This is a genomic window from Aestuarium zhoushanense (assembly GCF_056431045.1).
In genome coordinates, this window is sequence record NZ_JBWKMA010000002.1 from 56,197 (window position 1) to 140,482 (window position 84,286).

Sequence of the window (84,286 nt, forward strand, 5' to 3'; positions counted from 1 at the left end):
TAGAAAGCGCCTCGCGCCATGCATCAAGGCGGGCAGCAAGATCGGCGTCTTGCAGGGCGAGGATACCAGCGGCCATCAGGCCAGCATTCGACGCTCCCGCCGCACCGATTGCCATGGTCGCAACGGGGTAGCCTTTGGGCATCTGAACGATGGAGTAGAGGCTATCAACGCCCGACAGCGCCTTAGTCTGCACAGGAACGCCAACCACTGGAACGCGGGTTTTCGATGCCATCATGCCCGGAAGGTGCGCCGCACCGCCTGCACCAGCGATAATCACCTGAAGGCCGCGATCCGCTGCCGCCTTGCCATAGGCCCAAAGACGGTCTGGCGTGCGGTGCGCGCTGACGATCTTTTTCTCGTAGGTGATACCCAGTTCTTCGAGAATATCGGCGGCTAGTTTCATTGTCGGCCAGTCGGACTGGCTGCCCATGATGATACCGACTTGCGGTGTGGTCATGATGTGTCCCCGCTTGGAATAAGAAGCGGCACTATAGCGAGCATGGGGCAGGGTGCAATTGCCCGCGATGCACTCAGGCGATGATATCGGGGAAAATACGGTCCTCTAGGACGACGATTTTGTCCTTGAGGTTCAGTTTCTGCTTTTTCAAGCGACGCAGGGTCAGCATATCGCCTGTTCCGCGATCTTCGAGGGCATGAATAGCCTCATCCAAGTCACGGTGTTCGCGCTTGAGAACCTCAAGTTCGAAACGAAGGACCTCAATCTGTTCCATCCGTGCGGATTTATTCATGGACTCACCCGATACTTTCTCGCGCCGCGAGTTCTTAACATAAGCGGTTTGATCGATTCCGCCTAGCCCTTGCAGCGGTCGGATTGAAAGACCATATTCAATTTATGGCTGCCGTGATCGGGGCCAATTTGACGGTCGCTTGGACGAGGACGTGTCGTATGACGAAACTAACATTAGGGGCGCATCCCTACCTTCTGGGCTTTGAACAGCTGGAACGGCTGGTCGAACGCACAGCGAAATCCGGTAATGACGGATATCCCCCGTATAATATCGAACAAACATCAGAACGGTCCTATCGGATCACGCTGGCTGTGGCTGGTTTTTCTGAGGACGATTTGCAGATCACCGTTGAGGACAGCAGCCTTGTCATCCGTGGTCGCCAATCGGACGACAGTGATGGTCGTATCTTCTTGCACCGCGGTATCGCGGCCCGCCAATTCCAGCGGTCGTTTGTGTTGGCCGATGGCGTCGACGTTGGCGAAGCGGTGATGGAAAACGGTTTGCTGCACGTCGATTTGACGCGCAAACTGCCCGAAACGGTAGTGCAGACAATCAAGATTAGGAAAGGGTCCGAATGATGAACGCGAAATACGATTTCAGAAACGCCCAAGACCGGATTGTTTATGTCAAATCGGTCGATGTCGCTGATCTTCCCGAGGATCTGCAGGAACAGGCAGGAGGCCGCAAACAGCTGTTTTCGGTTCACACTGAAGCGGGCGAACAGATCGCGCTCGTTGCGGATCGTCAGATGGCCTTTGTGTTAGCACGACAAAACGACATGACACCGATGGCGGTGCATTGATGTGACAAAGGCGCCCAAGAGGGCGCCTTTTTTGTTTGTCGATTGCAAGTCTCGTGAATATTAAATTATAATTTTGTTATGTATGGATAAGGAGGCCTGTCGTGGCATATCCCGAAAAGTTCTCAAAACCACAAATTGTTCTGCATTGGTTGATGTTTCTGCTCTTTTTCGTGAGCTTCTTTAGCCATGATGCGATCAAGGATAGCTACCGTGCCTTTGTCCGCGAAGGCGTGACCGATATTGGCATCGGCACCCGTGTGCACGTGATTGTCGGTATCGCGATTTTGGCGCTCGCCCTGGTGCGTATTGTGATGCGCTTCACCCGTCCCGCACCCGTGGAAATGGGCAGCGGAGCGCAGGCATTGCTCGCTAAGGCGGTCAAGCTCGGCCTCTATGTCGTGATGATCACGATCCCGCTGTCGGGCATCGCTGTATGGTTTGGTGGCATCCGTGACGCGGGCGAGGTGCATGAGGTTATGTTCACCTTGGGCCTCGGCCTTCTGGGGCTGCATATCCTCGGCGCGTTGGTCCACCAGTTCGTGTTCAAGGATAACCTGATGGCGCGGATGAAGCTGCGCTAAACGCCAAAGACAAAGCCCCGCGATTGCGGGGCTTTTTTGTTGTTACTCTTGCGCGGCGAGCCAGTGTTCTGCGTCCAGCGCCGCCATGCAGCCCATCCCTGCAGAGGTGACCGCCTGACGGTATTTCGCGTCGGTCAGGTCGCCCGCAGCAAAGACGCCAGGGATCGAGGTTTCGGTCGAGCCTGGTTTCACCTTCACATAGCCGCCAGAGTGCAGTTCCAGCTGGTCTTTGACCAGTTCGCTCGCCGGCGCGTGGCCAATAGCGATAAAGACGCCTTTAGCTGGGACTTCGGTGATTTCGCCCGTTTCAACGTGTTTTGCGCGAACGCCTGTCACGCCTTTGGGATCGCCTTCGCCAACGACTTCTTCCAATTCGTGGTTCCAGAGCACTTCGATCTTTTCGTGCTTCAAAAGACGCTCTTGCAGGATCTTTTCCGACCGAAGCGAGTCACGGCGGTGGATCAGGGTCACTTTGGTCGCAAAGTTGGTGAGGAAGAGTGCTTCTTCGACTGCGGTGTTGCCGCCACCGATCACAACGATTTCCTGACCGCGGTAGAAGAACCCGTCACAGGTCGCGCAGGCCGATACGCCGAAGCCCTTGTAGGCTTCTTCCGACTCCAGACCCAACCACTTTGCACGAGCGCCTGTCGCAAGGATGATCGCATCGGCGGTATAGGTGGTGCCGCTGTCGCCTTTGGCCACGAAAGGACGCTGGGACAGGTCGAGGTCAGAGATCAGGTCCATGATGATCTCACAGCCCATCGCCTTGGCGTGCTCTTCCATGTTGACCATCAGCTGCGGCCCTTGGATTTCTTTTTCACCCGGCCAGTTTTCAACTTCGGTCGTGGTGGTCAGCTGACCGCCCGGTTCCATCCCCTGAACCAGAATCGGGTTCAGCATGGCGCGGCTTGCGTAAACGCCTGCGGTATAGCCTGCAGGGCCAGAGCCAATGATCAAAACCTTCGTGTGGCGTGCGTCAGACATGTCAGCCTCTTTTCAATATCCGTTCCCCCCGATATAGCCACGCCGCCCGCTGCGGGAAAGAGGCGAGCGGGATTAAAACATTGCAAGAATTTTATGCATGCGAATGAGAAATGAAATTGCGCAACTTTGAAATATTGTTGCGCATAAAGTTCATTCGACGTAAGGTTCGCGAAACTTTCTTTGGGGATACCAATGCCGGGCAGCAAACTCGATGAAATCGATCGCATGATCCTTGCCGAATTGCAGGCGGATGGTCGCATGACCAACGTCGAATTGGCAAAACGAGTGGGCATTTCCGCGCCGCCGTGTCTGCGTCGTGTGCGCACGCTCGAAGAGCAGGGTTATATTCGTGGGTACCACGCTGACGTGGATAGCCGCGAGTTGGGCTTTGAAGTGCAGGTGTTCGCGATGGTCGGTCTGCACAAGCAAGCCGAAGCTGACCTTTCTGCCTTTGAAGAACGGTGCCGCAATTGGCCGCTCGTTCGCGAATGTCACATGCTCAACGGTGAGGTCGACTTTATCCTCAAATGCGTGGCCCCTGATTTGCGCAGCTTCCAGAGCTTCCTAACGGGTGAACTGCTCACTGCGGACAACGTTGCGCATGTGAAAACATCGCTCGTTATCCGCTGTGCGAAGGACGAACCGGGTGTGCCGTTTGACGTTCTTGAGGAACGCCTTGCTCGCGACGCTTAAGCGACGTCAAACACCGTAAGATCAGCCATCCGCAAACGCGGCTGGCAATCCATCCCGAAATCCCCGAGGTCTCGCATATGCGGGAAGAGCGGCATGAACATGTCGAGGAGTTCGCCGCGCAAGGGGAACCGATGTGGCGCACCGGGGTGATAGCTTTCTACTTCTAGCCCCGCGACGCTGAGGCGTTCGTGGGTCGCAAAGCCCAAGTGGAACACCTGCACGGGCGCCATCGGCGTGATTTCGATGATGCCGTCCCCATCGACGAGATCGGCCAGCGGAACAAACGCGCCGTCTTGCCCGTTGAACGCCCTGATGCGGGGTGACGTATGAAACACACGCGCTGAAGGTCCGAACATTGTGTCGTGCGATGGACGATGAAGCCCCAACGCCTCTGTCCCAACGCGGATCATGGATGTCGTTTCACTCGCCACATGCGGCACGATCATCATCGACCCTTTCCACATGAGCGTGCGGAGGCGTCCGTTGGCTGTGCGGATGCGATCCCCCGGCCAGAGGTCTTCGACCGCGATTGGGCCGTTTTCTGTTTGGAATAACAGGCCACGGGCAAAGGCAGAAAAGGCTTCCTCGAACAGAGGGTGCGCGGGCGCTGTTTTCTGGAATTCATGGCAGAGGCCATCTTTGGTCAGATGGGCGACTTCATATTTGCGCATGAGAGGCTGGTTGCGCTGAAGTCGCCCGTCTTTCCGAGCGATCCGGTCCTGAGAAACCGGTAGGTTATTTGACACGCCTAGAGCGGCTGCCGAACGGGGCATATGCATACTGGTCCACCTTACGGTTGACCTTCTGTCGGCCCCCACCGACAACATCGGGTCGTTCAACTTGATCAGAATGTGGCAGAAGTTGGTCAGACTTGTCAAAGAAATCAAAGTATTGTGGAGCAGCGGGTAACAAAGTGGGACTAGCAACCTCAGATTGTTCACCTTTAAGGCGTTAATCTGGCCTTAATTTCACGCCGCTCACCCCGAATCGCAAAGAAAAAGGCGGCCACTGGCCGCCTTGAGGTCTTGGAAGTGTCTGCTTCCGAGGGAGAAATCAGGCCGCTTTGGCCTCTAATTCGGGGGAGGTGGTTTCGGTGCGGCGGGCGATCATCGCTTCGCGACGCAGTCCACGCGCCCAAGGCATCTGTGTTTCACAGGCTTTGGCGTCTTCGATCATAGTGGTGAGCCAGCGTTTGTTTTTCATTGCTCTGTCCTCTTGGATAGTCGTTGCCAGTTTCGGCGTTGATCCCACTATCAAGGGCACAGGCGGCAAGAGTTGGGCGAAGTTGTGAAACTTTGCCCTGTTCGTGGGGAAACCGTCTCAGAACGGTGAAAGCCCTTTAGGCAAAGGGGTGCGAGAGCGTGAGGCTAGGTGGAAGTGACCCGATTGTGGCGGGTCAGAGGCGGATCGACGCGATCAAACGGCCATAATCGGCCTCTTTTTGATGGCAGGTCCGACGGTAGCTATAGAATCGGTCTGGGTCCGAGTAGGTGCAGTGGCGCGTCCATTCTGCGGTGCCCACCCCAGCGGTGCGCAGACGGAATAGACCAAAGGCAGGAAGATCGAACATGAACTTCCCGTCTTCTTTGCCATTCACAAAGAAACGGGCAAAGGCGGGGTCTTCGTCGAGAAACGCGTTAAAGAATTCCTGACCGACCTCATAGGCGCGTTGGCTGATGGTTGGACCAATGACCGCGACCATGTTTTCACGATCCGCGCCGAGGTCTTCCATCGCAACGATCGTTTCCTCAAGGATGCCGCTAAGCGCACCCTTCCAGCCTGCGTGTGCGGCACCGATGACACCTGCGTCATGGTCGGCAAAGAGCACAGGTTGGCAATCGGCGGTGAGGATCGACAAGGCGATACCTGGAACATCCGTAACGAGCGCGTCGGCTTGGGCGCGGGGCGTGGTGATGTCAGACACGGTCACAACGTCAGCGGAATGCACCTGATGCACACCAATAAGAGCCTCGGGCGCCACATCCATCGCGGCGGCCACACGGCCACGGTTGATCACGACGATGTCGGATTGATCGCTGCTACCACCGCCACAGTTCAAGCCCGCAAACACGCCAGACGATGCACCGCCCCGTCGGGTAAAGAACCCGTGGCGGATCGGCATAAGGTCATCATGGGTGATAATTTCGAGCGTCATGGTTCCAGACCTGCGGGCGGCGTGTGTGCGTCGGGGTAAATCCCGACCACTTTAAAGAGGTCACCCATTTCTGACGGGTGGGTCAAGCGTCTATGTGCGGCGATATGGGACTCTAACGCATCGCCCGACATTGACTGAGCCAAACTCTGCGCACGCTGCGTGATCCCGAGGCGTTCGAGAAAGACGCCTTGAGGCGTGATGCGGGTAAAGCGGGCAGGGGCCGCAGATTGGGTGATGACCTCAAAATCGACATGTGTGGTGAGGTCTGCGGTGCCCGGTGCGTCGAGCGGATCAACCGGTTTGTGTCCACGCAGGGCTTGGAGCGTGTCACCTTGGGACCGCCAATCGCCGTAATCGATGATAAGTGCCGCACCGCCACGGGTGCCGATCCGTTCGCCGATTTGCCCCATGATGGCGGGGAGGGCTGGGCATACTTCGACCAAATCGCCGTCTTTGGTATCGGCGAGGCGGTGATCCAGCAGCGCAATCGGGGCAGCGGCGGACAGGCCAATGGTGAGGGTGTCACCCTCTAGCCCGACCATCCGTTCACGCCAGCCGGTGCCGTCGCGTTGGAATTGGCGCACGGGGAGGGCGTCAAAGAATTCATTCGCCACAAGGAAAAGGGGCGCATCGGGCAGCGTCGATACATCCGCATGGAACGTTGGGTTCGGCAGCCGCGCAGATTGGGCAGCACGCAGGACGGGCGAGGCTTCGACCAGATGCAGGTGGAGCGCGTCATGGAACCCAGAGACGCCCTTGGTGGCACGAAGGATGTCTTGCATCAGCGTGCCGCGACCGGGGCCGAGCTCTGCCAGAACGCCGTTAGGACGGCCTTGGTCGATCCAAGCCTGCGCCAAACACAATCCGATCATTTCACCGAACATCTGCGAAATCTCGGGCGAGGTGACAAAATCCCCCGTCGCGCCGAGCGGATCGCGGGTGGTGTAATAGCCGTGTTCTGGGTGCAAAAGCGCCTCTGACATATAGTCAGCGAGTGTGATTGGCCCCGTGGTCGCAATCCTGCGTTTGAGGAGGTCCGCCAGCGCCGTCATGTGCGTTTCGCCCGTGCGATCATAACGAGGCCGATGAGGATCATCGGCAGCGACAGAGTTTGCCCCATGGTCAGCCCCCAGCCGTTCACATGGAACGCAAGGCCGAGCGGATTTCCGTCGCTGATGAACTGCGCGTCAGGTTGGCGGAAGAATTCGACGATAAAGCGCGATACGCCGTAGCCTGCGAAAAATGTCCCTGCCAAGGTCCACGGGCGTTTCAAGGCGCCTGCACGTAGCACGAGCCAGAGCATGATAAGGCCAAGGATTACGCCCTCCATCGCGGCCTCATAGAGTTGCGAGGGGTGGCGGGCGCAGATGGGCAAGAGGCACTGCTGCGCTGCTTCAGAGGGGAAGACGACAGCCCATGGAACATCGCTCACGCGGCCCCAAAGTTCGCCATTGATGAAATTCGCCAATCGCCCGAGGAGGAGGCCCAAGGGCGCGACCATCGCCAAACAATCCGCCACCGACCCGAGCGGCAGCTTTTGATGGCGCGAATAAAGGTAGGTCGCCACGATCACACCGAGGAACCCACCGTGGAAGGACATGCCGCCTTCCCAGACTTGAAGAACCTCAAGCGGGTTTTGGGCGTAGTAGCTAAAGCGGTAGAACAGCACATAGCCGAAACGTCCGCCCAAAATCACACCAGCGATGATCCACGTCATCAGATCTTCGAGCTGTTTGGCGGTCATCGGCGCGGTGTTCGCGGGCCAAAACGCGGGTTGTTTGAGCGACTTTGCGATCATCCACCAGCCCAGAGCGATTCCAGTGATGTAAGCGAGGGCATACCAACGCAGCGCAAACTCCATCCCGAAGACCGAGATGGTAAAGATTTCCGGTGACACATTCGGAAAGGCGAGAGCAGAAAGAGCGATCATGGCCGCAGGTTTGATGGGACGAATAGTCAGAGTCAACAGGTTGCGACTTGCCCCTTTGAGGTTCGCCCCCCATATAGGGCTTAACACTGACCGGAGGCTGACAATGCAGACCCGCAATAAAATTCTAGACGACTTTTCCCAATTGATGACCAACGCTATGGGCGTGGCGCAAGGGGCCAAGGACGAAGCGCAGAACGCGATGAAATCCATGCTGGATCGCTGGCTTGCGGACCGTGACTTTGTCACCCGTGAAGAATTCGACGCCGTTCGCGCGATGGCGCAAAAAGCCCGCGAAGAGAACGAAGCGCTCAAGGCGCGGCTCGACGCGCTCGAAGCGCAGAAATAATCACCGTCGCCGCCCCCATCGGGCGGCGGTCCTTCTTTATGGTGGTCTGAATTGGCAGAACCGTGTTCGAAACCTGCGCTGCGTTATTTCACGCTGGCTTTCGGTGTGACCGCTGGCGGTCTTATCCTCAGTTTGGTTTTGGGGTGGAGCATCTTTGGCACCGTGGCAGGTATGTTGAACGTGCTCTTCATCACGACTGTACTGTCGGTTCTGGAAATTTCGCTCTCATTCGACAATGCGATCGTGAACGCGAACAAACTGCGTGAGATGACCGCGGTTTGGCAGCGGCGGTTCCTGACATGGGGTATTCTGATCGCTGTCTTTGGCATGCGGATCATCTTCCCGCTGGCCGTCGTTTGTATCGCGGCCAAGATCGGGCCATGGGCTGCGGTAGAGCTCGCTTGGGCGCATCCTGACCGCTACGCCGAGATCATGGACGGTGCGCGGGTTCCGATCAGCGCCTTTGGCGGGACGTTCCTGTTGATGGTCGCGCTGTCGTATTTCTTTGATCCTGAAAAGACCGTTCATTGGCTGCCTGGTGTGGAACGGATGATGTGCCGCATGTCAGGCGCGAAACTGTTGGTGGTGACGATTGTGATCGGGGTGATCACACTGGTGTCGAACCTCTTTGATCCCGTGACAGGCCGCGCGTTTCTGCAATCGGCGATCTGGGGTCTGCTGACGTTCCTGCTGGTCGATGTGCTCGGCCATTATCTGGACGCACAAAGGGCGGGTCGTGCTATTGGGCAGGCAGGTTTGGGGGCGTTCCTATACCTCGAAGTGCTCGATGCCTCGTTCAGTTTTGACGGTGTGATCGGCGCGTTCGCCCTGACGCAAAACCTGTTCATCATCGCTATCGGCCTTGGGATCGGCGCGATGTATGTGCGGTCGATGACGGTCATGTTGGTCGAAAAGGGCACGTTGAACGAATATCGCTACCTCGAAAACGGGGCATTCTGGTCGATCCTTGTTTTGGCGGTGGTAATGTTCTTACATGTCGAATTCCACGTGCCCGAAGCTGTCACGGGCTTGCTCGGTGCGGCCCTCATCGGCGCGTCCTTTTTGGCGTCTTTGCGGGATCGTAAGCTCCATGGCTGACGTAGAAGTCGACGCTATTGGGCTGCTATGTCCCCTGCCTGTCCTGAAGGCGCGGAAAGTTCTGGCGTCGATGGAGTTGGGCCAAGTGCTCCGTATCTTGGCGTCCGACGCGATGGCGCAGATCGATATGCCCGTGTTTTGCCGCGAGGCGGGGCATGAGTTCCTCGGTATGGAAGAGGTTGATCGCGGGCAGGCCTATCTGATCCGCAGGGGCTAACCCTTTAGGTCCTCTGGCGTGTTGAAATTGCGGAAGACTTCGCCGTCAAACCGTACCTCAGTCGCGCCGACGGATTTCGCCCAACCCATCACCCGGCGTTCCCCAGACAGAAGGTAATCACGTAATCCCGCGGCTAGATCGACGGGCCAAACACCGACCGTAGGATGGGCGCGCCATTCGTTGTTGACCCGTGAGGTGGCGTAGGACGGCCCTGTGCCCAAACGCTCTAAAAGGTCATCGGGTAGCGAAACGGTATCTCCCGCAATCACCCCGACATGCGAAAACCCAGAGCCCGCAGCCCATTCCATCGCAGTCAAAATACCAGAGAGCGGGCCACAATCGGGCAGTTCATCGGGCACAACAGGCAGCCAATATGTCGCGAACCGCTGCGGATCCCCATTCGCGTTGATCGCTATTTGGGGGGAGTGTTTGCGCAGATCGTCCAGCAGCCATTCGATCAAAGGCCGATCCCGCCACAGCATCAGGGGCTTATCGCCGCCACCCATTCGGGTGGCCTGACCGCCTGCAAGGATCATGACTGGTGTTTGCTGCATTGCGTCCCTTTTCTTTCGCGGCTCAGGCTGTCATCGTGGTGCGACTTGCACAAGAGGGCATAATGCTAGGCTACGTAATCGCGACCAAAACCAGCACCGCAAACCCAACGTTGACAGAGGCGATACGCCAGTTGCGGGCCGAGGGCGTTGTGGTCGCAGGGGCCTGCCAGATCAACGATGATCCGCAGGACGGAAGCCCTTATCACATGGACCTGCATATGATCCCGTCAGGGCGTGTGATCCGCATTAGCCAGAACCTTGGCGCCTTGTCATCGGGGTGTCGACTGGACCCGACCGCATTGGAAGAGGCTGTAGGTTTGGTTGAGGCTTCGCTCGAAGGGGCAGAGCTACTCTTGGCGAATAAGTTCGGAAAACAAGAGGCCGAGGGGCGCGGGTTCCGTCCTGTGATCGGTGCGGCACTGGCGGCGGGTATTCCCGTCCTTTTGGCCGTGCGCGATGAAACCTTGCCTGCGTTCCACGCCTTTACCGAAGGCTTGGGCGAAGAACTGCCCAACGATCCGGCGGCGATCCTTGATTGGGCTCGCCGCACGGTCGCTGAACTCACTTAATTCGCGGCTTTTTCGTCCTTGAGGCGCTGAACAACTTTGCGTTTGTTGAGCAACGATGCAGTCAGAACGCCAACGGTTACAATCCCGATCATGATGGTCGAGAGAGCGTTGATCTCGGGCGAAACGCCCAAACGCACGGCCGAGTAGATTTTGATCGGGAGGGTGGTTGCACCCGGACCCGTCACAAAGGACGCAATCACTAGATCGTCGAGCGACAAGGTAAAGGCCAAGAGCCAACCCGACAGAACCGCAGGAAAGATGATCGGCAGAGTGACCGACATGAATGTATCGAACGGCGTCGCGCCGAGGTCCGATGCGGCTTCTTCCAGTGATTTGTCAAAGGACAAAAGGCGCGAGGAGACGACGACCGACACATAGCACATCGCAAAGGTCGTATGCGCGAGGATGATCGTTGTCATGCCCATGCTACCGAACATCACCTTGAACAGCAGTAAGAGTGAAAGACCGAGGATCACGTCAGGCATCACGAGCGGCGCATAGGCCATCCCTGAAAACAGCGTGCGGCCCCAGAACCGACCACCGCGCACCAGCACATAGCCTGCCAGCGTGCCGAGGATTGTTGCGAGCGTTGCGGTTGCAACAGCCACGCGGATCGTCACCCAAGCGGCATCAAGGAACGCCTCGTTATGGAACAGTGTGCCATACCATTTGGTCGAGAACCCCGCCCAAACCGTCACCAGACGACCGCCGTTGAACGAATAGACGATCAGCACGATCATCGGGATGTAGAGGAAGGCAAACCCTAGGGTGAGGGTGGTCAGGTTGAACCAGCTCAGCTTTTTCATTGGTCGCCCTCCAACTGCTTTTGTTGGTTCCGCTGGAACAGGATGATCGGGATGATCAGGATCGCGAGCAGGATCACAGCCACCGCAGAGGCCACAGGCCAGTCGCGGTTCGAGAAGAACTCTTCCCACAGAACCTTACCGATCATCAGCGTGTCCGAGCCGCCCAAGAGGGACGGGATCACGAACTCACCCAAGGCAGGGATAAAGACGAGGAAACACCCAGCAACCACACCCGGAACAGAAAGCGGTACCGTGACGAGCCAGAAGGCAGAGGTGCGCGTGCAACCAAGGTCCTCTGCCGCTTCGATCAAAGATAGGTCCAGTTTTTCTAGCGTTGAATAAATCGGCAGGATCATGAACGGCAGGTAAGTGTAGACGATACCGATATAAACCGCCGTGTTCGTATTCAGGATCGTCAGTGGTTCGTCGATGACGCCGAGCCACAGAAGGATCATGTTCAAGAAGCCTTCTTTGCCCAAAATTCCCATCCACGAATACACGCGGATCAGGAAGGAGGTCCAAAACGGCAGGATCACGAGCATCATCAGCGTGGCGCGCCATTCCTCTGGCGCACGGGCCATGCCGTAAGCCATTGGGAAGGCCACGGCGAGCGTCAGCAGGGTCGAGATCGAGGCGATCTTGAGCGACGACAGATAGGCCGTGTAATACAACGGGTCGAGCGTCAGGAAGGTGAAGTTCTCGAAATCCAGCTGGCTAAAGAACGCCTTGAGCCCCGCCAATCCCCCAGACAATTCCAAGGTTGGCGAATAGGGCGGGATCGCGATGGCAGGATCAGAGAGCGAGATCTTGATCACGATCACGAAGGGCACGAGGAAGAATAACAGCAACCACGTGAACGGAATTCCAATGACGATGAGGCGGCGTAGGTTCATGCCGCTCACTCCGTCAGGACGACACCAGCGGTGTCCGTCCAGCTAAGCCACACTTCGTCTTCCCATGTGAAATCACGGCGGGCGAGGCGGCGCGAGTTGGTCATCAAGGCGCTGACCAGTTCGCCAGAAGGCAGGCGGACGTGATAGGTCGACACATTGCCGAGGTAGCCGATGTCCTCAATCTTGCCTTTGACGTGGTTCGCGCGATCGTCGAGCGGTTCACGGTTCACAGAGATCTTTTCAGGACGGATCGCATAGGACACGCGTTGACCATCCGCGATGGGGCGTTCGCAGACCGCAGTGATGGGTGCAGCGCCTTCGGCGAAATGGATCGTAACGGTGTTGCCTTCGACAGTGGCGTTGCCTTCGATCAGGTTCACATCACCGATAAAATCCGCCACGTAAACGCTGTTCGGAGCTTCATAAATGCCAGCGGGCGTGTCGACCTGAACCATCTTGCCGTGATCCATGACTGCGACGCGGGAGGCAACGGTCATCGCCTCTTCTTGGTCGTGGGTCACGATGACAAAAGTGGTCCCCGTCTTTTCCTGAATGTCCATCAGTTCGAACTGCGTCTCGTTGCGCAGTTTCTTGTCCAACGCGCCCAGCGGTTCGTCGAGCAGCAGCAGTTTCGGTGCCTTCGCCAGAGAGCGGGCAAGTGCCACACGCTGTCTCTGACCGCCCGAAATTTGGTGCGGCTTGCGTTTCGCGAATTTGTCGAGGCGCGTCAGGCGCAGCATCTCTTTGACGCGATCGTTGATTGCATCCTTGCCCAGCCCATCACGGCGCAGACCAAAGGCGATGTTGTCCCATACGGTCAGGTGCGGGAAGAGCGCGTAGCTCTGGAACATCATATTTACGGGGCGTTTGTTCGGGGGCACGGGAACGATGTCCTGACCACCCAGAAGAATGCTGCCCTCTGTCGGGCTCTCAAAGCCAGCGAGCATCCGCATCAATGTGGTTTTGCCGCAGCCAGACGGGCCCAAAAGCGCAAAGAATTCGCGTTCGTAAATGTCGATCGTCAGGTCATCAACAGCGGTGAAATCCCCGAACCTCTTCGTCACGTTCTTAAACTGGATCAATGGTTTGGCGTTTGGATCGTTCCAAGGTGCAAAAACATTGGTTGGATTACTGGACGGGCGAGGGGACTGAGCCATCAAATGAACTCCGGCATAAAATGAAAATCCCCGCGCCGATAAAAACGGCGCGGGGCAGGTCAGGCGCGATTAGACGCCGGATTTAACGCGGGTCCACAGACGGGTCAGCAGACGCTGCTCTGCCGGACCGAACGGGGTCACGGTGTAGAGGTTTTCCAGCGTTGCTTCGTCAGGGTAAATCGCAGTGTCGCCGATCACGTCTTCGATCAGCAGCTCTTGCGACGCTTTGTTACCGTTTGCGTAGTAAACGTAGTTCGACGCATCGGCCATGTTCTGCGCATCCATGATGAAGTTCAGGAATGCATGTGCGCCTTCTGGGTTTGGAGCATCCGCAGGGATCGCCATTTGGTCGAACCACATCAGAGCGCCCTCAGTCGGAGCGTTATACGCAACTTCGACGCCGTTTTCAGCTTCTGCTGCGCGGTCACGTGCTTGCAGAATGTCGCCCGACCAACCGAAGGCCACGCAGATTTCGCCGTTTGCCAGAGCGTTGATGTATTCCGAAGAGTGGAACTTCTGGATGTACGGACGAACCGCCATCAGCACTTCTTCGGCTTTTGCGAGCGAGTCAGCGTCTTTGGCGTCTGGGTCGAGGCCCGCATAGGCGAGAGCAGCCGGAACCATCTCGGTCGGTGCGTCAAGGAAGTGAACGCCACACTCAGCCAGCTTTTCCATGTTGGCTGGGTTGAATACCAGCTCGAGGCTGTTGATCGGTGCGTCGTCGCCCAGAAGCTCAGCCACTTTGCCCGTGTTTACGCCGATACCGGTGGTGCCCCACATGTAGTTGATCGAATAGGCGTTGCCGGGGTCATACTGCGCGGTGCGATCTTTGATCACGTCCCACAGATTGCCAGCGTTCGGCAGTTTCGACATGTCGAGCGGCTGGAACGCGCCAGCTACGATCTGACGCTGAAGGAAGGTACCAGTCGGCACAACGACGTCGTAGCCCGACCCACCAGCCAGCATTTTGGTCTCAAGAACTTCGTTCGAGTCGAACACGTCGTAGATCAAGTCATAGCCGGTTTCGGCTTCGAACTTTTCCAAGAGCGCTTCGTCGATGTAGTCCGACCAGTTATAAACGCGCACCTCTTCTGCCATCGCAGAGCCAGCGACGAGCGCAATTGCAGCCGTCATCGGCAACCAGGTTTTTGTCATATTTCTTTCTCCCGAGTTGGTGGCCCATTCGGACCTTTTTCCCCAATTTGATCAAAAGTAGCCTACATTGCAACCTTTCTGTGTCGCAGGGGGTAAAATCATCCCGCCACGACTGAGGGCAAAAAACAAGCGGGGCTGCGTAAATGTTTTGCTATGCGGACTGTCTCTGGTCAAAAATAAGGCGTTTATTGATCAAAGAAAGAAAGGCCAGTTGATCAGGATGCTTAGCAGTTGGGCAAATCTTGGGGTTCGAGTGAGCTTTGGGTGCACTGCCTAAGGATTAGACCCTGCTTCGGATGACGTCCAAAGACGATTCTACGGCTCAGAGTGGGTCATGTGGGTGTGGAATTTGATCAAACTTGCTTGACGGGGCGGAGCCGTATTTCTATCCTGCCGCAGAACGCAGAAATTGCGTGTAACCATTGCCCTCAACCCCGCGCGCGTTTCGCGCCGAAAGGAGCGCCCTCATGAATATGATCAGCACCCAAACCCCCACAGCAGAGCTTCAGGCGCTCGATTCCGCTCACCACATGCACCCGTTTACCAACGGTGATGTTCTGGCAAAGCGCGGTGCCCGCGTTGTGACCCGCGCCGAAGGCGTGTGGCTGACCGATAGCGAAAACCACCGTATCCTCGACGCGATGTCGGGCCTCTGGTGTGTGAACATCGGCTACGGCCACGACAGCCTTGCCGAAGTTGCGGCAAAGCAGATGCAGGAACTGCCGTATTACAACACCTTTTTCATGACCACGCACGTGCCGGTTATCCAGCTTGCCAATAAGCTCGCTGAAATCGCACCGGGTGATCTGAACCACGTGTTCTTTGCGTCCTCGGGTTCTGAGGCGAATGACACCAACCTGCGTATGGTGCGTGCCTACTGGCAGGCGAAAGGTGAACCTGATCGTCAGGTCGTGATCGGTCGTAAGAACGGCTACCACGGTTCGACCATGGCTGGCATGAGCCTCGGCGGTATGGCTGGCATGCACAAGCAGGGCGGTATCATCCCAGGTATTCACCACATCAACCAGCCAAACTGGTGGACCGAAGGCGGCGACATGTCGCCTGAAGAATTTGGCCTCGCTCGTGCACGCGAACTCGAAGAGGCGATCCTGGAGATCGGTCCGGAAAAGGTCGCGGCCTTTATCGGTGAACCTGTGCAGGGTGCGGGCGGCGTGATCGTTGCGCCTGAAACGTACTGGCCAGAAATCCAGCGTATCGTTGATAAATACGGTATCCTGTTCATCTCTGACGAAGTGATCTGTGGCTTTGGCCGCACGGGTGAATGGTTCGGCTTCCAAGCAATGGGCACCAAGCCTGACATCATCACCACCGCAAAAGGCCTGTCCTCGGGCTATATTCCGATCGCTGCGTCGATCGTGAACGACAAAGTTGCGGAAGCGATTGATAGCGTTGAGTTCAACCACGGCTACACCTACTCGGGTCACCCTGTGGCCTGTGCGGTTGCGCTGGAAAACTTGCGTATCATGGAGGAACTGAACCTCGTTGATTACGTAAAGAACGACATCGCACCGTATCTGGCAGAGAAGTGGCACAGCCTTGGCGATCACCCGTTTGTTGGTGAAACCAAGATCGTTGGCATGATGGCGTCGCTCGCGCTGGTTCCTGAAAAAGGCAGCCGCAAGCCGTTCGAAGCTGCACCGGGCACCGTTGGTTTCATGACCCGCGAATGCTGCTTTGGTAACGACCTGATCATGCGTCACGTTGGTGACCGTATGATCATCGCTCCGCCGTTGATCATCACCCGTGACGAAGTGGACGAGCTGATCGCGCGTGCCCGCAAGTCGCTCGATGAAGCCTATGAAAAAGTGAAGGCCGCAGGTCTGATGAAGTCGGCCTAATGGACTTTCTCACCGCAAATGATCGCGTTGGGGAATACCCCGACAGCTATTATGCGGCGACAGCTACACCCCTTGACGCGTTCCCCGCGGCAAGGGGTGATTTGTCCTGCGATATCTGTGTCATCGGCGGTGGGTTCATGGGCCTATCGACTGCGCTGCATCTGGCAGAGCAGGGCTATCAGGTCACTTTGGTCGAGGCGCAGCGCGTCGGCTTTGGTGCCTCTGGTCGCAACGGTGGTCAGGTCTCTGGCGGTCAACGTCTACATCAGGACGATCTAGAGGAACTCGTGGGCAAAGACTTGGCTCGCAAACTCTGGGGCTTGTCGCAAGAATCCGTCGATGTCTTGCGCGGGCTGGATCAGAAATACGACACAGGCGCTGGCTGGGCCGCAGGTGTGATCGAAGCCGATCACCGCGCGCGCTTCGTGCCTCATACTCATGCCTATGTTGATAAGCTGAACACCGAATACGGCTACGATAAAATCCGCAAATTGGATCGGGATGAACTCTACGATCTTTGTCGTTCGGACGCCTATCATGGTGGCGCGATTGATATGGGCGGCGGTCACATTCATCCGCTGCGCTTTGCGCTTGGCCTTGCGCGGGCGTGCCGCGATTTGGGCGTGACCATCTATGAACAAACCCGCGTCACCCGCGTTGAAGAGGGTGAGCCCGCCGTTGTGCATACCGACGTCGCCACCATCCGCGCCCGCTATGTGGTGATGGGCTGCAATGGCTATCTGGGACGGATGCAAGAGCGCGTCGCGGCCCGCGTCATGCCGATCAATAACTTCATCATCGCGACAGAGCCTTTGGCTGATCCCGAACTGGTGATGAAGGGCAATCATTGCGTGGCTGACAGCAAATACGTGATCAACTACTTCCGCCTGTCAGAGGACAATCGGATGCTTTTTGGCGGCGGGGAAAGCTATGGCTACAAATTCCCGTCCGATATCGAAGGCGTCGTCCGCAAAGCGATGGCGCAGATTTTCCCACAGCTAAACGGTATCCGCGTCGATTACGCGTGGGGCGGGACGCTCGGGATCACGATGAACCGCCTTCCGCATGTGGAGCGGATCACGGGCAATATCCTGTCGCTCTCTGGCTTTTCTGGTCATGGCGTTGCCCTTGCCACATTCGCGGGCAAGGTCGCGGCTGAGGCCATCGCGGGGCAGGCGGAAAAGTTCGACATCATGGCATCTGTGCCGAGCCCACGGTTCCCTGGCGGTGCGGCGCTACGGCATCCCTTGTTGGTGCTCGGGATGCTGTGGTTCGGTCTGAAAGATCGGTTTTGACGGACATCCGCCTCGCAACGCCTGCCGATTTGCCAGCGGTGCAACAGATCGTCGAAACCTCTTATGCGGACTACATCCCACTGATCGGCCGCCGTCCTGCGCCAATGGGCGCCGATTATGCAGCCGCGATTAAGGCGGGGCATTTGTATGTCCTCGGAAATCCCATTGTCGGCTGTTTGGTCATGTTCCCTGATAGGGACGCGATCGAAATCGATATGATCGCGGTTTCGCCAGAGGCCCAAGGGCAGGGGATCGGGCGGAAGCTCCTCGATTTCGCGGTAGATCATGCGCGGTCAACGGGGCAGACAAAGCTGACGCTTTACACCAATGCGAAAATGGCGCGGAACGTGGTTATCTACGAAAAATACGGGTTCACCATCACGCATCGCGCAACGGTCGACGGCTTTGATCGCATTTTTATGGAGATGGTCGTTTAGTCGCGCATCGACAGGCGGATTTGGTTGAACCCCTGTTCAATATCCAAACGAATGGCGTCGCCCACGGCAGGAATATCGCCCGAACGCAGAGCTTCAACCGCGACGGCGTGACGATCGTCGAGCGACGCTGTGCCGAACCGTCCCCGCATGACACGCAAGCTCGGCCCAAGGCGAAGCCAGAGCGCATCCACTAGCGCAATCACCGTTGCCGCTTGAGAGGCCGCGTAAAGCGTGCTGTGGAAACGGTAGTTCTGGATCAGGTAGGTCTGAATATCGCCACGATCAATCGCGCGGTTCAGGTCCTCGTCGATGGCAGCAAGCTGGTTGATCTGTTCAGGCGTGATCTTGGCCGCGGCCCACATGGCGAGTTGTGGTTCCAGCGCCAGACGGGCAAAGGAAATCTCGTCAATTTCAGCACGGTTCAGAACGGGCAGGCCAACGCGACGGTTGTCTTTGAATTCCAGCGCGTGTTCAGAGGTCAGGCGGCGGATCGCCTCGCGCACGGGGGTCATGCCTGCATCCAGTTCGGCCACGAGGCCTTGGATTGTGACGGCCTGACCAGGCTCCATCTCTCCGCAGAGGATCATGTCGCGAAGGCGTCGATACACCGTTTGGTGTGCTGGTTCCTTTGGCATTTCGACGTTCACGTGCGGCACTCCTGCGTCTAATTGGGGCCAATTCTGCCCCACATCAAAGAAATGATCAAATCAGATTGTGTTAGTGAAGCCCGTCTGCACCGAACTTGAGGATTACAGGCACCACCAATTCCTCTTCGTCGGTGAGGTGGCGGTCCATCAGGCGGGTCAATTTCTCAAGCTCCGCATGAAGCGCACCTGCGCCTGTGATCAATTTTGGGCCACGATCAAGGGTCTGCAATGCCCCGTTCGCAACCTCGACAAAGCTGGAGAGAATGCCGTCCATCGCGTGGTGGTCTTTGTCCAGAATGTCAAAGCCACGGGTCACGCGCGGGTCTTTTTTCGACAAGATCGGAAAGTAGTGCTGATCCTCAATCTGGTGGTGGCCATGCAGGTCTTGGACGAACATAGAGCCATAACGCGAAATCGCGGTCGCAAACCGTTTCGGATCACCCTTGTCCATCACATCCTCGGTCGCCGTGGTCATCGCTGACAATAAACGGCGGAAGGTCATGTGACGGTCGAGCCAAAAGCTCACCAGTCCGTGGAAATTCGGATCACTGGCCCAGAGGTCGCGGGGGTATTCGGTGACCAATACGCGCAGCGGATCGGGGAGCCCCTTACGGTCAGTCAGGTCGAGCGAGATCGTCATCAGTAGTCCTTTTCAAAGAAAACACCGACCGAGGTATCGCCAGTGGTTCCGAACCCGCCTTTGGCAGTGAAGTCGCCGCCAAGGTCAAGGTTAAGGTTAATTTCGGTGTCGCCTTGCGATGAAACGGTGACATCGGTGTAGATATTGTCGCTGAGGTATTTGCCCGCCGATAGCGCCGCATTGCCCGCATCATCGGTGGTCACATCCAGATCATCCAAGCCGGACCCCTGACGGATTTTGTCGATCAGACCACCGCCGCTGCGTCCCGTAAGGGTGCCAACGGCTGCGGCCAGTTGCACGGCTTGGAACGCGCTGATGGACGACATGTCACGACCAAAGAGAAGTTGGGACAGAACTTCGTCTTGGGGCAGTTCGGGCGCGGAGGTAAAGCTCACCTCTGGCGCGCTGGCGGGGCCTTCGACGATGACGTTGACGGTCGTGCCGTTCAGGGACTCGGTTGTCGCAACAAAGCGGATTTTGGGGATGAAGTCGCCCTGCATGGTGATCGCGCCATCGGTCAAGGCAAAGCGTTGTTGCAAGATATCGAGCCGCCCACGGATAAGGTCGAACTGGCCCGCTGGAATGATTTGCTGGGTGGTCCCTTGCAGCGCCAGTTTCCCGCCCAGTTCAGCATCCAACCCACGCCCGCGCACAAACAGGCGGGCAGGGGCGTTGATTGTGATGTCGAGGCCATAGGCAGGCCCGCCACCGCCGGCGGTGGTCGCCGTTTTCCCCGTCAGCCCAGCACGTTGCAGCGTCTGGCGCACGTCTGAAGGCGCACCTACATGGGTCACATCAGGCACATCGCCCAAGGACCCAACGGTCGACGACGGCACCTGAATCTCCGCTTGGGCCACGTCAATGGTGCCGCTGATTTGCGCACCCCCCGCAAGCGGTCCATTGATCGCAATCGCCCCCGTCAGGGTGCTTTCATAAAGCGTTGGATCGCGCACAACGATGTTGTTGGCTTCAACGGTCAGAGCTGAATTTAGTCCGCCACCTAGCCCAACACGGCCACGCAACGCCAGCCCGCCACCGAGCGAGGACGCCCCTGTCATATCCACCTGCGCTGATCCATTGGCGAGCGTGATCGTCCCGTCGAGGTCGCGCAGGGATTGGCCCAAGGTCGGCGCTGATAGCTCTGCGCGCGTGATTTGAATTTGCCCCGCGACGGCGTCGAGAGCAGCGGGGCCAGAGACGGTGAGGTTAAACCCTGCGGTGCCCGTCAAACGGCGCGGTTCTAACACGCCATTCAAAAGCGCTAGCGGGGCGGTGCCATTGATCCGCAGGTCGAGGTTCGACCCTGCAATCTGTCCCGCGACAATAGCCGAAAGGCCCGCCGCGCCGTCTGCTTGGGTGTCGATCTGCCACGCGCCATTCTCTGTCAGGGTCGCGGTGCCTTTGGTCGTGAGCGGACCCGAGAAGTCAGGCGCGATAAGGGCAAGATCTGCAAGGCGGAGGTCGAACTTTGCCCCACCTGTAGTGCCGTCGGTCGCGAGGGTCGCTTGGCCCGTGAGGTTTGGGAAGGTCAGCGTGAGTGGATCAACGGTGATCTGCTGGTCATCGCGGCGCAGGCGTGTCGCCAACTGCCCCGCGCCAGCCAAGATCGGGTCAACGCTCGCATTCCCAATCGCCACGTTGCGCGTCGTCGCATTGGCGGTCAGGTCAAACGCTTGGCCGTCCGCTTGGGCTGTGCCGTTGATGGTCACAGACGCGCCGCCCGAAAGGTCGATGCCAACAAGGGCCGCATATTGGCGAAGGTCGGCGACCTCGGCGTTCAGGTCAATCGGGCCTTGGCCTTCAGCAGGCAGGTCCGCGCTGAGGTCGATCCTGTCGCCATCGCGGGTGACGACGGCATCTGCGGTTAGGGTTCCGTCCGTCGCACGAGCGCCGTTGACCGTCACGGACAATGCGCCCGACGCCCCGTCAATCAGACCAGCCGCAGGGGTGTTGAGCGTCGCACGTCCCAACACGCCATCCGCCGTCAGCGCCACGGTGCCGTTCAGGGCCGTGTCTCCTGATTGGAAATCGAGGCCTTCGATCCGCGTGCCCGCCTCATCCCGCACAGCGCGGAGGGTCAGAACACCGTCCCCCGCCAAGAGCGCATCCGCCTGCGGTTGCCCGATAGAGAGGTCGGTGGTGCGTGCGACAACGTCTAAATCGACAGCGGTGCGGAGGGGTTGGACAGTGCCTTTAGCGGTCAGTTCAGCGTCACCCGCAAGGTCGGGCAGACCTGCGAGGGTGGCGAATCGAGACAGGCCTTTGACTACGACGGACAGGTCAGGTGTGATGACGATCTCGTGCCCCGTTGGGTCGATGATGGCCGATAGCTGCGCATCAATCCCTGCGCCTGACAGTGAAAATTCCCGCAAAGTCGTCCGATCATTTGCCACGTAGTCGAGCGACAATGCACCGCTCACCTCATCGCCCATCGCATCGGTCAGCCCTTCATCATCAAGCGAAATACCCGTCGCGCCGTAGGTTAGATCAGCAGTCAATCCGCTACGATCAGGTGCAATCGTCCCACCACCGTTTAGTGTAAGATGCGGAACTGAAATTCCTGTTCGAACAAAGTCTTGCGCGTCGATCTTTGCGTTCCATTGGTCGCCATTTGTGGCATCAAACCCAATGTCCAAAGTCGCGGACCGCAGGTAGGTTTGTGTCCCGCTGATGGGCAACAGAACGGGCGCGCCATCTGCACGACCCATGTCGCCCGTCAGAGCGAAATCATTCGGCCAGCCCGTTTCGTCTAAGTTCGCCGAGCCGTTCAGCCGCAGGCTCTGGGTTTCAATGGTCAGGTCCGAGAGGGCGGTTCCTTGATCGGTTGACCGACCCGCCACTGCGAGCCGCACGTCAGGGCCAAAGAAGTCGCGATACTCTGGCAGGAACAGCGCGGTCACATCGCCGCTGAGGTCAAATTGGAACGTCTTTTCTGTCGTGTCAGGGGCAGTGGTGACAGAGCCAAACCCAACCATGCCGCTCAACCGTGGCTGCCCGTCAGTATCCAGCGCAATTGTGGCCTCATAGGCGTCCAGCGGAGCGGTACCATCGATGCTCAGCGCGACAGAGGGCAACCCCGGTAGATCGAGGAGCCGTGCGGCAATGCCCGCATCCCCTTCGCGCAGGGCGAGGGTCAGGCCCAGAACGCGGCTTTCATTTGAAAAGGACCCCGTGAGGATCAATTCGCCCGTTTGCCCGTCAATCCGTTCCGCCCGTAGGTCGGCGGACCCCGCGCCGCCTGCCAATGCAGCGCTGCCTGTGATGGAGAGCGATATAGGCTCTCCGATCAGATCGGCGCCGAGGCTCAGCGCGCCAACCGACATGTGATCGACGGTCAAGGAGACGGGGAGGTCGGGCAGGGCAAAGGGTGCGCTGCTCGCGCTCGGGTCAATGGTCTGCGCTTCGGTCAGAGGTTTGCGGAGCATCGCGATGCTGTCCGCCGAAAGGTCGCTCACCTCGACCCGCCCCGCCAAAAGCGCTGCGCGGTTCCAGTCTAGCACCAGACCTTGGGCGTCGAGCCAGACACCATCTACGTCCGCAATGGTCAGTCGGTCGATTTTCGCCTGCGAACTCAGTGCCCCTTGGAAGCCATAGATTTGCACCTCGCGACCCGCGCCCGACAGGTTGTTGGTCAGGAAGTCGACGATCAAACCACGGTCGGCCTCTACGGTGTCTTGGGCCGCAGCAGGGATCGGCAGGGCCAGTGTGAGGAGGAAGAGAAATTTCCGCATCAGAACGCCTGCCCAATACCGACATAAAGGTTGATGGATTGCCCCGCACCATCGCCCGAAGTCGGCGTCGCGAGGTCGAGACGAATTGGCCCTATCCCTGTGTTATACCTAAGGCCAAGGCCCGCGCCGCTCTGCCATTCGCCATCTTCAAAGGGAATGGAGTCACCACCGATAAAGCCTGCGTCGACAAATCCGACCATCCCGATGGAGGGTGTCACGTCAATGCGGGTCTCCGCCGAAATCGCGGCAAAGCTGCGCCCGCCTGTGGTTTGGCCGCCTGTTGTATAGCCAAGCGATTTATATCCTTCACCGCGCACGCTATCGCCGCCACCAGAGTAAAATAGGTAGTCAGTCGGCGCTTCGGCGATGGACACGCCCATGACCGATCCCAATTGGCCGCGCAGGGCAAAGGTGACGTTATCGTCGGTGCCCACAGATCGATAAATGCGCCCATCGAAATAGAGCCGTCCTCCTGTTCCCGCATCGCCAAAACCGACAAAGGGCGTGAGGTCCAAGGTCGCGTAATGGCCGTTCTTGGGGTTCAACGTGGAATCCCGCCGATCCACAGTGCCCGCCATGGGAAGCGTCAATAGCGTGTAATCGCGGATACCGTTGGCATCTTCGCTTTGGGCGGTGACAAAGCCGATGCCGCCCTCAATCTCGCGATTGTCGCTGAACAGTCGGGTTACAATCACCGATCCCGTCAGCTGATCGAGTTTGTAATCAGCCTCATCCTCGTGTTCGAGGGTTAAGGTCGCGACAGCTTCGGTATCAATCGAAAAGGGACGCGGGTAGGCGTAGGTCACAGTCGTCCCATAATCGACCCCGCCTGTTTCGCCAGCGATCCCCGATACGATCCCATCGACCCGCAACCGCTGCGCCCCGCCTAGCATGTTGCGGTGCATCCAATAGCCCGACAGGGTGAGACCATCTACAGTCGACATCTCGACCCCGTAGCCCAGACGGCGCGGCAGCTTTTCCGACACTTGCAGTTCAATCGGCATCGCGGTCCCGATCAGCGTTTCCCCTTCGATCACAGCGACAGAGGAAAACGCACCCGTCCGCCGCAACCGATCCGCCAGTTTTTCGGCCTCATCAGGGGAAAACACGGTGCCTTGCTGGTAGCCGACGATCCGCGTGATGGCGTCGGTGCGGACATCTTTGTTGCCAGACACGGTCAGGGGACCAAATGACACTTGCGGACCTGCATCAATGCCGACGGCCACGTTCAATTCGGCCTCGGTATGGCGCGCGGTGATCTGCTGCGATGTCGGGGTGGCCTTTGCGTGTCCCTCCGCCCGCCATGCCGCGACCGCCGCGGCAACTGCCGCCTTTACCTCGCCAGATCGCGCGGTCTGCCCTGTGGTAAATCCATCAGGCAAAACGGTCCCATCCGCCAAAGGCGCAACGCTCACCTGTCCAAAGGTAAACCGCTGGCCTGCGTTCACTTCAATCGTGATCGCGCCGACTGTTTCAGGCGCATCCAGCGGCGCAATCGAGGCGGCCTCTCGGCCATCGATGCGAATAGATACCGTGCCGCCGTAATACCCTTCGGAATACAAACCCGCGATGATCCGCTGATAATCGGCCCGCGCGGCTGCAATCAAATCTTGGGCCAGAGGGGCGTCCTCGGTCGAAAGCACCGTTGCAACCAGCGAGGCTTGCCGCAACACGGGTTCCAGATCCGCGACATCCACCGCGATGGTCAAATCTTGGGCCACGGCCGCTTGCGCAATGATGGCAATGGAAATGCTCGACACGAGTGTTTTGAATGGTCCTGACACGCGTTTTTCTGCCCCTTATCACCCACCCGCTTGGTGAGTTTGCTTAACCCTAACCTATCGCACTGAGAACAGGAATGCACCTCAGGTAGAGCTACGGCGCATCACATTCGGGTCAAGCAAATGGGTCGTCGGGATAACCAACACCGGCAAGATATAGCCCATGAGGAGGGCAAACGGGGCCACAGGCTGCGCGGTCACGTGCATGGAGCGCGGCCTCCACGTCGTCAGGTGTCCATTGCCCTGCGCCAACACGCTCGAGCGTGCCAACAAAAGACCGCACCTGATTGTGAAGGAACGACCGTGCCCGCACGTAAAACCGTATCTCTTGCCCATCTGGACGCGCCAGTTCTTCGACGCGCAATTCATCCAATGTTCGCATCGGGCTATCAGCCTGACAAATCGACGATCGGAATGTCGTAAAATCATGCCGCCCCAAGAGCCTATTCGCCGCCTCTTGCATCGCAGCCGCATCCAAGTGCTGCCGAACCTGCCAAACCAATCCCGCCTCATGCACCAATGGGGCGCGGCGTGTGATGATACGGAACAGATAACGACGTTCATTTGCCGAAAACCGTGCGTGCCAATCGTCTGCAACCTTTTCGGTGCGGACAATCGAAACTGGCAACGGCTTGAGGTGATAGTTCAATGCTTCCATCAATCGAAACGTTGTCCAACCCCGCTCTAGATCAACATGCGCCACCTGATGGGTCGCATGAACGCCCGCATCAGTCCGCCCCGCCGCCGCGATGGTATGGGCGCGCGGTTCCAATTTGGCCAAGGCCGCTTCAATCGCACCTTGCACCGACAATTGCTCTGCTTGCCTTTGCCAGCCGACAAAAGGGGCACCGTGATATTCGATCTGAAACGCGTAACGAGGCATGGCCCCCGATTAGGCCGCGCTGCCCCGAAAATCAATCCCGCGCCCGCTCTGCCTTTGTGCTCAAAATATCCCGGGGGAGGCCGCCGCAGGCGGACGGGGGCAGCGCCCCTACACAGAGCGGTCCCAAATGCTTATCTATGACCTAATAGAGCAGGAGACTGATTTGGTCCTTTCAACACTTGCCGATGGTCTGGCCCGTAGTCTTGAGACGGTCACTGACACTGTAACGGCCCCATTTTCCGATCCCGTGATCCGTTTGGGCGTCACAGGATTAAGCCGTGCAGGCAAGACAGTCTTTATCACCTCCCTCGTGGCGAACCTGATGGATCGGGGGCGGATGCCTCAACTGGTGCCTGCGGCAAACGGTGCGATCCGCTCGGCCTATCTTCAGCCACAGCCCGACGATACGATCCCGCGGTTCCCGTATGAGGATCATCTCGCCAAGCTCACCGCGCCACAACCGAGCTGGCCTGAGGGTACGCGCCGCATTTCCGAATTGCGTCTGTCCTTGCGTGTTCAGCCGACAGGGTTCCTCGCGGGGGTGACGGGGCCACGTACGGTTCATATTGATATTGTGGATTACCCCGGTGAATGGTTGCTCGACCTTGGGCTTCTTGAGAAATCCTATGCGGAATGGTCGCGTGAAACTTTGGCACGGATGGAGGGGCGATCTGTTGCCCAATCCGCGCGCGATGTGATCCACTCGGCAAAGGGCGCAGAGCCGCATGATGAACCAACCGCAGGGGCCTTGGCTGCGAGCTTTACCGCATATCTGAACGCGGCCCGCGAGGAAGGATTTTCGGACCTGTCGCCGGGGCGATTTTTGTTGCCCGGCGATCTGGAAGGATCGCCCGTTCTGACCTTTGCGCCGCTGCCTGAAATCGACAGTGCGCCGCGTGGGTCTCTTTACCGTGAATTTGAGAGAAGGTTCGAAAGTTACAAGAATAAGATCGTAAAGCCATTTTTTAAGGATCATTTTGCAAGAATAGATCGACAAATTGTTTTGGTTGATGTGCTGGGTGCGATCCATAATGGCCCCCGCGCGGTCGAAGATTTGCGCACCGCGATGGCCGATATTCTGGCGGCGTTTCGACCGGGTCGGAATGTGTGGCTGACGCGGCTCTTGGGGGGAAAGCGGGTGGATAAAATCCTCTTTGCCGCGACCAAGGCAGACCACCTCCACCACAGTCAACACGCGAAGCTGACAGCGATCACGCAGGCCCTATTGCGTGAAGCAAAGGATCGGGCGGATTTCGCGGGTGCGCAGACCAATGCAATGTCGATTGCCGCTCTACGCACGACGACCGAGGACAGCGTTCAACACGATGGCGCGACCATTGATGTCGTGCGCGGACGGTTGTTGTCGGATGGGCGGCAAGCCGCGTTTTACCCCGGTGCCTTGCCTGAGGATCCCGCGCATCTCCTCGCGCCAGCCCGTGCGGGCGATGAAAAATGGTTGGATGCCGATTATTCCGTGATGAATTTCGCGCCTGCACCGCTCACCATTCGACCGGGGGATGGTCCGCCACACATCCGTATGGACCGTGTTGCGCAATTTTTGTTGGGGGATCGACTATGACGACCAATGGCCCTGTTTTGATCGATCTCGACACTCCGTCGCCCAGTCCCGCAGAGGCCCCGCCTGTCGATGACTTCGACGCTGGGCGCCCCGTCGCGATGCAACAACTGGCGGCGCTGTCGGTGCGCAAACCTTCGCGACTGGCAAAGTGGTTCTGGTCGCTGCTTGTCTCGTTGATCGGCTTTGTCGTGTCCTTGGCTGCGTGGGATTACGTGAACGCACTCCTCGCTCGGTCACCCATTTTGGGGTTGATCGTCACCGTCTTGGTCGTGGGTTTTGTCGCTGTCATGGCGCTGATCTCTTTGCGGGAACTGGCGGCGTTTGGGCGGCTCAGACGGTTGGATAAGGTCCACAAAGAGGCCCAAGAGGCTATCGCGAGTAATGATTTAGGTTTGGCGCGTAATGTTCTGTCAGATATAAAGAAACTATACAAAAATCGCGCCGATTTAGAGTGGGGTTTGGCCCAACTCTCTGACCGTGAAGCCGAGGTGATGGACGCTGACGGTCTCTTGCAGTTGGCAGAGCAAACGCTCCTGTTGCCGCTTGATGACAGGGCCCGCGCAGAGGTCGAAGCCGCAGCGCGTCAGGTCGCGACGGTTACCGCGATTGTGCCCTTGGCCTTGGCTGATCTGATCACGGCCTTGACTGCAAACCTTCGGATGATCCGTCGCATTGCAGAGATTTACGGTGGCCGCTCTGGCACCTTCGGAAGCTGGCGTTTGACCCGCACGGTGCTGACGCATCTGGTTGCCACGGGGGCCGTTGCGGTGGGTGATGATCTGATCGGAACCGTTGCTGGTGGTGGGGCCTTGGCCAAGGTGTCGCGCCGTTTCGGTGAGGGTGTGATCAACGGTGCATTGACGGCACGGGTCGGTGTGGCCGCGCTAGAGGTGTGCCGCCCGCTGCCGTGGGGCGTGACGTCGAAACCGACAGTGTCGCAAATCGTCAGCCGCGCCTTGGCAGGGCTCTTTGGGCGTCCGAAGGCGGATCAGTAAAAACTCTGCGGGTCGATGTCGATCGACAGGCGGACGTTGTTCGGCACCCGCACCTGCGCCACCCATTGTTGGAGCGCGTTTTGCAGCGGCGCGGTTTTGTCGGCCTTGACCAGTAAGCGCACACGGTGACGGCCACGGATGCGGGCGATCGGGGCAGGTGCAGGGCCAAAGACTTGCGCCCCGATACGGGTCAGCGGGTCCGCCCGCCGCGCCAAGGCATTCCCGAGGTCAAAGGCTTCTTGCATGTCGGGACCGGAGATCACGATGCCAGCCATCCGCCCATAGGGGGGGACGCCCGCCGCCTTGCGCTCTGCGGCTTCGGCTTTCCAGAATTCTTCTTCGTCGCCCGATAGGATCGCGCGGATCACATGGTGTTCGGGCTGATAGGTTTGCAGCAAGGCAATCCCGGGGGTCTCTGCGCGGCCTGCACGCCCCGCAACCTGACGCATCAGTTGGAATGTCCGTTCCGCGGCGCGGAGGTCAGCACCCTGTAGACCTAGATCGGCATCGATCACGCCCACAAGCGTCAATCGCGGGAAGTTGTGCCCCTTCGCCACCAGTTGCGTACCGATGATGATATCGGTTTCGCCGCGCCCGATCTCTTCGATCTTTTCCTTGAGCGCGCGGGCAGAGCCAAAGAGGTCTGACGACAGGACGGCGATTTTCGCGTCGGGGAAAAGCTCGGCCACTTCTTCGGCCATGCGCTCCACACCCGGACCAACGGGGTTCAGTTTGCCTTCGGCCTGACAGTTCGGGCAGACCTCTGGCATGGGTTTGGTTTCGCCGCACTGGTGGCACATGAGCCGTTTGAGGAACCGATGTTCTACCATCCGCGCGTCGCAATGGTCACAGGCGATCTGATGCCCGCAGGTGCGACAAATGGTGAGCGGCGCGTATCCACGGCGGTTAAGAAAGACGAGCGATTGTTGGCCCTTTTCCATACGATCGATGATGGCAGAACGCAGGCTGGGTGAAATCCAACGGCCAGAGGGGACATCCTCTGCCCGCATATCGATGGCTTTCATGTCGGGCAGCACCGCGTCGCCAAACCGCGAGGTTAGCGTGATCCGATCGTATTTCCCCGCCTCAACATTCGCCCAGCTTTCAAGGCTCGGTGTCGCAGAGGCCAGAACCACTTGTGCGTTGTTCAGGGACGCCCGCAGGACGGCCATGTCACGGGCGTTATAAAGGACACCGTCGTCTTGTTTATAGGACGTGTCGTGTTCTTCATCGACGACAATCAGGCCGAGGTCACGATAAGGCAGGTAAAGCGCGGACCGTGCGCCGACGACCAGTTGCGCGTCGCCATTGCCGACCATTTTCCAGCAGCGGCGGCGTTCGGTCATGGTGACGCCCGAATGCCATTCCGCAGGCTTCATCCCGAACCGAGCCTCAACGCGCGTGATGAATTCAGAGGTCAGTGCAATCTCTGGCAATAGCACCAGCGCCTGTCGCCCAATGCGGAGCGCTTCGGCCACGGCTTCAAGGTAGACCTCGGTTTTGCCCGATCCTGTCACGCCCTTCAGCAGCGTCGTGCCATAGGCACCTGAGCGCATTTTCGCCCGCAGGGTTTCGGCGGCGGCGGCTTGGTCGTCGCTCAGGTCTTTGGCCCCGTAATCTGGGTCGAGCCGAGGGTAGGGCAGATCGCGGGGGCTGTCCTCTTCGCTGACCGCGCCTTGTTTGACGAGGCCCTTGATGACGGAGGACGAGGTGCCTGCCATCTCTGCCAGTTCGGACAGGGTAAAGGCCAAGCCGCCATAGTCGCGCAGCACCTCTAACACGCGGGTGCGGGCGTCGGTCATGCGGTCGGGAGCAACGCTGCCTAGGCGGTAAACCTTGCGCATGGAGGGTGCATCGCCCAACCCCGGTGCACGGGTGGCGAGACGCAGCATCGCGGACATGGGGGTCAATGTGTAGGCGCCGACCTTGGTCAGGAACTGACGCATCTCTTCGCGCATGGGCGCAACGTCGAGCACCCGATTGACGGAACGCGCTTTGGACAGGTCGAACCCGCCGATGCCATCACCCCAGATCACGCCTAAAACTTTGCGCGGGCCAAGAGGTACTTCGACGAATGCACCGCGCCAACATCCCCCCTCGGGTGCTTTGTAGTCCAGCAGACGGTCGAGGGGCTGCGCGGTCAGCACAGCTACCAGCTCTCCTTCTGCGTAGAATTCTCTCACGTAAGCGCACTCATTTCAGGGTTTCGGTTTTACCCTACCTGAGGTAAACGCTGACCCGACAAAGGCCAACCCACCCTGTGAGGCAAATCCCATGAAATTTTTTGTAGATACCGCTGACGTGGATGCAATCCGCGAACTTAACGACCTCGGTATGGTTGATGGCGTGACCACCAACCCGTCCCTGATCCTGAAATCGGGCCGTGATATCCTCGAAGTGACGAAGGAAATCGCTGAACTGGTTGACGGTCCTGTATCGGCTGAAGCTGTATCCATGGACTTTGAGACCATGCTGGCCGAAGGCGAGAAACTGGCGAAAATCGCAGACAACATCGCGGTTAAGGTTCCGCTGACTTGGGCTGGTCTGCGCGTTTGTAAAGAACTGTCCTCGCGTGGGATCATGGTTAACGTGACGCTCTGCTTCTCGGTGAACCAAGCGATTCTGGCTGCAAAAGCTGGCGCGACCTTTATCTCGCCGTTCATCGGTCGTCTCGACGATATCAACCTCGACGGCCTGCAGCTGATCGAAGACATCCGCACCGTTTACGACAACTACGGCTATGAAACGCAGATCCTCGCTGCGTCTGTGCGCACCGCGAACCACGTGTCTGAATGTGCGAAAATCGGCGCTGACGTGATGACCGCTCCGCCGGCTGTGATCAAAGCGATGGCGAACCACGTTCTGACCGACAAAGGTCTCGCACAGTTCGAAGCTGACTGGGCAAAGACAGGCCAGAAGATTCTCTAATCTTCACCTTATCCAATCTACATCTAGGGGCGGCCTTATCGGCTGCCCCTATTTGCGTTAAGTGATGCCGCTAACCTGTGGCAAAACCTGCACAATCCGCGGTCACAGTTTTCTGCTGACTTGCGCGGTGGGGCGATTTTTTACACAACCTCTCGCAAAAACCTGTTAGGGTTCGCGCAAAGCAGTATGAGGTCAGTGATGAGCGGTAATCCGGAAATCGATCCGAAAGTGCGGGATTTTATTCTCTCCGATCCTGAGGTCGTTCTCGAAGATACTGATCTAATGCGTGCGCTCGTCTCTGCAAACGAACAGGCGATGGGCGGCAATATCGTCGATTTGCGCGGCATTGCGATGGCTCGGCTTGAGGCGCGTCTGGACCGTCTAGAGGACACCCATCGCAGCGTGATCGCCGCCGCTTATGAAAACCTCGCGGGCACCAATCAAATTCATCGCGCCGTGTTGCGCATGATGGAACCCGTGAAGTTCGATGCCTTCCTTCAGGACCTCGGCACCGAAGTTGCGGAAATTCTGCGCGTCGATTCCATGCGTCTGGTTCTCGAAAGTGGGGCAGAGCAGGCGGATGACGCCGTGCGTAGCCTTGGCGATGTTCTCTCAGTGGTGAAGCCAGGATTTATCGCGGACTACATGACCAAGGGCCGTAATGCCCCGCTGCGTCAGGTGCTTTTGCGTCAGGTGCAGCCAGAGGAAAACAGCCTCTACGGTGACAAAGCGGACTACATTCGGTCCGAGGCTTGTCTGCGTCTCGACTTTGGTCCGGGGCGTTTGCCGGGGATGTTGGCGATGGGGGCAGAGGACCCACATCAGTTTTCACCGCAGCAGGGCACGGACCTCCTTGGGTTCTTTGGCTCTGTCTTTGAACGCGCCATGCGGCGCTGGCTTGAGTGATCTCTCCCGCACTTACTGATGCGCTTGCCCGTTGGCTTGACCATGCGCGGGCGGTGGATGGTGTGGCCGAAAACACGATTAAGGCCTATCAGACTGACGTTCTCGCGTTTCTTGGGTTCTTGCAAAACCACCATGGTGATCAGCAGGGAACGGCGGCGCTGTCGCGGCTAACCATTTCGGACATGCGGTCATGGATGGCGCATGAACGCGGTCGTGGTGTCGCGGCGCGGTCGCTCGCGCGGATGCTTTCGGCGGTCAAATCATTCGTAAAATGGATGGCAGAGCGGGACGGGTTCGACCCCTCAGCGGTCCTCATGACCCGAGCCCCGAAATTCCAGAAAAAGCTACCCCGCCCACTGGCCGAAGACGCTGCCAAAGCGATGATCGACACGGTGGAACTGCAAGCCCGCGAACCTTGGGTCGCAGCCCGAGATGCGGCGGTCGTGACGTTGCTCTATGGCTGTGGTCTGCGGATATCAGAGGCGTTGGGCCTCAAGGGCCGCGACTATCCTTTGCCCAGTGTTCTGCGGATCGTCGGCAAGGGCGGAAAGGAGCGTATCGTGCCCGTGATCGACGCCGCCCGTGATGCGGTGGCTGCCTATGTGCGGGACTGCCCGCATCAGATCGACCCTGACACGCCGCTGTTTCGGGGCGTGCGCGGCGGGCAACTGTCGCCCGTGATGATCCAAAAGGTGATGGCGCAGGCGCGAATGCAGCTGGGCCTGCCTGCCACGGCAACCCCGCATGCGCTGCGCCATTCCTTTGCCACGCATTTGTTGAACGCGGGCGGGGACTTGCGGGCCATTCAGGAATTATTGGGTCACGCTTCGCTCAACACCACGCAGATGTATACGGCTGTCGATACCGCCCGCCTGATGGAAGTCTATCGATCAGCGCACCCCCGCGCAGGTGCGGGATCGCGCGACTGAACCCTTGCCCCTAAGGTTGCTTTCGGTCATTTAGCCCGAATGACACTTTCACACAAAGCCCTCGGCGTTCACCTTCTCACCGCAACTGGCGCAGTTTTTGCGATGCTCGCGATGCTCGCTGCCGTCGATGGCAATTGGAGCTTGATGTTCCTATGGCTGGTCGTCGCGTTCTTTGTGGATGGGATCGATGGGCCGTTGGCGCGGAAATACGATGTCAAAACCAATAGCCCGATCTATGACGGCGTGCTGTTGGACCTGATCATCGATTACCTGACCTACGTCTTTGTGCCCGCCTACGCGCTGTTCAAGCATCCAGAGATGTTACCGGGGTGGACGGGCTGGGTGGCGATCATGGTGATCACATTCACTTCGGCGCTGTATTTCGCGGACACCCGCATGAAAACAAAGGACTATTCGTTCTCTGGTTTCCCAGGGTGCTGGAACATGCTGGTGCTGGTCGTCTTTGCGATCCGCCCTGATTATTGGGTGATCCTCGGCCTCGTCGTCGTGCTGTCGATCGCGATGTTCTTGCCGATCAAATTCGTTCACCCGACGCGCACGGCGCGTTGGCGGCTGGTGACGCTGCCGATGGCACTGGCATGGACAGGGTTTGCAGGATGGGCCGCTTGGGTCGATTTCCATCCCGAAAGCTGGGCGCATTACGGGTTGGTGATCACCTCGGTTTACCTGATCGCAGCAGGCGCCATGCAGCAGGTCGTTTACGGCAAAGACGGTTAAAGCGGTTTTGTCATAAGGCGGTGCGGGATGCCTGCATCGTCAAACTCTGGCCCCTCAGCGGTAAAGCCCAGCTTTTCATAAAACGGAATGGCGCTGACCTGTGCATCAAGGCGGGCTTCGGTGAAGCCTTTGTCGCGGGCGTGATCGAGCAGGACCTCCATCACTCGTTTGCCCAAGCCCGTTCCACGCGCCTCTTTCATCACTGCAACGCGCTGCACCTTGGCGTACCCACGATCAAGCAGGCGTGCGGTCGCCATCGGGACCCCATCCAGACGCGCGAGGAAGTGGGTGCATTGGTCCTCTAGATCATCCAACTCTAGTTCTGGTGGCACGTTCTGTTCACCCACGAAGACGGTGGTGCGAATGTCATAGCAGGCCTGACGGTCTGCGGCTGTGGTGACGATCGTGATCATATGGTTCCCCGTTGTGAAAAGGGCGCCCGAAGGCGCCCCGATCTATCAACCCAGTGCCGCGTCACAGCGTCCGCAGACACCCGCGTGGCTGTGGGTGCCAACGTCTGGAAGGATTTTCCAGCAGCGTTCGCATTTCTCACCGTCCGCCTTTTCAAAGACGACGGCCACGCCCTCAACTTCGCCCATGCGGAAGGCCTCAGCAGGGGCAGGGTCGTTTGTGAGCATAACGCCAGAGGTGATGCAGAGGTCGTCAAACGCAACGGTTTTCAGCGCCTCAAGCACGTCCTTGTCGTCAACGTGGACGACAGGCGCGGCCTCAAGGCTTGCACCGATGACCTTATCGCGGCGCTGGATTTCCAGTGCAGCGGTCACGACGCGGCGCACCTTGCGGATGCCAGCCCATTTCGCGGCCAAGGCTTCGTCTTTCCACTCTGCGGGTGTATCTGGGATATCGACCAGATGCACCGACGCGCCGTCCTCTTTGTGACGTTCAAGCCAGACCTCTTCCATCGTGAAGACGAGGATCGGGGCCAGCCAGGTGGTCAGACGGTTGAACAGGATGTCGAGAACCGTGCGCGAGGCGCGGCGGTTCAGGGTATCGCCATCACAGTAGAGCGCGTCCTTTCGGATGTCGAAGTAGTAGGCCGACAGGTCCACTGTCGCAAAGTTAAAGAGCGCTTGGAATACGCCTTGGAAATCGTACTCGGCATAGCCCTTGCGAACGACTTCATCCAACTCAGCCAGACGATGCAGAACCCAGCGTTCCAGTTCTGGCATGTCTTTCGGATCAACACGGTCGGCTTCGGTGAAGTCGTTGAGCGACCCCAGCATAAAGCGCATGGTGTTGCGCAGACGACGGTAGCTGTCGGCCACGCCCTTGATGATTTTATCGCCGATGCGCAGGTCAGCGGTGTAGTCGGACTGTGCCACCCAAAGACGCAGGATGTCTGCGCCGTATTCGTTGCAAACGTCTTCTGGCGCGACCGTGTTGCCGATGGATTTGGACATCTTCATGCCCTTTTCATCCAGCGTAAAGCCGTGGGTCAGAACGCCCTTATAGGGGGCGCGACCTTTGGTGCCGCAGGCCTGAAGCATGGATGAATGGAACCAACCGCGGTGTTGGTCAGTGCCTTCGAGGTATAGGTCCGCAATGCCGTCTGCGGTGCCGTCTTCGCGGTCACGCAGGACGAATGCGTGGGTCGAACCGGAGTCGAACCAAACGTCGAGCACGTCAAAGACCTGTTCGTAGTCGTCAGGGTTCGCATCGTTGCCGAACACGCGCTCTTTGAAGCCGTCGACATACCAAACGTCGGCGCCACCCACCTCGAACTCCTCAGCGATACGGGCGTTGATCGCCGCGTTGCGCAGGAGGAAATCATCTGCGGTCGGCAGGGTGTCTTTTTTCACAAAGCAGGTCAGCGGAACGCCCCACGCGCGTTGACGCGAGAGAACCCAGTCAGGACGCGCTTCGATCATCGAATAGAGGCGGTTACGGCCCGTTTGTGGGGTCCATTTCACCAGCTGGTCGATCGAGGTCAGCGCACGTTCGCGGATGGTTTTGCCATAGGTGTCCTGACCATCGTTCACGTCCTTATCAATGGCTGCGAACCACTGCGGTGTGTTGCGATAGATGACAGGCGCCTTAGACCGCCACGAGTGCGGGTAGGAGTGCTTCATCTTGGCCTTACCAAACAGCGCACCCGTATAGGCCATCTGTTTGATGTTCGCGACGTTTGCGGGACCCTCTTTGCCATCGGGCAGGATCACATGCATGCCTGCAAAGATCGGCAGGTCAGCGCGGTAAGAGGAATCCTCGGTCACGTTGTAGGTCATCGGCAGGCCGAATTTCAGGCCGAGCTGATAGTCGTCGTCACCGTGCGACGGCGCGGTGTGAACAAAGCCCGTACCAGCCTCTTCGGTCACGTGATCGCCCGGCAGCATCGGAACGTCATAGTCCCATTCGCCGTTGCCGTCCTCAACACCACGATACGGGTGCGCGAGGATCATGCCTTCGAGAGCATCAGCAGCGACATCGCCAACCTTTTCGAACGCAGTGATGCGAACGCCCTGCATCACCGACTCGGCCAGCGAATTGGCAAGCAGAACAACCTCGCCGACGGTTGCGGCAGAGTGTTCGTGAACTTCGGTCACTTTATAGAGGCCGTATTCGATGGTTGGGCCATAAGCGACAGCGCGGTTCTGCGGGATGGTCCACGGGGTGGTGGTCCAAATCACGACTGTAAAGTCGTCGCTCGATACCTTTTCGCCACCCACGACAGGCTTAAACCGCACCCAAACCTGATGGCTGGTGTGGTCGTGGTATTCGACCTCAGCCTCTGCCAGCGCGGTTTTTTCAACAGGCGACCACATCACAGGTTTAGAGCCCTGATAGAGCGTGCCGTTCATCAGGAGCTTCATGAATTCTTCGGCGATAACGCGTTCCGCGTGGAAGTTCATCGTCAGATAGGGATCAGCCCAGTTGCCGGTGATGCCCAGACGTTTGAACTCTTCACGCTGGATGTCGATCCAGCCTTCGGCGAACTTGCGGCATTCCTGACGGAAGTCGACAACGTTCACTTCGTCTTTGTTCTTGCCCTCAGCGCGATATTTTTCTTCGATCTTCCATTCGATCGGCAGGCCGTGACAATCCCAACCCGGAACGTAACGTGCGTCTTTGCCCAGCATCTGCTGCGAACGCACGATAAAGTCCTTGAGGATCTTGTTCAGCGCGTGACCGATGTGCAGGTGGCCGTTCGCATAGGGAGGGCCATCGTGCAGGATGAACGGCGTGCGGTCAGATTTTTCACGAAGGCGATCGTAGATGCCGATCTCAGCCCAACGGGCAAGCCATTCAGGCTCGCGCTGCGGCAGGCCAGCACGCATCGGGAATTCAGTTTCTGGCAGGTTCAGGGTGTCTTTGTAGTCAGGTGTGTCGGCGCACATGGTGGCGTCCTTTTCACGAAAATTCGGTCAGGATGGGTAGGATCGGTGCGAAGTCTCAGACACCTTAGCCCGGCCGCTCTGGTTTCAGAGAGCCGGGTTCGTAATTCGAATAATGATCGGGTTACGTGCCTTCATGGGCGGCTTATAGGACGGGCGGGAATTGGCGTAAAGTCTATGTGGCCACCTGACTAAAATTGCCGCATCTTGTTCTTTGTCAATGAAGGCTCAGAGTGGCTTTGCTAGACTTAACCATGTGGTCGGTTGTGCGTTGGGACTGATCACCGATTGGGGGTTTCCGACGTCGAAAGGACGGGCCATGTCGTTACTGTCGCCCCGTTTCCCGATCTCTGAGCAGGAGGTCGAGTTGGTAGTTCACGAATTCTACGCCGTCGTGCGGACCCATCCCGGATTGGGACCGATCTTTAACAAGCACGTGACGGACTGGACGGCCCATGAGGCCAAGATCGTCAATTTTTGGCGCAACGTGATCTTTTTCGACAAGGTCTACGATGGCAATCCGATGCGTGCGCACATGCATGCGGGCGACGTGCGTCCGCAACATTTCGACGTGTGGCTCGGTCTGTTCGACTCGGTTCTGCGGCGTCACCTGAATGCGCTTCAGGCTGCGGCGTGGTCGGAACTTGCCCATCGCATCGGGCGCGGATTGCGGATCGGCGTTGAGGAACGTCACCGCAATACGGTGAACCCACCGAGTCTCGTTGGTTAAAGCTCTGACACGCGCGCGATGCGCTGATCAAGTAGGAAGTCGGTAATCATACCGCCGATCCAAAATGCGGTCAGTGCGAGCCACGCGGTGCCTGCAAAGATGGATCCCCCCGTCACGCCTGCGCCAATAGCGCAGCCCCCTGCGAGCATCCCGCCAAATCCCATGAGTGCCGCCCCAGTGAGGGACCGCCGCATATTCGCCTCTGATTCAAAACCTTGGAATTTGAACTCTTTGGTGAGGACAGAGGCGACGAACGCTCCGATAAAGACGCCCGGAACGAGGCCCACAGGGAATTCCAGAACGGCGTTTCCACTATCGAGAAGGAACATCAGCGTATTAGCCGATGGGCCTGTGAACGTGGCGCTTTCGATCGGGTAGGGGTCAAAGGCCACGCGGCTCAGCGCAGTTGTCAGCGCCCAGCCCAGCGCCACGGCAAAGCCTACGCCCGCACCAAAGATCAGGCGGCTTGCCCCGATGCGGTTCTTGCGGGCGATGATCAGCGCGAGTACGGCAAGCATCAGGCCAAAGGCCAAACCGCCCCATTCTGCCAGGTGCAGCGCGGATAAAAGGTCCACATTGCGTCCGCCTGAGGTGATCCATTGCGAGGCAATCCAATCACGCGGTGCCTTGAGCCAGCCGCCCATCGTCATCTGCGCCACCACGGCAAAGACCATGCCCGACACCAAACTGCGCAGGTTCCCCGTTGCGGCCAAAACCAGCAAACGTCCCGAACATCCCCGCGCCATGATCATACCGACGCCGAACATCAGACCGCCGACAATTGCGCCTGACCAGCTTCCGGGGATGGCCATGATGCGTGCCTCGGGAATATCGATGTAGCCCAAGAGGCCTGCCGCTTGCACCCAGACGACAGCCGTTGAGAAGGTCAGCAGCCAGACCGCGACCTTGTCCCCCATCTGGCGGCGGGCAAATTCTACCGTCGCAGCGCGGAGGCAAAACCGCGACCGTTGTGCGGCCACGCCAAAGGTGATGCCCGTGATGACCCCCATCAACAGAGCCGTACGGCCTTCACCCAAAGTTTCGACGATGGACAGAAAATCCATATCAGCCTCCCCGCTGCGACGCCTCTTTATACATATGAATGTCTGAATACTGGACTCTGAAATACGAAATCTTTGACCCAGATCAGACAGGGCGGGGCGGTAAAATCACTCGCCATACCCCATAAAAAGGCGTATCGGGCGGGTATGAAACGCATTTTCCCTCTGAATGACGCAGACCAGTTGCCCCTTTGGCGACGCCCGATTGCGTTATTGTTCCTGATGGCGATGGGGATGCCCGTTGCGTTTTCGATCTGGTCGGCGCTGTTGAACAACTTCGTCGTCGAGGTCGCCAACTTCCAAGGCGACGACATCGGCCTCTTGCACACCGTACGCGAAATCCCAGGGTTTCTGGCTATCGGCGTGATTTTGATCCTGATGGTGATGCGCGAACAGGTGCTGGGCCTTTCGGCGCTGTTGCTCTTGGGGGTGTCGACGGCGATGACGGCATGGTTCCCGACCTTGGGTGGCATCCTGATGATCACCACGTTCAGCTCCATCGGGTTCCACTATTTCGAGACCGTGAATCAATCGCTCCAGCTCCAGTGGATCGACAAGTCCAAGGCCCCGCAAACGCTAGGCTGGTTGATGTCTGCGGGATCGGCGGCAACCTTGGTGGCCTATGTACTGGTCGTCATGACTTGGAAGAGCTTTGATCTGTCGTTCAACACGGTCTACCTCATGTCGGGCGGCTTTACTGCGCTGGTCGCGATCTACTGCATCGTTGCCTTCCCACAGTTCGAAGCCCCAAACCCCCAGATCAAGAAATTCATCCTGCGCCGTCGGTATGGCCTTTATTATGCGTTGCAATTCATGGCGGGTGCCCGTCGGCAGATCTTTGTCGTCTTTGCGGGCTTCATGATGGTCGAACGGTTCGGGTTTGAGGTGCATGAGGTCACAAGCCTCTACCTCGTGACCTTGATCGCCAACATGCTGATCGCGCCCGTGCTGGGTAAGGTCGTCCACCTCTGGGGCGAACGCCGTGCTTTGGCCTTTGAATATGTTGGCCTGATCTGCGTGTTCTTGGCCTATGGCGGCGTCTATTGGTTCGGTTGGGGCGTTGCTGTTGCTGCGGCGCTTTACGTTGTGGATCATATCTTCTTTGGCCTCGCGCTCGCGCTGAAAACCTATTTCCAAAAGATCGCCGATCCTGCCGATATTGCACCGACCGCCGCTGTAGCCTTCACGATCAACCATATCGCGGCTGTGTTCCTGCCTGTGCTCTTGGGGCTTTTGTGGCTCTATTCTCCTTTCGCCGTTTTCATCCTTGCGGCCTGCATGGCGTTTGTTTCGCTTTGCCTATCGCTTCTTATCCCGCGTCATCCTATGGCTGGGCATGAGACTGTTTTCACGCGGCCCGTCGCCGCTCCTGCTGAATAAGACGATACGAACATGACTGACCTCACCTATTCCGCCATCGCTGTTGTCCCCTCCCTCGAACAGGCAGAGGCGCTTGCCGCCGATTGCGAAAACCTGTGGCCAGAACCGACAGGCGTTGGCAGCTTTGAGATCGAGGATGGTTCGGGCCTCTTCGAAGTCGCGGTCTATTTCGTCGAAGAACCAGATCGGGCAGGGCTGGCGCTGTTGTCGACGATGCATGGCGCAAAGGACTTTGTGATTTCCGAAGTGCCGCAGATCGACTGGGTCGCCCATGTGAAACGCGAATTGGCTCCCGTTGAGGCAGGTCGTTTCTTTGTCTACGGCAGCCATGATGCGGATAAGGTCCCAGAGGATCGTATTGCGCTGCTGATCGAAGCAGCGATGGCATTTGGCACGGGGCACCATGGCACGACCTTGGGATGCCTACGCGCCTTGGACCGTTTGGCCGACGAAGGCTACGCACCTGCACGCACCATCGACGTGGGCTGTGGCACCGCTGTTCTGGCGATGGGTGCGGCACGTCTGTGGCCTGACACGGTTGTTCTGGCATCCGACATTGATGCCGTCGCTGTCGAGGTTGCCGAAGCCAACTTGTCCGCCAATGGCATGTCGGGCAGCGTTCTGTGTATTGAAGCCGCAGGCTTTGACGCGCCCGAGATTGGCGCGGCGGCACCTTACGATCTGATCTTTGCGAACATCCTCAAGGGGCCGCTGATCGCGATTGCCCCAGACATGGCCCGCCATTCGAAAACGGGCACCGTGTCGATCCTGTCGGGTATTCTGAATGAACAGGCCGATTCCGTGCTGGCAGCCTATCAAGCGCAGGGATTTGGGTTGAATAACCGCGAATCCATCGGCGATTGGACAACATTGACCCTGATTTTCGAGTAATGTTTCCAAATCAATGCTCGAACGGCCCTAAATTGGACGAAATTAGCAGCTAATTTTATCGAAATATTAGGTGTTTTTGTGCGGTGGGGGCCGTGCCGGAGGTAATCCTATGGCTGATAGCAAAGCGACGTTCGATGCACGTCTAAAACAATTAGAGCGGACCTATCAGGTTCGTATGGCCAATGGCGTCGACCATGTGGTCCAAAATGACGGGCTGATCGTTGCGCGTGCCCGACGCCGTGCGCCCCGCATCCCGCTCAAAGGGCTGTTCACGATGGTCGTCGCGCTGATCGCGTTCAAGGTCATCGTTCTGCTTTACATCGGTGAGTTGGCTTATAATCAACGCATTGATGCAATGCGTGCTGGAACGATGCTCGACCGTGCTGGTGCGTGGGTCATGCAGGCAGACGTGGTCAGCCGCACATTGGCGGCCCAAATTGATCGTGGGGTCACCAACGTGTTGATGATGCGATAATCGTTGCAGCTCTAGGAAACGCAAAAGGCCACCTCTCGGGTGGCCTTTGTCGTATCGTCAATGGCGCGTCTAGTTGGGGCGGATTAGAACGACCCAGTGCGAGCGAAGTTGTAGATGTCGCCGCGGTTCAGACCGATGTCATTCAATTCACGATCGGTCAGTTTCTCCAGAACGCTCACGGTCTTGCGAGATTCGTTCCAGAGCTGAATGCTGGTGATCACGTTGTAGACGAACGAAACGGCCTGATAGGCCAGACGCGGTGTGTACGCGGTGGTGGTGTCAACCATAGCCATAGCTTTGTCCTTCATGGGTCGGGTTGCCGCAGTGCAGCGATGTTGTCTTGATGATCGCCATGTAGTTGCGGAAAAATTCAAAAGCTATAGTCGGTTTTGCATAGTTCTTATGCGTTTTTGGAATGCCTTATTTTTAGACAAACGGCCTTGTTTTTAAGCTCCTAATTTCGTCGCGACCGAAATTTGAAGTGTCGTTTTTAGGGTCGTTTTTGCGCCCTTCGCAGGTGCGGCATGAAAATCTGCTTAATATTGCGACTTGGCGTTTGTTCTCTTTTTGTGCTACTTGTGACCGAAAGAGCATACAAAAAGGAACAGGCATGCGCGTCATCGGCATCGATCCGGGGCTGCGAAACATGGGGTGGGGAATCATTGATGTCTCTGGCTCGCGTCTTTCGCATGTCGCCAATGGGGTCTGTAAATCGGATGGCGCTGCGGACCTGTCGGACCGCCTGTTGTCGCTCTATTCCCAACTGACCGAGGTTTTCGCGACCTATCAGCCTGATGCCGCAGCGGTCGAACAGACCTTTGTGAACAAAGACGCGGTTGCCACCTTGAAACTGGGGCAGGCGCGGGGGATCGCGCTTTTGGTTCCTGCTCAGGCTGGGCTGCGCGTTGGGGAATATCTGCCCAACGCGGTGAAAAAAGCGGTGGTCGGGGTCGGGCACGCGGATAAAAAACAGATCGATCATATGGTGCGGCTGCAATTGCCCGGCGTAAAAATCGCGGGCGCGGATGCGGCGGACGCCTTGGCGATTGCCATTTGTCATGCACATCATTGTCAATCAGCGGGCCATTTGTCCCGCGCTATCGCAAAGGCTGGCGTATGATTGGAAAGATTTCGGGGATCGTGGACTACAAAGGTCTGGATCATGTTCTGATCGACGTGCGCGGTGTTGGCTATATCGTCTATTGTTCCGACCGCGTGATGGCGACGATCCCTCCGATTGGTCAGGCGGTGGCCCTTTATACCGATCTGCTCGTCCGTGAAGATTTGATGCAGTTGTTCGGCTTTTCGACCTTGGTGGAAAAGGAATGGCATCGTTTACTGACGGGGGTTCAAGGCATCGGGCCGAAGGCGTCGCTGGCGATCCTCGGTACGCTCGGCCCCGAAGGGGTGAGCCGCGCAATCGCGCTAGAAGATTGGTCCGCGATTGCCCGCGCCAAGGGTGTTGGCCCAAAGACCGCACAAAAGGCCATTCTGGAACTCAAAGGCAAAGCGCCGAGCGTGATGGCAATGACGGGCACAGAGGCCACCGTTTCGGATGACGTGATCGAGGCTGAACCCGCGCCGAAACCCCGCGCCGCCCCGCCCAAGGTGTCGAGTGCCCAGCCAGAGGCGCTATCGGCCTTGCAGAACCTCGGGTATTCGCCCTCTGACGCGGCGGGCGCCGTGGCGCAGGCGCTGAATGACACGCCCGACTTCGATACCAGCCAGCTCATCCGTGCGGCGCTGAAACTCCTAGCCCCGAAAGGCTAACCGATGGACCGCACCGAAGAACTGACGCCGGATCGCAAACCCTCTGACAACGACCGCGCGCTGCGTCCGCAGGGGCTAGATGAATTTATCGGTCAGGCCGATGCGCGGGCGAACCTGCGTGTGTTTATCGAGTCCGCGAAAATGCGGGGCGAGGCGATGGACCACACATTGTTCCACGGCCCTCCGGGGCTGGGTAAAACGACGCTCGCGCAGATCATGGCACGTGAGTTGGGCGTGAACTTCCGCATGACCTCTGGCCCTGTCTTGGCCAAGGCGGGGGATCTGGCGGCGATCCTCACCAACCTTGAGGCGCGGGACGTTCTGTTTATCGACGAAATCCACCGCATGAACCCTGCGGTCGAAGAAGTGCTTTATCCCGCGATGGAGGACTATGAACTGGACCTCGTCATTGGTGAGGGGCCAGCGGCGCGAACTGTTCGGATCGAACTCCAGCCGTTTACGCTCGTTGGGGCGACGACCCGTTTAGGGCTGTTGACCACCCCGCTGCGCGACCGTTTCGGTATCCCGACGCGGTTGCAGTTCTATAACGTTGAAGAGCTGCACCAGATCGTCACCCGTGGGGCGCGACTGTTGGGTGCGCCTGCGGATGATGACGGCGCGCATGAGATTGCGAAACGCGCTCGCGGAACGCCGCGTATTGCGGGGCGTTTGTTGCGCCGTGTCGTCGATTTCGCCGTGGTCGAAGGGAATGGTCGTGTCACCCGTCAAATTGCGGATCGTGCGCTGAACCGTCTTGGGGTGGATACGCTTGGCCTTGATGGCGCAGACCGTCGGTATATGCGCCTGATGGCTGAAAGCTATGGTGGCGGGCCTGTCGGTATCGAAACCCTCTCTGCCGCTCTGTCTGAAAGCCGTGATGCACTGGAGGAGGTGATCGAGCCTTACCTCTTACAGCAGGGCCTCATTCAACGGACCCCGCGCGGACGGATGCTCACGCAGAGCGCGTGGCGGCATCTGGGGCTAGAAGCCCCACGCAGCCAACACGACATGTTCGATTAAAAAAGCCCGCCGTTTGGCGGGCTTTCTATTAGGTGCGGACGCCAGCAAAGCGTTCTTGCCACTCTTCGCGTTCCTCATCCGTGATTTTGCGGAAGAGGTTTTCGGGAACGGCAAAACCGTGACCAGCGGGCAGGGCGTTCAGCGCTGCGGCCACATCGTCAGGCCATGCGCTGTCGTCGGATTTCATCGCAGCGAGCATCGCATCAGAGGCATCAGGGATGAACGGTGCGGACAGGATCGCGTAGAAACGGATCAGGTTTAGACCGAACCGAACCTGCGCGGCAGCGGTTTCTGGGTCTTCCTTAAAGGTCGACCACGGGGCCGCGTCTTGCAGGTATTCGTTGCCGATCACCCAGATCGCACGCAGCTCACCCGCCGCTTTGCGGACCTCGATCGCGTCCATAAAGCCCTCATAGGCTTTGAGGCGATCGGTCAAAGCCTCAATAACTGCCGCTTCTTTTTCGCCAAATTCGCCGCCAGCAGGGACTTCTTCGCCGAATTTGGAACGGCAGAATTTGGTGATACGGCTGACAAAGTTGCCCAGAACATCGGCGAGGTCTTTGTTCACCGATTGTTGGAAGTTCTCCCACGTGAATTCAGAGTCCGACGATTCAGGGGCGTGCGACAAGAGCCACCAACGCCAGTAGTCCGCAGGTAGGATTTCCAGCGCCTGATCCATGAACACGCCACGACCGCGCGAGGTCGAGAACTGGCCGCCGTCGTAGTTCAGGTAGTTGAACGATTTGATGTAATCGACCAGCTTCCACGGTTCGCCCGAGCCAAGGATGGTCGACGGGAACGAAAGGGTGTGGAAGGGCACGTTATCCTTGCCCATGAACTGGGTGTAGGTCACGTCCTCTGCGCCTTTGTCGGTGCGCCACCAGCGTTCCCAATCCGCGCCTTTGCCCGCGTCGACCCATTCCTGCGAACAGGCGATGTATTCAATGGGCGCGTCGAACCAAACGTAGAAGACTTTGCCTTCCATGCCCGGCCAATCTTCGCCGCCCTTCTTCACGGGAACACCCCAGTCGAGGTCGCGCGTGATGCCGCGGTCCTGAAGGCCGTCGCCGTCATGCAGCCATTTTTTCGCGATCGAGGTCGTGAGAACGGGCCAGTCTTTTTTGCTGTCGATCCACGCGTCCAACTGATCCTTCATCGCGGTCTGGCGCAGATAGAGGTGTTTGGTTTCGCGCATTTCCAAATCGGTCGAGCCAGAGATGGTCGAATGCGGGTTGATCAGATCCACAGGGTCGAGCTGTTTTGTGCAGTTGTCACACTGATCGCCGCGTGCACTGTCGAAACCGCAGTTCGGGCAGGTGCCTTCGATATAGCGGTCGGGCAGGTAGCGGCCATCGGCGTGGCTATACATCTGTGTCTCGGACACTTCGCGGATCAGATCGTTTTCCGCCAGTTTCGCAGCGAAATGCTGGGTCAGCGCGTGGTTCTGTTCGCTCGACGACCGACCAAAGTGATCGAATGACAGGCGGAACCCTTCGGCGATGCGGGCCTGAACCTCGTGCATCTCTGCGCAATACTCGGCCACGGGCTTGCCAGCCTTGGCAGCTGCGAGTTCCGCAGGGGTGCCGTGTTCATCGGTCGAGCACAGGAACAACACTTCGTTACCGCGACCACGCTGGTAGCGGGCAAAGAGGTCAGCGGGGAGCTGCGAACCCACAAGGTTTCCAAGGTGTTTGATCCCGTTAATATAGGGAATTGCCGAGGTGATCAGGTGTCTTGCCATTGTTCTATCCTATGCGCGGTTATCCGCCTTTTAGCGGGGCATCGTGCGGGACGCCAGCGCCTAAGGACTCTTCCTTATGATCTAAGGTTAGCGTATTATTCGCGTCAGAGCAGTTCATTAAAATCGGGAACAACCCAATGAAAACCCTCCTCCTTTCTGCAGCCCTCTGCTGCGCAGGTGCATTTGCTTCGGCACAAGACATTTATGCTGGCGGCGCCTTTGATTATGCGAACCCCCATTCGGGCGACGCGAGCCTCGGTATCACCGTTCTGGGCGGTATGCGTTTCGGCGCTGGCGCGGTCACGTTCGGCCCCGAAGTCGACTACAGCCTGACCAATGACGGCGACTACGGTGCGCTGCGTCTGCGTGCGATGGCGCGTCACGACACGGGCGTGATCGCTCTGATGGGTGGTCTGGGCTACACCAACTATGACCTCGACAGTGGCGGCAGCGCGGATGGCCTAAACTTTGGCCTCGGCCTCGACTACGAGATTGGCGCAAAGACCGATCTGCGCGTCGAAGTGATCCGCGACATGATGGACAGCGGTCAGTCTGATGTGACCAACATCCACGTCGGCACGACCTACGCATTTTAATCCAAACCGATCCAAAGGGCGCCGAACAGGGCGCCCTTTTTCTGTGCACTAACGCAGAGTCATCACCTCGCCTGAGGGGTTGCGCCGACGGGCGGGACGGTTAGGGTTGCGCTAACAATTTTCTACGCGGGATTAACCATATGAATATGCTGCAGCTCGGCCGGACGGGTATCGAAGTTTCTGATTGGTGCCTCGGCACGATGACCTATAGCCGCCAAACAGACCAAGACGACGCGTTTCGACAGATGGATATGGCGCTTGAGGCGGGTATCAATTTCTTTGACGTTGCTGAGATGTATCCAGTGAACCCCGTCTTGAAAGAGACGATGGGCGATTCCGAAAAGGTGCTGGGCAATTGGTTTGCGGCGACAGGTCGTCGTAGCGAAGTTGTCGTTGCCTCTAAGATTTGCGGTGACAGTGGGTTCCGCCCCGGTGGGTATAATGGAAAATCGTTCGAAGAGGCGCTCGATGTAACGCTGTCGCGCCTGCAGACGGATTACATCGACCTCTATCAATTGCATTGGCCGAACCGTGGTAGCTACCACTTCCGTCAGAACTGGGGCTTTGATCCATCTAAACAGGATACCGCAAAGGTCGAAGCTAACATGATCGAAACGCTCGAAGCGGCGGATCGTGCGATGAAAGCTGGCAAAATGCGGGCGATTGGTCTGTCGAATGAATCCGCTTGGGGCACGATGAAGTGGCTGGCCTTGGCTGAAAAACATGGCTTGCCGCGGATGGCGACGATGCAGAACGAATATTCGCTTTTGTGTCGCCTCTATGACACCGATATGGCGGAACTTTCCGTGCACGAAGACATCACGCTGTTGTCCTATTCGCCGTTGGCTGCGGGTCTGCTCACAGGCAAATACCAGAACGGCGCTGTGCCCGAAGGGTCGCGTCTGTCGCTCAACGGTGATCTGGGTGGACGCAAGACCGACCGTGCCTTTGCCGCGACCCAAGCCTACCTCGATCTGGCGGCCAAACATGGTATCGATCCAGTGCATATAGCGATGGCATGGCAACGCCGCCGTCCGTTCCCGATCTCGGCCATCTTTGGTGCGACGACGGCAGAGCAGTTGGCGCATCTTCTCGCGGGCGATCAGGTATCGCTCTCGGATGAGGTGATGAAAGAGATCGACGCGGTTCACCGCCAGCACCCGATGCCCTACTGATGAAATCCCTTCTGGCCCTGTCCGTCCTCTGTGCGAGCCTGACTGCCTGTGCAAAGGCAGGGCCAGAAACCATCACCAGCTATCGGGACCGCAATGTTCCGATTGCCTCGCGGGCGGTGTTTGATCCCGCTTCGTTTGAAGGGAACTGGCGTGTCGTTGCTGGGTTTCCCAATGCCGATACCCCCGATTGTGACCCTGTTCTTTCCGTTGACCGTTCTATGATCCTCACGGGCTGTTCGGGCGGGAATGCCTATGCGGGTGGCCCTGCGCGGTATCTGGGGCAGGGGCGTTATACAGTGGATGCCGATCCGATGTGGGTGCTCTGGCTGGCCGAAGATGGTCAAGCCGCCGTCATAGGCACACCTGACGGATCAATGGGCGCGATCCTTGCGCGGGACACGATCAGCGCGGATCGCTATCGCGCTGCGGTCACGATGCTCGACTTCAACGGATATAAGACGGACTATCTGCTGCGTTACTGATCGAACGGGGATTTCCCGCCCAGTCGCGTGACCAGATGGGCCTCATCATCGTTGCGGAAAAAAGGAACGAGGGCGGGCGCGCCCGCGTTATGCAGGTTCTTTGCAATCTCGGCCAAAACGACCTCTGTGATGAACGGCAGATCAAAGCTGCGCGCTTGATCCAGCGGCACCCATTGCAGGTGGCGTAATTCGTCCTCAGCCCCAGAGAAATCGTCGGGGTCCGTGGCGAGCCGCTCGGCATCGACGAGCAAGAACCGCGCGTCAAAGCGACGAGGGCGACCTTCGGGCGTGACGGCGCGGAAGACGAACTCTAGACCAGACGGGTCAGGTAGATAGCCCGCAGCGGCAAAGCCACGCCAGCCTTGCGGCGCGTCAGGCCAGTCGCCCTTTGTCCCGATGATCTGTCCTGTTTCCTCCCACAATTCGCGGATGGCTGCGGCGATGATCGTGGTGGCGGTGAGGTCGCTGTCTTCGTTCAGGCGGGATTGTGTTGGCTCTGACAAATCCGCAGCCATCGGCACCAGCCCATCGTTCGGATCAATCGCGCCACCGGGGAAAACGAACTTGTCTGGCATGAACGCCGCAGAAGATCCGCGCTGGCCCATAAGGACAGCGGGATTGGTCAAACGATCACGGATTACGATGATTGTTGCAGCGTTGCGGAGTGCGGATTTGTCCATCGTGTTCCCTTTCGGGATCAGGCGTTGCCGAACCCATGCATGCGTTTCGCCCATTGCATCGCAACAATGAAGCCCTTGAACCTCGGAAGAAGATAGAGCGACAGCGCCACACAGCCAACCGTAAATCCAGTTGCCATGACCAGAGGTTCGGGGCGGAATTGAATAAAGATCACATGCATCAAGATACCCATCAGGTGACCAACGATCAGGATGGTCAGATAGGCGGGGCCATCGTCAGCGCGGTGATGCGAAAGCTCTTCACGGCAGACAGGGCATTGGTCGGCAACCTTGAGGTAGCCCACAAACATATGTCCTTCGCCACAAGAGGGACACTTGCGACGTAAACCACGCAGCACCGCCGTCTTGGTGTCGCGTTCTTCGATGATGGCTTCGACGTGTTGAGTCATGCAGCTCTCCTTGGCGTAGACCCCTTCCTGATCCTTTCGTCGTAAAAAATAAAGAGGGCAATCGGTCCTTGCGGCCCGATGTCGCAAAGGCCTCTGAGGCGTGCCGAAAAAATCTGCGACGGAAAGTCAAAGCTGCCCCGTATTAAGGTCAACCCAGGCAGTTGAGGGCCTTGGGGAGAAACCTCGAAAAGGAATACAAAAATGAAAACCAAACTTATCATTGCGGCAGTTGTTGCTGGTCTTGCTGCTACCTCTGTTTCGGCTGCTGGCTTTGGTCGCGGCGACGATGCCGGTCGAATGGGTGGCCGTATGATGCAGGCGCCGATGGATTTTGCATCGCTTGATACCGACGGTGACGGCGTTCTGACCTTGGAAGAACTGCAAGCGATGCCAGCCGCGAAGTTTGCAGAAGCGGATACCGATGGTTCGGGCACCCTGAGCCAAGTTGAGGTTGCCGCAATGGTCACCGCCCAGATGGAGCAGATGGCAGCAAACCGCGCCCAGATGATGATCGCAGAGCGTGACACAGATGGTGACGGCGTTTTGTCTGCTGAAGAGCTTCAGCCGAACAGCGGTCAGGGTCTGGCGATGATGTTCGCACGTCTCGACGCGGATGCGGATGGCACAGTGACGGCCGAAGAATTCCAAACCGCGCAGGCCCAGATGGGTCAGCGGATGCAGCGTGGTGGCGAAGGCCACGGTGATCACGAGCGCGGTGGGTTCTTTGGTCGCCAAAGCCACTAATCGCTATAATAGCTTCGGTGGCCTGCCAAACAGGTGGGCCACTGATTGCAGCACTCGAAAAGACCAGATACCCTTGACGGTTAATGGATATGGCCTTTGATCAATATGATGGCGCGCCAGACGGAGCGCTCTTGGTGGCTTTCGCCAATGGTGACCGCGCGGCGGCACGCCTGTTGGCGATCCGATTGACGCCCCGTGCCTTGGGGCAGGCCTACCGCATGTTGACCGACCGTGCCGAGGCCGAAGACGTGGTCCAAGACGCGCTTATGCGGTTGTGGAAAATCGCACCAGAGTGGCGGCAGGGTGAGGCGCAGGTGTCCACTTGGCTCTACCGTGTTGTGGCAAACCTTTGCACTGACAGACTGCGGCGGCGCAAACGCAATGTCGGGATTGATCAGATCGCAGAACCCGAGGACCCGACGCCCAGCGTCACGGATCGAATGCAAAATGATGCGCGCCAAAAGGCGCTGACGGATGCCTTGGCGTCCTTGCCTGACCGACAGGCGCAAGCGGTGGCTTTGCGTCACCTCGAAGGGCTTGGTAATCCTGAGATTGCCGAGATCATGGAAATAAGCGTTGAGGCCGTAGAGAGCCTGACGTCTCGTGGAAAACGCGCCCTTGCAGCGATCCTCGCTGGGCGCAAAGCGGAATTGGGGTTTGATGATGACCGATAAACGGACTGACCTGACCGATCTTGAACTCGATGATCTGTTCGCCTCTGCGCGGACGACTGACCCCGATCCGCACAATGATTTCATGGCGCGTCTCTTTGCCGACATTGACGACGTGGCCGATGGGTTTGAACAGGTCATTTTGCCGACAGAGGAGCGCCGTTCGCTCGTGGCTTCGCTGTGGACCGCGCTGGGCGGATGGGCTGGAGCCTCTGGTCTGGCGGCGGCGGCTGCGGCGGGCTTGTGGATCGGGATTTCCCCGCCTGCGAGCCTTAGCTCTGTGACAGATGTAATTTGGGCCGATAGTGTCGATGTATCGCTATTCGCCTCCGAAGATATTCTCGGATTGGAGGGTTAACTATGACCACCGATACACCAAAGAGCCGGATGCGTCCGGGCCTGCGTATCCTGCTGATCGCCTCGCTTGCGTTGAACGTGATGATCATCGGCGTCGTGGCTGGCGGCATTATGAAAGGCCGCGCACCGGGGCCGTTCGGCGGGTTCGATATGACCATCGGCCCGTTCGCGAATGCTTTGGGTGATGACGACCGTCGGGCCATTCGGTCCGAACTACGCGGACGCCACGACATTCGTCCGCCCCGCTACGAGGACCGCATCGCCGCGATGGAGGGGTTCTTGGCGGTTGTTCGCGCCGACGACTTTGACCCTGCCGCGATTGAAACGATATTTGCCGAACAGCGCGCCCGTGCCAGCAACGCGATGGAGGCAGGTCAGCAGGCACTGCTCAATCGGATCACAGCGATGGACAGCGACGAACGAGCACGATTTGCGGATCGTTTAGAGCGCGAATTGAGACATGGCGGTGACCGCCGCTAGGCCGCTGTTCGTGCCAGTGTCACCGCATTGCGGCCTGATGATTTGCTGTCATAGAGGGCCGCATCTGCGCGTTCGATGACGTCGGTGACATCACCGTCGTCCCCCATGCCCAAGGCAACGCCGATCGAAAGCGTAACCCCCACGGGCATTTTTCCTGCACCAATCGACAGGGGCGTGTTCTGCACGATGTCGCGGATACGCTCTGCCATTTTGCGGGCTTGTTCAACGGGCGTGTCGGGGAGGGCGATCAGGAACTCTTCGCCGCCGATCCGTGCGACCAGATCCACGCTACGCAAGTTATCCCGTAGAATGTCAGCCACGCCCGCAATGACCCGATCCCCAGCGCTATGGCCAAAGCTGTCGTTCACCAGTTTGAAATGATCAATGTCGAGCGCCATAACCGCGAAACTGCGCCCTGTGGATTTTGAACGCTCCGCCATGGCGCGAAGGTGAGGGATCGCGTAGCGGCGGTTGTAGAGCCCCGTTAGTGGATCGGTCACCGCGGCCTTTAGCCCTGTCTGAACCGTATCCCGCAATTGCGCCATCCGTTGCTTGCGCCGAATGAGTTTACGGGCCCGTAGGCCGATTTCGGCGGCACTCGCGTGGGACGGCACCACATCATTCGCGCCAATGTCGAGAGCCATGGGAGAGAGGTCGCTCCCCGCGTTGGGGGTGATCAGGAGTTGGGCGGCATGGCGCGTGTCTGTGCGGCTCCGCAAGTCAGCGATGAGGCGGAACAGCTGGCGATCATCGGTGTCAGGGTCGAACCCGCGTGCGTCGATGATAAAGAGGTCGGGCACCTTGCCTTGGGCCATGAGCACATCTTCGGGTGTTTTCTGATGAACCGAGGCTGCGAGCGCTGCTCCTAGGTCACGGCAGAGCGTCGCTGACTGTTCTGGCTGGGCCGCGATCAGGGTCACAGCGCCCGCCGCCACGAAAACCTCCGTCGCTTCCGCAAAGCCCAAGGCGCGACTGGTGTCGTCACGCAGCCGCAATTCGTCGTCCGCTGCACGCGCCCGCAAGAGGCTGCGGATACGGGCCAAGAGCATCTGATCTGACATCGGTTTTTCCAGCACGTCATCCGCCCCGCAGATCAACGCGTCGAGCCGCTGTGCAGGGTTGTCGAAATATCCCGTGGCGATGATCGGGATATGACGAGTGTCCGCCGTGTCCCTTAGATCCTGACAAAATTCGCGCAGGGCAGGGGGCAATTGGGTCATCTCGATCAGGCAGAGGTCAAAGCCACCCTCGTTCATCGCCTCACGGGCTTCTGCAACATTGGCACAGGGTGTCACCTGATATTGCGCCGAGGCCAGTTTGACCTTGAGCACGATGCGGTTCGTGGCAACTGTATCGATGATGAGGATTCGTCCCGCCATTCTGGTTCTCCACGGCTGTGGGTTAAGGATGCGGCGAAAATGGTTAAGAAACTCTTGCGCAGACGTTGGAATTCCAAATGAACCGTGAACAGGCAGAGACAATCGCCCTTCGGGCCCTTGGCTGGTTGGCCGCAAATGATGACCTGTGTCCTGTGTTTTTGGGCGCAACGGGGGCGTCGATTGATGACATCCGCACGCAGGCCACGGAACCTGCGTTTCTCGCCTCGGTTCTCGATTTTCTGACCATGGATGATGAGTGGGTCGTGCAGATGTGTGATGCGCTGGAACTGCCCTACGAAACCCCGCTTCAGGCGCGATACGCGCTGCCTGGCGCTGAAAACGTCCACTGGACCTGAGGAACAGCCATGACTGCCATCCAAGGCGTCGTCTTTGACAAAGACGGCACGCTCTATGATTTCAACGCAACATGGGGGGCATGGACGCTGGGTCTTTTGACCGAAGAAGTGGGCGACGATCCTGAACGACTGTCAGACCTTGCGAATGTGATGGGCTATGACGTGGCGAACCGTCGGTTCCGCAAAGACAGTATTGTGATTGCCAGCACCTCGTCCGAGGTTGCCGATGCGATCATGCCGTATCTGCCGCCTCAGCCCAAATCTGACCTGATCGCCCGCATGAATGCCCGTGCGGCCACAGCACCGCAGGTCGAAGCGGCACCCTTGGCCGATTATCTGGATGGGTTGCGCGGTATGGGCCTAAAGCTCGGCGTAGCGACGAACGATTCCGAGGCACCTGCACGGGCGCACCTCGCTGCGTCGAATGTGGTGGATCGGTTCGACTTTATCGCGGGCTACGATAGTGGCTTTGGTGGGAAACCTGCAGCGGGTCAGTTGATCGCCTTTTGCGATGCGACGGGGCTTGCCCCTGAGGCTTGCGTCATGGTGGGGGACAGCACCCATGACCTTCATGCGGGACGGGCGGCAGGAATGCGCACGGTGGCAGTGCTCACGGGACTTGCAGAGGCGCCAGAACTGGCACCCCATGCCGACGTAGTCTTACCGTCGATTGCTGAACTGCCCGCGTGGATCGCGGCGCAGGGTTAAGCGATCAGTTTCAGGACGATATCGCGGGCGCGGTCAGAGCGCGCTTTGACGTCTGTCTCTGACAGCATTGGCAGAACGCCGATCACGCGGCGGATTTGCAGGTCACTGATCAAGATGTCGAGGTAGAGTTCTGCGGCTTCATAGCCCGTCATGCCCTTAGGCTCTGAAAGGTCGAATACCTGCGCGAGGATCGGAAGGATCGCATCGCGTCCACCTTCGGTAATCGTGCGGCCCAGCATACCTGTGTCATGCACATCGCCCGCCGCAGCACGGTTGAGCACAATGGTGCGCTGGCTCGTCAACATCTGCAGCAGCTGAGGCCCAAAGGTATCGAGGATCGCAGCGAGGTCCTGATCTCCTTCGAGGCTGGAAACGAGCAGTTCGCGGGACGCGGCCACACTGCGTTCGACCATCGACAGGAATAGCCCCTGTTTGTTGCCATACCACTTATAGAGCGTCTCGTTCGACGCCTTCGCGCGTTTGGCAACTTCGAGCATGGAAGTCGCCTTGTAGCCCTTGAGCGACAACAAACCATAGGCTGCCGTTTCGATCTGAATACGGCGGTCGTTCTGTTTGGGTTCGTCCATTGGTGCCTCTTTGCCTCATGCTCGGGTGTATCGAGCAATACGGCAAAAAGGTGACCAACTTGCTTATGAGCATACGAATGCTCTGGCGCCTATTCTTTGAGGCAGTCCGCAAGCACCGTCGCAATATCCAGCATGATCCCAGTGGAGCGGATCGGGCCATCGGGGAGGGCGGCGCCTTGGGGGTCGACCATCGCGACCTTGGCTCCTGTCCCCTCGGCCACGACCTGCGCCCATTTCGGAGAGGTTTGCGGGTCAACGAGGATACACGTCACGTCCAAATCCTGCATGATCTGGCGGAGTTCAATGATATGCGCAGCTCCCGGTGCAGAGGCATCGCTGATCGTGATTGCGCCCGCGGCAGGCATGTCGAAGGCCCGTTCGAAATATCCCAACGCATCATGCGACACGACAAACTGACCGCCACGCACATCGGCGAGCACTTCCTCAACGGCGGATTGGGTTTCGATGATCGCCGTGGTCTGTGTGGTTGCATTAAACTGGTAGGTGGCTGCGTTTGTAGGGTCCAATTGGCCGAGCGTATTAGCCAGCGTCATGACCCATGCGCTTTGCACATCAGGGGCGAGCCACGCGTGGGGATCAACGGCGCCATGGTCATGTTCGTCGTGATCGTCATGGTGGTCGAGTTCAATCGGAAGCCAACCTTCGGTGTCCAACAATTCAACGACCGTGGCGTCCTTGGCGAGTGTCTCAATCGGGTCCTCAAGGAAAGGGGTGAGGCCATGCCCAACCCAGACCACAACATCCGCATTTTCCAACGCAATCGCATCCGACGGGCGCATGGCATAGTCATGTGGGCTAGCACCCGCAGGAAGCAGAACCTCGACCTCCGCCAGATCCCCCACGACGGCCTGAACCATCGACTGTATCGGCGCTGTATCCGTCACAATGCGAAGCGGCTCTGCCTGTAAGGATGTGGCGGCGAGGGTGAGTGCGGTAGCTAGACGAATCGACATCGGGGCCTCTTGTGGTTGCAGGTCGGCGTCGATATAATGGTGATGTTATAACATAACAAGATGCCATGCCCCATAAAATCAGCGGTTTTGCACCGCACGATCATACCAGTTGTATCCATTCGGCGCTTCAGGCGGCTGAAAACGCCTGTGCAGAACGCGGGGCGCATTTCACGCCTGTGCGTCGTCGGGTTCTGGAAATATTGCTCGAATCCCATCGCGCGTTGGGGGCCTATGATGTCCTCGCACGGCTCACCACCGAAGGGTTGGGGTCTAAGCCCCCCGTGGCGTACCGCGCGCTTGGGTTTCTGGTCGAACAGGGGTTTGCGCATCGGATCGAACGGCTCAACGCTTTTGTCGCCTGCACACATCCCGGCGCAACCCACGATCCCGCGTTCATGATTTGCCGCGCCTGTCACAAGGTCGCCGAAGCCGAAACCGCGCCGTCCGTGCTATCGGATGCGATTGGGGACAGCGGCTTTAGCATCGAACAGACCGTGATCGAGGCCGAGGGCCTGTGCCCCGCATGCCAAGAGGACCACGCATGAGCCTTTTGACCGCACAGAACATCCACGTCCGCCATGGTGCGGCGACGGTTTTGCACAACGTCAGCTTTGCCATCCATAAGGGCGAGATTGTTACCATTGTCGGTCCTAACGGATCGGGGAAATCGACGCTTTTACGCGCGCTCATCGGGGCGCTGCAGCCCACCTCTGGACAGGTGGTGCGCAAGGCGGGGTTAAAGATCGGATATGTGCCGCAGAAACTGCATGTGGACGCGACGATGCCGATGACGGTGCGGCGGTTCTTGGACCTGCCGACGCGGGTCACGGATGCCGAGGCCGAAGCCGCGTTGACGCGAACGGGCGTTGCGGGGATCGGCACACGCCCGTTGGACGGGTTGTCAGGTGGGCAGTTCCAGCGGGTTCTTTTGGCACGAGCGATCCTGTCTTCGCCTGATATTCTAATGCTCGATGAGGCGACGCAGGGCCTCGACCAACCGGGGTCGGCGGCGTTCTACCAATTGATCGAAGACCTGCGCGATAGCCTCGGCTGTGCGGTTCTGATGGTGAGCCACGAACTTCACGTTGTGATGAGCGCTTCGGATCGTGTGATTTGCCTCAACGGTCACGTCTGTTGCGAAGGCACGCCAGAGGTCGTTTCGGCTGCCCCCGAATATCGTCAGTTGTTCGGCACGGGAACCAAAGGGGCGCTCGCGCTTTATCGCCATGATCACGACCACGGGCATGACCACGATCATCCCCATTGCCATCACGAGGACGCACACTGATGCTCAGCGATTTCATCATGCGTGCGGCCCTCGCGGGCGTTGGAACGGCAATTGCGGCGGGGTTTCTCGGGTCGTTCGTCGTCTGGCGGCGGATGGCCTATTTCGGCGATGCGACCGCCCACGCGGCGGTTTTGGGTGTGGCTATTGCGCTTGGCTTTCAAGTATCGATCTTGGGCAGCGTGGGCGGTGTGGCGGTGCTGATGGCGGTCGGCCTATGGTCGCTGACGGGGCGCGGGTTTGCGGCTGATACGGTGCTGGGCGTCTTGTCTCACGGTGCCTTAGCGCTGGGCCTTTTGGCGGTGGCACTGGTTCCCTCAGCGCGGGTTGATCTGGACACCTACCTGTTCGGCGATGTTCTGACGGTGAGCAAAACGGATCTGGCTGTGATCTGGGGTGGCGCGGCTGTGGTCGTGGGCGTCCTCGCGTGGCGCTGGTCGCGGATGTTGACGGCAACGGTATCGCCCGATCTGGCCTATGCGGCGGGCATCGATCCGCGTCGGGAACAGCTTATCCTGACGCTCCTTCTCGCGGGCGTTGTGGCCGTGTCGATCAAAGTCGTCGGCGCGCTTTTGATCACCGCGCTCCTCATCATTCCGGCCGCCGCAGCCCGTAACTTGTCCCGCACACCCGAAGCCATGGCGGTCATTGCGGTCGTCTGTGGGATCATTGCGGCGCTTGGCGGGGTGGGGCTGTCCTTTACCCTCAATACCCAAGCAGGCCCGTCGATTGTCTGCACGGCGGCGGCTCTGTTTGTGCTGAGCCTCTTGCGCCGCCGTGCGTGACCTTTATTCATCTCAGGCCGCTTTAGCGGTCTGAGTGAGCAGCGTTTCCGCAATCTGCACAGCGTTCAGCGCAGCCCCTTTGAGCAGCTGATCACCCGACACGAACATCGCGATGGTTTGGCCCGTCGGATCACCGAGGTCCGTGCGAATGCGGCCGACCAGAACGTCCTCAATCCCTGAGGCCTCGGACGGCATCGGGAAATGGTTCGCGTCACGGTTATCGACAAGCCTAACACCTGCAGCGTTTTCCAACTTCGAACGCACCGATTCAGGCGACACATACTGATCAAACCGCACCGAAATCGCGAGCGAATGGGCGCGAAGGACAGGCACGCGCACGCAGGTGATCCCGATAGGCAGACGCGGATGGGCGAGGATGCGGCGGGTTTCCTCAACGACTTTCAGTTCTTCGCCATTGTAACCCGTTTCGGGATCGATCTCGGCGTTGTGGCTAAAGAGGTTAAAGGCGTAGGGATGCGGTAGGACGGTTGGAGAATGGGCCTCGCCGTTCAAGGCTGCGGCGGTCGCGTCTTGGAGTTCCGCCATCGCGGCGGCACCAGCGCCTGAAGCGGATTGATAGGTCACGATGTTGAGGCGCGAGATTGACCAGCAGCGTTGAAGCGGGGCGAGGGCAACCGTGGCGATCGCCGCAACGCAGTTGGGGTTCGCGATGATGCCCGCATGCGGGGTGAGCGCGCGACCGTTGGCTTCTGGCACGATCAACGGAACAGTCGGGTCCATGCGGAATGCGGACGAGTTGTCGATGACCACAGCGCCCGAGCGCACCGCAATCGGCGCAAAGCGGCGCGAGATCGTCGCCCCTGCGGAAAAGAACACGATATCGCAGCCAGCAAAGCTCTGCTCGGTCAGTTCTTCGACGATCAGGTCGTTGCCGCGAAAGGCGATGCGCTGGCCTGCCGAACGGGCAGAGGCCAGCAAACGCAGGGAGGATAGGGGAAACCCACGGCTCTCTAGGCTGCGGATCAATTCGATGCCGACAGCACCCGTTGCGCCAACAATGGCGACGACTGGGGCGGCGTAGGGCGGTTCAACATGCACGTTCATAGTCTCACTCTTTTTTCAGAGGAGGCGGATTGGGAACGCTTTGGCTGTGTCGCTGAAACCCCATCCGTCTCCGGCGGGGTTTGTTTTGCTTAGATCCGATCAGACCATGCAAAAACGTCCCCCGCCAGAGCGGTGGTCATCTTGGTCATGGTTTTCTTCATCAGGATCGACATGCGACGCTGGTTAGCAGCGATTCCCCATTTCGCGCAATGGTTTTGTTAAACCTCGGTCCAGATCGTCACTGGGCCGTCGTTGATCAGCGACACTTTCATGTCCGCGCCAAAGCGACCGCAAGCCGTAGGGATGCCGAGTTTTGCGACCTCGTCTTTGAACATCTCATAAAGACGTTCGCCTTCGTCGGGGCGGGCGGCGGTCGAAAATCCGGGGCGGTTTCCGCGCGAGGTATCGGCAGAGAGGGTAAACTGGCTGATGATGAGGGCGCTGCCGCCCACATCAACCAGCGATTTGTTCATCTTGCCTTCGTCATCTTTGAAGATGCGCATCTTGGACAGTTTTGCCGCCAGTTTGGCCGGCTTTTCGTCTGTGTCACCGTCCATCGCGCAAACGAGTACGAGCATCCCATGGCCAATTTCGCCGACGGTTTCGCCGTCGATTTTGACTGATGCTTCGGATACGCGTTGGACGAGGGCTCTCACAGTTCGTTGCTCCACGGTGGGTTAGCGCCAGCGCGGCTGACGGTCACGGCGGCGGCACGGTTGCCCAGCGATAGGGCGGTGCGGATTGTATCCTCGTCCAGTTCAGCGACGGCAGCTTTGGTCAGTTTGCCGGCCGACTGAAGAGACGCCAGAACGCCCGCGTTGAACGTGTCACCAGCACCCACAGTATCCACAACGGTCGCTTTTTGCGCTTCGACAAAAACGACGTTCTCGGCGGTGATACCGTAAGAACCCTTGGCTCCTTCAGTGATGCAAACGAGCTTTGCCCCGTTGCTGATCAGCTTCTTTGCGTGATCCATCATGTCGCCTTCGCCAAAGAGCCAAATCAGGTCTTCATCGGACACTTTGATTATGTCGGCCACGGACAGCATACCTTCAATCCGTGCGCGGTAGGTGGCCTCATCACGGATAAAGCCTGGACGGATGTTCGGGTCTATCATGATGACCTTGTTTGCGGCCTCGCGATGGCAGAGCGCCTCGTAGGTTGCGCCGCAGGGATCGACGGGCAGCGAGATGCCGCCAAAGAACAGGGTATCCGCTGTGACCTCGGTCGGCAGATCGTCCTTGGACAACATGCGGCCTGCGGTGTTCTCATCGTAGAACGCATAGGTCGCTTGACCGTCTACCAGTTTGATAAAGGCCACGGTCGAGGGGCGGTCCGAATAGACGACAGCCGAGGTGTCGACCTTTGAATTGACGAGCGTTTCGGTGAGCAGATCGCCCATCATGTCCTGCGCGATGCCAGAGTAAAAACCCGTCTCTGCACCCAAACGACCCAGCGCAATCGCGGTGTTAAACACAGCACCACCCGCGTAGGGAGCATAGCATGCCTCACCCTCGGTCGAAGTGCGGGGCAACATATCAATCAGGGCTTCACCGCAGCACAGGATCATTTCGGGCCTCATCTGGTAGCGTTAACAGTAGACCTCTGGGTGCCGCTAAAACACCAATTAGTCAAGTCATCTGATTAAACTTACTTGTTCTGCGCTACAATGTATCCCACGCCTGCCGCGACAATCAGACCTATGATCGAAGCAAAGGCGATTTTCCAAGCAGAGTAGGGGCGTTCGCCTTGCACCTTGCCTGTTTGACCGTTGACCACAAACCGATAGGTTTTCCCGCGATATTTATAGGCTGCCAACCAAACGGGCAGCAGGATGTGTTTAAACGTGACATCGCTGATCGTGGTGTTGATACTATGCACCTTCTGGCGATCACCACCGATATCGAATTTTACATCCCGCAGGATCATCGCATCCATATAGGCGCGGGCTTCGGTGTAGCCGTCCTCAAGGCTGATCTGATAGCCCTCTGCGCGAAACCCTGCGAGGAAATCGGGCGAATAGGGCTGAAGCTCGGACAGGTTCCACGGCTGAAGCCCGTCCGTATAGCGTTTCGGCAGCGATTTGGACGCAAGTACCAGCACATCGTCAAAGAACCGTGCCACGCGCCCAGAGGCACGCCGCCATTTGGTGTGGCGCTGGCGCACGGTCTGGGATTTCCCATTCCGAACAACACGATGGGTGGTGTAATAGTCGTCACCCCGTTCGCCTGTGTAGCTCGATCTCGTATCTGCGTCATAGGTCCAGTAGGGGACGTAGATACCGTTGAGCTTGCGGCCCTTGCGGGCATATTCCTGCAATCCGTTTGGCGCGAACCACAATTGGCCCAGCCATCTCGTCATCGCATCGCGCGCTTGCTTTTCATCGAGCCCGAACGGCAACAACGCCTTGGGTTTGATGTGACGATGGGTGCCCGTGTCCGTCACCACAGGCGTCGCACAGAACGGGCATTCAACAGCGTGGTCTTTTTCGTGGATTTCTACCTGCGCCCCGCAATTGGCGCAGGCGCTGACACGGGTTTCTTCGATTTCAGCTAGGGGGAGTTGATGGCGGATGGCCTGTTCAAAATCCAACTCTTTTATCGCCGTGCCCGCATAGTCGCCCTTTTCCACAGCTTCGCTATGCCCACAAAAATCGCAGACCAATTTATTCTGAACTGGGTCAAACCGCAGGTCAGCGCCACATTGTTCACAGGGAAAACGGTGTTCTTGAACAGTCATTCGAAATCCTTGGGCTGTTCTGCCACGAGCGCGATGGAAAAGGAGGAAGGAGACCGTCTTTGAGTGTGAAACCAAAGACGGACGCAGTCTGTGCTAGGGGTCAGTGATTACGGCCGCGGCGGCGGGGGCGGTGCGACGGTGAACAAAAGAGCGAGCTCTGTATCGCCCGCAGGTTTCCAGCCGTCCTGACCAGCGGTCCAGACCAGTGTTTCGCGGGTCAATGCGCCGTCACCAGCCATGCGGCCCAGCGATGCCTTTGAAAACGGGCCTTTGGTTTCGCCTTTGTCCGCGATGTGCCAGACCTTTACTACGGGTGGCGGCGGAGGCGCAACAGGGGCGACCTGCGGAGCGGTTTGTGGAACAGCGCCCCACGGACCTGTCATCGCCTGACCCATGGCCATGCCCATACCAGCGCCCATGCCTGTTGCCATAGCCGAGCCCGCACCAGAGGCTGGATTGCCCATCGCCTCTGCTGCGCGCCATTTCATGTGGTCGTCCAGATTACCAGCGATTCCACGGCTCGTGCGGGCATCAAGCGCTGCCTCAACCGCCTCTGGCAGGCTGATGTTTTCGATGTAGAACTCTGGGATTTCCAGACCATAGGCCGCGATGGTTGGTGCAATGGCCCTGTTCACCAAGGCCGCGACATCGGCGGTGTTGGCGGCCATATCCAGAACAGGGATCCCCGACGATGCGATCGCACGGCTGAACTCTTGGACGATGATGTTGCGGATTTGGAAGCTGATCTCATCCATGGTGAATTCGCCGTCGGTGCCGACGATTTCGGTCATGAATTTCGCAGGATCAGACACCTTGATTGTGTAGGTGCCAAAGGCGCGAATGCGGGTCGGGCCGAATTCAAGATCCCGCAGCATGATCGGGTTTTTCGTGCCCCATTTCAGGTCCGAAAAACGGGTGGTGTTGATGTAGTAAATCTCGCTCTTGAACGGCGATTTGAACCCGTGATCCCAATGCTGGAGCGAGGTCATGATCGGCATGTTGTTCGTTTCAAGCATGTAGAGCCCAGGCTGGAACACATCCGCCATCTGCCCTTCATGAATGAACACCGCGGCCTGACCTTCGCGGACGGTCAGCTTTGCACCGTATTTGATTTCGTGGCCTTCGCGTTCAAACCGCCAAACCATCGTGTCGCGGGTATCGTCGGTCCAATGAATAACGTCGATGAATTGACCGGACAGAAAATCCAAAATGCCCATAAGAGGCTCCTTTCAATTACACAGGTCCACCGACCAGCTCTGCTGCGATCTGGCGGACGATGGGTGTGGCCTCGGCTTCGGTCATGCCAGTGCTGAGGCGCGGATCGTAAAGTATCTTCAACAAAAGTTCGTCGTGACGGGTGAGTAGCGCAAATTCGTCGTCATCATTGAAAATCGACGGACGCGCACGCGGGCTGTCGTTGGCAAGGCCAAGCCCCTGCGACAGTTCCTCGTGATAGCATGACTGCCGCATCAATTCAGGATGTTCGGCGCGAATGATCGCAACCGCACTTTGGTAGGTGTGGCCGTCGGGTTTGAAGGTGCCAATCACGACGCATAACTGATCGCGTGGCAGGTTCACCGCATAGCGCAGCGAACTGTCGTCGATCGACGGGATCAAGCTGCGGATCAAGGGACCCGCCGCGAGACGGTCATCTTCGTTCAGGATCAGGACGTGGAAATTGCCGCCGCTGCTGACTTGATTGATGCGTAGGCCCGTAATGGAGGCCAGCCGCGATGCAAAGGATGCGATATATCGACGGTCGGTCGAGATGATGTCAGACGGCACGTTCGCGCCAAACTGCACGTTCATCTGGATGGGTTGATCCCAGCGCCGCAGCGCCGACGAGGTGGCGCGCGCCCGAAGTGAACCGCCACTGGTCGTATATTCGTCAAACAGCGCAATGCGGATGAAATTCGCGGTCAGTTGCGTGTCGGTAAAGGGCGCATCAACGTGCCCATCATCCGTTCGCATCAACCTTTGGGCCAGCGCATTTCGTTCGAGGCGCTGATAGTAGAGCGACAGAAGTTGGCTCTGCTGCGATGGGCCGTCCAACTCCGCCTCTGGCGAAGGGGACACGGGTGCAGGTGGTGCAGTTGTCGGAGGTGGGGACGGCATGTCCACACATGCAGCGAGCATAAGCCCCGCCGCTGCCATAGAAAATCGCCGTCCCCATCCGTTCATTTATGCGCCTGTCGAAGTGCCGATGTTATACCCCGTAGCATTGCCGCGTGCCTTGGCGCTGGCAAGGGTCTCTTTGAGTTCAGACTCCATACGCTGCAGTTCAACCTCTGCTTCGGCACGTTTACGCTTGCCTTCGTCGGCAATCTCGAGGCTTTCGTTGATCGTCGCGATAAGGGTTGCGTTGGCCTTTTTGACCGCTTCGATATCGAACACGCCGCGTTCCATTTCTTCGCGAACGACCTTGTTCGCCTGACGCAGGTTGTCAGCGTTGGCAGTCAACAGTTCGTTGGTCAGATCGTTTGCCTCGCGCACGGCTTTGGCCGCTTCGGCAGATCGTTGGATGGTGACGGCCTGTGCCAGTTGGGTTTCCCAGAGCGGCACGGTGTTCACGAGAGTCGAATTGATCTTTGTCACCAGCGATTTGTCGTTTTCCTGAACCAAACGGATCGACGGAAGCGACTGCATCGTGACCTGACGGGTGAGTTTCAGGTCGTGCACACGGCGTTCCAGATCGTCGCGGGCAGAGCGCAGGTCGCGGAGTTCTTGGGCAACCATCACACCGTCACCTTCGGGGGCTGCAGCAACTTCGGCTTCTTTGGCGGGAATGGTGTCCTCGTCCAGTTCCTTCAGCTTTGCCTCGCCCGCAGAGATATAGAGCGCGAGTTCATCGTAGAAGGTCAGCGTGCGCTCGTAGAGCACATCAAGGCTTTCGATGTCCTTGAGAAGCGTATGTTCGTGCATCAATAGATCATCGGTGATCTTGTCGATCTGGCCTTGAACGGTTTCAAAGCGGGCAGCAAATTTCGCCATCGGTGCGGCGCGGCCCAGCAGTTTTTCCCAGAAAGTCCGTTCACGGCGCACATCCAGTTCCGAGACCGAGAACCCACGGATCGTGGTTACGATGTTGCGCAGGCTGTCACCTGCGGGGCCAACGTCCTTGTTGCGGACGCCTTGCAGCATCGATTGCGAGATTTCCTGCAGTTCCGCCTGAGCGGACGAACCAAAGCGCACGATGGAGTTGGTATCGCTCATATCCAGTTCGGAAATGCGTTTTGTGATCTCCGCGCTGGTGGTCGCGTCCGCCTGATCCAAGGCCACAATCTCTGTGCCCGGTTCAGCCAGAACAACGGCAGTTACTTTTTCAACATTGGCCAAGCTGGCCTCGGCTTTGGTGCGAATATCTTGGGACATAATGGTTCTCCGTCACATTGACTTTATTAAAGCGGCTTTACGCCTTCGCGTTGCAGTCTGTCGCGCAACACTTTGATTTCAATATCCATATCGCTGCGATCATCGGTCAGCATCTTGTCGGTGCGTGCCGCAAAATTCTGTTCGAGGTCGATGAGCAGCTGTTCGTAATCTGCGCGGGCGCTCTGATCGCCCGTTCTCTTATAAAGGTCTGCAAACTTGGCCGAAGCATCGCGTGCCCCCATCAGATAGACGCCCAGATATTTGCGGGCGCCTGTGAGGTCGCGGGGGTCTTCTTCGACGGTGCGGATCATGCGGCGAGCAATGGATTGGAATGTCGCAATCCGACCGTCCAAGGCGCGATCCTTAAGCGTGGAAATGTGGTCAGCCATCGCGGCGAGGTAGTCTTCGGCCTCATCTACGACACGGGCGACGCGGTCCTGCTGGAAGTCATCGATGCCTTCCATGCGTTTGTTTTTAAGCGGGTCGAGGCCAAAGGCGACGAGGTAGAGCGCTGTCGCCACGATCCCAAAGGCAGGTGCGGGCAGCACGGGCGATCCACTGCGGATCGACGCCAAGGCCACCGCGACCCCGATCAGAACCGAGCCGATGATTTTACGAGGTAGAGCAGGGCGGCGGGCAATAGCGCGGGCGTTATAAGCGGCCTCCGCGCGGAGCCCTTCGCGGGTGAGCCACGCGCCGAGCAACATCAGCGCAGCAGCCGAGAGGCCGACGATCATCAATGTCGCCCCTTCGCGGATCGACACAAAACCGAGCATGGCCGCAGGGATAAAGAGAACATTCGCACGCGCACCCGCCGCGTCTTTGACCCGATGATCGGGGGCTGCGGGGGTAGACGGGGACTGTTGCGATTGTGGGCTGTATTTGCCGCCGTATTTCTGCGCCATCACAGACCTCCGATCCAGCCAAAGGTTGTGCCGAAGAGCAGCATGATCAAAAGCGCGAATGCGATGTTCTTAACAGATTTGGGCATCAAAACCTTCCACACGTAATCATGAGGTCTAGCCCCTGAACGCAACATCCGCATGACGTTGCGCCTGTGGTAGCCCCCAAGTTCCCAATACGTAACATGGACCCTGCAACTGTCGGTAGCAAGGCCTTGAATGTTATGGTTTGCGTGGCGGACGTGGTTTGCGGTTGCGCACGGGTTTTGGTTTCGGCGTCTCGGTCGGGTTTTGGTCGTTGTCCCACCCCATCTGATCCCGAAGAACGCGGCGTTTGACTTCTTCGACTTCGCCGGCTTTGAGGTTGCCCAATTGGAACGGTCCATAGGACACGCGAAGCAGGCGGTTCACTGTGGCGTTCACGGCCATCATCGCCTTACGGATTTCGCGGTTTTTCCCTTCGCGCAGCGCGATGGTGTACCACGCGTTCGCGCCTTGCTGACGGTCAAAGCCGACTTCCATCGGCGCGTATTTCACGCCGTCCACGGTGATACCACGGCGCAGCGCGTCGATGTCGATTTTCGACCCATCGCCTTTGACGCGGACGCGGTAGCGGCGCAGCCAGCCCGTGGCGGGCAATTCCAGCTTGCGTTTCAGTTCCCCGTCGTTGGTCAGAAGCAACAAGCCTTCGGAGTTCAAGTCGAGCCGTCCCACGCTCATTACGCGCGGCATATCTTCGGGGAGCGTACCAAAGACCGTATCGCGGCCTTTCTCATCACGTTCTGTCGTCACAAGACCAGCGGGCTTGTGATAGAGCCACAGACGCGCAGGTTCGGGTTCCGACACGGGTTTGCCATCGACGATGATGCGGTCACTGCTGCTCACGTTCAGGGCAGGGCTGTCGATGACGACCCCGTTCACCTTTACGCGGCCTTCCGCGATCATACGTTCGGCTTCACGTCGGGATGCGACGCCTGCGCGAGAAAGAACTTTGGCGATGCGGTCGCCGTCCGGTGTTTGCGTGCTCATACCTGTCCCATAGCGCCTAAGCGGGTTGCGGCGCAATCATCCCTGATGGGCAGGTGCGAAAATACTGATCGGGCAAGGGGGGCGCTGCCCCCCTTAGACCCCCCGGGGATATTTGCGGCACAAAGGCAGGGGGCTTGCGCATTGGGCTGTGGCGGAACAAAAGAAGGAATGACATTCACGAGCTACATGGATCAGGCGCTAGACGAGGCGCGATTGGCCGCCGCGCGTGGCGAAGTTCCCGTGGGTGCGGTGATTGTTGCGCCTGATGGATCGGTCGTGGCGCGGGCGGGGAATAGGACGCGTGAATTGTCGGACCCCACGGCCCATGCGGAAACGCTGGCGATCCGCGAGGCATGTGCCGCATTGGGGAGCGAGCGTTTGGTGGGGCATGACCTCTATGTGACGCTAGAGCCATGCCCGATGTGTGCCGCGGTCATTTCTTTTGCGCGGATCGGGCGGCTTTATTATGGGGCGGCAGATCCGAAATCGGGTGGCGTGGCACAAGGGCCGCGGGTGTTTTCGCATTCCCAGTGTCATCATGCGCCTGAGGTATACGATGGCATCGCGGCGCGTGAGGCCGAAGAGATGCTCAAATCGTTCTTTGCGGCAAAGCGTTAGGCCGCAGGGAACCGTTTCGCCAGATCGAGCGCCAGCGCCATGTCCGTTCCGTCGAGCGGTCCAGTGTGATGTTGCCTGTGGCGCAGGCGGAAAGCCGATAGGCGCGTATCAGCAGGCACTTGTGGATAGCCGATCGTTGTCAGGAGCGCGTCGAATGTGGCGGGGTTTATGGGGGCTGTCGGTGTGGCTTTGGCGCGAATAGCGAGGCCTTGACGAGCAAGGCGGGTCCAATCGAACCGTGCACCCGGATCGATTTTGCGGCCAGGGGCGAGGTCAGAGTGGCCGATCACCCGTTCGGGCGGGATTGACCAGCGTTTCATGATGCCGCGTAGCAGTGTTTCGAGTGCATCCATTTGGGCGGCGGCAAAGGGGGCCGTGCCGATATTTGAGAGCTCAATCCCGATGGACCGAGAATTCACATCCGTGACGCTGCCCCATGCGCCAGCGCCCGCGTGCCATGCACGGTCGGCCTCATCGACGAGTTGGATCACCTCGCCTTGGGTCGTGATGAGGTAATGAGCAGAGACTTCGTGTTCCGGGGAACACAACACCCGCTCGGCCGCATCGCAATCGGCCATCGCGGTGTAGTGGATCACAACGAGGTCGGGCCGCGCGTTGTCACGTCGCGGCCCGAAATTGGGGGATGTCACCTTGCGGATCAGTTGCCGCTCGAACGAGCTGCGGCGATGTAGGGGGCCGGATCCCAGCCACAGGCAAAGCCGTCGCCATCAGGATCGAGCCCGCGCGGATCGCGTTCAGGCCCACCACGGGCGAGGAAGTCACGCTGCGCCTCATCCGCGCTGGCGTATTTGGCGCAGTTGCGCAGGAACCGACCTTCGCCAGAGAGCATGAAACGGCTATACCATTCCTGTCCTTTGGTGTTCGGCGCAGTGAGCGCGTATTCCACGATGTTCGGGCCAGAGGCGACGCGGGTCGGCAGCGCGGTCGGCTGCACCACTTCGTATTGCGAGGCCAGAGCCGCACGGCGTTCTGCGTCAGACTGGATGGTTTCACGAGCCGAGACGGCTTGGAAATCTTGTTCGTCCGATAGGTTTGCGCCGATCAGGGTCGGGGCTGCGTTGCTCGGCGAGGCTTCAACACCTGTGCTGCGCACGTAAGTGGCGGTGCCGTCACCAGAGGTTTCAGGCAGAATGCCAGCAGAGATCAGCTGACCCGTCGGGATCGCTTGGGACGTGTTGGTGGTCGACGACAGTGACGTCGACTGTACAGGCGCACCTGTCAGCGCGTTTTCACGCTGCCAATCTAGAGGATCACCAAAGCCGGGACCATTGCTGGCCGGAACGGTCTCTCCACATGCGACAAGCACCGAAAGTGCCGATCCAACCAACCACAGTTTATTCACACGCATACCGTGAACCTCTAATCCCAGATTTACCGCCGTTTACCACCACTTCTGTGGCTTGGCTACAAATCCAGTGGACCCTTCGAGAGAATAGGCGATGTTCAGCAGATCAGCCTCTTCCCACGGTTTGCCGATCAGCTGCAGGCCAAGCGGCAGGCCGTTCGCATCCAGACCCGCAGGCACGGACACACCCGGAAGACCCGCGAGGTTCAGCGTCACGGTGAACACGTCGTTGAGATACATCTGCACTGGATCAGCATCCGACACTTCGCCGATGCCAAAGGCAGGCGACGGGGTGGTCGGGGCGAGGATGGCGTCAACGCCGCTTGCAAACACGTTTTCAAAGTCGCGCTTGATCAGGGTGCGGACCTTGCGGGCGCGGTTGTAGTAGGCGTCGTAGAAACCAGCTGAGAGCACATAGGTGCCGACCATGATGCGGCGCTGCACTTCGGCGCCAAATCCTTCGGCGCGGGTTTTCTCGTACATCTCGTTGATGCCGTCGCCAGCGCCGAGCGTGGCGCGGTGACCAAACCGCACGCCGTCATAGCGCGCGAGGTTCGACGAGGCCTCAGCAGGCGCAATTACGTAGTAGGCAGGCAGCGCGTATTTGGTGTGCGGCAGGCTCACGTCAACGACCTTAGCGCCCGCATCACGGAGCATGTCTGCCCCTTTGTCCCAAAGACCTGCAATCTCAGCGTTCAGGCCGTCCAGACGGTATTCGCGCGGAATACCGATGGTTTTGCCTTTGATGTCGCCTGTGAGGGCGGCTTCGAAATCAGGAACGGCGATATCGGCGCTGGTGCTGTCGCGCATGTCGTGGCCCGACATTGCGGTCAACATGATCGCGGTATCGCGGACGGTTTTGGTCATCGGGCCTGCTTGGTCCAGAGAGGACGCATAGGCGACGATGCCATAGCGCGACACACGGCCATAAGTTGGGCGGATGCCAACGGTGCCAGTAAAGGCCGCAGGCTGACGGATCGAACCACCTGTGTCAGTGCCGATCGCACCGATGCAAAGGTCAGCGGCAACAGCCGACGCCGAACCACCCGAGGACCCACCCGGTGTCAGTTGACGGTCATCGACCTTCCACGGGTTCACGGACGGGCCGTAAGCCGAATGTTCGTTCGACGACCCCATGGCGAATTCGTCCATGTTCGTCTTACCCAGCATAACCGCGCCGTTTTCAAACAGCTTGGTCGTGACGGTGCTGTCGTATTCAGGCTTGAAACCCTTGAGGATGCCCGACGCCGCTTGGGTGTCGACACCTTTGACGCAGAACAGGTCTTTGATCCCGAGAGGGATACCCGACAGGGCAGGGGCGTCTGCGTAACCGCGCGCATCCGCTGCTTTGGCCTGTTCCATCGCCAGTTCTGGGGTCTTGTGAACCACAGCGTTCAGAACGCCTTGGGCGTCGATGGCGGCCAAACAGGCTTCGGTCAGAGCGACAGAGGTTGTTTCGCCTTTTTTCAGCGCATCACGCGCTTCGGCAATGGTGAGTTTGTTCAGATCGGTCATTATTCCACCACCTTCGGCACGGCAAAGAACCCTTCACGCGCATCGGGCGCGTTTTTCAGCACGGCTTGCTGCTGGCTGCCATCGGTCACGACGTCGTCGCGGCGTTTCAGGCGTTGTGGCGTGACAGAGGTCATCGGTTCGATGCCGTCTACATCCACTTCTTCCAGTTGCTCGATAAAGCCGAGGATGGCGCTGAATTCTTGCGCCAGTGCGGGCAGTGCGTCTTCTTCCACCTTGATGCGGGCCAGTTTGGCCACGCGGCGGGCGGTATCCGTGTCGATCGACATGGGCCTCTCCGAATATTTGGGTCGTTGTCGCGTTTAACGCCGCAGGCCAGAACCCGCAAGGCTCTCGGGACTTAGAACAGGCTAAGTTGGTCAGGGTTTGCGCGTTTTACAGTTTTTCGTCGGGTCGTTGGGCGCTTCCGACTGCCTAGCTTTTGGTGCACACCCCGCGCCACATCGCTGAACCCGATGCCGCGTTTGATCGACGTGATCTTGTCTTTGGCGGATTTGGTTGCCGACGTAAGGTCGATAATCGGCATTGGGTAATCGCGGCCCAGCACAAAATCCGACCGATCTAGAAACGTTTTTTCCCACGTCCATGGGGTATGAATTGCTTCGCGTGGAAGGTGAGCCAATTCAGGAACCCATTTTCGAATAAAGCGACCGTCTGGGTCGTGCTCTTGGGACTGTTTGATGGGGTTATAGACCCGCATCGTATTAATCCCCGTAACCCCAGATTGCATCTGCAGTTGGCTATAGTGAATGCCCGGCTCATAGTCGGTAAACAGACGCGCGAGATGTTGTCCCGTAACCCTCCAGTCGAGCCAGAGTTGGTAGCTGGCAAAACTGACCAACATCGCCCTCATGCGAAAGGTGATCCAACCTGTTGCCGTCAAATTCCGCATGCAGGCATCGACAAAGGGGAAACCTGTGCGTCCTTCGGCCCAGGCCGCGAAATGGGGATGGCTGTCGTCGTGTCGGTCAAGCGCTTCAAACGCAGGATGCATACAGTGCGTCTCAATCGAGGGCTGGTCCTCGATTTTCTGAACGAAATGACACCGCCACGCGAGCCGCGATCCAAAGGCGGAGAGATTTCGACCAAAAGACGCCGTATCAGCCGTGGTGAGTTGGTTGCGCCGTTTGCTAATGGATTGGACGACCTCGCGAACCGACATCGTGCCCCACGCAAGATGCGCCGACATGCGAGAGCAATGATAGTCCGATACAAGGGGAGAAGAGATATTGCGCAGATAACCGCGTGACCTGTTTGTCAGAAATGATCTCAGGTCCGCGATGGCCGCACGACGACCGCCAATTTGTGTGCTGCCGCTCAGGGGCGGACCGAATATTGGGTCGTCTTTTTCAGGCAGAGGTGATGAGTGCACATATGGTGCAGGCGCAAGGCGCTTCGGCTTTAGGATGAGTTTATCGGCCATGCGGCGGTTGCGGATCGCAGCCCAATCGTCGCGTGAGGCGAGTCGGCGCACTACGCCATTCGATGGCATCTCTTGCAAGGTAATCCCCTGAGAACGGCAAAAGCGGATCACGGCTCGGTCACGCCGATAGGTCCAGTCGTTCCCACTCTCCTCATGACATGAAATCCGAGCGATACCATGTTCGGCGTGCAATTGGGCTAAGACGTCGACCGCTGATCCGATCCGAATGATCAGCGGCTGGCCGAGCACGGTGAGATGTTCGTTCAGTTCGCTCAGGCAGTCATTGACAAAGTGCCAGTGTCGGCGAGATGCGTCGGGTTGGCGCCATAGGTCAGGCTCGACGATGTACAGCGGCACGACGGGCAGGCTAAGCTGCGATGCCGCATACAGCGGGGCGTGATCTTCGACCCGCAAGTCGCGTTTGAACCAAACGACATGAACTGCTGTTTTCATCGCTACACTTCTGTTGCTTAAAGCGCTGAGCTAGTCTTTGGCGCGCGCTAAACAACCTTTCCCGTTGACCGATGGCGCAGAACCGCATAGCGACGACGCCGCGCGGATGGCTGGATGACCGCGGGCCCTTGGGTCCGAGGAAAGTCCGGACACCAGAAGGCACGGTGCCGGGTAACGCCCGGCGGGGGTAACCCCAGGGAAAGCGCCACAGAGAACAGACTACCCTGCATGCAGGGAAAAGGTGAAACGGTGGGGTAAGAGCCCACCGCGGGACTGGCAACAGGACCGGCACGGCAAGCCCCACCGGGTGCAATGCCAAATAGGGACCTCGCGCCTCTTATGGGGCAGGGACGCCTAACCCCGAGAGGTCCGGGTTGGCAGCTAGAGGCGGTCTGGTAACAGATCGTCTAGATGAATGGTCATCCAGAGGGGAAACCCTTGGACAAAATCCGGCTTATAGGCCGTCCGCGCATAATCTTTACGTTTCCCATTACAATTGCGGTTGACTCGGGGGCGGGCGGCTGTAAAAGGCGGGCTTCATACGAATTCACGCGATGTGCCGTTCTGATAACGGCCCGCGATCAGGAGAGATGAGACATGGCGAAGCCGACCACTATCAAAATCCGCCTGAACTCCACCGCGGGTACTGGCCACTTCTACGTTACTAAGAAAAACGCACGCACAATGACCGAGAAAATGGTTGTCCGTAAGTACGACCCGGTTGTTCGCAAGCACGTCGAATACAAAGAAGGCAAGATTAAGTAATCTTACTCTTTGTCTAATCAACAACGATTGTAGACCGCGCGACACCAGCGCGGTCTTTTTCGTTGTACCGTTCTAATATGGGTATTGTCCGTGAATCGGTCCTATCGGACCTCGCCGCGATCACGCAACTTTGTAATCGTAGCTTTAATCTCCTTCTGACGGACGATTATGCGCCGTCCCTTATCGAACAGGCTGTGCCCTATATGGCGAGGCCGCCCGTCGATCTGATCATCCGCGGTCAGTATTACGTTTACGAACAGGATGGTGCGCTCTACGCCGCTGGTGGGTGGTCGCGTGAAGGGCCTAATACGTCAAAGATGCCCAAAGGCTATGGCACCGTCAGGATGCTTGTCGCTGATCCAGACCACGTGCGGCACGGCTGTGCCTCTGAAGTGTTCAACCAGATCATAGCGGCGAGCAGGCTTGCAGGCCTCAAGGGGCTCTACGGGCCTGCTACGCGCAACTCTGTCGGGTTCTTCCGGAACAAAGGTTTCGTTCTTTCAGGCGACGATATGCTCGACCTCAGTGGGGATGGATCGATTCTGTTTCCCGTGATTTGGCTGAAGCTTGATTTTTAGCCCGCGATGTTTTTGAGGATCGCCAGCACCTCTGCATGGATCTCTGCATTTGCCGCAGCAATGACACGGCCGCCGTTATGCGCAGGTTTGCCCTGCCAATCGGTAACAACGCCACCGGCGGCTTGGATCACGGCAATAGGCGCTTGGATGTCATAGGGCTGTAGGCCCGCCTCAATCACCAGATCAATCTGACCTGCGGCGAGCAGAGCGTAGGCATAGCAATCGCAGCCATAGCGGACCAATCGCGCCTTAGTAGCGACAGCAGTGAACCCGTCGCGCTCGTCAGTGCTGCCAACCTCTGGGAAGGTGGTAAAGACGATGGCCTCTGCCAGCGGACGTCCGGGGCGGGTCGAAAGCGCAGAGGTGCCCATAGGGCCTGTAATCTCGGCCAAGGTCGGTGCACCGATGAAACGCTCGCCGATATAGGGCTGATCGATCACGCCAACCACAGGGCCGCTCTGAGGCCCCACGGCGATCAAAACGCCCCACGTCGGCGTGCCTGACAAATAGCCCCGCGTGCCGTCAATCGGATCAAGAACCCAAGTCAGCCCCGTGATGCCCTCCTTTTTGCCGTATTCCTCGCCAAAGATCGCATCATCGGGACGTTCGCGTGCCAATACATCGCGCATCGCACGTTCTGCGGCGCGGTCGCCTTCGGTTACTGGGTCAAAATCGGCGGGACGTTTGTTGTCGGCATCCAGTCCCGCGCTGCGGAAGTAACGCAGGGTTTCGGGACGCGCCGCATCGGCAAGCAAATGGGCGACCCTGATGAGATCGCCCATAGTAGCTGTATCAATAGTATTCGACATGATGCGTCCCCTTTGTTCCGCTGCTGCGGTAACGCGGGGCGCGCCTATCGGTCAAGTGCTCAGGCGGCAGCGTCGCTCAGGACGCGGGCCAGATCGAACAAACGACGGCGCTGGGCTTCGGGAATCGCATAGTACGACCGCAGAAGCTCCAGTGCTTCTTTGTCCGACAGAATGTCGTTAGGCATGTTGCCTTCAGAGACCGGAGCATTGCTTTCCAGACCTTCAAAGAAGAACGACACATCGACGCCCAGCGCATGGGCGATGTCCCAAAGACGGGATGCGGAAACTCGGTTCATACCGGTTTCGTACTTCTGGATCTGCTGAAACTTGATGCCGACTTTTTCGGCAAGCTGCTGCTGCGTGGTGCCGATCATCCAACGACGATGCCGGACGCGTTTACCGACATGGATATCAACGGGATGGCTCATAGGGTTTCCTCTCGGGTTTTCGCCTAGCACTCACACTTCGCACTGTTGCCCCATCAACAGTCGAAGGCCGTTTTCGTGCGCGACGATTTTTTGTTTTGACGCCTGATAGTAAACACGTAACGGTTGCGTTTTGAACCTGACCTTTAGGACAGGTTGTATCGCTCTTTCGCTCAGTGACTGTGCGATAGTCCACACCAACGCACATGTTGGCGAGAAGGATTTGATCCTTTAGGCTATGGAAAAAGCCGTTAACATCAAGGAGTCCCGCCGTATGAAAGCCTTTCAAGTCGTCGATTTTGACAGCCCCGCCCAGTTGGTCGAGATCGACGTGCCGCAACCAGCGGCTGGAGAGGTTTCTTTGCGGATAGAAGCCTGTGGGTTGAATTTCGCCGACATGCTGATGACCAAGGGCAAATATCAGGACACGCCAAAACCGCCGTTCACTCTGGGGCTTGAGGTCTGCGGTGTGGTGACAGCGCAGGGTGAGGGTGTCACCTGGCCAGAGGTCGGACAACGCGTAGCCGTTTTTGGCGGGCAGGGCGGTCTGGCAGAGCATGGCGTATTTCCTGCGGACCGCTGTATCGCTGTGCCCGATGCGATGCCTTCGACGCAAGCTGCAGGATTCATGGTGGCCTATGGCACCTCGCACCTCGCGCTCACGCGGCGGGGACGATTAAAGGCGGGTGAGACGCTCGTTGTCTTGGGCGCTGCAGGGGGCGTCGGTCTGACAGCGGTCGAGATTGGTAAACAACTCGGTGCGCGGGTGATTGCTGTGGCACGCGGCGCCGATAAGCTGGCCATAGCAAAGGCAGCGGGCGCGGATCACCTGATCGACGCAGATGCCGATCTGGCGGCTGAGCTAAAGGCGCTGGGCGGTATAGATGTGGCCTATGACGCGGTCGGGGGCGATAGCTTTACCGCCGCGCTCAAGGCCGCCAAGCGCGAGGCTCGTCTCTTGGCGATCGGATTCGCCAGTGGGGACGTGCCGCAAGTGCCCGCCAATCACCTCTTGGTCAAAAACGTCGATGTGATTGGCGTCTATTGGGGTGGCTATCTGAAATTTGCGCCTGAGGCTCTGACCGAAAGCCTCGCCGAGTTGCTCGACTGGTATGCGCAGGGGCGGCTAAAGCCACATGTGAGCCATGTCCTCCCCCTCGATCAAGCGGCGGAGGGGATCGCCCTGCTCGCCTCTCGCAAATCCACGGGCAAGGTCGTGATTACGCCGTGACGCTGTAAGCCTTCGTCAGAAGGTCCGCGAGGCTGGGGATCACTGGCGAATTACGGCCCTTCTGGATGTAGAGGTTGATATTCGTCACAGGCAGATCGGGCAGGGCGCCATTGTGGTCAATCTCTGCCAGTTGCGGCGGCTCTGTCCCCTTGAGCATCGTATGAATGGCGAGGTCGGCGGCGACCGTCGCCTCTGCGGTCCGCGTAGAATCTGTGTCGAGTGCCATCTGCCAAGGTAGGTTTGCCTCGTCCAAACTGCGCTGGGCGATTTGGCGGAAAATGCAATGGGCCTCATGTGCCAACCGTAGTGGTCGATTGCGATAGGCAGTCCCCTCGGGCGCGCCGATCCAGACCAGAGGCACTGACCGCAACAGCGTTGCATCTTCGGGCGTTCCGTATTCGGTGGTCAACAGCACGTCGATCTCGTGCCGTTCGAACTGTTCTTTCATCTGTTTTGTGTAGGACGAAATCAGTCGCACCTGCATCCGTGGGAAATCCATCGAAAACTGGCGCAGAACAGGCGGCAGCACTGGGTAGACGATGTCATGCGGCACGCCCAAGGTGATCTCTCCCTCGTAGCTGTCTGCCGTTAAACGACCCAAGGCCTCGTCATTCAGGTCTAGCATCTTTCGCGCATAGCCGAGCAGTTGTTCGCCTTCGGAGGTGGGGCGAATGGTGCGCTCTGACCGATCTAAGAGCGACAGTCCCAGATTTTCCTCGAGCCGTTTGAGCTGCATCGACACGGCCGATTGCGTCAGGTTCAGCAGGGTCGCCGCACGGGTCACACCCCCTGTTTCAGCAACGGTTGCAAAGGCGCGTAGGGCAGTCAGGTCGAGATTTCGGGCCATGATCACAATCCGTGATGGTTTGCTTCAAATACATTCATTTTCATTATGCAATTCTGGCGTGCAGTATCAAGAAAAATGATGAACCCCATGTTTGTATCACGAAAGGAAATGACATGTCTGACCTGTGCTGTAACCCCGCCCTCGCAGATAACCGCCCTGCCTTCCGTCGGTTCTGGAGCGTGATCCTCCGTGCCATTGGTCTGCGGCGGAGCCGTCGCCAGCTCAGTGCTCTCGATGATCATATGCTGGCGGATATTGGTGTGACGCGTCAGGACGCGATGGCCGAAGCAGAGCGCTCCGTTTGGGACGCGCAAGATCATTGGACACGTTCGACATTTTGATCGAGCATAAAGCCTTGAATCCTCGCACCTCCATGCCAATATGGTAACCAAAGCCCCATTGGGGCACCACCACAGCTACTCTTGGAGGATTTTATGGCTGATTTCCGCACGATGCGCGCCAATGCCGGTGTCCGCACCGCTGCCATTGACGAGGGTCTTCGTACCCACATGAACAAAGTCTATGCGACGATGTCTGTCGGCACCCTGCTGACCTTTATCGTTGCTTGGGCCTTCGGGACGAGCGATGCGCTTTTCTCGATCCTGCGTGACCCGCGGACCCTGCAGCCCAACATTCTGGGCTGGATCGTTATGTTCGCGCCGCTGGGCATGGTGTTCTTCTTTGGCGCTGCGTTGAATCGCCTGTCGGCTGCTGGTGCGCAGCTTTACTTCTACGCCTACGCATCCGTCATGGGTCTGTCGATGTCGTGGATCTTTATGGCCTTCACAGGCGTATCGATCGCGCAGGTTTTCTTGATCACGTCGATCGCCTTTGCGGGTCTGTCGCTGGTTGGTTACACCACCAAAAAAGACCTGAGCGGTATGGGCTCGTTCCTTGTGATGGGTGTAATTGGCCTTCTGGTCGCGATGATCGTCAACATGTTCCTGCAGTCGCCTGCGATCGCATACGCAGTGTCGATCCTCGGCGTTCTGATCTTTGCTGGTCTGACTGCATATGACACCCAGAAGATCAAAAACGATTACATCCAGCACGCGTATGCGATGGATCAGGAATGGTTGGGCAAAGCCGCTATCATGGGCGCGCTGAACCTCTACCTCGACTTCATCAACATGTTCATGTTCTTGCTGCAACTTTTCGGCAATCGCGATTAATCGAACCTGAACACAACACACTCAAAGGCCGCCTCAGGGCGGCCTTTTCGTTTGGATAGGTCCCGCGATCATTTGGTTAAACGTGGTGCAAATTCAGGTTGAAGTGTCGTTGATGGTAACAGATCACCAGTCAAGGACTCGCGCGGCACGATGTTTTACAGAATTTATGCCATCAAATTTGGGTCCCAGCCGACGTCAAAACTCGCGGCTGCGTTCTTTACAGAATCCTTGGAAAAAGACGGTGATCGTCTACCAATCCTGACCGCAGAAATCCTCTTTGACGCAGAGGGGAGCATTGTTCTCCAAGTTGGTTGCGCCTCTTTGAATGACATGAACAAGTTCACCCGCTACGGCGACGCGCTGATTGAACAACTGAGGCACAGCTTTACCTGCAAGGTCGAAAAATACTCGACGATCTCGGTGTTCAAATACGAACGCCAGAACGCGCCCGTTGCTCTTTAAGACTGACGGGTCTGATAAAGCACTGTAGACTGGGGCGGACACTCCAGACGGGACAAACATGACACAAACACTGATCAAAGGCGCAACCATCCTGACGATGGACGATGATGCGCGTGAATTTACGGGCGATGTTTTGATCGATGGCGGTGTGATCACCGCAGTTGGTCCAGATCTGCCGCAAGGGGACGCAAAGGTCGTCCATGCAGAGGGATGCCTTCTGACGCCCGGTTTGGTGAACACGCACCACCACCTTTATCAAACGCTCACCCGCGCGGTGCCTGGTGGACAGGATGCGCTGCTCTTTGGGTGGCTGAAAACGCTCTATCCGATTTGGTCGCGGTTCGGCCCAGAGGAAATGTATGTTTCGGCCTCTATTGGCCTTGCGGAATTGGCGCTGTCGGGCTGCACTCTGACCTCGGATCACCTTTATCTTTATCCGAACGGGTCGCGGTTGGATGATACCATCGCAGCGGCCCAAGATATCGGGATGCGGTTCCACCCCACACGCGGCGCGATGAGCATTGGCGAAAGCAACGGTGGCCTGCCGCCCGATAGCCTTGTGGAACAAGAACCCGCGATCCTAGAGGACTGCATTCGTGTTGTGGACACCTTCCATGATGCCCGCGACGGGGCGATGGTTCGTGTGGGGATTGCACCCTGTTCGCCGTTCTCGGTGACGCGTGATCTAATGCGGGATGCGGCGATCCTTGCGCGGGATAAGGGCGTGATGCTGCACACACACCTTGCCGAAAATGATGAGGACATTGCCTATAGCCTTGAGATGTTTGGCTGCCGTCCGGGGCAATATGCCGAAGACCTTGGCTGGACCGGATCGGACGTGTGGCATGCGCATTGCGTCAAACTCGACGGGTCAGAAATTGATATGTTCGCCCGTTCACGCACAGGTGTGGCCCATTGCCCCTGTTCTAACTGTCGCCTTGGGTCGGGGATCGCACCGCTTCGCGATATACGGGACGCGGGCGTGCCTGTCGGTCTTGGCGTCGATGGATCGGCGAGCAACGATGCGGGCAATCTGATTGCCGAGGCGCGTCAGGCGATGCTCCTCCAACGAGTTGCACGCGGGGCAGACGCTATGTCATCGCGCGAGGCGCTGTGGATCGCGACACGCGGCGGGGCAGAGGTTCTGGGCCGTCACGACTGTGGTCAAATCGCGGTCGGTAAACGGGCCGACATCGCGATCTGGGACATGAACGGGATTGAGGCTGCAGGTAGCTGGGATAAGGCGGCGATTTTGCTTGCGGGGCCAACTCGTGTTAAGGAACTCTTTGTAGAAGGGCGTCAGATTGTTCAAGGCGGCCATTTGGTGTCGATTGACCTTGAGCAGATGATCGGACGGCAAAACCGTTTGGCAAAGGCGCTCATTCAATAAACGAAACGGCTTTGGGGGCATTGCCATGCGTTACACATTACTCACCGCTGCATCGATTGCCGCATTGTCTGGCTGCGTCGTGGTGCCGATCCCGCTCGGCCCTGCGACACCAGACATGAGCAGTATCACCATCACCCCTGCGACCACGGGCTTTGGCAAAATGCTCGTTGATTTTCGGGCGCAGAACGGGCTGGGTCCGGTTGAGGAAAACGCAGTGCTGACCGCGACAGCCAATGCCTATGCGCGCACCTTGGTCGAGGCGGGTTCGCACGAACACCGTGGGCCTGACGGGTCTATGCCGTGGGATCGCGCCAAAGCGCAGGGCTATTGTTCGGGCTATGTCGCAGAGAACATCGCTTGGGGCCAGCGGTCCGAGGCGGAGGTGTTCAACGCGTGGCTCTCATCGCCAGGGCATCGGGCGAATATGCTGCTCGACGGGATCGCGCGGTTTGGACTTGGTCGGTATCAGAACGAATGGGTTCTGGTGCTTGGTGGGCCGTGTTAAACGGCCCGACCTGCCACCCAAACATCACGAATAGCCCGATCATCGCCCATCATGATGGTCGGGAACAGTGCGTCCCAAATGTCATTTGCGCGGGCGCTGCGTTGCGAAATCACTGGGGTTGAGGCCAGATCAATCACCGTGATGTCGGCTTTTGCGCCAACGCCCAAATGACCGATTTGCCCCGACATTTGCAGAGCTGATGCGGACCCCTCGGTTGCAAGCCACATCAATTGGCTGGGGTGCACGGCGACCCCACGCAGTTGGGCAATCTCATAGGCCGCAGCCATCGTCCGCAGCATCGAAAAATTCGACCCGCCGCCTGTGTCCGTGGCAAGCCCGATACGGATCGTCGTTTGCGCAAGGCCCATTAGGTCGAACAGCCCCGACCCGATAAAAGTGTTGGATGTCGGACAATGCACCACCGAGGCGCCAACCTCTGACAGGCGGGCAATCTCACGCTCAGTCAGGTGGATCGCGTGACCATAAAGGCCACCTTTGCCCAGCAGTCCGAACCGTTCGTAGGTGTCCAAATAATCGTGGCACTCAGGGAAGAGCGATTTCACCCACTCAATCTCGGGGAGCTGTTCGCTCAGGTGCGTTTGCATCAGGCAATCTGGGTGTTCGGCCCAAAGAGCACCCAGCGCCTCTAGCTGTTCAGGTGTCGAGGTCGGTGAAAACCGTGGCGTGATCGCATAGGTGTTGCGCCCGACGCCGTGCCATTTTTCTAGCAATCGCTTGCTGTCGTCATAAGCGGACTGCGCCGTATCGCGCAGCGTGTCTGGTGCGTTACGGTCCATGCAGGTCTTGCCCGCAACAACCGCCATCCCGCGTGCCGTCGCCGCCCCGAAAAACGCATCCACCGATTCTGGGTGGATGGTGCAAAAGCTCGTCAGGGTCGTCGTCCCATGCGCCAAGGCGAGGTCGAGCGTCCGTCCCGCGACCTCCTCTGCATAGGTCAAATCATGGAACCGCGATTCTTCGGGGAAGGTGTATGTGTTCAGCCAATCGATCAGTTGTTTGCCCCAAGACGCAATAATGCCCGTTTGGGGATAGTGCATATGGGCATCAACAAAACCTGCGGTGATCAACGCATCGCCATAATCAGTCACGGGCACGTCGGGATGGGCGCAGCGCAGGTCATCTGCTTCGCCCACGGCAGCGATTGTATCGCCGTCGATCAGCACCGCTCCGCGAGAAGAATGATGGCTAACTTCTTCCCACGCTGAGGAAAAAGGATTGCCCGAATAGGAGAGCGTTTGCCCGATGAGGAGATGTTTTGTCATACTGTCATGCTAATCTGATCAAACCTTTGCGTAAATCGCAGAAAAGCAGCCTCTATGTGTTGTGACCGCACGGCAAATACGTATTTTGGGGGCAACAAACGGGGGCGTCATGGCCGAGCTGATCGAAGACCACGAAGAAGAGGCATTTGGTGTCACAGAAAGTCTCGTTGACGGGGTTCTCGAGGCTGTTGATGCGGGCGATGCCGAGCAGGTCGATTTCCTGCTCGATCCCTTGCACCCTGCGGACATCGCCCATGTGATCGAACAGATCTCGCCGCGCGAACGGCGGGACCTGCTGGATGTCTGGAAGGGCGGGATGGACGGGGAAATCCTGTCCGAACTCGACGAAGGTATCCGCGAAGAGATCATCGAAAGCCTCGCGCCTGCAGAACTGGCTGAAGCTTTCCGTGAACTCGAATCCGATGACGTTGTTGACCTTGTTGAATACCTCGATGAGGACCAACAAGAAGCGGTTCTGGATGTTCTTGAGGGACCAGAGCGGGTCGTTGTCGAAAAGGCGCTCGCTTATCCCGAAGAATCTGCTGGCCGCCACATGCAGGTCGAAATCGTCCGCGCGCCCGAACATTGGACGGTTGGCGAAACGATTGATTTCATGCGGTCGGGTATCGATCTGCCAGATCAGTTTTACCATGTTGTGCTGGTCGATCCCAAGATTAAACCCGTGGCCTATGCGACCCTCGGCCGTATCCTGTCTTCTCCCCGCAGCGCGAAACTGCGTGACATTTGCGAGGACAGCTTCCGCGTCTTTGACGTGAACGATACGGCGGCGGATGTGGCCCATGCGTTCAACCACTACCACCTCATTTCGGCGCCTGTCGTAGACGAAGATGACCGTCTCGTCGGTGTGATTACCATCGACGACGCGATGACCCTTCTGGACGAAGAACACGAAGAAGACATCCTGCGTCTTGCAGGTGTGGGCGAAGGGAGCCTGTCGGACAGCGTGCTCGAGACCACGCGTCAGCGCCTTCCGTGGCTCGGCGTGAACCTCGTGACGGCGATCCTCGCGTCTATGGTCATCAGCCTGTTTGAGACGACGATTTCGGGGCTCGTGGCCTTAGCCGTGTTGATGCCGATTGTAGCATCGATGGGCGGCAACGCGGGCACGCAATCGTTGACAGTTGCCGTGCGTGCGATGGCGACACGTGACCTGACAGGATCGAACGTTTGGCGCGTGATCCGCAAAGAGATGATGGTCGGTCTTTTGAACGGATTGGTCTTTGCGGTGCTCATGGGCTTGGTCGGTTACGTCTGGTTCGGCACGCCTATGCTGGGTGTGGTCCTCGCGCTGGCGATGGTTATCAACCTTGTGGTCGCTGGGCTTGCTGGCACGATGGTGCCTGTCGCGCTCGAACGTGCTGGTGTCGACCCTGCACTGGCCTCTGGTGCCTTTGTGACCACGGTGACAGATGTCGTCGGGTTCTTTGCTTTCCTTGGCTTGGCTGGATGGATGCTCCTATGACGCTTGATGAACAGAAGGCTGCGGCCCGCGTTGCCGCCTTTGCCCGCCGCAAAGAGGCCCATCAAGCGGGCGTCGGCACATCCGCGCATCTTTCAGAGGTCCTCGCGGGGTATCGTGGCGTGCCGCTCGCAGGCTACATGCCGATGCGGACCGAGATTGATCCGTTGCCCGCAATGGCCGAAGCCGCAGCGCACGGCCCTGTCGGGGTGCCTGTGATCATGGGAGCCGCAACGCCGCTCGAGTTCCGCCAGTGGGAACCTGACTGCGCCCTCATCGCGGGAGAGTTCGGCGCAATGGTCCCCGAAAGCGGGGAGTGGATCGAGCCAGAGATCCTCATCGTACCCCTTGTCGCGTTTTCGCGGACAGGCGGTCGTCTAGGCTACGGCGGTGGCTTCTATGATCGCACGCTTGAGCAATTGCGCGCCAAACGCGCGACACTTGCGATCGGGTTTGCCTATAGCGCCCAAGAGGATGCCAATATCCCGCTCGAACCCGTAGACCAGCCATTGAACCTGATTGTCACCGAAAACGGTGTGATCGAGGTCGGGTAAAGGGCAGGGGGCGCTGCCCCCTCTGGGCCTTTGGCCCATTCACCCCCGGGATATTTGAGGCACAAAGGCAGAGTTCAGAGCGGCGGAGGTTGCGCATTTATTGGCACGGGCCTAGAGGTATTTCATGAAAATACTCTTTCTTGGCGATGTAATGGGTCGTG

At 58.3% G+C, this 84,286-nt stretch carries 94 protein-coding genes and 1 other RNA gene (1 of these 95 cut by a window edge); 48 read left to right on the top strand and 47 right to left on the bottom strand.

Features of this window, described 5'->3' with window-relative positions; all coding sequences use genetic code 11:
* Positions 1 to 457 carry the 5' portion of a 5-(carboxyamino)imidazole ribonucleotide mutase gene (gene purE, locus AC07ED_RS01500; protein WP_105234659.1) on the bottom strand. The gene continues 32 nt to the left of window position 1, outside the view, so only the first 457 of its 489 coding nucleotides appear in the window; its start codon is at positions 455 to 457; its stop codon lies beyond the left edge, outside the window.
* A gap of 73 nt (positions 458 to 530) precedes the next feature.
* A complete protein-coding gene (locus AC07ED_RS01505) occupies positions 531 to 749 on the bottom strand; it encodes a YdcH family protein (RefSeq protein WP_067546311.1) in 219 nt (72 codons plus the stop codon).
* A gap of 158 nt (positions 750 to 907) precedes the next feature.
* On the opposite strand from AC07ED_RS01505, the gene AC07ED_RS01510 reads away from it, so the two are divergent.
* From AC07ED_RS01510 to AC07ED_RS01520, 3 genes are all read left to right on the top strand, one after another.
* On the top strand, positions 908 to 1,327 hold the full coding sequence (locus AC07ED_RS01510; protein ID WP_105234660.1) for an Hsp20 family protein: 420 nt from the start codon (positions 908 to 910) through the stop codon (positions 1,325 to 1,327).
* The gene (locus AC07ED_RS01515; protein ID WP_105234661.1) at positions 1,327 to 1,551 is read left to right on the top strand and encodes a DUF1150 family protein; all 225 of its coding nucleotides are present in this window, start codon (positions 1,327 to 1,329) and stop codon (positions 1,549 to 1,551) included. The genes AC07ED_RS01510 and AC07ED_RS01515 overlap by 1 nt, the downstream gene beginning before the upstream one ends.
* A gap of 101 nt (positions 1,552 to 1,652) precedes the next feature.
* The gene (locus tag AC07ED_RS01520; protein WP_105234662.1) at positions 1,653 to 2,132 is read left to right on the top strand and encodes a cytochrome b; all 480 of its coding nucleotides are present in this window, start codon (positions 1,653 to 1,655) and stop codon (positions 2,130 to 2,132) included.
* 42 nt (positions 2,133 to 2,174) lie between these two features.
* Here the strand turns inward: AC07ED_RS01520 and trxB are convergent, their stop codons facing one another.
* On the bottom strand, positions 2,175 to 3,116 hold the full coding sequence (gene trxB, locus AC07ED_RS01525) for a thioredoxin-disulfide reductase (RefSeq protein ID WP_067546295.1): 942 nt from the start codon (positions 3,114 to 3,116) through the stop codon (positions 2,175 to 2,177).
* A 192-nt stretch (positions 3,117 to 3,308) separates the two neighbouring features.
* Here trxB and AC07ED_RS01530 point away from each other — a divergent pair, with 192 nt between their 5' ends.
* A complete protein-coding gene (locus tag AC07ED_RS01530; RefSeq protein WP_067546291.1) occupies positions 3,309 to 3,809 on the top strand; it encodes an Lrp/AsnC family transcriptional regulator in 501 nt (166 codons plus the stop codon).
* On the opposite strand, the gene AC07ED_RS01535 is transcribed toward AC07ED_RS01530, so the two are convergent.
* The 5 genes from AC07ED_RS01535 to lgt all read right to left on the bottom strand — a co-directional run bounded on the left by AC07ED_RS01535 (position 3,806) and on the right by lgt (position 7,894).
* Entirely contained in the window at positions 3,806 to 4,480 is a 675-nt protein-coding gene (locus tag AC07ED_RS01535) for a Hint domain-containing protein (protein WP_158664491.1), read from the bottom strand. The genes AC07ED_RS01530 and AC07ED_RS01535 overlap by 4 nt on opposite strands.
* Before the next feature lie 382 nt (positions 4,481 to 4,862).
* The gene (locus AC07ED_RS01540; protein WP_158664492.1) at positions 4,863 to 5,012 is read right to left on the bottom strand and encodes a hypothetical protein; all 150 of its coding nucleotides are present in this window, start codon (positions 5,010 to 5,012) and stop codon (positions 4,863 to 4,865) included.
* 193 nt (positions 5,013 to 5,205) lie between these two features.
* Entirely contained in the window at positions 5,206 to 5,964 is a 759-nt protein-coding gene (pgeF, locus tag AC07ED_RS01545) for a peptidoglycan editing factor PgeF (protein ID WP_105234664.1), read from the bottom strand.
* Complete coding sequence (locus tag AC07ED_RS01550; RefSeq protein ID WP_105234665.1) at positions 5,961 to 7,016, bottom strand: class I SAM-dependent methyltransferase; 1,056 nt, start codon at positions 7,014 to 7,016, stop codon at positions 5,961 to 5,963. Before AC07ED_RS01550 ends, pgeF begins: the two co-directional genes overlap by 4 nt.
* Positions 7,013 to 7,894 (bottom strand): prolipoprotein diacylglyceryl transferase, encoded by an 882-nt coding sequence (gene lgt / locus AC07ED_RS01555; RefSeq protein ID WP_105236315.1) that lies wholly within the window; start codon positions 7,892 to 7,894, stop codon positions 7,013 to 7,015. The genes AC07ED_RS01550 and lgt overlap by 4 nt, the downstream gene beginning before the upstream one ends.
* A 103-nt stretch (positions 7,895 to 7,997) precedes the next feature.
* Here lgt and AC07ED_RS01560 point away from each other — a divergent pair, with 103 nt between their 5' ends.
* Genes AC07ED_RS01560 through AC07ED_RS01570 form a run of 3 tightly spaced genes read left to right on the top strand, consistent with a single transcriptional unit; the run spans position 7,998 to position 9,555 of the window.
* Positions 7,998 to 8,240: an accessory factor UbiK family protein gene (locus tag AC07ED_RS01560; RefSeq protein ID WP_067546274.1), complete on the top strand. Its 243-nt coding sequence runs from the start codon at positions 7,998 to 8,000 to the stop codon at positions 8,238 to 8,240.
* Between the two features lie 51 nt (positions 8,241 to 8,291).
* Positions 8,292 to 9,338, top strand: coding sequence for a DUF475 domain-containing protein (locus AC07ED_RS01565; RefSeq protein ID WP_105234666.1), 1,047 nt, complete (start codon positions 8,292 to 8,294; stop codon positions 9,336 to 9,338).
* Entirely contained in the window at positions 9,331 to 9,555 is a 225-nt protein-coding gene (locus AC07ED_RS01570) for a sulfurtransferase TusA family protein (RefSeq protein ID WP_105234667.1), read from the top strand. The genes AC07ED_RS01565 and AC07ED_RS01570 overlap by 8 nt, the downstream gene beginning before the upstream one ends.
* On the opposite strand, the gene mobA is transcribed toward AC07ED_RS01570, so the two are convergent.
* Positions 9,552 to 10,109: a molybdenum cofactor guanylyltransferase MobA gene (mobA, locus tag AC07ED_RS01575; protein WP_245918124.1), complete on the bottom strand. Its 558-nt coding sequence runs from the start codon at positions 10,107 to 10,109 to the stop codon at positions 9,552 to 9,554. The genes AC07ED_RS01570 and mobA overlap by 4 nt on opposite strands.
* A gap of 62 nt (positions 10,110 to 10,171) precedes the next feature.
* Between mobA and AC07ED_RS01580 the strand changes: the two genes are divergently transcribed.
* Positions 10,172 to 10,678, top strand: coding sequence for a DUF2478 domain-containing protein (locus AC07ED_RS01580; protein ID WP_105236316.1), 507 nt, complete (start codon positions 10,172 to 10,174; stop codon positions 10,676 to 10,678).
* Here the strand turns inward: AC07ED_RS01580 and AC07ED_RS01585 are convergent.
* The 4 genes from AC07ED_RS01585 to AC07ED_RS01600 all read right to left on the bottom strand — a co-directional run bounded on the left by AC07ED_RS01585 (position 10,675) and on the right by AC07ED_RS01600 (position 14,689).
* Positions 10,675 to 11,484, bottom strand: a complete 810-nt coding sequence (locus AC07ED_RS01585) for an ABC transporter permease (protein WP_105234669.1) — start codon at positions 11,482 to 11,484, stop codon at positions 10,675 to 10,677. The two genes, AC07ED_RS01580 and AC07ED_RS01585, sit on opposite strands and share 4 nt — an antisense overlap.
* Positions 11,481 to 12,377, bottom strand: a complete 897-nt coding sequence (locus AC07ED_RS01590) for an ABC transporter permease subunit (protein WP_105234670.1) — start codon at positions 12,375 to 12,377, stop codon at positions 11,481 to 11,483. The genes AC07ED_RS01585 and AC07ED_RS01590 overlap by 4 nt, the downstream gene beginning before the upstream one ends.
* A 5-nt stretch (positions 12,378 to 12,382) precedes the next feature.
* On the bottom strand, positions 12,383 to 13,534 hold the full coding sequence (locus AC07ED_RS01595; RefSeq protein WP_105234671.1) for an ABC transporter ATP-binding protein: 1,152 nt from the start codon (positions 13,532 to 13,534) through the stop codon (positions 12,383 to 12,385).
* A 69-nt stretch (positions 13,535 to 13,603) separates the two neighbouring features.
* Complete coding sequence (locus AC07ED_RS01600; RefSeq protein ID WP_067546250.1) at positions 13,604 to 14,689, bottom strand: polyamine ABC transporter substrate-binding protein; 1,086 nt, start codon at positions 14,687 to 14,689, stop codon at positions 13,604 to 13,606.
* 467 nt (positions 14,690 to 15,156) lie between these two features.
* Here AC07ED_RS01600 and AC07ED_RS01605 point away from each other — a divergent pair, with 467 nt between their 5' ends.
* From AC07ED_RS01605 to AC07ED_RS01615, 3 genes are read left to right on the top strand one after another with little or no spacing between them, the layout of a single operon-like run.
* On the top strand, positions 15,157 to 16,548 hold the full coding sequence (locus AC07ED_RS01605; RefSeq protein WP_105234672.1) for an aspartate aminotransferase family protein: 1,392 nt from the start codon (positions 15,157 to 15,159) through the stop codon (positions 16,546 to 16,548).
* The gene (locus tag AC07ED_RS01610; RefSeq protein WP_105234673.1) at positions 16,548 to 17,843 is read left to right on the top strand and encodes an NAD(P)/FAD-dependent oxidoreductase; all 1,296 of its coding nucleotides are present in this window, start codon (positions 16,548 to 16,550) and stop codon (positions 17,841 to 17,843) included. The genes AC07ED_RS01605 and AC07ED_RS01610 overlap by 1 nt, the downstream gene beginning before the upstream one ends.
* Complete coding sequence (locus AC07ED_RS01615) at positions 17,840 to 18,280, top strand: GNAT family N-acetyltransferase (protein WP_105234674.1); 441 nt, start codon at positions 17,840 to 17,842, stop codon at positions 18,278 to 18,280. Before AC07ED_RS01610 ends, AC07ED_RS01615 begins: the two co-directional genes overlap by 4 nt.
* Here the strand turns inward: AC07ED_RS01615 and AC07ED_RS01620 are convergent.
* From AC07ED_RS01620 to truA, 5 genes are all read right to left on the bottom strand, one after another.
* On the bottom strand, positions 18,277 to 18,927 hold the full coding sequence (locus AC07ED_RS01620) for a GntR family transcriptional regulator (RefSeq protein ID WP_245918125.1): 651 nt from the start codon (positions 18,925 to 18,927) through the stop codon (positions 18,277 to 18,279). The two genes, AC07ED_RS01615 and AC07ED_RS01620, sit on opposite strands and share 4 nt — an antisense overlap.
* A 70-nt stretch (positions 18,928 to 18,997) precedes the next feature.
* Positions 18,998 to 19,567, bottom strand: a complete 570-nt coding sequence (locus AC07ED_RS01625; RefSeq protein WP_105234675.1) for a hemerythrin domain-containing protein — start codon at positions 19,565 to 19,567, stop codon at positions 18,998 to 19,000.
* The gene (locus AC07ED_RS01630) at positions 19,567 to 23,298 is read right to left on the bottom strand and encodes a translocation/assembly module TamB domain-containing protein (protein WP_105234676.1); all 3,732 of its coding nucleotides are present in this window, start codon (positions 23,296 to 23,298) and stop codon (positions 19,567 to 19,569) included. Before AC07ED_RS01630 ends, AC07ED_RS01625 begins: the two co-directional genes overlap by 1 nt.
* Positions 23,298 to 25,019: a BamA/TamA family outer membrane protein gene (locus AC07ED_RS01635; protein ID WP_245918126.1), complete on the bottom strand. Its 1,722-nt coding sequence runs from the start codon at positions 25,017 to 25,019 to the stop codon at positions 23,298 to 23,300. The genes AC07ED_RS01630 and AC07ED_RS01635 overlap by 1 nt, the downstream gene beginning before the upstream one ends.
* Before the next feature lie 175 nt (positions 25,020 to 25,194).
* A complete protein-coding gene (gene truA, locus AC07ED_RS01640) occupies positions 25,195 to 25,962 on the bottom strand; it encodes a tRNA pseudouridine(38-40) synthase TruA (RefSeq protein ID WP_105234678.1) in 768 nt (255 codons plus the stop codon).
* A 163-nt stretch (positions 25,963 to 26,125) separates the two neighbouring features.
* On the opposite strand from truA, the gene AC07ED_RS01645 reads away from it, so the two are divergent.
* Together AC07ED_RS01645 and AC07ED_RS01650 are read left to right on the top strand one after the other, a co-directional pair.
* Complete coding sequence (locus AC07ED_RS01645) at positions 26,126 to 27,541, top strand: YcjX family GTP-binding protein (protein WP_105236318.1); 1,416 nt, start codon at positions 26,126 to 26,128, stop codon at positions 27,539 to 27,541.
* Positions 27,538 to 28,536, top strand: a complete 999-nt coding sequence (locus AC07ED_RS01650; RefSeq protein ID WP_105234679.1) for a YcjF family protein — start codon at positions 27,538 to 27,540, stop codon at positions 28,534 to 28,536. Before AC07ED_RS01645 ends, AC07ED_RS01650 begins: the two co-directional genes overlap by 4 nt.
* Here AC07ED_RS01650 and AC07ED_RS01655 read toward each other — a convergent pair.
* Positions 28,530 to 30,719, bottom strand: a complete 2,190-nt coding sequence (locus AC07ED_RS01655; RefSeq protein WP_105234680.1) for a primosomal protein N' — start codon at positions 30,717 to 30,719, stop codon at positions 28,530 to 28,532. The two genes, AC07ED_RS01650 and AC07ED_RS01655, sit on opposite strands and share 7 nt — an antisense overlap.
* Before the next feature lie 91 nt (positions 30,720 to 30,810).
* On the opposite strand from AC07ED_RS01655, the gene fsa reads away from it, so the two are divergent.
* The 4 genes from fsa (at position 30,811) to AC07ED_RS01675 (ending at position 34,037) form a co-directional block, all read left to right on the top strand.
* Positions 30,811 to 31,464, top strand: coding sequence for a fructose-6-phosphate aldolase (gene fsa / locus AC07ED_RS01660; protein ID WP_067546217.1), 654 nt, complete (start codon positions 30,811 to 30,813; stop codon positions 31,462 to 31,464).
* Positions 31,465 to 31,662: 198 nt separating this feature from the next.
* A complete protein-coding gene (locus AC07ED_RS01665; RefSeq protein WP_105234681.1) occupies positions 31,663 to 32,370 on the top strand; it encodes a DUF484 family protein in 708 nt (235 codons plus the stop codon).
* Complete coding sequence (locus tag AC07ED_RS01670) at positions 32,367 to 33,299, top strand: tyrosine recombinase XerC (protein ID WP_105234682.1); 933 nt, start codon at positions 32,367 to 32,369, stop codon at positions 33,297 to 33,299. The genes AC07ED_RS01665 and AC07ED_RS01670 overlap by 4 nt, the downstream gene beginning before the upstream one ends.
* Before the next feature lie 39 nt (positions 33,300 to 33,338).
* Positions 33,339 to 34,037, top strand: coding sequence for a CDP-alcohol phosphatidyltransferase family protein (locus AC07ED_RS01675; protein ID WP_105234683.1), 699 nt, complete (start codon positions 33,339 to 33,341; stop codon positions 34,035 to 34,037).
* Here the strand turns inward: AC07ED_RS01675 and AC07ED_RS01680 are convergent.
* Together AC07ED_RS01680 and ileS are read right to left on the bottom strand one after the other, a co-directional pair.
* Entirely contained in the window at positions 34,034 to 34,450 is a 417-nt protein-coding gene (locus tag AC07ED_RS01680) for a GNAT family N-acetyltransferase (RefSeq protein ID WP_105234684.1), read from the bottom strand. The two genes, AC07ED_RS01675 and AC07ED_RS01680, sit on opposite strands and share 4 nt — an antisense overlap.
* Before the next feature lie 45 nt (positions 34,451 to 34,495).
* Positions 34,496 to 37,393, bottom strand: coding sequence for an isoleucine--tRNA ligase (gene ileS, locus AC07ED_RS01685; RefSeq protein ID WP_105234685.1), 2,898 nt, complete (start codon positions 37,391 to 37,393; stop codon positions 34,496 to 34,498).
* A 316-nt stretch (positions 37,394 to 37,709) separates the two neighbouring features.
* Here ileS and AC07ED_RS01690 point away from each other — a divergent pair, with 316 nt between their 5' ends.
* Positions 37,710 to 38,120 carry a group III truncated hemoglobin gene (locus tag AC07ED_RS01690; protein ID WP_105234686.1) on the top strand — a complete coding sequence of 137 codons (411 nt, stop codon included), beginning with the start codon at positions 37,710 to 37,712 and terminating at the stop codon, positions 38,118 to 38,120.
* Here AC07ED_RS01690 and AC07ED_RS01695 read toward each other — a convergent pair.
* The gene (locus AC07ED_RS01695) at positions 38,117 to 39,184 is read right to left on the bottom strand and encodes a YeeE/YedE family protein (RefSeq protein ID WP_105234687.1); all 1,068 of its coding nucleotides are present in this window, start codon (positions 39,182 to 39,184) and stop codon (positions 38,117 to 38,119) included. The two genes, AC07ED_RS01690 and AC07ED_RS01695, sit on opposite strands and share 4 nt — an antisense overlap.
* 144 nt (positions 39,185 to 39,328) lie before the next feature.
* Between AC07ED_RS01695 and AC07ED_RS01700 the strand changes: the two genes are divergently transcribed.
* From AC07ED_RS01700 to AC07ED_RS01710, 3 genes are all read left to right on the top strand, one after another.
* Entirely contained in the window at positions 39,329 to 40,561 is a 1,233-nt protein-coding gene (locus AC07ED_RS01700; protein WP_105234688.1) for an MFS transporter, read from the top strand.
* A 12-nt stretch (positions 40,562 to 40,573) separates the two neighbouring features.
* Entirely contained in the window at positions 40,574 to 41,452 is an 879-nt protein-coding gene (locus AC07ED_RS01705; RefSeq protein ID WP_105234689.1) for a 50S ribosomal protein L11 methyltransferase, read from the top strand.
* A gap of 109 nt (positions 41,453 to 41,561) precedes the next feature.
* Positions 41,562 to 41,927: a hypothetical protein gene (locus AC07ED_RS01710; protein ID WP_105234690.1), complete on the top strand. Its 366-nt coding sequence runs from the start codon at positions 41,562 to 41,564 to the stop codon at positions 41,925 to 41,927.
* Positions 41,928 to 42,010: 83 nt separating this feature from the next.
* Here AC07ED_RS01710 and AC07ED_RS01715 read toward each other — a convergent pair whose 3' ends face one another.
* Positions 42,011 to 42,220 carry a DUF1127 domain-containing protein gene (locus AC07ED_RS01715; RefSeq protein ID WP_105234691.1) on the bottom strand — a complete coding sequence of 70 codons (210 nt, stop codon included), beginning with the start codon at positions 42,218 to 42,220 and terminating at the stop codon, positions 42,011 to 42,013.
* 317 nt (positions 42,221 to 42,537) lie between these two features.
* Between AC07ED_RS01715 and ruvC the strand changes: the two genes are divergently transcribed.
* Genes ruvC through ruvB form a run of 3 tightly spaced genes read left to right on the top strand, consistent with a single transcriptional unit; the run spans position 42,538 to position 44,717 of the window.
* Positions 42,538 to 43,047: a crossover junction endodeoxyribonuclease RuvC gene (gene ruvC, locus AC07ED_RS01720; RefSeq protein WP_067546184.1), complete on the top strand. Its 510-nt coding sequence runs from the start codon at positions 42,538 to 42,540 to the stop codon at positions 43,045 to 43,047.
* Positions 43,044 to 43,697 carry a Holliday junction branch migration protein RuvA gene (gene ruvA, locus AC07ED_RS01725; protein ID WP_105234692.1) on the top strand — a complete coding sequence of 218 codons (654 nt, stop codon included), beginning with the start codon at positions 43,044 to 43,046 and terminating at the stop codon, positions 43,695 to 43,697. Before ruvC ends, ruvA begins: the two co-directional genes overlap by 4 nt.
* A gap of 3 nt (positions 43,698 to 43,700) precedes the next feature.
* Entirely contained in the window at positions 43,701 to 44,717 is a 1,017-nt protein-coding gene (gene ruvB / locus AC07ED_RS01730) for a Holliday junction branch migration DNA helicase RuvB (RefSeq protein ID WP_105234693.1), read from the top strand.
* A 28-nt stretch (positions 44,718 to 44,745) separates the two neighbouring features.
* On the opposite strand, the gene metG is transcribed toward ruvB, so the two are convergent.
* Positions 44,746 to 46,458 carry a methionine--tRNA ligase gene (metG, locus tag AC07ED_RS01735; protein WP_105234694.1) on the bottom strand — a complete coding sequence of 571 codons (1,713 nt, stop codon included), beginning with the start codon at positions 46,456 to 46,458 and terminating at the stop codon, positions 44,746 to 44,748.
* A gap of 137 nt (positions 46,459 to 46,595) precedes the next feature.
* Here metG and AC07ED_RS01740 point away from each other — a divergent pair, with 137 nt between their 5' ends.
* The 3 genes from AC07ED_RS01740 (at position 46,596) to AC07ED_RS01750 (ending at position 48,711) form a co-directional block, all read left to right on the top strand.
* Positions 46,596 to 47,054: an outer membrane beta-barrel protein gene (locus AC07ED_RS01740; protein ID WP_105234695.1), complete on the top strand. Its 459-nt coding sequence runs from the start codon at positions 46,596 to 46,598 to the stop codon at positions 47,052 to 47,054.
* A 140-nt stretch (positions 47,055 to 47,194) separates the two neighbouring features.
* Positions 47,195 to 48,229 (top strand): aldo/keto reductase, encoded by a 1,035-nt coding sequence (locus AC07ED_RS01745; protein WP_105234696.1) that lies wholly within the window; start codon positions 47,195 to 47,197, stop codon positions 48,227 to 48,229.
* Positions 48,229 to 48,711 carry a lipocalin/fatty acid-binding family protein gene (locus tag AC07ED_RS01750; protein WP_105234697.1) on the top strand — a complete coding sequence of 161 codons (483 nt, stop codon included), beginning with the start codon at positions 48,229 to 48,231 and terminating at the stop codon, positions 48,709 to 48,711. Before AC07ED_RS01745 ends, AC07ED_RS01750 begins: the two co-directional genes overlap by 1 nt.
* On the opposite strand, the gene AC07ED_RS01755 is transcribed toward AC07ED_RS01750, so the two are convergent.
* A complete protein-coding gene (locus tag AC07ED_RS01755; RefSeq protein ID WP_245918127.1) occupies positions 48,705 to 49,391 on the bottom strand; it encodes an NUDIX hydrolase in 687 nt (228 codons plus the stop codon). The two genes, AC07ED_RS01750 and AC07ED_RS01755, sit on opposite strands and share 7 nt — an antisense overlap.
* Positions 49,392 to 49,408: 17 nt before the next feature.
* Positions 49,409 to 49,798, bottom strand: coding sequence for a DUF983 domain-containing protein (locus AC07ED_RS01760; RefSeq protein WP_105234699.1), 390 nt, complete (start codon positions 49,796 to 49,798; stop codon positions 49,409 to 49,411).
* Positions 49,799 to 49,999: 201 nt separating this feature from the next.
* On the opposite strand from AC07ED_RS01760, the gene AC07ED_RS01765 reads away from it, so the two are divergent.
* The 4 genes from AC07ED_RS01765 (at position 50,000) to AC07ED_RS01780 (ending at position 52,050) form a co-directional block, all read left to right on the top strand.
* Positions 50,000 to 50,542 (top strand): EF-hand domain-containing protein, encoded by a 543-nt coding sequence (locus tag AC07ED_RS01765; protein WP_105234700.1) that lies wholly within the window; start codon positions 50,000 to 50,002, stop codon positions 50,540 to 50,542.
* A gap of 83 nt (positions 50,543 to 50,625) precedes the next feature.
* Positions 50,626 to 51,216 (top strand): RNA polymerase sigma factor, encoded by a 591-nt coding sequence (locus AC07ED_RS01770; protein ID WP_105234701.1) that lies wholly within the window; start codon positions 50,626 to 50,628, stop codon positions 51,214 to 51,216.
* A complete protein-coding gene (locus AC07ED_RS01775) occupies positions 51,206 to 51,571 on the top strand; it encodes a hypothetical protein (RefSeq protein WP_158664493.1) in 366 nt (121 codons plus the stop codon). The genes AC07ED_RS01770 and AC07ED_RS01775 overlap by 11 nt, the downstream gene beginning before the upstream one ends.
* A gap of 2 nt (positions 51,572 to 51,573) precedes the next feature.
* Complete coding sequence (locus tag AC07ED_RS01780) at positions 51,574 to 52,050, top strand: periplasmic heavy metal sensor (RefSeq protein WP_105234703.1); 477 nt, start codon at positions 51,574 to 51,576, stop codon at positions 52,048 to 52,050.
* Here the strand turns inward: AC07ED_RS01780 and AC07ED_RS01785 are convergent.
* Entirely contained in the window at positions 52,047 to 53,429 is a 1,383-nt protein-coding gene (locus AC07ED_RS01785; RefSeq protein ID WP_105234704.1) for a diguanylate cyclase, read from the bottom strand. The two genes, AC07ED_RS01780 and AC07ED_RS01785, sit on opposite strands and share 4 nt — an antisense overlap.
* 77 nt (positions 53,430 to 53,506) lie before the next feature.
* Here AC07ED_RS01785 and AC07ED_RS01790 point away from each other — a divergent pair, with 77 nt between their 5' ends.
* On the top strand, positions 53,507 to 53,785 hold the full coding sequence (locus AC07ED_RS01790) for a DUF3572 domain-containing protein (RefSeq protein ID WP_105234705.1): 279 nt from the start codon (positions 53,507 to 53,509) through the stop codon (positions 53,783 to 53,785).
* Between the two features lie 9 nt (positions 53,786 to 53,794).
* Positions 53,795 to 54,493 carry an HAD family hydrolase gene (locus tag AC07ED_RS01795; protein ID WP_105234706.1) on the top strand — a complete coding sequence of 233 codons (699 nt, stop codon included), beginning with the start codon at positions 53,795 to 53,797 and terminating at the stop codon, positions 54,491 to 54,493.
* On the opposite strand, the gene AC07ED_RS01800 is transcribed toward AC07ED_RS01795, so the two are convergent.
* On the bottom strand, positions 54,490 to 55,080 hold the full coding sequence (locus tag AC07ED_RS01800; RefSeq protein ID WP_105234707.1) for a TetR/AcrR family transcriptional regulator: 591 nt from the start codon (positions 55,078 to 55,080) through the stop codon (positions 54,490 to 54,492). The genes AC07ED_RS01795 and AC07ED_RS01800 overlap by 4 nt on opposite strands.
* Before the next feature lie 89 nt (positions 55,081 to 55,169).
* The gene (locus tag AC07ED_RS01805; protein ID WP_105234708.1) at positions 55,170 to 56,054 is read right to left on the bottom strand and encodes a zinc ABC transporter substrate-binding protein; all 885 of its coding nucleotides are present in this window, start codon (positions 56,052 to 56,054) and stop codon (positions 55,170 to 55,172) included.
* Positions 56,055 to 56,119: 65 nt separating this feature from the next.
* Between AC07ED_RS01805 and AC07ED_RS01810 the strand changes: the two genes are divergently transcribed.
* Genes AC07ED_RS01810 through AC07ED_RS01820 form a run of 3 tightly spaced genes read left to right on the top strand, consistent with a single transcriptional unit; the run spans position 56,120 to position 58,124 of the window.
* On the top strand, positions 56,120 to 56,599 hold the full coding sequence (locus AC07ED_RS01810; RefSeq protein WP_105234709.1) for a helix-turn-helix domain-containing protein: 480 nt from the start codon (positions 56,120 to 56,122) through the stop codon (positions 56,597 to 56,599).
* Positions 56,596 to 57,342, top strand: coding sequence for an ATP-binding cassette domain-containing protein (locus tag AC07ED_RS01815; RefSeq protein ID WP_105234710.1), 747 nt, complete (start codon positions 56,596 to 56,598; stop codon positions 57,340 to 57,342). Before AC07ED_RS01810 ends, AC07ED_RS01815 begins: the two co-directional genes overlap by 4 nt.
* On the top strand, positions 57,342 to 58,124 hold the full coding sequence (locus AC07ED_RS01820) for a metal ABC transporter permease (RefSeq protein WP_105234711.1): 783 nt from the start codon (positions 57,342 to 57,344) through the stop codon (positions 58,122 to 58,124). The genes AC07ED_RS01815 and AC07ED_RS01820 overlap by 1 nt, the downstream gene beginning before the upstream one ends.
* A 12-nt stretch (positions 58,125 to 58,136) precedes the next feature.
* Here AC07ED_RS01820 and AC07ED_RS01825 read toward each other — a convergent pair whose 3' ends face one another.
* The 9 genes from AC07ED_RS01825 to AC07ED_RS01865 form a co-directional block, all read right to left on the bottom strand.
* Positions 58,137 to 59,189, bottom strand: coding sequence for an aspartate-semialdehyde dehydrogenase (locus AC07ED_RS01825; RefSeq protein WP_105234712.1), 1,053 nt, complete (start codon positions 59,187 to 59,189; stop codon positions 58,137 to 58,139).
* 218 nt (positions 59,190 to 59,407) lie between these two features.
* Positions 59,408 to 59,845 (bottom strand): D-aminoacyl-tRNA deacylase, encoded by a 438-nt coding sequence (gene dtd, locus AC07ED_RS01830; protein WP_105234713.1) that lies wholly within the window; start codon positions 59,843 to 59,845, stop codon positions 59,408 to 59,410.
* Positions 59,842 to 60,759 (bottom strand): carbohydrate kinase family protein, encoded by a 918-nt coding sequence (locus tag AC07ED_RS01835; protein ID WP_105234714.1) that lies wholly within the window; start codon positions 60,757 to 60,759, stop codon positions 59,842 to 59,844. Before AC07ED_RS01835 ends, dtd begins: the two co-directional genes overlap by 4 nt.
* An 80-nt stretch (positions 60,760 to 60,839) precedes the next feature.
* Positions 60,840 to 61,928: a TFIIB-type zinc ribbon-containing protein gene (locus AC07ED_RS01840; protein ID WP_105234715.1), complete on the bottom strand. Its 1,089-nt coding sequence runs from the start codon at positions 61,926 to 61,928 to the stop codon at positions 60,840 to 60,842.
* Positions 61,929 to 62,035: 107 nt separating this feature from the next.
* Positions 62,036 to 63,145, bottom strand: a complete 1,110-nt coding sequence (locus AC07ED_RS01845; protein ID WP_105234716.1) for an SPFH domain-containing protein — start codon at positions 63,143 to 63,145, stop codon at positions 62,036 to 62,038.
* A gap of 16 nt (positions 63,146 to 63,161) precedes the next feature.
* Positions 63,162 to 64,109, bottom strand: a complete 948-nt coding sequence (locus AC07ED_RS01850) for a DUF2927 domain-containing protein (RefSeq protein ID WP_245918128.1) — start codon at positions 64,107 to 64,109, stop codon at positions 63,162 to 63,164.
* On the bottom strand, positions 64,110 to 65,300 hold the full coding sequence (locus AC07ED_RS01855; protein WP_105234718.1) for a toxic anion resistance protein: 1,191 nt from the start codon (positions 65,298 to 65,300) through the stop codon (positions 64,110 to 64,112).
* A gap of 26 nt (positions 65,301 to 65,326) precedes the next feature.
* Positions 65,327 to 66,205: a 5-bromo-4-chloroindolyl phosphate hydrolysis family protein gene (locus AC07ED_RS01860; RefSeq protein WP_105234719.1), complete on the bottom strand. Its 879-nt coding sequence runs from the start codon at positions 66,203 to 66,205 to the stop codon at positions 65,327 to 65,329.
* 219 nt (positions 66,206 to 66,424) lie between these two features.
* Positions 66,425 to 67,231 carry a pseudouridine synthase gene (locus tag AC07ED_RS01865; RefSeq protein ID WP_105234720.1) on the bottom strand — a complete coding sequence of 269 codons (807 nt, stop codon included), beginning with the start codon at positions 67,229 to 67,231 and terminating at the stop codon, positions 66,425 to 66,427.
* A gap of 168 nt (positions 67,232 to 67,399) precedes the next feature.
* Here AC07ED_RS01865 and AC07ED_RS01870 point away from each other — a divergent pair, with 168 nt between their 5' ends.
* A complete protein-coding gene (locus AC07ED_RS01870; protein ID WP_105234721.1) occupies positions 67,400 to 67,849 on the top strand; it encodes a nucleoside deaminase in 450 nt (149 codons plus the stop codon).
* Here the strand turns inward: AC07ED_RS01870 and AC07ED_RS01875 are convergent.
* The 5 genes from AC07ED_RS01875 to AC07ED_RS01895 all read right to left on the bottom strand — a co-directional run bounded on the left by AC07ED_RS01875 (position 67,846) and on the right by AC07ED_RS01895 (position 72,624).
* The gene (locus AC07ED_RS01875) at positions 67,846 to 68,499 is read right to left on the bottom strand and encodes an N-acetylmuramoyl-L-alanine amidase (protein ID WP_245918129.1); all 654 of its coding nucleotides are present in this window, start codon (positions 68,497 to 68,499) and stop codon (positions 67,846 to 67,848) included. The two genes, AC07ED_RS01870 and AC07ED_RS01875, sit on opposite strands and share 4 nt — an antisense overlap.
* Before the next feature lie 8 nt (positions 68,500 to 68,507).
* Complete coding sequence (locus AC07ED_RS01880; protein WP_105234722.1) at positions 68,508 to 69,218, bottom strand: hypothetical protein; 711 nt, start codon at positions 69,216 to 69,218, stop codon at positions 68,508 to 68,510.
* A 33-nt stretch (positions 69,219 to 69,251) separates the two neighbouring features.
* Positions 69,252 to 70,730, bottom strand: coding sequence for an Asp-tRNA(Asn)/Glu-tRNA(Gln) amidotransferase subunit GatA (gene gatA / locus AC07ED_RS01885; protein WP_105234723.1), 1,479 nt, complete (start codon positions 70,728 to 70,730; stop codon positions 69,252 to 69,254).
* Complete coding sequence (gatC, locus tag AC07ED_RS01890) at positions 70,730 to 71,017, bottom strand: Asp-tRNA(Asn)/Glu-tRNA(Gln) amidotransferase subunit GatC (protein ID WP_067546079.1); 288 nt, start codon at positions 71,015 to 71,017, stop codon at positions 70,730 to 70,732. The genes gatA and gatC overlap by 1 nt, the downstream gene beginning before the upstream one ends.
* Positions 71,018 to 71,088: 71 nt before the next feature.
* Positions 71,089 to 72,624, bottom strand: a complete 1,536-nt coding sequence (locus AC07ED_RS01895) for an FAD-binding domain-containing protein (protein WP_105234724.1) — start codon at positions 72,622 to 72,624, stop codon at positions 71,089 to 71,091.
* Positions 72,625 to 72,726: 102 nt separating this feature from the next.
* Between AC07ED_RS01895 and rnpB the strand changes: the two genes are divergently transcribed.
* The 3 genes from rnpB to AC07ED_RS01910 all read left to right on the top strand — a co-directional run bounded on the left by rnpB (position 72,727) and on the right by AC07ED_RS01910 (position 73,967).
* An RNA gene (gene rnpB / locus AC07ED_RS01900) (RNase P RNA component class A) lies at positions 72,727 to 73,097 on the top strand.
* Positions 73,098 to 73,221: 124 nt separating this feature from the next.
* Positions 73,222 to 73,389 carry a 50S ribosomal protein L33 gene (gene rpmG / locus AC07ED_RS01905; RefSeq protein WP_007814563.1) on the top strand — a complete coding sequence of 56 codons (168 nt, stop codon included), beginning with the start codon at positions 73,222 to 73,224 and terminating at the stop codon, positions 73,387 to 73,389.
* Positions 73,390 to 73,466: 77 nt separating this feature from the next.
* Complete coding sequence (locus tag AC07ED_RS01910) at positions 73,467 to 73,967, top strand: GNAT family N-acetyltransferase (RefSeq protein WP_105234725.1); 501 nt, start codon at positions 73,467 to 73,469, stop codon at positions 73,965 to 73,967.
* On the opposite strand, the gene AC07ED_RS01915 is transcribed toward AC07ED_RS01910, so the two are convergent.
* Both AC07ED_RS01915 and AC07ED_RS01920 read right to left on the bottom strand, forming a co-directional pair.
* A complete protein-coding gene (locus AC07ED_RS01915; RefSeq protein WP_105234726.1) occupies positions 73,964 to 74,776 on the bottom strand; it encodes an inositol monophosphatase family protein in 813 nt (270 codons plus the stop codon). The two genes, AC07ED_RS01910 and AC07ED_RS01915, sit on opposite strands and share 4 nt — an antisense overlap.
* Positions 74,777 to 74,835: 59 nt before the next feature.
* A complete protein-coding gene (locus AC07ED_RS01920; RefSeq protein WP_067546062.1) occupies positions 74,836 to 75,204 on the bottom strand; it encodes a helix-turn-helix domain-containing protein in 369 nt (122 codons plus the stop codon).
* A gap of 271 nt (positions 75,205 to 75,475) precedes the next feature.
* On the opposite strand from AC07ED_RS01920, the gene AC07ED_RS01925 reads away from it, so the two are divergent.
* Complete coding sequence (locus AC07ED_RS01925) at positions 75,476 to 76,432, top strand: NADPH:quinone oxidoreductase family protein (RefSeq protein WP_105236320.1); 957 nt, start codon at positions 75,476 to 75,478, stop codon at positions 76,430 to 76,432.
* Here the strand turns inward: AC07ED_RS01925 and AC07ED_RS01930 are convergent.
* Complete coding sequence (locus tag AC07ED_RS01930; RefSeq protein WP_105234727.1) at positions 76,422 to 77,279, bottom strand: LysR family transcriptional regulator; 858 nt, start codon at positions 77,277 to 77,279, stop codon at positions 76,422 to 76,424. The two genes, AC07ED_RS01925 and AC07ED_RS01930, sit on opposite strands and share 11 nt — an antisense overlap.
* Before the next feature lie 113 nt (positions 77,280 to 77,392).
* Between AC07ED_RS01930 and AC07ED_RS01935 the strand changes: the two genes are divergently transcribed.
* The 5 genes from AC07ED_RS01935 (at position 77,393) to AC07ED_RS01955 (ending at position 80,808) form a co-directional block, all read left to right on the top strand.
* On the top strand, positions 77,393 to 77,620 hold the full coding sequence (locus AC07ED_RS01935; protein ID WP_105234728.1) for a DUF1127 domain-containing protein: 228 nt from the start codon (positions 77,393 to 77,395) through the stop codon (positions 77,618 to 77,620).
* A 93-nt stretch (positions 77,621 to 77,713) separates the two neighbouring features.
* Positions 77,714 to 78,451: a Bax inhibitor-1/YccA family protein gene (locus tag AC07ED_RS01940; protein ID WP_105234729.1), complete on the top strand. Its 738-nt coding sequence runs from the start codon at positions 77,714 to 77,716 to the stop codon at positions 78,449 to 78,451.
* Positions 78,452 to 78,601: 150 nt separating this feature from the next.
* Positions 78,602 to 78,913: a hypothetical protein gene (locus AC07ED_RS01945; protein ID WP_105234730.1), complete on the top strand. Its 312-nt coding sequence runs from the start codon at positions 78,602 to 78,604 to the stop codon at positions 78,911 to 78,913.
* A gap of 58 nt (positions 78,914 to 78,971) precedes the next feature.
* Positions 78,972 to 80,303 (top strand): 8-oxoguanine deaminase, encoded by a 1,332-nt coding sequence (locus AC07ED_RS01950; RefSeq protein ID WP_105234731.1) that lies wholly within the window; start codon positions 78,972 to 78,974, stop codon positions 80,301 to 80,303.
* A 25-nt stretch (positions 80,304 to 80,328) separates the two neighbouring features.
* Positions 80,329 to 80,808, top strand: coding sequence for a CAP domain-containing protein (locus AC07ED_RS01955; protein WP_067546051.1), 480 nt, complete (start codon positions 80,329 to 80,331; stop codon positions 80,806 to 80,808).
* Here AC07ED_RS01955 and guaD read toward each other — a convergent pair.
* Complete coding sequence (gene guaD, locus AC07ED_RS01960; protein ID WP_105234732.1) at positions 80,805 to 82,091, bottom strand: guanine deaminase; 1,287 nt, start codon at positions 82,089 to 82,091, stop codon at positions 80,805 to 80,807. The two genes, AC07ED_RS01955 and guaD, sit on opposite strands and share 4 nt — an antisense overlap.
* A 109-nt stretch (positions 82,092 to 82,200) precedes the next feature.
* Here guaD and mgtE point away from each other — a divergent pair, with 109 nt between their 5' ends.
* Both mgtE and AC07ED_RS01970 read left to right on the top strand, forming a co-directional pair.
* Complete coding sequence (gene mgtE, locus AC07ED_RS01965) at positions 82,201 to 83,574, top strand: magnesium transporter (protein ID WP_105234733.1); 1,374 nt, start codon at positions 82,201 to 82,203, stop codon at positions 83,572 to 83,574.
* Positions 83,571 to 84,125 carry a 5-formyltetrahydrofolate cyclo-ligase gene (locus AC07ED_RS01970; RefSeq protein WP_105234734.1) on the top strand — a complete coding sequence of 185 codons (555 nt, stop codon included), beginning with the start codon at positions 83,571 to 83,573 and terminating at the stop codon, positions 84,123 to 84,125. Before mgtE ends, AC07ED_RS01970 begins: the two co-directional genes overlap by 4 nt.
* Positions 84,126 to 84,286 lie beyond the last annotated feature (161 nt).

Excerpts from the sequence above, each read along its gene's own strand:
- truA (WP_105234678.1), bottom strand. The coding sequence starts at position 25,962 with ATGCCTCGTTACGCGTTTCAGATCGAATATCACGGTGCCCCTTTTGTC.
- AC07ED_RS01955 (WP_067546051.1), top strand. The coding sequence starts at position 80,329 with ATGCGTTACACATTACTCACCGCTGCATCGATTGCCGCATTGTCTGGC.
- AC07ED_RS01700 (WP_105234688.1), top strand. The coding sequence starts at position 39,329 with ATGAAACGCATTTTCCCTCTGAATGACGCAGACCAGTTGCCCCTTTGG.
- AC07ED_RS01790 (WP_105234705.1), top strand. The coding sequence starts at position 53,507 with ATGAACCGTGAACAGGCAGAGACAATCGCCCTTCGGGCCCTTGGCTGG.
- AC07ED_RS01770 (WP_105234701.1), top strand. The coding sequence starts at position 50,626 with ATGGATATGGCCTTTGATCAATATGATGGCGCGCCAGACGGAGCGCTC.
- AC07ED_RS01895 (WP_105234724.1), bottom strand. The coding sequence starts at position 72,624 with ATGAAAACAGCAGTTCATGTCGTTTGGTTCAAACGCGACTTGCGGGTC.
- AC07ED_RS01810 (WP_105234709.1), top strand. The coding sequence starts at position 56,120 with ATGCCCCATAAAATCAGCGGTTTTGCACCGCACGATCATACCAGTTGT.
- AC07ED_RS01765 (WP_105234700.1), top strand. The coding sequence starts at position 50,000 with ATGAAAACCAAACTTATCATTGCGGCAGTTGTTGCTGGTCTTGCTGCT.
- AC07ED_RS01745 (WP_105234696.1), top strand. The coding sequence starts at position 47,195 with ATGAATATGCTGCAGCTCGGCCGGACGGGTATCGAAGTTTCTGATTGG.
- AC07ED_RS01530 (WP_067546291.1), top strand. The coding sequence starts at position 3,309 with ATGCCGGGCAGCAAACTCGATGAAATCGATCGCATGATCCTTGCCGAA.
- fsa (WP_067546217.1), top strand. The coding sequence starts at position 30,811 with ATGAAATTTTTTGTAGATACCGCTGACGTGGATGCAATCCGCGAACTT.
- AC07ED_RS01845 (WP_105234716.1), bottom strand. The coding sequence starts at position 63,145 with ATGGGCATTTTGGATTTTCTGTCCGGTCAATTCATCGACGTTATTCAT.
- rpmG (WP_007814563.1), top strand. The coding sequence starts at position 73,222 with ATGGCGAAGCCGACCACTATCAAAATCCGCCTGAACTCCACCGCGGGT.
- AC07ED_RS01590 (WP_105234670.1), bottom strand. The coding sequence starts at position 12,377 with ATGAACCTACGCCGCCTCATCGTCATTGGAATTCCGTTCACGTGGTTG.
- AC07ED_RS01860 (WP_105234719.1), bottom strand. The coding sequence starts at position 66,205 with ATGGCGCAGAAATACGGCGGCAAATACAGCCCACAATCGCAACAGTCC.
- gatC (WP_067546079.1), bottom strand. The coding sequence starts at position 71,017 with ATGTCGATCGACACGGATACCGCCCGCCGCGTGGCCAAACTGGCCCGC.
- AC07ED_RS01940 (WP_105234729.1), top strand. The coding sequence starts at position 77,714 with ATGGCTGATTTCCGCACGATGCGCGCCAATGCCGGTGTCCGCACCGCT.
- AC07ED_RS01780 (WP_105234703.1), top strand. The coding sequence starts at position 51,574 with ATGACCACCGATACACCAAAGAGCCGGATGCGTCCGGGCCTGCGTATC.
- AC07ED_RS01825 (WP_105234712.1), bottom strand. The coding sequence starts at position 59,189 with ATGAACGTGCATGTTGAACCGCCCTACGCCGCCCCAGTCGTCGCCATT.
- AC07ED_RS01950 (WP_105234731.1), top strand. The coding sequence starts at position 78,972 with ATGACACAAACACTGATCAAAGGCGCAACCATCCTGACGATGGACGAT.
- AC07ED_RS01925 (WP_105236320.1), top strand. The coding sequence starts at position 75,476 with ATGAAAGCCTTTCAAGTCGTCGATTTTGACAGCCCCGCCCAGTTGGTC.
- AC07ED_RS01930 (WP_105234727.1), bottom strand. The coding sequence starts at position 77,279 with ATGGCCCGAAATCTCGACCTGACTGCCCTACGCGCCTTTGCAACCGTT.
- AC07ED_RS01665 (WP_105234681.1), top strand. The coding sequence starts at position 31,663 with ATGAGCGGTAATCCGGAAATCGATCCGAAAGTGCGGGATTTTATTCTC.
- AC07ED_RS01510 (WP_105234660.1), top strand. The coding sequence starts at position 908 with ATGACGAAACTAACATTAGGGGCGCATCCCTACCTTCTGGGCTTTGAA.
- AC07ED_RS01585 (WP_105234669.1), bottom strand. The coding sequence starts at position 11,484 with ATGAAAAAGCTGAGCTGGTTCAACCTGACCACCCTCACCCTAGGGTTT.
- AC07ED_RS01945 (WP_105234730.1), top strand. The coding sequence starts at position 78,602 with ATGTTTTACAGAATTTATGCCATCAAATTTGGGTCCCAGCCGACGTCA.
- AC07ED_RS01820 (WP_105234711.1), top strand. The coding sequence starts at position 57,342 with ATGCTCAGCGATTTCATCATGCGTGCGGCCCTCGCGGGCGTTGGAACG.
- AC07ED_RS01680 (WP_105234684.1), bottom strand. The coding sequence starts at position 34,450 with ATGATCACGATCGTCACCACAGCCGCAGACCGTCAGGCCTGCTATGAC.
- AC07ED_RS01865 (WP_105234720.1), bottom strand. The coding sequence starts at position 67,231 with ATGAGCACGCAAACACCGGACGGCGACCGCATCGCCAAAGTTCTTTCT.
- AC07ED_RS01695 (WP_105234687.1), bottom strand. The coding sequence starts at position 39,184 with ATGGATTTTCTGTCCATCGTCGAAACTTTGGGTGAAGGCCGTACGGCT.
- AC07ED_RS01560 (WP_067546274.1), top strand. The coding sequence starts at position 7,998 with ATGCAGACCCGCAATAAAATTCTAGACGACTTTTCCCAATTGATGACC.
- lgt (WP_105236315.1), bottom strand. The coding sequence starts at position 7,894 with ATGATCGCTCTTTCTGCTCTCGCCTTTCCGAATGTGTCACCGGAAATC.
- guaD (WP_105234732.1), bottom strand. The coding sequence starts at position 82,091 with ATGACAAAACATCTCCTCATCGGGCAAACGCTCTCCTATTCGGGCAAT.
- AC07ED_RS01920 (WP_067546062.1), bottom strand. The coding sequence starts at position 75,204 with ATGAGCCATCCCGTTGATATCCATGTCGGTAAACGCGTCCGGCATCGT.
- AC07ED_RS01750 (WP_105234697.1), top strand. The coding sequence starts at position 48,229 with ATGAAATCCCTTCTGGCCCTGTCCGTCCTCTGTGCGAGCCTGACTGCC.
- AC07ED_RS01540 (WP_158664492.1), bottom strand. The coding sequence starts at position 5,012 with ATGAAAAACAAACGCTGGCTCACCACTATGATCGAAGACGCCAAAGCC.
- AC07ED_RS01605 (WP_105234672.1), top strand. The coding sequence starts at position 15,157 with ATGAATATGATCAGCACCCAAACCCCCACAGCAGAGCTTCAGGCGCTC.
- AC07ED_RS01795 (WP_105234706.1), top strand. The coding sequence starts at position 53,795 with ATGACTGCCATCCAAGGCGTCGTCTTTGACAAAGACGGCACGCTCTAT.
- AC07ED_RS01535 (WP_158664491.1), bottom strand. The coding sequence starts at position 4,480 with ATGCGCAAATATGAAGTCGCCCATCTGACCAAAGATGGCCTCTGCCAT.
- pgeF (WP_105234664.1), bottom strand. The coding sequence starts at position 5,964 with ATGACGCTCGAAATTATCACCCATGATGACCTTATGCCGATCCGCCAC.
- AC07ED_RS01550 (WP_105234665.1), bottom strand. The coding sequence starts at position 7,016 with ATGACGGCGCTGGCGGACCTCCTCAAACGCAGGATTGCGACCACGGGG.
- ileS (WP_105234685.1), bottom strand. The coding sequence starts at position 37,393 with ATGTGCGCCGACACACCTGACTACAAAGACACCCTGAACCTGCCAGAA.
- AC07ED_RS01625 (WP_105234675.1), bottom strand. The coding sequence starts at position 19,567 with ATGACGATCTCGCTCGACCTGACTGACCGTAAGGGGCTCCCCGATCCG.
- AC07ED_RS01595 (WP_105234671.1), bottom strand. The coding sequence starts at position 13,534 with ATGGCTCAGTCCCCTCGCCCGTCCAGTAATCCAACCAATGTTTTTGCA.
- AC07ED_RS01915 (WP_105234726.1), bottom strand. The coding sequence starts at position 74,776 with ATGTCGAATACTATTGATACAGCTACTATGGGCGATCTCATCAGGGTC.
- AC07ED_RS01775 (WP_158664493.1), top strand. The coding sequence starts at position 51,206 with ATGACCGATAAACGGACTGACCTGACCGATCTTGAACTCGATGATCTG.
- AC07ED_RS01610 (WP_105234673.1), top strand. The coding sequence starts at position 16,548 with ATGGACTTTCTCACCGCAAATGATCGCGTTGGGGAATACCCCGACAGC.
- AC07ED_RS01850 (WP_245918128.1), bottom strand. The coding sequence starts at position 64,109 with ATGAACGGATGGGGACGGCGATTTTCTATGGCAGCGGCGGGGCTTATG.
- ruvC (WP_067546184.1), top strand. The coding sequence starts at position 42,538 with ATGCGCGTCATCGGCATCGATCCGGGGCTGCGAAACATGGGGTGGGGA.
- AC07ED_RS01855 (WP_105234718.1), bottom strand. The coding sequence starts at position 65,300 with ATGTCCCAAGATATTCGCACCAAAGCCGAGGCCAGCTTGGCCAATGTT.
- AC07ED_RS01675 (WP_105234683.1), top strand. The coding sequence starts at position 33,339 with ATGACACTTTCACACAAAGCCCTCGGCGTTCACCTTCTCACCGCAACT.
- AC07ED_RS01835 (WP_105234714.1), bottom strand. The coding sequence starts at position 60,759 with ATGATCCTGTGCTGCGGTGAAGCCCTGATTGATATGTTGCCCCGCACT.
- AC07ED_RS01805 (WP_105234708.1), bottom strand. The coding sequence starts at position 56,054 with ATGTCGATTCGTCTAGCTACCGCACTCACCCTCGCCGCCACATCCTTA.
- AC07ED_RS01815 (WP_105234710.1), top strand. The coding sequence starts at position 56,596 with ATGAGCCTTTTGACCGCACAGAACATCCACGTCCGCCATGGTGCGGCG.
- AC07ED_RS01970 (WP_105234734.1), top strand. The coding sequence starts at position 83,571 with ATGACGCTTGATGAACAGAAGGCTGCGGCCCGCGTTGCCGCCTTTGCC.
- ruvA (WP_105234692.1), top strand. The coding sequence starts at position 43,044 with ATGATTGGAAAGATTTCGGGGATCGTGGACTACAAAGGTCTGGATCAT.
- mobA (WP_245918124.1), bottom strand. The coding sequence starts at position 10,109 with ATGCAGCAAACACCAGTCATGATCCTTGCAGGCGGTCAGGCCACCCGA.
- AC07ED_RS01910 (WP_105234725.1), top strand. The coding sequence starts at position 73,467 with ATGGGTATTGTCCGTGAATCGGTCCTATCGGACCTCGCCGCGATCACG.
- AC07ED_RS01870 (WP_105234721.1), top strand. The coding sequence starts at position 67,400 with ATGACATTCACGAGCTACATGGATCAGGCGCTAGACGAGGCGCGATTG.
- gatA (WP_105234723.1), bottom strand. The coding sequence starts at position 70,730 with ATGACCGATCTGAACAAACTCACCATTGCCGAAGCGCGTGATGCGCTG.
- AC07ED_RS01935 (WP_105234728.1), top strand. The coding sequence starts at position 77,393 with ATGTCTGACCTGTGCTGTAACCCCGCCCTCGCAGATAACCGCCCTGCC.
- AC07ED_RS01740 (WP_105234695.1), top strand. The coding sequence starts at position 46,596 with ATGAAAACCCTCCTCCTTTCTGCAGCCCTCTGCTGCGCAGGTGCATTT.
- AC07ED_RS01710 (WP_105234690.1), top strand. The coding sequence starts at position 41,562 with ATGGCTGATAGCAAAGCGACGTTCGATGCACGTCTAAAACAATTAGAG.
- AC07ED_RS01580 (WP_105236316.1), top strand. The coding sequence starts at position 10,172 with ATGCTAGGCTACGTAATCGCGACCAAAACCAGCACCGCAAACCCAACG.
- AC07ED_RS01650 (WP_105234679.1), top strand. The coding sequence starts at position 27,538 with ATGACGACCAATGGCCCTGTTTTGATCGATCTCGACACTCCGTCGCCC.
- AC07ED_RS01715 (WP_105234691.1), bottom strand. The coding sequence starts at position 42,220 with ATGGCTATGGTTGACACCACCACCGCGTACACACCGCGTCTGGCCTAT.
- trxB (WP_067546295.1), bottom strand. The coding sequence starts at position 3,116 with ATGTCTGACGCACGCCACACGAAGGTTTTGATCATTGGCTCTGGCCCT.
- AC07ED_RS01705 (WP_105234689.1), top strand. The coding sequence starts at position 40,574 with ATGACTGACCTCACCTATTCCGCCATCGCTGTTGTCCCCTCCCTCGAA.
- AC07ED_RS01785 (WP_105234704.1), bottom strand. The coding sequence starts at position 53,429 with ATGGCGGGACGAATCCTCATCATCGATACAGTTGCCACGAACCGCATC.
- AC07ED_RS01600 (WP_067546250.1), bottom strand. The coding sequence starts at position 14,689 with ATGACAAAAACCTGGTTGCCGATGACGGCTGCAATTGCGCTCGTCGCT.
- AC07ED_RS01630 (WP_105234676.1), bottom strand. The coding sequence starts at position 23,298 with ATGCGGAAATTTCTCTTCCTCCTCACACTGGCCCTGCCGATCCCTGCT.
- metG (WP_105234694.1), bottom strand. The coding sequence starts at position 46,458 with ATGGCAAGACACCTGATCACCTCGGCAATTCCCTATATTAACGGGATC.
- AC07ED_RS01880 (WP_105234722.1), bottom strand. The coding sequence starts at position 69,218 with ATGCGTGTGAATAAACTGTGGTTGGTTGGATCGGCACTTTCGGTGCTT.
- AC07ED_RS01755 (WP_245918127.1), bottom strand. The coding sequence starts at position 49,391 with ATGGACAAATCCGCACTCCGCAACGCTGCAACAATCATCGTAATCCGT.
- mgtE (WP_105234733.1), top strand. The coding sequence starts at position 82,201 with ATGGCCGAGCTGATCGAAGACCACGAAGAAGAGGCATTTGGTGTCACA.
- ruvB (WP_105234693.1), top strand. The coding sequence starts at position 43,701 with ATGGACCGCACCGAAGAACTGACGCCGGATCGCAAACCCTCTGACAAC.
- AC07ED_RS01840 (WP_105234715.1), bottom strand. The coding sequence starts at position 61,928 with ATGACTGTTCAAGAACACCGTTTTCCCTGTGAACAATGTGGCGCTGAC.
- AC07ED_RS01515 (WP_105234661.1), top strand. The coding sequence starts at position 1,327 with ATGAACGCGAAATACGATTTCAGAAACGCCCAAGACCGGATTGTTTAT.
- AC07ED_RS01570 (WP_105234667.1), top strand. The coding sequence starts at position 9,331 with ATGGCTGACGTAGAAGTCGACGCTATTGGGCTGCTATGTCCCCTGCCT.
- AC07ED_RS01505 (WP_067546311.1), bottom strand. The coding sequence starts at position 749 with ATGAATAAATCCGCACGGATGGAACAGATTGAGGTCCTTCGTTTCGAA.
- AC07ED_RS01800 (WP_105234707.1), bottom strand. The coding sequence starts at position 55,080 with ATGGACGAACCCAAACAGAACGACCGCCGTATTCAGATCGAAACGGCA.
- AC07ED_RS01690 (WP_105234686.1), top strand. The coding sequence starts at position 37,710 with ATGTCGTTACTGTCGCCCCGTTTCCCGATCTCTGAGCAGGAGGTCGAG.
- AC07ED_RS01760 (WP_105234699.1), bottom strand. The coding sequence starts at position 49,798 with ATGACTCAACACGTCGAAGCCATCATCGAAGAACGCGACACCAAGACG.